Annotated in this window: 75 protein-coding genes and 1 tRNA gene (1 of these 76 cut by a window edge); 48 read left to right on the forward strand and 28 right to left on the reverse strand. The window is 74.9% G+C overall.

All coding sequences use genetic code 11. The features are described from left to right. The 9 genes from RDV89_RS09810 to RDV89_RS09850 form a co-directional block, all read left to right on the forward strand. Positions 1-57, forward strand: the 3' portion of a protein-coding gene (locus tag RDV89_RS09810; protein ID WP_315732841.1) for a substrate-binding domain-containing protein. 969 nt of this gene lie to the left of the window's left edge; the window shows 57 of its 1,026 coding nt (coding positions 970-1,026); its start codon lies beyond the left edge, outside the window; the stop codon is at positions 55-57. A gap of 47 nt (positions 58-104) precedes the next feature. After that, positions 105-1,139: an ABC transporter permease gene (locus RDV89_RS09815; protein ID WP_315732842.1), complete on the forward strand. Its 1,035-nt coding sequence runs from the start codon at positions 105-107 to the stop codon at positions 1,137-1,139. Continuing rightward, complete coding sequence (locus tag RDV89_RS09820) at positions 1,136-1,906, forward strand: ATP-binding cassette domain-containing protein (protein ID WP_315732843.1); 771 nt, start codon at positions 1,136-1,138, stop codon at positions 1,904-1,906. Before RDV89_RS09815 ends, RDV89_RS09820 begins: the two co-directional genes overlap by 4 nt. 121 nt (positions 1,907-2,027) lie before the next feature. Further along, positions 2,028-2,891: a sugar phosphate isomerase/epimerase family protein gene (locus RDV89_RS09825; protein WP_315732845.1), complete on the forward strand. Its 864-nt coding sequence runs from the start codon at positions 2,028-2,030 to the stop codon at positions 2,889-2,891. After that, positions 2,888-3,613 carry a nucleoside/nucleotide kinase family protein gene (locus RDV89_RS09830; RefSeq protein ID WP_315732846.1) on the forward strand — a complete coding sequence of 242 codons (726 nt, stop codon included), beginning with the start codon at positions 2,888-2,890 and terminating at the stop codon, positions 3,611-3,613. The genes RDV89_RS09825 and RDV89_RS09830 overlap by 4 nt, the downstream gene beginning before the upstream one ends. Before the next feature lie 70 nt (positions 3,614-3,683). Continuing rightward, a complete protein-coding gene (locus RDV89_RS09835; protein WP_315732848.1) occupies positions 3,684-5,504 on the forward strand; it encodes a S49 family peptidase in 1,821 nt (606 codons plus the stop codon). A 158-nt stretch (positions 5,505-5,662) separates the two neighbouring features. Then, complete coding sequence (locus RDV89_RS09840; protein ID WP_315732849.1) at positions 5,663-6,130, forward strand: hypothetical protein; 468 nt, start codon at positions 5,663-5,665, stop codon at positions 6,128-6,130. A 166-nt stretch (positions 6,131-6,296) separates the two neighbouring features. After that, positions 6,297-7,259 (forward strand): peptidoglycan-binding protein, encoded by a 963-nt coding sequence (locus RDV89_RS09845; RefSeq protein WP_315732850.1) that lies wholly within the window; start codon positions 6,297-6,299, stop codon positions 7,257-7,259. Between the two features lie 55 nt (positions 7,260-7,314). After that, on the forward strand, positions 7,315-8,166 hold the full coding sequence (locus RDV89_RS09850; RefSeq protein WP_315732851.1) for a PhzF family phenazine biosynthesis protein: 852 nt from the start codon (positions 7,315-7,317) through the stop codon (positions 8,164-8,166). Between the two features lie 15 nt (positions 8,167-8,181). Here RDV89_RS09850 and RDV89_RS09855 read toward each other — a convergent pair whose 3' ends face one another. The 6 genes from RDV89_RS09855 to RDV89_RS09880 form a co-directional block, all read right to left on the reverse strand. Then, positions 8,182-8,652, reverse strand: coding sequence for a hypothetical protein (locus RDV89_RS09855; protein ID WP_315732852.1), 471 nt, complete (start codon positions 8,650-8,652; stop codon positions 8,182-8,184). Between the two features lie 66 nt (positions 8,653-8,718). Beyond that, on the reverse strand, positions 8,719-9,483 hold the full coding sequence (locus RDV89_RS09860) for an IclR family transcriptional regulator (protein WP_315732854.1): 765 nt from the start codon (positions 9,481-9,483) through the stop codon (positions 8,719-8,721). 35 nt (positions 9,484-9,518) lie between these two features. After that, on the reverse strand, positions 9,519-10,739 hold the full coding sequence (gene nhaA / locus RDV89_RS09865) for a Na+/H+ antiporter NhaA (protein WP_315732855.1): 1,221 nt from the start codon (positions 10,737-10,739) through the stop codon (positions 9,519-9,521). Between the two features lie 220 nt (positions 10,740-10,959). After that, positions 10,960-12,195, reverse strand: a complete 1,236-nt coding sequence (locus RDV89_RS09870; RefSeq protein ID WP_315732856.1) for an MFS transporter — start codon at positions 12,193-12,195, stop codon at positions 10,960-10,962. A gap of 94 nt (positions 12,196-12,289) precedes the next feature. Then, positions 12,290-14,083, reverse strand: a complete 1,794-nt coding sequence (locus RDV89_RS09875; protein WP_315732858.1) for a GAF domain-containing SpoIIE family protein phosphatase — start codon at positions 14,081-14,083, stop codon at positions 12,290-12,292. Positions 14,084-14,179: 96 nt separating this feature from the next. Then, positions 14,180-14,503, reverse strand: a complete 324-nt coding sequence (locus RDV89_RS09880; protein ID WP_315732859.1) for a hypothetical protein — start codon at positions 14,501-14,503, stop codon at positions 14,180-14,182. A 139-nt stretch (positions 14,504-14,642) separates the two neighbouring features. On the opposite strand from RDV89_RS09880, the gene hutH reads away from it, so the two are divergent. Together hutH and hutU are read left to right on the forward strand one after the other, a co-directional pair. After that, positions 14,643-16,220 carry a histidine ammonia-lyase gene (gene hutH / locus RDV89_RS09885; RefSeq protein WP_315732860.1) on the forward strand — a complete coding sequence of 526 codons (1,578 nt, stop codon included), beginning with the start codon at positions 14,643-14,645 and terminating at the stop codon, positions 16,218-16,220. A gap of 38 nt (positions 16,221-16,258) precedes the next feature. Continuing rightward, positions 16,259-17,920: a urocanate hydratase gene (hutU, locus tag RDV89_RS09890; protein WP_315732861.1), complete on the forward strand. Its 1,662-nt coding sequence runs from the start codon at positions 16,259-16,261 to the stop codon at positions 17,918-17,920. A 19-nt stretch (positions 17,921-17,939) separates the two neighbouring features. On the opposite strand, the gene dtd is transcribed toward hutU, so the two are convergent. Further along, positions 17,940-18,374: a D-aminoacyl-tRNA deacylase gene (gene dtd / locus RDV89_RS09895; protein WP_315732863.1), complete on the reverse strand. Its 435-nt coding sequence runs from the start codon at positions 18,372-18,374 to the stop codon at positions 17,940-17,942. 23 nt (positions 18,375-18,397) lie between these two features. On the opposite strand from dtd, the gene RDV89_RS09900 reads away from it, so the two are divergent. From RDV89_RS09900 to RDV89_RS09915, 4 genes are all read left to right on the forward strand, one after another. Then, complete coding sequence (locus tag RDV89_RS09900) at positions 18,398-19,354, forward strand: SDR family NAD(P)-dependent oxidoreductase (RefSeq protein WP_315732864.1); 957 nt, start codon at positions 18,398-18,400, stop codon at positions 19,352-19,354. Positions 19,355-19,448: 94 nt separating this feature from the next. Beyond that, on the forward strand, positions 19,449-20,894 hold the full coding sequence (locus RDV89_RS09905; RefSeq protein WP_315732865.1) for an amino acid permease: 1,446 nt from the start codon (positions 19,449-19,451) through the stop codon (positions 20,892-20,894). Beyond that, positions 20,891-21,778 (forward strand): universal stress protein, encoded by an 888-nt coding sequence (locus tag RDV89_RS09910; protein ID WP_315732866.1) that lies wholly within the window; start codon positions 20,891-20,893, stop codon positions 21,776-21,778. Before RDV89_RS09905 ends, RDV89_RS09910 begins: the two co-directional genes overlap by 4 nt. Further along, complete coding sequence (locus RDV89_RS09915; protein WP_315732867.1) at positions 21,775-22,065, forward strand: peptide methionine sulfoxide reductase; 291 nt, start codon at positions 21,775-21,777, stop codon at positions 22,063-22,065. Before RDV89_RS09910 ends, RDV89_RS09915 begins: the two co-directional genes overlap by 4 nt. Before the next feature lie 17 nt (positions 22,066-22,082). Here RDV89_RS09915 and RDV89_RS09920 read toward each other — a convergent pair whose 3' ends face one another. The 3 genes from RDV89_RS09920 to RDV89_RS09930 form a co-directional block, all read right to left on the reverse strand. Beyond that, entirely contained in the window at positions 22,083-24,029 is a 1,947-nt protein-coding gene (locus RDV89_RS09920) for a hypothetical protein (protein WP_315732868.1), read from the reverse strand. A gap of 244 nt (positions 24,030-24,273) precedes the next feature. Next, a complete protein-coding gene (locus RDV89_RS09925) occupies positions 24,274-24,567 on the reverse strand; it encodes a chorismate mutase (RefSeq protein ID WP_315732869.1) in 294 nt (97 codons plus the stop codon). 27 nt (positions 24,568-24,594) lie between these two features. After that, positions 24,595-26,250: a glycoside hydrolase family 30 protein gene (locus tag RDV89_RS09930; protein WP_315732871.1), complete on the reverse strand. Its 1,656-nt coding sequence runs from the start codon at positions 26,248-26,250 to the stop codon at positions 24,595-24,597. A 298-nt stretch (positions 26,251-26,548) separates the two neighbouring features. On the opposite strand from RDV89_RS09930, the gene RDV89_RS09935 reads away from it, so the two are divergent. The 6 genes from RDV89_RS09935 (at position 26,549) to recD (ending at position 38,265) form a co-directional block, all read left to right on the forward strand. Next, positions 26,549-28,087: an MDR family MFS transporter gene (locus RDV89_RS09935; RefSeq protein WP_315732872.1), complete on the forward strand. Its 1,539-nt coding sequence runs from the start codon at positions 26,549-26,551 to the stop codon at positions 28,085-28,087. A 30-nt stretch (positions 28,088-28,117) separates the two neighbouring features. Beyond that, the gene (locus tag RDV89_RS09940; RefSeq protein ID WP_315732873.1) at positions 28,118-28,555 is read left to right on the forward strand and encodes a hypothetical protein; all 438 of its coding nucleotides are present in this window, start codon (positions 28,118-28,120) and stop codon (positions 28,553-28,555) included. Between the two features lie 69 nt (positions 28,556-28,624). Continuing rightward, positions 28,625-29,257, forward strand: a complete 633-nt coding sequence (locus RDV89_RS09945) for a hypothetical protein (protein WP_315732874.1) — start codon at positions 28,625-28,627, stop codon at positions 29,255-29,257. Between the two features lie 109 nt (positions 29,258-29,366). Continuing rightward, on the forward strand, positions 29,367-32,900 hold the full coding sequence (gene recC, locus RDV89_RS09950; RefSeq protein WP_315732875.1) for an exodeoxyribonuclease V subunit gamma: 3,534 nt from the start codon (positions 29,367-29,369) through the stop codon (positions 32,898-32,900). Continuing rightward, positions 32,897-36,421, forward strand: coding sequence for a UvrD-helicase domain-containing protein (locus tag RDV89_RS09955; RefSeq protein ID WP_315732876.1), 3,525 nt, complete (start codon positions 32,897-32,899; stop codon positions 36,419-36,421). The genes recC and RDV89_RS09955 overlap by 4 nt, the downstream gene beginning before the upstream one ends. Continuing rightward, entirely contained in the window at positions 36,418-38,265 is a 1,848-nt protein-coding gene (recD, locus tag RDV89_RS09960) for an exodeoxyribonuclease V subunit alpha (RefSeq protein ID WP_315732878.1), read from the forward strand. The genes RDV89_RS09955 and recD overlap by 4 nt, the downstream gene beginning before the upstream one ends. 28 nt (positions 38,266-38,293) lie before the next feature. On the opposite strand, the gene RDV89_RS09965 is transcribed toward recD, so the two are convergent. Next, on the reverse strand, positions 38,294-39,292 hold the full coding sequence (locus tag RDV89_RS09965; protein ID WP_315732879.1) for a hypothetical protein: 999 nt from the start codon (positions 39,290-39,292) through the stop codon (positions 38,294-38,296). 108 nt (positions 39,293-39,400) lie between these two features. Here RDV89_RS09965 and RDV89_RS09970 point away from each other — a divergent pair, with 108 nt between their 5' ends. After that, a complete protein-coding gene (locus tag RDV89_RS09970; protein ID WP_315732881.1) occupies positions 39,401-40,102 on the forward strand; it encodes a hypothetical protein in 702 nt (233 codons plus the stop codon). Positions 40,103-40,124: 22 nt separating this feature from the next. On the opposite strand, the gene RDV89_RS09975 is transcribed toward RDV89_RS09970, so the two are convergent. After that, positions 40,125-41,615, reverse strand: coding sequence for a polysaccharide deacetylase family protein (locus tag RDV89_RS09975; RefSeq protein WP_315732882.1), 1,491 nt, complete (start codon positions 41,613-41,615; stop codon positions 40,125-40,127). Positions 41,616-41,731: 116 nt separating this feature from the next. On the opposite strand from RDV89_RS09975, the gene RDV89_RS09980 reads away from it, so the two are divergent. The 4 genes from RDV89_RS09980 to RDV89_RS09995 all read left to right on the forward strand — a co-directional run bounded on the left by RDV89_RS09980 (position 41,732) and on the right by RDV89_RS09995 (position 44,867). Next, positions 41,732-42,388 (forward strand): ACT domain-containing protein, encoded by a 657-nt coding sequence (locus RDV89_RS09980; protein ID WP_315732885.1) that lies wholly within the window; start codon positions 41,732-41,734, stop codon positions 42,386-42,388. A 59-nt stretch (positions 42,389-42,447) separates the two neighbouring features. Continuing rightward, positions 42,448-43,137 (forward strand): NAD-dependent deacylase, encoded by a 690-nt coding sequence (locus tag RDV89_RS09985; protein ID WP_315732886.1) that lies wholly within the window; start codon positions 42,448-42,450, stop codon positions 43,135-43,137. Next, positions 43,134-43,928 carry a hypothetical protein gene (locus RDV89_RS09990; protein WP_315732887.1) on the forward strand — a complete coding sequence of 265 codons (795 nt, stop codon included), beginning with the start codon at positions 43,134-43,136 and terminating at the stop codon, positions 43,926-43,928. The genes RDV89_RS09985 and RDV89_RS09990 overlap by 4 nt, the downstream gene beginning before the upstream one ends. 81 nt (positions 43,929-44,009) lie before the next feature. Continuing rightward, positions 44,010-44,867, forward strand: a complete 858-nt coding sequence (locus RDV89_RS09995) for a hypothetical protein (RefSeq protein ID WP_315732888.1) — start codon at positions 44,010-44,012, stop codon at positions 44,865-44,867. A gap of 38 nt (positions 44,868-44,905) precedes the next feature. Here RDV89_RS09995 and RDV89_RS10000 read toward each other — a convergent pair whose 3' ends face one another. The 4 genes from RDV89_RS10000 to RDV89_RS10015 form a co-directional block, all read right to left on the reverse strand. Beyond that, a complete protein-coding gene (locus tag RDV89_RS10000) occupies positions 44,906-45,526 on the reverse strand; it encodes a CPBP family glutamic-type intramembrane protease (RefSeq protein WP_315732889.1) in 621 nt (206 codons plus the stop codon). After that, positions 45,523-46,521: an NAD(P)H-binding protein gene (locus RDV89_RS10005; protein ID WP_315732890.1), complete on the reverse strand. Its 999-nt coding sequence runs from the start codon at positions 46,519-46,521 to the stop codon at positions 45,523-45,525. The genes RDV89_RS10000 and RDV89_RS10005 overlap by 4 nt, the downstream gene beginning before the upstream one ends. Before the next feature lie 62 nt (positions 46,522-46,583). Then, positions 46,584-48,410 (reverse strand): ABC transporter ATP-binding protein, encoded by a 1,827-nt coding sequence (locus tag RDV89_RS10010; protein ID WP_315732892.1) that lies wholly within the window; start codon positions 48,408-48,410, stop codon positions 46,584-46,586. Then, complete coding sequence (locus tag RDV89_RS10015; RefSeq protein ID WP_315732894.1) at positions 48,407-50,149, reverse strand: ABC transporter transmembrane domain-containing protein; 1,743 nt, start codon at positions 50,147-50,149, stop codon at positions 48,407-48,409. Before RDV89_RS10015 ends, RDV89_RS10010 begins: the two co-directional genes overlap by 4 nt. Positions 50,150-50,277: 128 nt before the next feature. Between RDV89_RS10015 and RDV89_RS10020 the strand changes: the two genes are divergently transcribed. Beyond that, positions 50,278-51,096, forward strand: coding sequence for a hypothetical protein (locus tag RDV89_RS10020; RefSeq protein ID WP_315732895.1), 819 nt, complete (start codon positions 50,278-50,280; stop codon positions 51,094-51,096). Between the two features lie 5 nt (positions 51,097-51,101). On the opposite strand, the gene RDV89_RS10025 is transcribed toward RDV89_RS10020, so the two are convergent. Both RDV89_RS10025 and RDV89_RS10030 read right to left on the reverse strand, forming a co-directional pair. Continuing rightward, positions 51,102-52,025 (reverse strand): M15 family metallopeptidase, encoded by a 924-nt coding sequence (locus tag RDV89_RS10025; RefSeq protein ID WP_315732896.1) that lies wholly within the window; start codon positions 52,023-52,025, stop codon positions 51,102-51,104. 31 nt (positions 52,026-52,056) lie between these two features. Continuing rightward, complete coding sequence (locus RDV89_RS10030; RefSeq protein ID WP_315732898.1) at positions 52,057-53,061, reverse strand: LacI family DNA-binding transcriptional regulator; 1,005 nt, start codon at positions 53,059-53,061, stop codon at positions 52,057-52,059. Between the two features lie 120 nt (positions 53,062-53,181). Here RDV89_RS10030 and RDV89_RS10035 point away from each other — a divergent pair, with 120 nt between their 5' ends. The 12 genes from RDV89_RS10035 to RDV89_RS10090 all read left to right on the forward strand — a co-directional run bounded on the left by RDV89_RS10035 (position 53,182) and on the right by RDV89_RS10090 (position 70,471). After that, positions 53,182-54,741 (forward strand): sugar ABC transporter ATP-binding protein, encoded by a 1,560-nt coding sequence (locus RDV89_RS10035; RefSeq protein ID WP_315732900.1) that lies wholly within the window; start codon positions 53,182-53,184, stop codon positions 54,739-54,741. After that, positions 54,738-55,778 carry an ABC transporter permease gene (locus RDV89_RS10040; RefSeq protein WP_315732901.1) on the forward strand — a complete coding sequence of 347 codons (1,041 nt, stop codon included), beginning with the start codon at positions 54,738-54,740 and terminating at the stop codon, positions 55,776-55,778. Before RDV89_RS10035 ends, RDV89_RS10040 begins: the two co-directional genes overlap by 4 nt. Beyond that, positions 55,778-56,884, forward strand: coding sequence for an ABC transporter permease (locus tag RDV89_RS10045; RefSeq protein ID WP_315732903.1), 1,107 nt, complete (start codon positions 55,778-55,780; stop codon positions 56,882-56,884). Before RDV89_RS10040 ends, RDV89_RS10045 begins: the two co-directional genes overlap by 1 nt. 43 nt (positions 56,885-56,927) lie before the next feature. Next, positions 56,928-57,956, forward strand: coding sequence for a rhamnose ABC transporter substrate-binding protein (gene rhaS / locus RDV89_RS10050; protein ID WP_315732905.1), 1,029 nt, complete (start codon positions 56,928-56,930; stop codon positions 57,954-57,956). Between the two features lie 168 nt (positions 57,957-58,124). Further along, positions 58,125-58,520, forward strand: a complete 396-nt coding sequence (locus RDV89_RS10055; RefSeq protein WP_315732906.1) for an L-rhamnose mutarotase — start codon at positions 58,125-58,127, stop codon at positions 58,518-58,520. After that, entirely contained in the window at positions 58,517-59,680 is a 1,164-nt protein-coding gene (gene rhaI, locus RDV89_RS10060) for an L-rhamnose isomerase (protein ID WP_315732907.1), read from the forward strand. The genes RDV89_RS10055 and rhaI overlap by 4 nt, the downstream gene beginning before the upstream one ends. 87 nt (positions 59,681-59,767) lie before the next feature. Next, the gene (locus tag RDV89_RS10065; protein WP_315732908.1) at positions 59,768-61,822 is read left to right on the forward strand and encodes a bifunctional aldolase/short-chain dehydrogenase; all 2,055 of its coding nucleotides are present in this window, start codon (positions 59,768-59,770) and stop codon (positions 61,820-61,822) included. 229 nt (positions 61,823-62,051) lie between these two features. Then, on the forward strand, positions 62,052-63,581 hold the full coding sequence (locus tag RDV89_RS10070) for a rhamnulokinase (RefSeq protein WP_315732909.1): 1,530 nt from the start codon (positions 62,052-62,054) through the stop codon (positions 63,579-63,581). Between the two features lie 42 nt (positions 63,582-63,623). After that, the gene (locus RDV89_RS10075; protein WP_315732910.1) at positions 63,624-66,692 is read left to right on the forward strand and encodes a glycosyl hydrolase; all 3,069 of its coding nucleotides are present in this window, start codon (positions 63,624-63,626) and stop codon (positions 66,690-66,692) included. Between the two features lie 85 nt (positions 66,693-66,777). Further along, positions 66,778-67,476: a FadR/GntR family transcriptional regulator gene (locus RDV89_RS10080; protein ID WP_315732912.1), complete on the forward strand. Its 699-nt coding sequence runs from the start codon at positions 66,778-66,780 to the stop codon at positions 67,474-67,476. A 61-nt stretch (positions 67,477-67,537) separates the two neighbouring features. Further along, positions 67,538-68,776: an alpha-hydroxy acid oxidase gene (locus RDV89_RS10085; protein ID WP_315732913.1), complete on the forward strand. Its 1,239-nt coding sequence runs from the start codon at positions 67,538-67,540 to the stop codon at positions 68,774-68,776. A gap of 96 nt (positions 68,777-68,872) precedes the next feature. Further along, positions 68,873-70,471, forward strand: coding sequence for a SpoIIE family protein phosphatase (locus RDV89_RS10090; protein WP_315732914.1), 1,599 nt, complete (start codon positions 68,873-68,875; stop codon positions 70,469-70,471). Between the two features lie 58 nt (positions 70,472-70,529). On the opposite strand, the gene RDV89_RS10095 is transcribed toward RDV89_RS10090, so the two are convergent. The 3 genes from RDV89_RS10095 to RDV89_RS10105 all read right to left on the reverse strand — a co-directional run bounded on the left by RDV89_RS10095 (position 70,530) and on the right by RDV89_RS10105 (position 73,882). Then, on the reverse strand, positions 70,530-71,009 hold the full coding sequence (locus tag RDV89_RS10095; protein WP_315732915.1) for a DUF779 domain-containing protein: 480 nt from the start codon (positions 71,007-71,009) through the stop codon (positions 70,530-70,532). Further along, positions 71,009-72,532 (reverse strand): acetaldehyde dehydrogenase ExaC, encoded by a 1,524-nt coding sequence (exaC, locus tag RDV89_RS10100; protein ID WP_315732916.1) that lies wholly within the window; start codon positions 72,530-72,532, stop codon positions 71,009-71,011. The genes RDV89_RS10095 and exaC overlap by 1 nt, the downstream gene beginning before the upstream one ends. Positions 72,533-72,649: 117 nt before the next feature. After that, positions 72,650-73,882 (reverse strand): GAF domain-containing protein, encoded by a 1,233-nt coding sequence (locus RDV89_RS10105; protein ID WP_315732917.1) that lies wholly within the window; start codon positions 73,880-73,882, stop codon positions 72,650-72,652. Positions 73,883-74,103: 221 nt separating this feature from the next. On the opposite strand from RDV89_RS10105, the gene RDV89_RS10110 reads away from it, so the two are divergent. After that, positions 74,104-74,193 (forward strand) — tRNA-Ser (locus RDV89_RS10110). A 74-nt stretch (positions 74,194-74,267) separates the two neighbouring features. Continuing rightward, positions 74,268-74,744 carry an SRPBCC family protein gene (locus tag RDV89_RS10115; RefSeq protein ID WP_315732918.1) on the forward strand — a complete coding sequence of 159 codons (477 nt, stop codon included), beginning with the start codon at positions 74,268-74,270 and terminating at the stop codon, positions 74,742-74,744. A gap of 235 nt (positions 74,745-74,979) precedes the next feature. On the opposite strand, the gene RDV89_RS10120 is transcribed toward RDV89_RS10115, so the two are convergent. Beyond that, a complete protein-coding gene (locus RDV89_RS10120) occupies positions 74,980-76,791 on the reverse strand; it encodes a BCCT family transporter (RefSeq protein WP_315732919.1) in 1,812 nt (603 codons plus the stop codon). Between the two features lie 216 nt (positions 76,792-77,007). On the opposite strand from RDV89_RS10120, the gene RDV89_RS10125 reads away from it, so the two are divergent. The 4 genes from RDV89_RS10125 (at position 77,008) to RDV89_RS10140 (ending at position 80,966) form a co-directional block, all read left to right on the forward strand. Then, positions 77,008-77,268: a GlsB/YeaQ/YmgE family stress response membrane protein gene (locus RDV89_RS10125; protein ID WP_315732920.1), complete on the forward strand. Its 261-nt coding sequence runs from the start codon at positions 77,008-77,010 to the stop codon at positions 77,266-77,268. Positions 77,269-77,284: 16 nt separating this feature from the next. Then, positions 77,285-78,166 (forward strand): AAA family ATPase, encoded by an 882-nt coding sequence (locus RDV89_RS10130; RefSeq protein WP_315732921.1) that lies wholly within the window; start codon positions 77,285-77,287, stop codon positions 78,164-78,166. Positions 78,167-78,170: 4 nt separating this feature from the next. After that, positions 78,171-79,631 (forward strand): VWA domain-containing protein, encoded by a 1,461-nt coding sequence (locus tag RDV89_RS10135; protein WP_315732922.1) that lies wholly within the window; start codon positions 78,171-78,173, stop codon positions 79,629-79,631. A gap of 117 nt (positions 79,632-79,748) precedes the next feature. After that, on the forward strand, positions 79,749-80,966 hold the full coding sequence (locus RDV89_RS10140; RefSeq protein ID WP_315732923.1) for a CaiB/BaiF CoA transferase family protein: 1,218 nt from the start codon (positions 79,749-79,751) through the stop codon (positions 80,964-80,966). A gap of 89 nt (positions 80,967-81,055) precedes the next feature. Here RDV89_RS10140 and RDV89_RS10145 read toward each other — a convergent pair whose 3' ends face one another. Then, positions 81,056-81,670 carry a FadR/GntR family transcriptional regulator gene (locus RDV89_RS10145; RefSeq protein WP_315732924.1) on the reverse strand — a complete coding sequence of 205 codons (615 nt, stop codon included), beginning with the start codon at positions 81,668-81,670 and terminating at the stop codon, positions 81,056-81,058. A 103-nt stretch (positions 81,671-81,773) separates the two neighbouring features. On the opposite strand from RDV89_RS10145, the gene RDV89_RS10150 reads away from it, so the two are divergent. Next, positions 81,774-83,129: an SLC13 family permease gene (locus tag RDV89_RS10150; protein WP_315732925.1), complete on the forward strand. Its 1,356-nt coding sequence runs from the start codon at positions 81,774-81,776 to the stop codon at positions 83,127-83,129. A gap of 194 nt (positions 83,130-83,323) precedes the next feature. On the opposite strand, the gene RDV89_RS10155 is transcribed toward RDV89_RS10150, so the two are convergent. Together RDV89_RS10155 and RDV89_RS10160 are read right to left on the reverse strand one after the other, a co-directional pair. Further along, entirely contained in the window at positions 83,324-84,004 is a 681-nt protein-coding gene (locus RDV89_RS10155; protein ID WP_315732926.1) for an HAD family hydrolase, read from the reverse strand. Between the two features lie 52 nt (positions 84,005-84,056). Then, positions 84,057-84,269, reverse strand: a complete 213-nt coding sequence (locus RDV89_RS10160) for a hypothetical protein (protein ID WP_315732927.1) — start codon at positions 84,267-84,269, stop codon at positions 84,057-84,059. Positions 84,270-84,393: 124 nt separating this feature from the next. Between RDV89_RS10160 and RDV89_RS10165 the strand changes: the two genes are divergently transcribed. Further along, the gene (locus RDV89_RS10165; RefSeq protein ID WP_315732928.1) at positions 84,394-86,595 is read left to right on the forward strand and encodes a DUF5005 domain-containing protein; all 2,202 of its coding nucleotides are present in this window, start codon (positions 84,394-84,396) and stop codon (positions 86,593-86,595) included. Positions 86,596-86,631: 36 nt separating this feature from the next. Here the strand turns inward: RDV89_RS10165 and RDV89_RS10170 are convergent, their stop codons facing one another. The 3 genes from RDV89_RS10170 to RDV89_RS10180 are packed head-to-tail and all read right to left on the reverse strand — an operon-like array spanning position 86,632 to position 89,475. Further along, positions 86,632-88,059: a hypothetical protein gene (locus tag RDV89_RS10170; protein ID WP_315732929.1), complete on the reverse strand. Its 1,428-nt coding sequence runs from the start codon at positions 88,057-88,059 to the stop codon at positions 86,632-86,634. Further along, complete coding sequence (locus RDV89_RS10175) at positions 88,056-89,006, reverse strand: hypothetical protein (RefSeq protein ID WP_315732930.1); 951 nt, start codon at positions 89,004-89,006, stop codon at positions 88,056-88,058. The genes RDV89_RS10170 and RDV89_RS10175 overlap by 4 nt, the downstream gene beginning before the upstream one ends. A 25-nt stretch (positions 89,007-89,031) precedes the next feature. Continuing rightward, positions 89,032-89,475, reverse strand: coding sequence for a hypothetical protein (locus RDV89_RS10180; RefSeq protein ID WP_315732931.1), 444 nt, complete (start codon positions 89,473-89,475; stop codon positions 89,032-89,034). Between the two features lie 147 nt (positions 89,476-89,622). Between RDV89_RS10180 and RDV89_RS10185 the strand changes: the two genes are divergently transcribed. Further along, a partial coding sequence (locus RDV89_RS10185; RefSeq protein WP_315732932.1) for an SDR family NAD(P)-dependent oxidoreductase occupies positions 89,623-90,145 on the forward strand: 523 nt, incomplete at its 3' end.

Consider the following 90,145-nt stretch of genomic DNA (forward strand, 5'->3'; position numbering starts at 1 on the left):
GCGGCGCCCGCGCCGTTCGAGGAGTACGAGGACCCGTTCGCCGCGCTGGTCGACTGACCCGCGTCATCCCCCACCCCACGACGTACGCAGGAGACGGAGCAACGATGTCCACCGCCGCCACCGGTTCGCCGGCCGGTCCCACCGCGTCCCCGGCGTCGCCCGCGCCGGCGCCACCCGCCTCGGGTGGTGCCGGCCGTGCGGTCGTCACCCGTCTCACCGACGTCGGCTTCTGGGCCGACTGGGCCGCCCTCGTCGGGCTGGTCGCCCTCGTCGTGCTCTTCGGGGTGCTCGACCCGGGCTTCCTGAGCTCGGGCAACGTCGCGGGCATGCTGTCGGCCGCCGCGGCGCTGATCATCCTGGCCGTCGCGCAGACCTTCGTCGTGGCGACGGCGGGCATCGACCTGTCGCTGTCCTCGGTGCTCACCCTCGGGGTCGTGGTGCTCGGCCAGCTCTACCTGGCCGGGCAGTCCCTCTGGGTCTGCTTCGCCGGCGCCGTGCTGGCTGGCCTGCTGGCCGGTCTGGTCAACGGGTTCCTCGTGGCGAAGGCGAAGGTCACCGACTTCGTCGTCACGCTCGGGATGCTCTCGGCCGCCTCCGGCCTCGCGCTGGTGCTCTCGGACGCCCAGCCGGTCACCGTGACGGAGGGCTTCCTGTTCACCATCGCCCTCGACGGCCCCGTCGAGATGGTCAGCTGGATCGTCGTGATCGCGCTGGTCGTCGCGGTCCTCGCGCACGTCGTCCTCTTCCACACGCGGTTCGGCACGCACGTGCTCGCCACGGGCGGCTCGCCCGAGGCGGCGACCGCGACCGGCATCTCCACCGCCCGGGTGAAGATCGCGGTGTACGCCATCGCCGGCCTGCTCGCCGGTGTGGCCGCGCTGATCATCGTCGCCCGCCTGGGCTCCACCCCGCCGGCCGCGAACACCACGCTGCTGCTCAACTCGGTCGCCGCGGTCGTGCTCGGCGGCGTCAGCCTCTTCGGCGGCAAGGCCAGCATCCTCGGCCCGGTCTTCGGCGCGCTCCTGCTTACGGTGCTGCTCAACGGCCTCACCACCATGGGCGTCTCCGCGCACTACCAGCCCCTGTCCGTCGGTGTCGTCGTCGTGGCGGCGGCCTTCCTGATGAGGTTCCAGAAGTGACGTCGCTTGAGAAGACCCCTGCTGCGAAGCCGTCCGGCGGCCCGATCCTCGAGGCGCGCGGCGTCTCCCTGTCCTTCGGCAGCGTGCGCGCGCTGCGCGACGTCGACGTGACCGTCGCGCCGGGCGAGATCACCGCACTCGTCGGTGACAACGGCGCCGGCAAGTCCACGCTGGTGCGCTGCTTCTCCGGGGTGCACCGGCCGCAGTCGGGCGAGGTGCTGCTCGACGGTCGGCCCGTCTCGTTCGCCTCGCCCGAGGCCGCCCGCGCCGCCGGCATCGAGACGGTCCACCAGAACCTCGCGCTCGTCGAGGACCTCACGGTGTGGCAGAACCTCTTCCTCAACCGCGAGCTGACCCGCTTCGGCTTCCTCGACCGGCGCCGCATGCGCACCGAGGCGCAGAAGATGGTCGCCGAGCTGGCGGTCAACGTGCCCGAGGTGACCTCGCGGGTGCGCCGCCTGTCCGGCGGCCAGCGCCAGGCGGTCTCGATCTGCCGCGCAGCCGGCTTCTCGTCGCGCCTGGTGATCATGGACGAGCCGACCGCAGCGCTGGGCGTGCAGGAGACCGCCCGCGTCGAGGAGCTGATCCTGCGGCTGCGCGACGAGGGCCACGCCGTCCTCCTGATCAGCCACAACTTCGACCAGGTGATGCGCCTGAGCCAGCAGGTCTGGGTCATGCGCGCCGGCCGCTGCGTCGCCGGTCGACGCACGGACGCCACCACGGGCCAGGAGATCGTCGGCCTGATCACCGGGGCGATTGCGGCCTGAGCGCGCGTACGCCCTCCCCTCGCTCCGGCCGGGCAGCAGGTCCCCCTTCCGGCTGCCCGGCCGGACACCACTCCCTCGTCCCACCCCCCACCCGATCGCACCGTCCTCGAAAGGCCCCTCCGTGACGAACCCCCTCGGTGTGCACGCCCTCGTCTGGGTCGGCGGCACCACGCCGACCGACGTCGCCACCGCCGTGCGCCAGACCAAGGCCGCCGGCTACGACCTGCTCGAGCTCTCGCTGCACGACGCCGTCAACCTCGACGTCGCCGCGGCGCGCGCCGCCCTCGAGGAGGCCGACATCGCGATCGCCTGCTCGCGCGGCCTGGCCTTCGACGCCGACGTCTCCAGCGACGACCTCGCGGTCGTCGAGCGTGGCGAGAAGCTGCTGCACGACTCGCTGCAGATCACCCACGACCTGGGCGGCACGCACTTCACGGGCGCGCTCTACTCCGCGCTGGGCAAGTACGCCGCGCCGCTGAGCAGCCAGGGCCGCGCCAACGTCGTGCAGGTGCTCAAGGGCCTGGCCGCCGAGGCGGCCGAGCGCGGGATGACGCTGGGCCTGGAGATCTGCAACCGCTACGAGACCAACGTGATCAACACGGCCGCGGACGCGCTGCGCCTCGCCGACGACATCGGCGCGGACAACGTGACGATCCACCTCGACACGTACCACATGAACATCGAGGAGGACTCGCTCGACGGGCCGGTCCGCCTGGTCGGGGAGCGCCTCGGCTACGTGCACATCGGCGAGAACCACCGCGGTTACCTCGGTCAGGGCCACATCGACTTCGACGCCTTCTTCGCGGCGCTGGCCGAGGTCGGCTACACCGGCCCGATCACCTTCGAGTCGTTCTCCTCCGCGGTCGTCTCGCCGACCCTGTCGAACGACCTCGCGGTGTGGCGCAACCTGTGGGACGACGGCATGGACCTCGCCACCCACGCCCGCGGCTTCATGGCGACGCAGCTCGCCGCGCACGGCGCGTGAGCACGAGCGCCGAGCCGGTCGAGCCGGTAGAGCCGGGCGCGTCCGGCTCGCTGGACGCGCTCGTCGAGCGTGCGCACGCGCTCGTCGCGCGCACGCCCGGCCGGCGGGCCGTGCTCGGCGTCGTCGGCGCCCCGGGCGCCGGGAAGTCGACGCTGGTGGACCGGCTCCTGGTCGCGCTGGCCGCGCGGCCGCCGTACGGCTCCGGGCCCGACTGGGTCGCGCACCTGCCGATGGACGGCTACCACCTGGCCGACGCGCAGCTCGACCGGCTGGGCCGCCGCGACCGCAAGGGCGCGCCGGACACATTCGACGCCCGGGGGTACGCGGCCACCCTGCGCCGGGTGCGTACCGAGCGGGAGCACGCCGTCTACGTCCCCGGGTTCGAGCGCGACCTCGAGCAGCCGCTCGCGGCCGCGCTCGCGGTCCTGCCGGGCGCCGGGCTCGTCGTCACCGAGGGCAACTACCTGCTGCTCGGCGCGGGCGGCGACGCGGCGTACGTGGCGCAGGGCTGGGGCGAGGTCGGGGCCCTGCTGGACGAGACCTGGTTCGTCGCGGTGCCCGACCACCTGCGCCGCCAGCGGCTCGTCGGACGTCATGTCCGCTTCGGCAAGTCGCCGGCCGCGGCCGCCGCCTGGGTCGACGAGGTCGACGAGCCGAACGCCCGCCTCGTGGGCGCAGGGCGGGCGCACGCCGACCTCGTGCTGGACCCCGACAGGGTCTGAGGCGGGCGCCGGCCCGGACGTCGAGGTCGGACGTCGACGGCCTGTCGGCGCCGGCCCGTAGGGTCGGGCCATGGCCGTCCGGATCCCTGACCAGCTCCGTCCCGACCAGCTGCGGCAGTACCTCGACCCCCTCGTCGCGTCCTTCACCTCGGTGACGAAGGTGGCGGGTCGGCGGGGCGGGCGCGAGCGCCTCCTGCTGGAGGTCGACCTCGCCCGTGGCCTCCTCGAGGCGCCGCCGGCCACGCCCGTCGAGGCGTTCCGGTCGATGCAGACGCCGACCCTGCGCAGCCTCGTCCGTGCGTTGGAGAAGGCCGCGGACGACGCCGAGGTCGTCGGTCTCGTCGTGCACGTCGGCGACGTGGGCCTGACCGCCTCCGCCGAGCTGCACGCTGCGGTCGGCCGCTTCCGCGCCGCCGGCAAGCGGGCGGTGGCGTGGGCGGAGACGTACGGCGAGATGGTCGGCGGCAACGCGGCCTACCACCTGGCCAGCGCCTTCGACGAGGTGTGGCTGCAGCCCACCGGCCAGGTCGGGCTCGTCGGCGTCTCGGCGCAGGCGACCTTCCTGCGGGGCACCCTCGACAAGCTGGGCGTGCAGACGCAGCTGGGGCAGCGGTACGAGTACAAGACGGCTGCCAACCAGCTGCTCGAGCGCGGTCTGACCGACCCGCACCGCGAGATGCTCTCCGCCATCGTCGGCTCACTGACCGACACCCTCGTCGCCGACGTCGCGGCCGCCCGCGGACGATCCGTCGACGAGGTGCGCGCCGCGCTCGAGGCCGGGCCGCTGAGCGCGACCGAGGCCGTCGAGCGTGGGCTGGTGGACCGGCTGGGCTACCGCGACGACGTCTACACCGCGCTGCGCTCCGACCTCGAGCGAGCGGGCGGGGGCGAGGTGACGCTGCGCTACGCCGAGCGCTACCTCAAGCCCGGCGGTCCCCTCGCCGGACTGGTCGACCAGCTTCCCACGCCGAAGGGCAAGGGCGTGGTCGCCGTCGTGGGTGCCTACGGTCCGATCCACCTGGGCCGCAACGGCGGGTCCAACCCGTTCGGCGGCCCGAGCATCGGCTCGGACTCGCTGGCCGCGGCGCTGCGCTCGGCGGGTCGGGACGAGAACGTACGCGCGGTGGTCCTGCGCATCGACAGCCCCGGCGGCTCGGCGGTCGCCTCGGACGCGGTGCGCAACGCGATCCTGCAGGTGCGCGCCGGCGGGACGCCCGTCGTGGCCTCGATGGGCGCGGTCGCGGGCTCGGGCGGGTACTTCATCGCGATGCCGTGCGACCGGGTGCTCGCGGGAGCCGCGACCCTGACGGGGTCGATCGGCGTGCTCGGCGGCAAGCAGGTGCTCACCGAGACCCTCGGCCGGATCGGCGTCGAGAGCGAGACGGTGCGCGCCGGGCGGTTCTCCGACATGTTCTCCACCGACCGCCCGTTCGACGACGAGGAGTGGGCCCGTTTCGAGGGCTGGCTCGACGACATCTACCTCGACTTCACGACCAAGGCGGCGCAGGACCGGGGGATGGGGCTGGAGGACCTGCAGGCCGTGGCACGCGGGCGGGTGTGGACCGGCGTGGACGCTGCCGAGCGTGGGCTGGTCGACACCCTCGGCGGGCTCAGCGCCGCGGTCGACGTGGCGGTCGAGCTTGCGGGCACCACCCGGTCCGACGTCGACGTGCGCGCCTGGCCCAAGCCCAACCCGTTCGCCGCGCTGAACCCGCCGGAGAGCAGCGAGGCGCCGGCCGCCGCGCTCCTGACCGGCGCCGGGGCGCCGGCCCCCGTGCTGCTGGGCGAGGGGTTCGAGCTCGCCGACCGCGTGCTCGGGCTGCTCGTCGAGCGCGCCGGGCTGCCGGCGTACGGCGTCCTCACCACGCCCTGGCGGATCCGGCTGCGCTGAGCAGGCGGGCCGTTCCGGGGACGAGGCGGCTCTGCGGTGTGTAGACATCGGGCTAGAGGCGCGCGTCTGCCGCGCCAGTGGCTCGAGGAGGGTCCGACGTGCTCGCGGAGGTCTTCTCGCGCAGGAGGGTGACGCCGACGCAGTCGTACGCACGGGCGGTGATCGTGCTCGGCGTAGTCGCCGGGGTGTCCTCGGTCGGGCAGCTCGTCGGGTTGGTGCTCAACGCGCAGTGGGTCGCCGCCGTGCGCGGCGCGATCGTGTTCGACGCGGCAGCCGGGCCGCCGCCGATCGGGTGGAACTACGGGAGCAGCCTCCTGTCCTGGAGTCCTCTCGGTGTCCTCCTGAGCGGCGTGGTCGTCGCTGTCGCCTGGCTCGCCGTGCGGCCTCTCGGTCTGCTGGGGCTCGCCTCGGCAGTGTTCGTAGCGGTGGGCGTCGCGGGTGGCTGGCAGCTGCGGCGAAGCGGTTTCGAGGCCTCGGGCCTGGACGGCGTGGACACGGCCTACTGGGCGACCGGGATGGTGGACGTCCTGGTCCTGCTGTCCGCGGCCGGGCTGGTCGCAGCTGCCCTGCGGTCCTGGGGCCGTTCGTTCGCGACTGCGCCGACAGATGGGAACCCCCCGCACTGACCCCGCGCCGTTCGTGCCGGCTCGGCGCACGCCCACCGTCTCCCCCGCGCGGGGGAGGAACCCTCCGCCGCACGAGGGTTGTGGGCCGGCGGGGAGGCGGGTGAGGGTGGAGCGCGGGAGGTCGACGCACTCGGGCGCCGGCCGATCGCTCTCGGGAGGTCGCTCCATGCCCACGTCCACGACCCTGCCGCCGGCACGCCGCGGCCGGGGCCTCGCCGTCGTCACGGCCCTCGTCGCGTTCCTCGCCGCGCTCGGCCTCAGCTCCGCGCCGCCCGCGTCGGCGGCCACCTGGCCCGTGCTGCGCTCGGGGTCCATCGGCGCCGAGGTCACCGCGGCGCAGCACCTGCTCACCGCCCGTGGCCACGCGACGGGAGCCGACGGCGCGTTCGGTCCCGCGACCGACTCCGCCGTGCGGGCGTTCCAGTCCGGCGCCGGGATCGCGGTCGACGGCGTCGTGGGTTCCGGCACCTGGTCGGCGCTCGTCGTCACGGTCCGCTCGGGCGACTCCGGGCCGGCCGTCCAGGCCGCGCAGGTGCTGCTCAACAAGCACGGCGCCGGGATCGGTGTCGACGGGGCGTTCGGTCCCGGCACGGACGCCGCGGTGCGCTCCTTCCAGTCCGCCAACGGCCTGGCCTCCGACGGCATCGTCGGCCCGGCGACCTGGCAGAGCCTCGCGGGAGCCGGCGGTGGCGGGGGTGGCGGCGGCGACTGGGCGCCGATCATCCCGCGCGACAACCTGCCCCGCTCGGCCTACGGCGCCCCGCACCACACGTACCCCGCGCTCGACCTGCCGACCGCGACCGGCGTCCCGGCGTACGCCATCACCGGCGGCACCGCGACCGCGATGTCCAACGACCGTTGCGGCAACGGCGTGAGCCTCAGCGCCGGCGGCGCCACCTACCTCTACTGCCACTTCGACAGCCACGCCTTCAGCGGCACGCGCACCGTCGCGGCCGGCGAGCTGCTCGGCCGCACCGGCAACACCGGCAACTCGACCGGGCCGCACCTGCACTTCCAGGTCACGGTCGACGGGTCGCTGCGCTGCCCGCAGGCGCTGGTGCTGGCGGTGTACGACGGCGTCGCCCCGCCCGCGCCCTCCTCGCTGCCGACCAGCGGCTGCGTGGGCTGACGCACCCGCCCACCGCCTCACGGGCCGTGCCCCGCACCCGACTAGCGTGCGGGGCATGGCCCGTTCCTTCTCCCAGGTCGACGTCTTCGCCCCGCGCCCGCTGACCGGCAACCCGGTCGCGGTCGTGCACGCCGCGGACGACCTCGACGACGCGACGATGGCGGCTTTCGCCCGCTGGACCAACCTCTCGGAGACGACGTTCCTCCTGGCCCCGACGTCCGAGGGCCTGGCTGCCGGCGCCGACTACCGTCTGCGGATCTTCACGCCGGGAGGTGAGCTGCCCTTCGCGGGCCACCCGACCCTGGGCAGCGCCCACGCCTGGCTCGAGGCCGGCGGCGCGCCCGCCCGCGACGACGTCGTCGTGCAGGAGTGCGGGGTGGGCCTGGTCGAGGTGCGCCGCGGCGAGGTGCTGGCCTTCGCGGCCCCGCCGCTGCGCCGGTCCGGGCCGGTCGACGACGACACCCGCGCGCAGGTCGTCGCCTCGCTCGGGCTCGCCGACGAGCGCGTGCTCGACCTCGCGTGGGTCGACAACGGGCCGGGGTGGATCGGCGTACGCCTCGACAGCGCCGCGACCGTGCTCGGGCTCGAGCCCGACTTCGGCCGGATGGGGGACCTGCGCGTCGGCGTCGTCGGTGCGTACGCCGGGGGCGCGGCCGAGCCCGCCGACGTCGAGGTGCGGGCGTTCGTGCCCACGCTGGGGGTGCCGGAGGACCCGGTGACCGGGTCGCTGAACGCGGGCCTGGCGGTCTGGCTGACGGCCACGGGCGTGCTGCCGCCGGCGTACACCGCCCGTCAGGGCACCGCGATGGGCCGTGACGGGCGGGTGCACGTCAGCACCGGCGACGACGGCCGGATCTGGGTCGGCGGCGCGACCGTGACGCTGCTGTCGGGGGACGCGGCGCTGTAGGCGCCGCCCCGGCGCTCAGTCGAGCCCGAGCTCGCCGCACTCGTCGGCCAGGTCCCGCAGGCTCTCGCTCACGAGCTCCAGGTTGTTGACGCGCATCGCGGTGGAGAGCTCCTGGCCGCGCTCGGCCAGCGTGGCGTACTCCTCGTCGCCCGCGCCGGCCGCGCTCGCCAGGCCGGAGATCGCGGTGATCTCCCACAGCTCCGGGCTCTCGAGCGCGTCCTCCTCGGGCAGTGGCTCGTCGGCGTCGAGCCGCTCGACCACGGTGCAGGCGGCCTGCGCGTTCGCCGCGTCGCGGTCGCCCTCCCCGCCGCCGCCGACCAGGAGGCCGACGCCGAGCCCCACGGCCAGACCGAGGACGCCGGCGCCGGCCGCGACGAACGGCCAGACGTTGCGGCGCCGGCCGCCCTGCGGGGGAGGGCCGCCCTGCTCGTACGGCTGCTGGTACGGCTGCTGGTGGGGCTGCTCGGGCGGGGTCGGGTACGACATCGTCGCCGTCTTCCCGGACCACCGACCGCCAAACCGGGCGCGGAGGATCGGTTGGCCCGGGTCGGTCTACCCCGTCCCCGCCAGGCGCCGCGAGAGCAGGGTCGCGGTGCGCCGCACCTCCGCCGGCAGCCCGGCGGGCGGCGAGCCGTCCGCGCCGTGCTCGGTCCCGTACGTCACCGCCACCCCCGCCACGGGGTGGCCGTTGTGGTCGAGCACCGGGGCGGCGACGCTCGCCAGGCCGGGCGTGACCTCGCCGTCCTCGAGGGCGTACCCCCGAGCGCGGGTGTCGGTCAGCACCGCCCGCAGCGCGCTGAGGGAGCGCGGCCCGGAGCCGTGCCGGTCGACGAAGGCGTCGCGGTCGGGGAACAGGGCACGCACCTGCGCCGCGGGGAGCGCGGCGAGGATCGCCCGGCCGCTGGCCGTGAGGTGGGCGGGCAGGCGTACGCCGACGTCGGTCACCAGCGGCGGCCGCCCGGGCGCCCGCTCCTCGACCACGTAGAGCACGTCACGACCGTGGGCCACCGCCAGGTGGGCGCTGTGCCCGACCGCGTCGACCAGCGCGGCGAGGGGACGCCGGGCGATCCGCGCGACGGCGCCCTGGCGGGCGTACCCGCTGCCCACCTCGAAGGCCGCCACCCCGAGGCCGTAGCGCCGCTCGTCGGCCAGGTGGACCACGAAGCCCTCGGCGGTCATGGCGGCGAGGAGGTGGTACGCCGTGCTGCGCGGCAGGCCGCACTCCCGCGCGATCCGCTCCAGCGGCGCGGGGCCCGGCTGCGTGGCGAGGAAGCGCAGGACCCGCAGGGTGCGGGTGGCGGCCGGGACGTTGCTCACGGGCCCGATCCTGCCGGACCGGACCCGCGGCCACGTCACATCAGCGGCACGTCGCCGTCGTCGACCCCGTCGAGATTCATGTCGCGGTGGCGGGCCTGGCGGGCGTCCCAGCGCAGCAGCGTGGCGCCGGCGACCGCGCAGAGCACCGAGGCGAGAAGCACGCCGGCCTTGCCCGCCTCGACGAAGTGGTCGTCGGAGAACGACAGCTCCGCGATCAGCAGCGCGACCGTGAAGCCGATGCCGGTGAGGACGCCGACGGGCAGCAGGTCGCGCACGCCGATCCCCTGCGGCAGCCGGAACGGGGTGAGCCGCACGACCAGGGCGGTCGTGCCCAGCACGCCGACGACCTTGCCGACGACCAGGCCGCCGAGCACGCCCAGCGCCACCTCCTCGGAGAGCAGGGCCAGCGGCCCGCCGTCCTCGATGATCGTGACGCCGGCGGCGAAGAAGGCGAACACCGGCAGGGCCAGCGCGGACGACCACGGGTTGAAGGCCTCCGCGTAGCGGTGCGCGCGGCCGGCCGACTCGCCGTGCAGCGTCACGGCCGGCACGACCAGGCCGAGCAGCACGCCGGCGACGGTCGCGTGGACGCCCGACTCGTGCACCAGGACCCAGGCGACGACCGCGATCGGGACCAGCGCGACCACCGGGACCCGGCGTCGCCGGCTCAGGAACCCGAACAGGCCGATGAGGGCGATCGCGGGCAGCAGCCAGAGCGGGGCCAGGTCGGAGGTGTAGAAGAGCGCGATGATGCTGATGGCGATGAGGTCGTCGACCACCGCCAGGGTCAGCAGGAAGACCCGCAACGCGACCGGCAGGCCCTTGCCGAAGACGGCGAGCACGGCGAGCGCGAAGGCGATGTCGGTGGCCGCCGGGATGGCCCACCCGTCGCGGTGCCCGACGTCACCGCTGCCGACCACCACGAGCACGTAGATCAGTGATGGGACCACGACCCCGCCGGCGGCCGCGAGCACGGGAACCGCTGCCTCCTTCGGGTTGCGCAGCGACCCGATCACCAGCTCGTGCTTGAGCTCGAGGCCGACGACGAAGAAGAAGACCGCCAGCACGGCGTCCGCCGCCCAGGTGGACAGGCTGAGGTCGAGGTGGAGCGAGGCGGGGCCCAGGGTGATCGCGCCGAGGTCCGCGTACGCCTCGCGCCACGGCGAGTTGGCCCACAGCAGAGCGATCGTCGTGGCGACGAGGAGCAACAGGCCACCCGTCGTCTCGCGACGCGCCCACCCGCTGACGCGGCCCACGAAGGTGCTCGAGCCACGCGGGGCGGGGGTGGGATCGGTCTCGGTGGCGCGGGAGTCGGGGGACTCGGGTCCGGGAGACCGGGGCTCAGGGGACTGGGGGTCGGAGGACTGAGGCTCGGAGGACTGGGGAGAGGGCAAGAAGGGGCTCCTGGGTGGTCGGGTACGCCCCGGAAGGTCCGGGTGACCGCCGACCAGACTTCCCGGCACACCGCGAGCGATCCTAGAGGACCCCCGGTCGCCCGCCCGCCGCGACCGGACGCTGCCCCGCGGCCGGGTCGTGCTCGGCCGCGACCGGCACCAGCGCGACGGCGATCAGCGGCAGCAGGCCGACGAGCGCGTAGGTCACCGGGTAGCCCGCCGCGGCGACCAGCAGTCCCGCGACCGGCGGGACGGCGGCGGCGACCAGGTTCTGCGCGGTGTTCTGGATCCCCAGCGCGCGGCCGGACCAGAACGGGCCGGCGCGCTCGGCGATCGCGGTGAACGCGAGGCCGTTGTCCGCCACGGTGATCGCGGAGGCCGCGACCATCAGCACGACCGCCACCAGGGGCGCGAGCTCCGCCGCCACCCCGAGCGTCACCATCGTCACGGCGGCCGCGACGGCCACCCACCGCAGCGGTCGCATCCGCGAGCCGACCAGGTCGGAGACCCAGCCCGCCCCCACGCGGGCGGCCGCCCCCGCGACCTGGGTGCCCGCCACGACCGCGCCGGCCGCGGCCGTGCTCCAGCCGAGGTCGGTGACCATCCAGGTCAGCGCGTAGGTCCAGACCACGAACTGCGGCACCACCAGCAGCACGGACACACCGTGGACACGGGTCAGGAAGCTGCCGCGGTAGGGGCTCGGCGTCGAGGCCCGCTCCGCCGCGGGCGGGCGCGGCGGGTCCAGGACGACCAGCACGACGACGACCAGCGATACGATCGTGACCGCGGTCGGCACCCACAGCGCCGCCGCGACCCCGTGCTGCTGCGCCACGACCGCGACGCTCGCCGCGGCGATCCCCACCCCGAGCGGCTGGCCCGTCTGCCGCACGCCCATCGCCAGGCCGCGCCGCTCCGGCGGGAACCACCCGACCACGACCCGGCCCGACGCGCTGTTCGTCGCCGCCCCGCCCACGCCGGCGACGAAGAGCGCCGCCGAAAGGGCGACCAGGCCCTCGGACTGCGTGGCGGCCAGGCCGCCGAGCACGGCCAGCGACTGGCCGGCGACCAGCGCGAAGCGCTCGCCGCGCCGGTCGACGACCAGGCCCCAGGCGATGAGGGCGACCATGATCCCGGCCAACGGGGCGGCCGCGACGAGACCTGCGCGGGCCAGCGGGAGGCCCTGCTGCAGGTGCAGCGCCGGGATGAGGAAGGCCGGGCCGTGCACCATCGCGGCCGACGCGGTCTGCGCGCCGGTGCCGGCGGCCAGCATCGCCCACCGTCGCGACGCGCTGATCTGCTCGTGGGCGGGGGCGGTCACGGGGCCAGTGAACGCCTCCGTGACCACGATGTGAAACGGCGATCTCGCAGGGCGAGACGGGGTTCGCTTCGAGCGGACCGGTGGGGGCGGCCGGTCAGGTGACGCGGACGGCGAGGATCGCGACGTCGTCGTCGGCCCGCGTGCCGACCAGGGCGTCCGCGAGGCCCTCCACCACCGCAGCCAGGGGCAGGCCCGCGGCGATGAGGCCCGAGGCGGTCGCGGCGACCTCCTCGACCATGGCGTCGTGGTCGGCGCGGTGCTCGTCGAGCAGCCCGTCGGTGTAGAGCAGCAGCACCGACTCGCGCGCCAGGGTGGTGCGGTGGTCGCGGCGCTCGCCGAGGTCGAGGCCGGGGTGGAGCAGGAAGTCGCCGTCGTCGAGCACGGTGCGCACGCCGTGCGGGGCGAGCACCAGCGGCGGCGGGTGGCCGGCGTTGGTCCAGACCAGCTCCCAGCCCTCCGCGGTCGGGCGCAGGTGTCCGTGCACCGCCGTGCCGCTGAGGTCGAGGTCGAGCACCTCGGCAGCGCGCTGGACGGAGGTCAGGGCCCGCGCGGGGCTGTGCCCCGGCGCGTCGATCCCGGCCTGGCGCAGCATGCTGCGGGCCTGGCCCATCACGGCCGCGGCGCGCATGTCGTGACCGGTGATGTCGCCGATCGTGACGACGACCGGGGCGTCGGGGGCGTCCGGCCCGGGGGCTTCCGGGGTCAGCAGGTGCACGTCGTACCAGTCGCCGCCGACCATGTCGGCCGCCGCGGAGGTGCGGTAGAGGGTGGCGATCTCCAGGCCCGGCACCGTGATCGGCGCGGTCAGCATCGCGGCCTGCAGCTCGGTCGCGGCGGTGACGCGCTGCTCCAGCTCGACGAGGCGGGCCACCGCGGTCGCGGCGTAGCCCGCGATCGTCGAGAGCACGGCCTCCTCCGTCAGCTCCGCGGCGTGCGGGCCGTCCCAGCAGAACGCGATGGCGCCGAGCACCCGGTGGCTGCCGACCAGGGGCACGCAGGTCGCCGCCCCGATCCCCAGCGCGCGCCACTCGTCCACCGCGACGGGGTCGTAGCCGTCGCGCAGCAGCTGGTCCTCGTCCTCGATCACGATCGTGCGCTGCAGGGAGATGCAGCGGGCGGTGGGCCAGCCGGCGTCGAGCTCGTACGTCGGGTGGTTGCGCTCGAGACCGACCGGACCCTCCGGGTCGGCGACCCGCACGAGGCGGCCGTCGTCGCGCACGAGGGAGAGACCGACGTAGACCGGCTGCAGCGGCCCGCCGACGAGCTCGCGCACCCGGTGGCGCAGGTCGGCCAGGGTGGTCGCCTGCCCGAGCTCGGTGGCGGCGCGCAGCATCAGCTCCGCCCGCTCGCGACCGCGCTCGAGCTCGGAGTGGGCCTCGGCGGCGCGTCGCGCGGCGATCCGCAGGCGCAGCTCGGCGCTGCAGGCGCCCGCGAGGTCGGTGAGCAGCGCCAGCTCCTCGGACGTCCACGTCCGCGGCTCGTGGTCGATGGCGCACAGCGACCCGAACGCCTCGCCCTCGGAGTCCACGAGGGGGACGCCGGCGTACGCCACCACGTCGAGGTCGGGGATCGCCAGGCTGTCGCGGGTGAGGGGGTCGCGGCGGGTGTCGGCCACGACGAGGGGCTCGCGGCTCGCGGCGACGAACTGGCACAGCGAGTGGGTCAGCGGCGTCTCGCGGGCGCTGGCCCAGGGCTCGGGGAGGCCGACCTGGCCCGGGAACACCTGGCGGCCGGTCTCGACGATCGAGACCAGCGCGACGGGCACGTCGAGCATCGCGGAGGCGAGACGGGCGAAGCGCTCGAGGTCCGTGTCGGCGACGGGACCGACGCCGGCGGCGCGCACGGCGGCGAGCCGGCCCGCGCCGAGCAGGCCATCCGCAGGCTCCATGCCGCCCTCCTCCGCCTCCCGGCGCACGCGCCGCCGGGGTGGCGGGTCCGCGACATCATCCCCCACGCGCGGTGACGGGGCGGCGCCGCGGCTCGGTCAGCGCAGTGCGGCCACGATCTGGTCGGCGATCCGCTGCGCGGCCTTCTTGTTCTTGCGGCCGTCCAGCAGCGCCTTCGGCCGGCCCTGCTGGACGTCGAGGTCGATCGTCACGTGCGAGCCCTGCGGCGTCGGGGTGATCAGCACCGAGGTGTCGAGCTCCCAGTTCAGCGCCGACTTCTTCGTGACGAAGGAGAGCTGGAGACCGTCGGGGCTCTGCCCGACCGGCCGGTGCCCGTTCTCGTGGACCACCCGCTGCACGGCGGCGGCGACCGCCTCGGGGGCGGCGGGGACGTCGAGCTCGTTGCGCGCGTGGGAAGCCATGGGGCGCGAGATGCCCGAGGCCCGGCCGACGTAAACCGGGAGGGCCGACGGGCGGATGCGATGGGCTCGTCTCGGATCCGAGACGAGCCCGCCGCCTCGCCCGTAGCCCCCGACCTCCTGCGCGCCGTTCCATGGAGCCATGACCACCCCTGTCCCCGTCGTCGTCGGCACCGGGCCCGTGAGCGCCGCCGACCTCGTCGCCGTCGCGCGCCACGGCGCGCCCGTGGTCCTCGCCTCCGATGCGCTCGCGGCCGTCGACCGCGCCCGCTCGGTGGTGGAGGCGCTCGCGGCGTCGCCGACCCCGGCGTACGGCGTCTCCACCGGCTTCGGTGCCCTCGCCACCCGGCACATCCCCGCCGAGCAGCGCCGCACGCTGCAGCGCTCGCTGGTCCGCTCGCACGCCGCGGGCTCGGGGCCCGAGGTGGAGCGCGAGGTCACCCGCGGCCTGATGCTGCTGCGTCTCTCGACGCTGGCGACGGGACGCACGGGAGTACGCCGCGACACGGCGCAGCTGCTCGCCTCGCTGCTCGCGGAGGGCATCACCCCGGTGGTGCACGAGCACGGGTCGCTGGGCTGCTCGGGCGACCTGGCCCCGCTGAGCCACTGCGCGCTCGCGCTGATGGGGGAGGGCACGGTGCGGGATGCGGCCGGGGCGCTGGTCCCGGCCTCCGACGCGCTCGCCGCCGTGGGGCTCGCCCCGGTCGAGCTCGCCGAGAAGGAGGGGCTGGCGCTGATCAACGGCACCGACGGGATGCTCGCGATGCTGCTGCTGGCGATCACCGACCTGCAGCGGCTGCTGCGCACGGCGGACCTCGCCGCTGCGATGAGCGTCGAGGCCCAGCTCGGCACCGACCGGGTCTTCGCCGCCGAGCTGCAGGCGCTGCGCCCGCACCCCGGCCAGGCCGCGTCGGCCGCCAACCTCCGCCGGCTGCTGGCCGACTCGCCGGTCGTCGCCTCCCACCGGGGCCCGGACTGCCACCGCGTCCAGGACGCGTACTCCCTGCGCTGCTCGCCGCAGGTGCACGGCGCGGCGCGCGACACCGTCGACCACGCGCTGGCGGTCGCCGAGCGCGAGCTCGCCTCGGCGGTCGACAACCCCGTGGTGCTGCTCGACGACACCGAGCCGGGCGGCGGGCGCGTTGAGTCGAACGGGAACTTCCACGGCGCGCCGGTGGCGTACGTCCTCGACTTCCTCGCCATCGCGGCCGCCGACGTCGCGGGGATCAGCGAGCGGCGCACCGACCGCTTCCTCGACCGGGCGCGCAACCACGGGCTGCCGCCGTTCCTCGCCGACGACCCCGGGGTGGACTCGGGGCTGATGATCGCCCAGTACACCCAGGCCGCGATCGTCTCGGACCTCAAGCGGCTCGCGGTCCCGGCCTCCGTCGACTCCATCCCCTCCAGCGCCATGCAGGAGGACCACGTCTCGATGGGCTGGTCGGCCGCCCGCAAGCTGCGGCGCTCGGTGGACGGCCTGACCCGGGTCGTCGCGATCGAGGTGATGACCGCGGCCCGGGCCCTCGAGCTGCGATGCGCGGCGCTGGGGGTCGAGGCGGCCCCCGGTACGCGCGCCGCGGTCGCCGCCCTGCGCTCCGCCGGGGTCGGCGGTCCCGGCCCGGACCGGCACCTCGCCCCGGAGATCGAGGCGTGCGTCGGCCTCGTCGCCTCCGGCGACCTCCTCGACGCCGTCACCCGCGAGATCGGAGAGCTGCAGTGAACGAGACCCGCCCCGGAGCCCGACCCGGAGCCCGACCCGTGCGCGCCCCCCGCGGCACCGAGCTGACCGCCCGGTCCTGGCAGACCGAGGCGCCGCTGCGGATGCTGATGAACAACCTCGACCCCGAGAACGCCGAGCGGCCCGACGACCTCGTCGTCTACGGCGGCACGGGGCGCGCGGTCCGCAGCTGGGAGGCGTACGACGCCATCGTGGCGTGCCTGCGCGACCTCGCCGACGACGAGACCCTGCTGGTGCAGTCGGGCAAGCCGGTCGGCGTGATGCGCACGAGCACGTGGGCGCCGCGGGTTCTGATCGCGAACTCGAACCTCGTCGGCGACTGGGCGACCTGGGAGGAGTTCCGGCGCCTGGAGGACCTGGGGCTGACGATGTACGGCCAGATGACGGCCGGCTCCTGGATCTACATCGGCACCCAGGGGATCCTGCAGGGCACCCACCTCACGTTCGCCGCCATCGCCGACGCCCGCTTCGACGGCACGCTGGCCGGCACGATCACCGTGACCGCGGGCCTCGGCGGGATGGGCGGCGCGCAGCCGCTGGCGGTGACGATGAACGGCGGGGTGGCGCTGTGCGTCGAGGTCGACCCGGCCCGGATCGAGCGGCGCATCGAGCACGGCTACCTCGACCGGCGGGCCGACTCGCTCGACGACGCGCTCGCGCTGTGCGTCGAGGCCCGTGACGCCCGTCGGCCGCTGTCGGTCGGGCTGGTCGGCAACGCCGCGGAGGTGCTGCCCGAGCTCGTCGCGCGCGGCTTCGTGCCCGACGTCGTGACCGACCAGACCTCGGCGCACGACCCGCTGGCCTACCTGCCCGCCGGCGTGCCGTTCGCCGAGTGGGAGGAGCGCCGCACCGCCGACCCCGCCGGCTTCACCCGCGCCGCGCGCGAGTCGATGGCGGCGCACGTCGGCGCGATGGTCGCGCTGATGGACGCCGGCGCCGAGGTCTTCGACTACGGCAACTCGATCCGCGACGAGGCCCTCAAGGGCGGCTTCGACCGGGCCTTCGACTTCCCGGGCTTCGTGCCCGCCTACCTGCGCCCGCTGTTCTGCGAGGGCATGGGGCCGTTCCGCTGGGCGGCGCTCTCCGGCGACCCGGCGGACGTCGCAGCCACCGACCGGGCGGTGCGCGAGCTGTTCCCGCGCGAGGAGAGCCCCGCCTACGAGCGGCTGCACCGCTGGCTCGACATGGCCGGCGAGCGCGTGCACTTCCAGGGCCTGCCGGCGCGGATCTGCTGGCTGGGCTACGGCGAGCGGGCGCGGGCGGGGCTGCGCTTCAACGAGATGGTCGCCTCGGGCGAGCTGTCGGCGCCGGTCGTGATCGGTCGCGACCACCTCGACTGCGGCTCGGTGGCCTCGCCCTACCGCGAGACCGAGTCCATGCTCGACGGCTCCGACGCGATCGCCGACTGGGCGCTGCTCAACGCCCTGGTCAACACGGCCTCCGGCGCCACCTGGGTCTCGATCCACCACGGCGGCGGCGTCGGGATCGGCCGCTCGATCCACGCGGGCCAGGTGGTCGTGGCCGACGGCACGCCGCTGGCCGCGGAGAAGATCGAGCGGGTGCTGACCAACGACCCCGGGATGGGCGTGGTGCGCCACGTCGACGCCGGTTACTCCCGCGCGGTCGAGGTCGCCGAGCAGCGAGGCGTACGCGTCCCGCTCGCGCCGGTGGTGCGCGACTGACCGCGTCGACTGCGGGCGCTCAGGGCCGCGGCGAGTCGAGCACGAGCGTGATCGGTCCGTCGTTCACCGCGGCGACCTGCATGTCGGCGCCGAAGACGCCACGGGCGACGCGGGCGCCGAGCCGCTCCAGCTCGGCGCACACCGCGTCGTACAGCGGCTCGCTCACCGGGCCCGGGGCGGCCGCCGACCACGACGGGCGCCGGCCCTTGCGGGCGTCGCCGTAGAGCGTGAACTGGCTGACCACCAGCACGGGTGCGCCGACGTCGCTCGCGGAGCGCTCCTCGCGCAGCAGGCGCAGCTCCCACACCTTGCGGGCGACCCAGGCGACGTCGGCCGGCCCGTCGTCGTGCGTCACGCCCAGGTAGACGAGGAGACCGGGCTCGTCGGTGGCGCCGACGACCTCGCCCTCGACGCTCACGGAGGCGGACAGGGTTCGCTGGACGACGGCGCGCACGCGCGGACAGTAGCGTGGCCGGCATGTCGAGGATCAGCACCGGCTTCGGACCCCGCTCCACCGCCGACGAGGTCCTGGCGGGCCACGACCTCACCGGGCGGCGCGTCGTCGTCACGGGGGCCGCGTCCGGCATCGGCGTCGAGACCGCCCGCGCCCTGGTGCGTGCGGGTGCCGAGGTGACCCTCGCGGTGCGCGACGTCGCCGCCGGCGAGCGGGTGGCCGCCGACGTCCGCGACTCGGTCGCGGACGCCCCGCACCCCGGCAGGGCCCGGGTCGCCCACCTCGACCTGCTCGACCTGACGAGCGTGCGGGCGTTCGCGCAGGCCTGGACGGGGCCCCTGCACGTGCTCGTGAACAACGCGGGCGTGATGGCCGTCCCCGAGCGCCGCACCACGGCGTACGGCTGGGAGCTCCAGCTCGCGACCAACCACCTCGGCCACCACGCGCTGACCCTGGGGCTGCACGAGGCGCTCGCCGCGGCCGAGGGGGCCCGGATCGTGTCCGTGAGCTCAAGCGGCCACCTCGCTGCACCGGTCGACCTGGACGACCTGCACTTCGAGCGCCGGCCCTACGACCCGTGGGCCGCCTACGGCCAGTCCAAGACCGCCAACGTGCTGCACGCCGTGGAGGCGACGCGCCGCTGGTCGGGCGACGGCATCACCGCGAACGCGCTGATGCCGGGCGGGATCATGACGAAGCTCCAGCAGCACGTGCCGCAGGAGACCCGCGAGGAGTGGTCGAAGGTGCCGGGCATCAAGACGCCCCGGCAGGGCGCGGCGACGTCGGTCGTCGCGGCCGTGGCCCCCGAGCTGGACGGTGTCGGCGGGCGCTACCTCGAGGACTGCCAGGAGGCGCCGGTCGTCGCCGACGACGCGGAGGTCGGCGCCGGCGTGCGCGAGTGGGCCCTCGACCCGGCGACGGCGCAGCGGCTCTGGGACGTCTCCACCGCGCTCGTCGACGAGGCGCTCGCGCAGGGCTGAGCCCCCGGGCGACCGGCCGCTTCCCGCGCGTGGCGCGGAGGACTACCGTTCGACTCCGCGCCACCCGCCCCGGGCGACGCCCCAGGAGGTCGTCATGGACCGAGGCCCGGTCGCGTTCCGCACCCAGCTGCTGCGTCGCAAGCCGATCGCCGCGGCGAAGGGCCCGCACGCGGGACCCGAGCTCGAGCGCAGCATCGGCACGTTCGCGCTGATGATGTTCGGCGTCGGCGCCACGGTCGGCACCGGCATCTTCTTCGTGCTGCAGGAGGCCGTGCCCGACGCCGGCCCGGCGGTGGTCGTGTCGTTCCTGGTCGCGGGGCTCGCCGCCGGCCTGTCCGCGATCTGCTACGCCGAGCTGGCCAGCGCCATCCCGGTCAGCGGCTCGACCTACTCGTACGCCTACCACGCCCTCGGCGAGCTGGTCGCGATGGTGATCGCGGCCTGCGTGCTGCTGGAGTACGGCGTCAGCTCGGCCGCCGTGGCCGTCGGGTGGAGCGGCTACTTCAACGAGCTGACCGGCGCCGTGCTGGGCGTGGAGCTGCCGCAGCAGCTGTCGTACTCGCCCGTGCCCTACGAGGACAACCCCACCGGCTGGGTGAACCTGCCGGCCGTCGTGCTCGTCCTGCTCTGCATGCTGCTGCTGGTGCGCGGCGCCAGCGAGTCGGCCCGCGTCAACACGATCATGGTGGTTGTCAAGCTCGCCGTGCTCGGCCTGTTCGTGGTCGTCGGGTTCACCGCCTTCGAGGCCGACCGCTTCGACGGCTTCTGGGCGGCCGGCGCGGCCGGCGTGTCCGCCGCGGCGGCCACGATCTTCTTCTCCTTCATCGGCCTCGACGCCGTCTCCACCGCGGGCGAGGAGGTGCGCGACCCGCAGCGCGCGCTGCCGCGGGCGATCATGGGCGCGCTCGCCGTGGTCGTCACCGTCTACGTGCTCGTCGCGATCGCCGGTGTCGGCTCGCAGCCCGTCGAGGAGTTCGAGAGCCCCGAGCAGCAGAGCGCCGGGTTGTCGGTGATCCTCGCGAACATCACCGGCTCGAGCATCCCGGGCACGGTGCTGGCGGCCGGCGCGGTGATCTCGATCTTCTCCGTCACGCTGGTGACCCTCTACGGCCAGACGCGGATCCTGTTCGCGATGGGCCGCGACGGGATGCTGCCGCGGCGCTTCGCCGCGGTGAACCCCCGCACCCTGACGCCCACCTACAACACCGTCGTCGTCGCGATCGTGGTCGCGCTCGTCGCGGGCTTCGTGCCGAGCGACTACCTGTGGGACACGGTGTCGATCGGCACGCTGGGGGCGTTCATCGTGGTGGCGCTGGGCGTGCTGGTGCTGCGGCGCACCCGCCCCGACCTCGAGCGGCCCTTCCGGGTGCCCGGCTACCCCGTCACGCCCGTGCTCACGGTCCTCGTCTGCCTGTACATCCTCTCGGGCCTGCCGGCGGTGACCTGGCTGATCTTCGGCGTCTGGCTCGCCGTGGTGCTGGGCTTCTACCTGCTGTGGGGCCGGCGCCACGCCCGGCTCAACGAGGTGGACGCGGCATGACCATCGTCGCGGGCATCGCGCCGGGCAAGCCCGACCGCGACGGTGTGGAGTACGCGGCGCTGCTCGCCCGCTCCGCCGGCACCGACCTGCGGGTCGTGTGCGTCGTGCCGGGCGGAGCGTGGCCGACGCCCCTGCCGGGCGGCGTGGACCGCGAGTACGCCGCGTACGCCTCCGAGGCCGGCGACCGCGACGTCGCCGCCGTCCGTGCGCTGCTCGCCGAGCTGGCCCCCGACGTGGCCGCGACGGTTCTGGCGGCGCGCGGCCGCTCGGTGCCCAGCGTGCTGATCGCCGAGGTCGCCGCCTGCACGGCGACGCTGGTGGTCCTCGGCGCCGGCGCGGACGGCGCCTGGGGCCGGGTGGTGGTCGGGTCCGCGGCCGACCGGCTGCTGCACTCCTCGCCGGTCCCCGTCGCGGTCGCCACCCGCGGGTTCCGGGCCGCCCCAGGCTCGCGCGTCGGCCGGGTGACGGTCGGGTTCCGCGGCGACAGCGCGGCGGCCGACGTCCTGGGCCGGGCGGCCGAGCTGGCCGGACGGCTGGGCGCCGGGCTCCGCGTCGCGACCTTCGGGGTGCGGGGGCGCACCATGTACCCGCCCGAGGTGCGCGGCGAGGAGGACGTCCTGGCCGCCTACCTCGAGCAGACTGCCCGCGCCCAGCGGCAGGCGCTCGACGAGCTGGGCCCCCGCGGCCTGCTGCCGGCCGACGTCGAGTCGGTGACCAGCACGGGCGCCGACTGGGCCGAGGCGGTCGGTGGACTGCCCTGGGGCCCCGACGACCTGCTCGTCGTCGGCTCCTCGCCCGCGGGCCTCGTCTCGCGGGTCTTCCTCGGCTCGAGCGCGGCCAAGATCCTGCGGCACTCGCCGGTGCCGGTCGTCGTGGTGCCGTGACGGGTCCCGCCGGCCGCACCCCGGTCGCCGACCTCGTGCGGCGGCTCGAGGGGCGCGACGTGGTGCGCTACCGCGGCCGCCGCTGGGCGGTGACCACGAGGGCGTACGCCGGTGGGCGCAGCCTCAAGCTGTGGGCCGAGGAGCTGGGCGGCACGGACGTGGTGAGCGCCAACGTCTACCTCGGGCCCGGGCTCGGTGACGCGGGCCGGGGCGAGGCGTTCCGGCCCTGCGAGATGCCCGCCGAGCGGGTGCTCGACTTCCTGCGTGGGTGGGAGCCGGCAGGCTGAGGGCCTCGGCAGGCGGCTCAGACGACCGGGCGCGGCGGGGCGTCGACGCGACCGGTGGAGGCCCGGGCGGCCTCCAGCGCCGACTGCCACCCGCTCGCCACCGAGCCGTTGGTGCGCGCGGTGCCCACGGCGCCGCTGTACTGCGACCACTGCGGCTGCGCGCCCAGCTTGCACTCGGCGCTCGAGCGCCCAGCGCCCCGGCACGCCTCGGCGCTGCGGGAGGCCGCCTCGCCCTGCACGGCGGCCTGGGTCCCGGCGTCGACGAGCGCGACGACCGAGGCGTGGGCGTTCGTCATCGCGCCGGGCGCCACCACCGTCGCGACGTCGGCCTGCAGCGACTCGAAGCTGCGCGCGAGGCGGTAGAGGGCGACGCCCTGCGACGAGCTGGGCTGCGCCTCGCCGGACAGCTGGGGCAGCTGGGCGATCAGCCCGTCGTACGTCTCGAGGTGCGCGGCCACCGCGGCGGCGTACGTCTCCAGGCCCGCGTCGGAGCCCCCTCCGCTGCGCTGCGCCTCGGCGACCTCGGCCTCCCACGCGGCGATCGTGGCGCGGGCCGAGCCCACCAGGTCGTCGAGGTGGCCGTGCGCGGCCTGCGTGGAGGCGGCGAGCAACCCGTCGAGGGACGTGGCCGCCTCCGCCAGCGTCGGGCCGACGCTGTCCCACGTGCGCAGAGACTCGCCGTCGATCGCGGTCAGCTGCCCGATCGGGGTGAGCAGGTCGGTGAGCGCCGCGAGCTGGCCCGCGGTCGTCGAGTCGTCGGGGAAGCCGGCGGCGGCCGCCGAGACGTACGCCGCCACCCCGGCCGCGTCGCCAGCCGCCGCGCGGACGTCCGCGGTGACCTCGGCGAGCTCCAGCTGGCCCACGAGGTCGAGCGCGTCGGCCGTGGCCGTCTCGACCGCCTCCGCGCCGACGACGCCGGTCAGGTGGGCGGCCACCGTCGCCGCGGCCGTCTCGCCGTCCGCCGGCTCCTGGGCCGCGGCGAGCACGAGGGGGACGCTGGAGGTCCGGTCGGCGGCCTGGTCGGTCTCGGTGGTGGCGAGGTCGAGGGTGACCTCGGCCCGGTCGAGCTCGTCGGCGCTGGTGCCCAGCGCGGTCGCGAGCTCCCCGAAGTTGGCCAGCGTGCCGGTCTCGAGCGCGGTGAAGCCGGCGACCGCGGCGATGAAGTCGCTGCGGCGGGCGAGGACGTCGGACTCGGTCGGCGCCGGCAGCGGGTCGAGGGTGGCGGACGTGGTGACCAGGTCGGCCGCCTCGCTCTGGGCGTCGGCCGCGACCTGCGCCGCCTCGACGAGGGCGGCCACGTCGCCGGCGGAGGTCACCGCGGCGGCGACGTCGCCGTACATGACGTCGCTGCTGGCGAGGAAGTCGGCGATCTCGACCGGGGCCGAGCCGTCGGAGGGGTCGTCCGCGGGCTGCGACTCCCCGGCCCCGTCGCCCGAGCCGGCGCGTGGATCGTCCTCGGCGCCGAGGTCCAGGAACAGGCCCGCGCCCGCCACCGCCGTCAGCGCCGCCGCCACCACGGCCGCCGGGATCCAGCGGCGTCGGCTGCGCGCCGCGGCAGGTCGCGCGGCGGGCTGGTCGTCGGGGTCGTCGGGGTCGTCGGGCTGCTCCTCGGGGTCGGCGTAGAGGTCCGGACCGGGAAGCTCGGCCACCGGGGCGGGCACGTCCTCGATGTCGACATCCGTCGCGGGCTCGAGGTCCGACTCGGCCGCGGCGAACGCCGCCAGGAGGGGGCGGGTGTCGGGGTCGGGCTGGGGCTCGGGCTGGGGCTCGGGCTGGGGCTGGGGCTCGGGCTGGGGCTGGGGCTCGGGCTGGGGGGCCGCGGCGGCGGCCGGGTCGTCGCGTACCTGCTCGTCCTCGGCCGGAGGCCGGTCCTCGTCGGCGGGGCCGTTGAACATCTCGTAGAGCGCACGCTGCAGCTCGTGGCCGGGACGCTCGGGCGCCCCGCCGGGCGGTGTGCTGGTCATGGCTTCTCTTCCGGCCGTCGACGCGACGGAGCGGGTCGGCTCCCCCTCCGTCTTCCGCAACGGCCGAGAGGCGGTCGCGTTACGCGGACCGGGCCCACGGCGAGGGAGGTCTGGACCTCGCCGGTCGGAGGCGCCACGAGCGGCGCCCCGCACCGGACTGTGTGCCGTTCCGCTCGACCTGGACCCCGTTCAGACGGGGCCGAGGTCGAGCGTCACCCGGTGAACCGGGTAGTCCAGAGGCGGTTCAGGCCTCCTCGGCGATCCGCTGGTGGTGGTGGATGACCTCGGCGATGACGAAGTTGAGGAACTTCTCGGCGAAGACCGGGTCGAGGCCGGCGTCGGTCGCGAGGTCGCGCAGGCGGGTGATCTGGCGTTCCTCGCGGGCCGGGTCGGCCGGCGGCAGGTCGCGCTGCGCCTTCAGCACCCCGACGCGCTGCGTGCACTTGAAGCGTTCGGCGAGGAGGTGGACCAGCGCGGCGTCGATGTTGTCGATGCTGGAGCGCAGCTCGGCGAGCTCGGGCGGGACGTCGGCACTCACGGGCGCAAGGATAGGGGCCGCGGGGGCTCAGAACGGGAGCAGCCCACGCACCAGACGCCCCAGGCCGCCGAGCAGCCCGGCCACCGGCCCGGTCGCCGGCTCCCGCGACGGCGGCGTGGTCGGCGCGGTGGTCGGCGCGGTGGTCGGCGCCACCGTCGGCTCAGCGGGCGTACCCCACCCCAGCGTCGACCAGCTCGTGTTCAGCACGACCAGCACGCGCGAGCCGTCGGGGTTCTCGAACGCCGCGGTCTCGACGGGCCGCCGCTGCGTGGAGGCCAGCAGCCGCGCGCCGGGCTCGACGAACCGCGACAGCTGCGACCAGTAGGTCAGCGACTCCCCGACCTCGACGGTCGCGCCGTCCACGACGAGCATCCCGCGGCAGACCCGGCAGCCGCCGAGGTGCGGGCCGCCGGAGGCGTCGAGCGCGAGGTTCCAGTACAGCGAGGCCACGGCGCCGTGTCGCAACGGGTCCAGCAGGGCCAGGTGGGTCTCGTTGACGAGGTTCTGCCGGGTGTCGCGCCAGGTCAGCGTGCCGGTGCACTCGGTCATCCAGACGGGCCGCAGGGTGGTCTGCGTGGCCGCCGGCGAGGCGTGCAGGTCGGACTCGTAGCAGTGGTAGGCGATCGCGTCGACGCTGTCCCCGGCCGCCGCGACCAGACGGTCGGGGTAGCGCGTGGGCGTGTTCGTGCCCTGGTCGACGTAGTTGTGGTCCCAGCCGAGGATCTCCACGTCGGCGAACCCGGCGGCGTCGAGGGCGGGTCGCAGCGTGGTGGCCAGGCGCGCCTGCTCGTCCGAGGTCATCGTCATCGTCGGGTAGGACGGGTCGCAGTGCTGCGGCTCGTTGCCCAGCGAGACCTGCGCGACGTCGACGCCGAGCGCGGCGTACTCCTGCAGGAACCGCACGTAGTAGCGGGCGTAGACGTCGTACGCGTCGTCGCGCAGGTGGTTCTGCCGGCCCCGGCACTCGCCGAGGTAGCGCCCGCTGTTCTTCATCCACCCCGGCGCCGACCAGGGCGCCGCGACGACCGTCAGGTCGGGCTCGATCGCGAGCGCGGAGCGCAGCACCGGCACGACGTGGGCGAGGTCGCGCTCCACCGAGAACGACTCCAGCGTCGGGTCGGGCGCGTCGGCGTAGCTCGTGTGCACCGCGCCCGACTCCATGTCGGTGGCGCCCATCGGCACCCGCACCACGTCGAGGTCCGCGCCGTCGTCGCCGAACAGCGCGTCGAGGGCCGTGTCGCGGTGCGGCGAGGTGTCGAGCAGGTACGCCGCGGCGTCGGTCAGCGCGCCGCCGAGGCCGACGATCTCCCCGGCGCCCGGGACGGGCGCGCCGACCCGGAGCTCCTCGTCGCCGGTGGGGACGGAGGTCGCGAGCGCGGGCTGCTCTGCGACGCGCTCGGACAGGCCCGACGCGGTCGCCGTGGTGCGCCACGCGGCGACGGTCTCGTCGCCGGGGGACCATGTGTAGGTCGTCACCGAGGTGGGCGGGAGGGCGTCGCGGAAGGCGACGTCGCCGAGGGACGCGCGGAAGTCGCGGTCGCCGGCGGCGACCGGCAGCAGGGTGGCGTCCCGGCCGCCGGCCCCGGCGACCAGGAGCGTGGCGGCGACGGCCAGCGCGGTGGCTGCGGCGGCCGTGGCGACGGGCGTACGCACGGTGAGCGGGGGCGTGCGGGGATCGGGCATGGGTCGTCGGCTCTCTCGGGGCCCCGGGGAAGGAGACTCGCGCGGCGCCCGTGCGAGGGGGGAAGGAAGGCGCCGTCGCCGACGTTAGGGCCAGCGACCCGCTGCGGACCACCCCTGGATCAAGATTTCCTCAAGGGAGCCGTGGTGGGCGTCACCGCGTAAGTCGCTCGCGGGGGTCGATGAGTTCTGCGACCCTCGATGGTCGGAACCTCCCGACCGCCCGCGCCCGACGCGTACGCGCGGAGACGCACGGAGACGCACCGAGACCAGCACCAGCACGACCCGACGAGGAGCCCCCATGTCCGAGACCCGCACCCCGCCGCGCGCCGAGAGGCTCGGCGAGGCCGGTGGGACCGGCGTCCCGACCGGCGCCACCGGCGGGACCGGCGGGTCCGGCGTCGCCGAGGCCCCGTCGATCGCGCGCCGCGACCTGACGGTCATCGGCGTGCTCCTCGTCGCCGCGTTCGTGGTCGTGCTCAACGAGACCGTGATGAGCGTGGCGCTGCCGGTGCTGCAGACCGAGATGGGCGTCGCGCCCAGCGTCGGGCAGTGGCTCACCACCGCGTTCCTGCTGACCATGGGCGTCGTCATCCCGCTGACGGGCTACCTCATCCAGCGGCTCGGCACGCGACCCCTGTTCGTGCTGGCGATGAGCCTGTTCACCGCCGGGACGGTGCTCGCGACCTTCGCGCCCGGCTTCGGGGTGCTCCTCACCGCCCGCGTCGTGCAGGCCTCGGGCACCGCGATCATGCTGCCGCTGCTGATGACGACCGTCATGACGCTCGTGCCGCCGGCGCGCCGCGGCGTGATGATGGGCAACATCTCGGTCGTCATCGCCGTCGCCCCCGCGCTCGGCCCGACCCTGTCGGGCGTCGTGATCGAGCACCTCGGCTGGCGCTGGGTCTTCGGCCTCGTCGTGCCGGTCGCGGTCGCCGCGCTCCTCGTCGGGCTCCGGTTCGTGCGCTCGATCTCGACGACCAGCCGGGCGGCGATCGACCTGCTCTCCGTGCCGCTCGCCGTGCTCGGCTTCGGCGGTCTGGTCTACGGCCTCGTCGGGCTCGGCCACGCGGCCGAGGGCGCGGGCGGCCACGTGCCGGTCGCCGTGCCGTTCGTCGTCGGCGGTGCGGCGCTCGCCGCCTTCGTGGCCCGCCAGCTGTTCCTGGCCCGCGACGACCGCGCCCTGCTCGACCTGCGCGTGTTCGCCTCCTCGCAGTTCACCATCGCCATGGCGGCGATGCTCGTGGCGATGGCCGCGATGCTCGGCACGTTCATCCTGGTGCCCTACTACGCCCAGGCCGTCCTCGGCCTCAGCCCCACCGCCACGGGCCTGCTGACCCTGCCGGGCGGCATCCTGATGGGCGTCGCGGGGCCGATCGTGGGTCGCGTCTACGACGCCCGGGGCCCGCGGGTCCTGCTCGTGCCGGGCGCGCTGCTGATCAGCGCGGCGCTGTGGCTGCTGACGACGCTCGACGCGGACACCTCGGTCGCCGTGCTGCTCGCTGCGTACGTCGTGCTCTGCCTCGGCCTCGCCGTCACCTTCACGCCGCTGATGACCTCGGGCCTGGGATCGGTGCGACCGGACCTGTACGCCCACGGCTCGGCCGTGCTGGGCACCTTCCAGCAGGTCGCGGGCGCGGCCGGGACGGCGCTGTTCGTCACCGTGATGACCGTCGTGGCCGCCGGCGCGACCGAGGACGGCGCCTCGGAGCGGGTCGCGGTCGCCGACGGCGTCAGCACGGCGTTCCTGGTCGGCGCCTGCCTGAGCCTCGTGCTGGTCGCGGTCGTCACGCTGGTGCGCAAGCCGGCCGACGCGCCGGAGGGCGTCGTCGGGCACTGAGCCCTGTGCGCGATACCGCACACTGACCGGGTGGACGTGACCGCGTGCATCTACTCGCCCGACGGGGCGCTCCGGCTGACGCCGGACGCGTTCCTGGACGCGGCGCTGCTGTGGTGGCCGGACGCCGTCGCGGTCGACGTGCGGCGGCGGGTGCCCCGCAGCCGCCGCGTGGGGGTGCGGGTCGAGACGCCGGGGGAGCGGCCGTTCCAGGTGCGGCTCTCGCGCGACGGCACCGAGCTGGTCACCGACGGTGACCACGTGCAGCAGGTGTGGTTCGCCATCTGGGCGCGCTCGACGGTGCCCGCCGACGCCCCCGGCCGGGTCGTCCTAGTCACCGCCGACGCCGCCGAGGCGGCGCTGCTGACGCCGGGCATGACGCCGCAGGAGGTGTGGTCGGCCTGGCGCGGGCAGAGCGCCGAGTGGCAGCGGTTCGCCCGCGGCTGGCTCTCCGGGGCGCTCGCCGGCTGAGGGTCGGGACGGGCGTCCGGGCCGGCGTCCGGGGTTTCGGCCCTTGCGGGGGCGACCAGGATGGTCCGCATGAGCAACTGGAACCCCCCCGGCGGGGACGAGCCGAAGCACGGTCAGACCTCCGGCGGGCAGTACGGGCAGGAGCCCTACCCGACCTCGCCGGGCGACCAGCAGGCGTACGGGCAGCCCCAGGGGCAGCAGTACGGCCAGCAGCCGTACGGGCAGCAGCAGTACGGCCAGCAGTACGGCCAGCAGCAGTACGGCCAGCAGCCGTACGGCCAGTCCTACCCCGGCGGTCCGCGGCAGCGGCCGGGTGCGGCGAAGGCCGCGCTGCTCCTCACCTACATCGGGTCCGCCCTGGCGCTCGTCGGCCTGCTCGCGCTGTTCGCGCTGGCGGGCGACGAGAGCTTCCAGGAGGGCTTCGGCGAGGCGGCGGGGGGCAACGTGGACGCCGACGCGGTGGCGACGCTGCTGCGCGGCGTCAGCGGCGTCGGGATGGTCCTGGCGATCCTGGCGATCGTCCTGGCCGTGCTCGTCGGCAAGCGCCGCGCGTGGGCGCGGATCGCGCTGACGGTGGTCGCCGCGCTCGGCATCCTCGTCGGCCTGTTCTTCACGCCGATCGGCCTGATCTGGGTGGCCCTGTGCATCGCGGGCATCGTCACGCTCTTCCAGCGCAGCACCAGCGAGTGGCTGCGCGCCTGACGCGACGTCCGGCTCTGCGACCGGCCCGCGGGGCGGTCCGGCGGCGTCCTCCACAGGTCGCCGACCGGGTCCGCCCCCGCTGTCGGAGGGCCGTGGCAGGCTCTGCCGCGTGACCCTGACCGTCCACCGTGCCTCCCGCACCGACGAGCTCGCCGCCGGCCTCGGTGCGCTGCTCGCGCGGCCGGCGCCGGGGGCGGACCCGTTCGCCGACGAGCTCGTCGTCGTGCCGGCGCGCGGCGTCGAGCGGTGGCTCGCCCAGCGGCTCTCGCACGACCTCGGGGCCGGGCCCCGGGGAGGGGACGGCGTGTGCGCCGGGGTGCGGTTCCTCAGCCCGGCCTCGCTCGCCTCGCTGCTCGTCGGGCGGGAGCAGGACGACCCGTGGGACCCGGCACGGCTGACGTGGCCGGTGCTCGCGGCGATCGACGCCCACCTGCACGAGGAGTGGTGCGCGCCCCTGGCGCGGCACCTCGGGGCGATCGCGCTGCCCGGCGACACTCCGGGCAGCGCCGACCTGCGTCGCGGGCGCCGGTGGTCGGTCGCGCGACGGGTCGCGGGGCTGCTGGGGTCGTACGCGGCTCAGCGTCCCCACCTGGTGGCCGCCTGGCGGGCCGGCGACGACGTCGACGGTGCCGGCGGGCAGGTGCCCGACGACCTGCGCTGGCAGCCCGAGCTGCTGCGCCGGGTGGTCGCCGCGGTGGACGCGGCCCCGCCCGACGAGCGGCACGCGGCCGCGCTGGAGCGGCTGCGGGCCGGTGCCGACGACCTCCCGCTGCCGGCCCGGGTCTCCCTGTTCGGGCACACGCGGCTGCCGACGGCGGAGCTCGAGCTCCTCGAGGCGCTCGCCGCCACCCGCGACGTGCACCTGTGGCTGCCGGTCGCCTCGCCCGTCCTCGCCCGGCGGCTCGACGCGATCGCCGCCCCCGCGGGGCCGCGGCGCCGCGACGAGGACACCAGCGCACGGGCAGCCGCCCACCCGCTCCTCGCGGCGCTGGGACGCGACGCCCGCGAGCTGCAGCAGCGGCTCGCAGCCGTCGACGGGGTGCGGACCGACGACCTCGACGACCTCCCGGAGCCCTCGCCCGCGGCCCCCGTCCTCCAGCTGCTGCAGGCCGACGTGCGCGCCGACCGCGTCCCGACCGCCGAGCAGCGCGCCGAGCGCGCCCGCGACGTCGACGACTCCGTGCAGGTCCACTCCTGCCACGGGCCCGCGCGGCAGGTCGAGGTGCTGCGGGAGGTGCTCGTCGGCATGCTCGCCGACGACCCGACGCTGGAGCCGCGCGACGTCCTGGTGATGTGCCCGGACGTGGAGACGTACGCGCCGCTGGTCGAGGCCGGTTTCGGCCTGGGGGACGATCCCACCGCCGGCGGTGCCGCCGGCGGCGGCCCGGACGGAGGCCCCGGCGGCAGCAGCGCCCACGAGCGGCACCCGGCCCACCGGCTGCGGGTGCGGCTGGCCGACCGGGCCCTGTCGAGCGTCAACCCGCTGCTCGCGCTGGCCGAGCGCCTGGTCGCGCTCGCCGGCGGCCGTGTGACGGCCTCCGAGGTGCTCGACCTGGCGGCACAGCCGGTCGTGCGGCGCCGCTTCGGTCTCGACGAGGACGACCTGGACCGCGTCGGCGCCTGGGTGCGCGACGCCGGCGTGCGGTGGGGCCTCGACGCGGAGCACCGGGCCGCCTACCGGCTGGAGGGCGTCGGGCAGAACACGTGGCGTGCCGGCCTCGACCGGGTGCTCCTCGGCGCGACGATGCCCGGCGAGGGCGGAGCGTGGGTCGGCAGCGCCCTGCCCCTCGACGACGTGGACAGCAACGACGCCGACCTGGCCGGCCGCGTCGCCGAGCTGGTCGACCGCCTCGCCTCCGTGCTCGACGGCCTCGCGGGGCCGCGCCCGGCCGGGGAGTGGGCGGCGCACCTGGCGGCGGGGGTCGACCTGCTGGCCGCCGTCGCGCCGCCTGACGCCTGGCAGAGCGCCGAGCTCGACCGTGAGCTGGCCCGGCTGGTGCCGCTCGCCGACGGCGCTCCCGTGGCCCTGCCCGACGTGCGGGCCATGCTGGCGCGCCAGTGGGGCGGACGACCCACCCGAGCCGGCTTCCGCACGGGCACGCTGACCGTCGCGACCCTGGTCCCCATGCGCTCCGTGCCGCACCGCGTGGTGTGCCTGCTGGGGGTGGACGACGGGGTGTTCCCCCGGGCCACCGTCGCCGACGGCGACGACGTGCTCGCCCGGACGCCGCTGCTCGGGGAGCGCGACCCGCGCAGCGAGGACCGGCAGCTGCTGCTCGACGCAGTGATGGCCGCCGGCGAGCGCCTCGTCGTGCTCTACACGGGCGCGGGCGAGCACACCGGTGGGGCGCGGCCGCCTTCCGTTCCCGTCGGCGAGCTCGTCACGGCGGTGCACGCCACGGCGCCGATCGCCCGCCCGGTCGTGACGGCCCACCCGCTGCAGCCGTTCGACGCGGCCAACCTGCGCCCGGGCAGCGACGACGAGCGCGCCCTCACGCCGGCGGGCCGGGGGCCGCTCAGCTTCGACGCCGCCGCCCTGGCCGGAGCCCTGGCCGCCCGCGGCCCGCGCAGCGTGCCGTGGCCGCTGGTGCGCGAACCGCTCCCGCCGCGCCGGCCCGCGACCACGGCCGGCGCCGGCAGCGCCCGCGGTGCCACGGGCGCCGTCGGGGCGGGGGACCCGGGCACCGTCGACCTCGACGACCTGGTGCGCTTCCTCGTGCACCCGATGAAGGAGTTCCTGCGCACCCGGCTCGACGTGGCGACGCGCTTCGACGCCGACGAGGTCGTGGACGCGATCCCGCTCGAGCTGGACGGGCTCGGCCGGTGGGGCGTGGGCTCGCGCCTGCTGGCGGACGCGCTCGCCGAGGTGCACCCCGACGACGCCCGCGAGGCGGAGCGGCGACGAGCCCAGCTGCCGCCGCGCGCGCTCGGCGACCGGGTGCTCGACGCCGCCGTCGGCGACGTCCGCGAGCTGCACCTGGGCACCCGCGAGCTGCGTACCGGCGAGGCCCGCACGCTCGAGGTCGACGTCGACCTCGGCGACCTCGGTCGGCTGGTCGGCACGGTTGGCGGGGTGCACGGCGGCAACCTCGTGACGGTCGACTTCTCGTCGCTGAAGGCCAAGCAGCGGCTCACCGCCTGGGTGCGGCTGCTGGCGCTCAGCGCGAGCCACCCCGACCGCAGCTTCGTCGCCCACACGGTGGGCCGCGCCGGGCGGGCCGGGCCGAAGCGGGCGATCGCCGGTCCGCTCGACCACCGCGCCCTCGAGTGGCTGCGCGACCTCGTGGAGCTGCGCGAGCGCGGGCTGCGCGAGCCGCTGCCGCTCCCGCTGCGCACCGGCTGCGCGGTCGCGGAGGGGATCCGACGCCAGCGCGCCGGCGACGACGTCCCGATCGCGGAGGTCGCCCGCCGCGAGTGGGTGACCGGCTTCGACGCTCCCGTCCCGGGCGAGGCGGAGGACGCCGCCCACGTGCAGCTCCTCGGGCGCGCCGCGCCGGTCGACGTGCTGCTCGAGGTGCCGCGCGACGACGAGTGGTGGCAGCCGGCCTCGGCGGGGGCGGCGTTCCGCACCCGGCTGGGACAGCACGCGTGGCGGGTGTGGGGCCCGCTGCTGGAGGGCGCGGAGAAGGTGGGTCCGCTGTGAGCACGACCGACGTGCAGCCCTTCGACGTGCTGGCCCCCGACCTGCCGACGGGCACGACCCTGCTCGAGGCCAGCGCCGGGACCGGCAAGACCTGGACCATCGGGGCCCTCGTCACCCGCTACGTCGCCGAGGGCCACGCGGCGCTCGACGAGATGCTGGTCGTCACCTTCGGGCGCGCCGCCAGCCAGGAGCTGCGTCAGCGGGTGCGCCAGCAGCTGCTCGCCGCCGCCGACGGTCTGGCCTCGGCGCTCGGACGCCCCGAGTCGGGTCCCGGGTCGGGTCCCGCGTCGGGCCCCGCGTCGGGCCCCGCGTCGGGCGGCGCCGGCGACGACGACCCGGCACCCGAGGTCGACGAGGTCGTCGCGCTGCTGCGGCGCGGCGACCGCGCGACGCTGGAGCTGCGCCACCAGCGGGTCGTCGACGCGCTCGCCCACTTCGACGGCGCCACGATCGCGACCATCCACCAGTTCTGCCAGCAGGTCCTGCGCGGCCTGGGGGTCGCCGGCGACACCGATCCCGCGGCGCGGCTGGTCGAGGACGTGGACGACCTGCGCGACGAGGTCGTGGACGACCTCTACCTGCGGGGATTCGCGGACGACCCGTCCCCGGCCTTCGACGTCGCGACGGCCCGCCGGGTCGCGTTCGCAGCGGTGCGCGACCCACAGGCGGCGATCGTGCCGACCGAGCCGGCGCCGGGCACGGCCGCGCAGCGCCGGGTGGGCTTCGCCCGCGCGGTGCGCACCGAGCTCGACCTGCGCAAGCAGCGCGCGGGCCTGCTCGGCTACGACGACCTGCTCGGCCAGCTCGCCCGGGCGCTCGAGGCGCCGGACGCTGCGGCGCGCGTCCGGATGCGCCAGCGCTGGAAGGTCGTGCTGGTCGACGAGTTCCAGGACACCGACCCGGTCCAGTGGCAGGTCTTCGACCGCGCGTTCAGCGGTCACGCCACCATGGTGCTGATCGGCGACCCCAAGCAGGCGATCTACGCGTTCCGCGGCGGGGACGTGACGACGTACCTCGAGGCGGCCGAGACCGCGGCCACCCACCGCACGCTCGCCACCAACTGGCGCTCCGACCGGGGCGTCGTCGACGGCCTCGGCCGGCTCCTGGGGGGCGCGGCCCTCGGCGACGAGCGGATCGTGGTGCGTCCGGTGGGCGCCCACCACTCGGCCTCCCGGCTCCAGCACGCCCCGTCCGGGGCGCCCGTGCGGCTGCGGGTCGTCGAGCGGTCCGCCGTCGGGCGGGTGGGGCGTCCGACCGACGGGCTGCGGATGGAGGCGGCGCGCGCGTTCGTGGAGACCGACTGCGCCCGCGACGTCGCCGCGCTGCTGGCCTCGGACGCCGAGTGGGACGGCCGGCCGCTGCACGCCGGCGACGTGGCCGTGCTGGCGCACAAGCGCCGCCAGCTGGTGGGGCTGCAGGCGGCGCTGCGCGCGGCGGGCGTACGCGCGGTGCTCGCGGGCGGCGGCAGCGTGTTCGACACCCCCGCGGCCGAGGAGTGGCTGGCCCTGATGGAGGCGCTGCGCGCGCCGCACCGCTCCGGGCTGGTGCGGGCCGCGGCACTGACGGCGTTCTTCCCCGAGACGGTCGCGAGCCTGGCGGCCGGCAGCGAGGCGGACGCGGACCGCGCCACCGAGCGGGTGGCCGGGACGCTGCGCGAGTGGGCCGACCTGCTGGGACGCCGGGGCGTGGCGGCGGTCTTCGAGGCGGCCGTGGGCCGCGGGCTGTTCGAGCGGGTGCTCGCGCAGACGGACGGCGAGCGCCACCTCACCGACCTGCGGCACGTCGCCGAGGCCCTGCACCTCGCGGGCCGGGGCGACGCCCGCGGCGGCGGCGTCGGCGCGCGAGGCGAGGCGCGCGGCCTGGTGGGCCTGGTGGCCTGGCTGCGCCGCGAGATGGTCGAGGAGGAGCGCGAGGGCGTCTCGGAACGCACCCGTCGCCTCGACAGCGACGCCGCCGCCGTGCAGCTGGTGACGGTGCACGGCAGCAAGGGGCTGCAGTACCCGGTCGTCTACCTGCCGTGGCTCTCCGACCGGTGGGTCGCGCAGACGCCGCCCGTGCCCCTGTTCCACCTGCCGCCCGGCCCGGACGGGCGTCGTCCGCGGGCCATCGACGTCGGCGGCCCCGACGGGCCGCACTGGAACGCCAGCAAGCGCGAGCACCTGCGGGAGGACGCGGGCGAGTCGCTGCGGCTGATGTACGTCGCGCTGACCCGGGCCCAGTCCCAGGTCGTGACGTGGTGGGTGCCGACCACCAACACCCCGGCGTCGCCGCTGCACCGGACGCTGTTCCGCAGCGACCCCGGCGCTGCCACGGTCGAGGACACCCGTCCGCTGCCCACGGACACCGACGCCCGCGAGCGCCTCGGCCGCCTCGCGGGCGACGGCCTCGTGGTCGAGCCTGCGGTGCCGGCCGACCCGGTCCCGCCGCGACCGGCTCCGGCGCCCGAGACGCTCTCGGTGCGTCGCTTCGACCGCGACGTGGACCCGGGCTGGCGGCGCACGTCGTACTCCGCGCTCGCGGCGGGCGGTTCCGGCGGCCACGGCGACGTCGCCGGGACGCCGGCGCCGACCACGGAGCCGGAGCTCGTGCCGCGCGACGACGAGGAGGTCGGCCCGGAGGTCGGGACGACGCCGGCGGAGCAGGCGGGCGCCGCTGCCCCCGACCTGCCGACCGACCCGGTCTCGCCGATGGCGGACCTCCCGGTGGGGGCGACCTTCGGCTCCCTGGTGCACGGCGTCCTGGAGCACGCGGACCTCGGGGCCGAGGACCTCGAGGCCGAGCTCGCGGCGCTCGTGGCCGAGCAGCGACGCTGGTGGCCGGTGCCCGGCCTCGACGAGGAGGTCCTGGTCGCCGCGCTCGTCGCGGTCGCCCGCAGCCCGCTCGGGGCGCTGGCCGACGGGCGTACGCTCGCGTCCCTCCCGCGCACCGACACCCTGCGCGAGCTCGACTTCGAGCTGCCCCTCGCGGGCGGCGACGCCGCCCGGCCCGGCGGACCGGTGCTGGGCGACCTCGCGCCGCTGCTGCGCCGGCACCTGCCGGAGGAGGACCCGGTGCGGGGGTACGCGGAGGCGCTCGACGCCGATCCGGTGCTCGCGCGCCAGGCCCTGCGCGGCTACCTCGGCGGGTCCGTGGACGTCGTGCTGCGGCTGCGCGACGGCGCGGGTCCGGAGCGCTACCTGGTGGTCGACTACAAGACGAACTGGCTGGGGCCGTTCGGCGAGGGCGTGACGCTGCGCGCCTCGGCGTACCGTCCCGACGCCACGGCCGCCGCGATGCGCGGCTCGGACTACCCGCTGCAGGCGCTGCTGTACTCGGTCGTCGCGCACCGGTTCCTGCGCTGGCGCCTGGCGGACTACGACCCGTCGACGCACCTGGGCGGGGTGCTCTACCTCTACCTGCGGGGCATGTGCGGCCCCGACACCCCGGAGGCCGACGGCGGCACCTGCGGCGTCTTCGCCTGGCGTCCGCCGGTGGCGCTGGTCGAGGCCGTCAGCGACCTGCTGGACGGGGGAGCGCGATGACCGAGCTGTTCGAGCCGGACGGCCCGCACGACGTGCGGGTGGCGGTCGGGGCCCCGCCGGGCCGCCTGCGCGACCTCAACGCCGCCGGTCTGCTGACGGCCGCGGACCTCCAGGTCGCCCGCCGGGTGGGGGAGCTGGCCGCCCGGGCCGCCGGGCGCGACGCGTCCGTCCTCGCCGGGCTGGGCGACGACGACACGGTGCTGGTGCTCGCGCTGTGCCTGCGGGCGCTGCGGGCGGGGTCGGTCTGCGTCGACCTCGCCGCGCCGCCGGAGGTCGACGGTGCGACGTGGCCCGCGAGCGAGGCGTGGGCCGAAGCGGTCGACCGCAGCGACCTCGTCGCCCAGGGCGTGCTCCACCGCGCCGGGACGCTGGTGCACCTGGACCGCTACCACCGGGAGGAGGAGCAGGTCGCCGCCGACCTGCGCGCCCGCGAGGAGCTCGCGGCACCCCCCGTCGACGAGGCCCGGCTGGCTGCGGACCTCGACCGCGTCTTCCCCGAGGACCGGTACGCCGAGCAGCGCGCCGCCGCGCGCCACGCGGTGACCCGCCGCACCACCGTCCTGACCGGCGGCCCCGGCACGGGCAAGACCACCGCGGTCGCCGGCATCCTGCAGCTCCTCGAGGGGCAGGCGCAGGCCCTGGGCGTGGCGGCGCCGCGCGTGGCGCTCGCCGCGCCGACCGGCAAGGCGGCCGCGCGCCTGGGCGAGGCGATCGCCGAGGCCGGCCTGGAGGGGTTCGGCGCGACGACCCTGCACCGCCTGCTCGGGCGGCGGCCGGGCAGCGACACCCGCTTCCGGCACGACCGGGCCCACCGGCTGCCGTACGACGTGGTGGTCGTCGACGAGTCGTCGATGCTGTCGCTGAGCATGACCGCGCGCCTGCTGGAGGCCGTCCGTCCCGAGACCCGGCTGATCCTGGTCGGTGACCCCGACCAGCTCGCCTCCGTCGAGGCCGGCGCGGTGCTGGCCGACCTCGTCGCCGGCTTCGCCGACCCCGACGGTCCGGTCGTGCGCCTGCGCACGTCCCACCGCTTCGGCGGCCGGATCGGGGACCTCGCGGCCGCGCTGCGCCAGGCCGCCGGGCTCGACGACGTGCAGGCGGCCGACGCCGTGCTGGCCGTTGCGGCCGCGGCCGCGTCGGAGCCGGCCGCGGCGCCGGGGCCGGCGGAGGGCGACGTGCGCCTGGTCGCGCTGCCGGACGACGACGGGGTCGACGCGCGGCTGCTCGACGAGCTGCGTGCGCAGGTGCTGCCGCATGCCCGGCGGCTGCGGGCCGTGGCCGAGTCCGGCGACGTGGAGCAGGCGCTGGAGGTGCTGGCCGAGCACCGGCTGCTGTGCGCCCACCGGGCGGGCCCGCGGGGCGTCGCCTCGCTCAACCAGCGCATCGAGGGCTGGCTGGCCGACGAGGACGCCGGGGTGGCGCCGGGCGGGTCGTACGCCGGGCGCCCGCTGCTGGTGTTCCGCAACGACCCGCAGCTCGGGCTGTACAACGGCGACACCGGTGTCGTCGTGCGCTCCTCGACCGACGGCACCCTGCGGGCCGTCTTCGCCACCGGCGGCGCGCGGCGCGACCTGGCGGTGAGCCGCCTGGGGGACGTCGAGACCATGCATGCGATGACGATCCACAAGGCGCAGGGCAGCCAGGCGCGGTCGGTGACCGTGGTGCTGCCCGAGGTCGACTCACCGCTGCTGACGCGTGAGCTGCTCTACACCGCGGTCACCCGCGCCAGCGCGCTGGTGACGATGATCGGCAGCGAGGCGTCGCTGCGCGGAGCCGTCCTGCGCCACGTGCAGCGAGCGAGCGGGCTGCGCGAGCGCCTGCGCCCCCGCCGGTCCGACGGGTGACCCCGCCGACGACCTGAGCGGGTCCGGGTCAGTGGCAGTCGATCCGTTCCTGTGCGGCGACCACCAGGTCGACGAGGGCGGCCGCCTCCTGCTCGTCGTCGGTGCTGCCGACGGTGGTCCAGCCGAGCGGCGCGCGGGTGGCGGCGATGCCACACGACTCCGAGACGACGAGCGTGGCCTGCTCGTCGTCGACGTAGACCTCCCGCCCGTCGACCGTGACGGGCTCGCCGGCGTCCGCGAGCCACATCGCCATCAGGGCGGGGTCCACGGACCGCGAGGCGAGCCGGACGTACGCCTCGTCGCTCACGTAGGAGCAGGTCACGCCCGTGCCGGAGGCCGCGCCACGGGCCAGCCGGACCTCGCCGATCTCCTCCGCGACGACGGGGTCCGTGGCGGACGGGCAGGTCTCGGGCAGCTCCGCGAGCGGGACGTCGGCGGCCCCCACGCCCTCGGCCAGCTCCCGGGCCACCTGGACGAGCAGGTCGGCGGGCACCACGGGATCGGCGTCGTCGCGCAGCAGGCTGTCCACGAGGACGAGGTCGTCGCCCACCTGCGCGGTCACGCGGATCCCGTCGTAGGAGTTGAGCGTCGTGTACGCGACGTCGCCCAGGCCGTCGAGCGGCTCGGGCTCGGGGGCCCGCAGCGCCGACCCGGTGGTCACGGCCAGCAGCGACCGGCCGTCGTCGAAGCCCCGCACGCCCGCGTTCACCACCCCGCCGAACGAGCAGGCGACGAACGTCTCCTGTCCCGGGGCCAGCGAGACCGTCGGTCCGGGCGGGGCCTCGCCGGTGAGATCGAGCTCGTAGCCGGCGTCGGCGAGCGCGGAGGTCACGGCGTCGACGGTGTCGACGGAGAACAGGTCGCACGGTGTGGACGCGGCGTCCGTCCCGCCGGCCGGCGTCGAGGCGGCGTCCGAGGTGGCCGAGGACCCCGAGGACCCACCGGCTCCGGGACCCTCGTCCGCGGCGGTGCCGCAGCCGGCGAGCAGCAGGAGGGCGAGGCCGGTGACGACGGAAAAAGTTCGCATGGTGCTCCGTGTACCCGATTCTGCGGGCGCCACACGCACACGTGCGTACGCCCCGCACCCGCGCTCACACCGGCGGACCCGCGGACGTAGGTCGGGCACACTTCCGGCATGTCCCGGAACAGGCGCAGCGTCGCGGTGCTGGGGGCGGTCGTCGTCGTCGTGGTGGGGGCGGTGGCGCTCTGGTGGCTCACCCGGCCGGCGACCGGCCTCGACGCCTTGGCGGACGATCCCGACCTCGTGGCCTGCCTGGAAGCGCAGTCCGTCGCGACGGAGGACCTCGCAGAGCTCTCGCCCCGGCAGCAACGGGACGTGCTCGCCTCCTGGGGCGGCGCCGGCTGCGTCCTCGAGGCTGCCGACGACGAGGCGCTCGGTCGCGTGGTCGTCGAGGCCCTCCCGGCGCTCGAGGACGACACGCGCGACCAGGTCCGCGAGACCCGCGGCGTGGTGCTCGTGGAGCTGGTCCGCGACGCGGACGACGACGCCGCGCAGGCCGATCTGGTCGAGGCCACCGGCCGACTGCTCGCCGCCGCGCGGAGCAACGACGACGGCTGGTTCACCGACGACGCCGAGCGGTGGGACCAGGCTGCGCTGGCCAACGGCGTCCAGCAGGCGGTGGCGCTCGAGATCGTCGCCGTGGACCGGGGCCCGGTGCCCGGCTACGAGGACTTCCTCGACGACCAGGGTCTCGACGACGGGGTCGACGCCCGCACGCGGTTCCTCGACGCGGAGCTCGCCGACGGGACGGCCCTGTGGCGCGAGGTCAGCGAGGTGGCCGACCGGATCGACGACGAGGTGGACGCCCGGCTCTGACGCGACGGGCGAGGTCGGGACCTCACTCCGCCGCGCCGTCGCCCCCGTCACCCGTGTCGCCCGAGAGCTCCGAGACGGTCACCAGCGTGAAGCCCTGCTCGCGCAGGGCGGCGACGACGGTGGGCACGGCGGCCGGGGTGGCGGCCGCGGCCCCGGGCAGCGTCACCACCGAGCCGCGCTGCGCACCGGCGAGCGCCTGCGCGGTCAGGTCCTCGGCCGACGCGGCGGACGCGTCGGCGTCGGGGGCGGCCTGCTCGACGATCGTGAGGCCGGCCGTCGCGGCCCGGCGCTGGACCCCGGCGTCGGCCGCGGCGTACGGCGCGAGCAGCAGCGTGGGCGTCGTCCCCGCGGCGTCCTCGACCACCTCGACCGAACGGCGCAGCTCGCCGTCGAGCTCGGGCAGCGGCAGGCGCGTGAGGTTGCGGTGGCTCCAGGAGTGGGCGCCGATCTCGTGGCCGGCCGCGCCGATCGCGGCCGTCGCCTCGGGGTAGGTCGCGGCCTGCTGGCCCAGCACGAAGAACGTCGCCGGGGCGTCGTCCTCCGCGAGGGCGTCGAGCACGGCCGTGGTGCGGTCGTCCGGGCCGCCGTCGAACGCCAGCGCGACGCACTGCTCGACCGTGCAGTCGACCGGCTCGCCGGTCTCGGCCGCGGTCGGCTCGTCGGCGGCCCCGTCGGCGTCCTCGGAGGCCCCGTCCTCCTCGTCCTCGACGGGCGGGACGGTGCCGGGCGGCAGGGGCGGGGCGCCGGGGGAGACCAGCGCGTCGCGGGCCTGCTCGCCGAGGTCCGAGAGCAGCTCCTCGGTGGTCTCGCCGGGCAGCACGACGTTGATCCGGCCGGTGTTGGTCGGCGCGATGCTCATCTCGTCGAAGCCCACGAACAGCTCGCCGTTCTCCGTGAACGCCATCACCGGCGCGCCCTGGACCAGGGCGGCCGCCAGCGTGTCGGCGTCGACGGAGGCCTGGTCCTCGAGGGCCTCGGTCACGGCGCTCGCGAGGGCGTCGACGTCGTCGACGAGGGCGGTGTTGGGCACGACGGCGTCCGACGCGGCGTCGTACCACTGCGTCGCCCAGGTCTCCCGCGAGCCGGTCGGCTCCACCGCGTAGTACTCCGTGAGGACGCCGACCACGTCGTCGCTCGAGCCCACGAGGCTCCACGTGACGTTCAGCTCCTGGTCGGCCGCGTCGTCCTGGGCGCCCTGGTACGCCTGCACCCGCGCGTCCACGCGCTGCTGCAGGGCCCCGTCGAGCGACGCCAGGCCGAGCCGCGGCCACGTCGCGTGCAGCTCGGTGGCGGGGTCGGTCACGGTCACCGTCGCCGCGCCCGGCGCGGTCTCCAGTACCGACGGGTTGACCACGGCGGGGTAGGTGTCGACGGTGACCAGCGGCTCCTCGACCGGCGGCTGCGAGGGCGCCAGCTCGTGCGGCTCGTCGGGCTCGGTCGCGACGTCGTCGGTGCAACCGGACAGGGCGATCACGCCTGCCGTGATCAGGGCGACGGCGGCTCGTCGGGCCATGGTCCTCCGTTCGGGCGGGTCCGGCCCCACGGGCCTCGATCCGGGGGCAATCATGCCAGTGACCGGGGCACCGGGTCGGTGCCGCCTGCCGCTGCGGGGGCCCGCGACGCACTATCGTGGAGCCGGACCCGACCCCCGACCGGAAGGCCGACATGCCGTTCCTGCTGCGTGTGGAGCTGCCCGACGTCCCGGGATCGCTGGGCCGGGTCGCCTCCGCGATCGGTGAGGCCGGCGGCGACATCGAGGCCATCGAGATCGTCGAGCACCGCCCCGACGGCACGGCCGTCGACGACGTGCTCCTGGAGACGCAGCCGGGCGCCATGCCCGACTCGATCGTCTCGGCGTGCACGGCCATCGAGGGCGTGCGGGTGATCTGGATCAGCCGCTACGCGGCGGGCGGCAACCTGTTCCTCGACCTGGAGGCCGTCGAGGACCTGACCGCCCACCCGCACGAGGCCCTCGACCGGCTCGTCGACCTCATGCCCGTGACGTTCCGCGCCGACTGGGCCGTGCGCACCCGCCGCGCCGCCGACGGCTCGGCCGAGGTGCTGCACCGCACGGGCGCCGCGCCCTCCACCGTGTCCTGGTTCGTCGTCGAGCGTCCCACCCGCATCGACGCCGAGCACGACGAGATCAACGTGCTCTGCGGCGTCCCGGTCGAGGACGAGCAGATCGTGGTCGGTCGCCGCGGCGGCCCCGCCTTCCTCGACTCCGAGCTGGCGCGGATGGGACACCTCGTCGCCCTCGCGCAGTCCATCGCCCGACAGGCCTGAGCCGCCCACGACGTGACCTGGCGCACGCGGCGCTCGGGCGGGTACGCCAGAATGCCCGCATGCGCATCGTGGTGCTCACCGGAGCCGGCATCTCCGCGGAGTCGGGGGTTCCGACGTTCCGCGACAGCGACGGGCTGTGGGAGGGCCACCGGGTCGAGGACGTCGCGACCCCGGAGGCGTACGAGGCGCAGCCCGGCGTTGTGCAGGCCTTCTACGACGCCCGGCGGCTCGCGCTCGGCGCCGTGGAGCCGAACCCGGCGCACCGGGCGCTCGCCAAGCTCGAGGAGCAGCTGGGCGACGACTTCCTGCTGGTCACGCAGAACATCGACGACCTGCACGAGCGGGCGGGCACGCAGCGGCTGATCCACATGCACGGCGAGCTGAAGAAGGCCCTGTGCAGCTCCTGCGGGCAGCGCAACGAGTGGCTGGGCGACCTCGGCGACCTGCCGCCGTGCCCGTCGTGCGGCCTGTGCGACCTGCGCCCGGACGTGGTCTGGTTCGGCGAAATCCCGTACAGGATGCGCGAGATCGAGGATGCTCTGGCTGAGGCCGACCTGTTCGTGTCGATCGGCACCTCCGGTGCCGTCTACCCGGCGGCCGGCTTCGTCCAGGTGGCGCGGGCGTACGGCGCCCACACCCTGGAGCTCAACCTGGTCCCGAGCGAAGGGCGTTCCATGTTCCACGAGGCGCGGCACGGCCGGGCGGGGGAGATCGTCCCGACCTGGGTCGACGAGCAGCTCCTGCGATGACGCGGCGGCTGCGGGCGACGGCCACGGCCCCCGCCCTGCTGCTCGCGCTCGCCCTGTCGGCCGGCTGCTCGGCCGACGAGGCGACGCCGCGGGCGAGCGGCACGCCGACCCCCGGCGCGGGTGTCGACACCAGCGACGCCGCGGCCGAGCGGTTCGCCGCGTTGCCCGTCGACTCCATCGAGGCGGCGGTCGTCGGTGACATGGCCCGCGTGCGGACGGTGCAGGCGCACGTCGTCGGCACCCACCAGGGCTTCGACGTCGTCGCCGACGTCGCGGTCGACGACGCCGCCGACTGCGTCGGGACCCTGCAGATCGGCGAGGGCACGGTGGAGCTGCTGCGCGTCGCCGGCCAGGTGCACGCCTCGTTCGACCGGGAGCTGCTCGAGGCCCTCGGGCACAGCCCGATCGCTGCGGAGGGCATCGTCGAGCGCGTCGCCGACCGCTGGGTGCTGCTCGACCCCGCGTCCGGCCTGACCGACGTCGCGATCGCCTGCCAGGCGACCCTGGAGGCGATCGGGGGCAGCGTGTTCGGTGACGACCTCGCCGACCTGAGCGTCGACGGGCTCGAGGAGATCGACGACCGCACGGTGCTGGCGCTGAGCCGCGAGAGCGACCAGGGACCCACCCGCGTGTGGGTCGAGGCCGCGGGCTCGCACCGCTACGTGCGCGTCGAGGCGCCGCGCGACGGTCAGGCGTACGTCGTCGACCAGATCGTCTACGACGGCGACGTCGAGGTGCCCGACCCCGCCGCCCGCGGGGTCGTGGACGCCGCGGCCGTCGGCCTGAGCTGACGACGCGACGACCGGGCGCCGGGTAGCGTCCGGAGCGGCCCCGTCGCGTGACGCGGGCCACCTGCGAGGAGGGAGAGCGACGTGGCCGACGAGCCGGACGAGAAGCCCGACGGCGAGGTACGCCTCGTCAAGGGCGCCGTGGTCCGCGGACGTCGCGGCCCCTCGCCGCCCGTGCTGGTCGCCGGCGGGGTCGTGGCGGCGCTGGTCGCGGTCGGGATCGGCGTCGCGGTGTGGCCCTCCGGATCGGACGAGGCCGAGTCGAACGGCATCGCCGACGCCTCCCTGGGCGAGATCGGCGCGGAGATCGACCGCGGCTTCCGCGAGCTCACCTCGGTGCGCGTGCAGCTCACCCCGGCCGACGAGTCCGGCCTCGACTTCGACCTGCGCATCGACGACGCCGGCGACTGCTCCGGGACCTTCGGGCCCGACGGGCAGACGGCCGAGCTGCTGCAGGTCGACGACCGGTTCTACTTCCGCCCGGGCGAGGGCTACTGGGCGCAGAACACGCCCGACCCCTCCGCGGAGGGCGCGGCGGAGACGACGGCCCAGCTCGAGGCGCTGCGCGCCGCGATCGGCGACTCGTGGGTCGACGGGTCGGCCGCGGGCGAGGACCAGCCGCTGCGCGACCTCTGCTCGGGCGGCATCGAGGCGCTCGTGCCGGAGGCCTACGACGCGGACGCGTTCGAGAACGACGGTTGGAGCATCGGCGGGGAGGGCGACATCGCGGGCACGCCGGCGCTGTCGCTGACCAAGGGCGCCGCCGCGACCGTGTGGGTCGCGACCGTCGGCGAGCCGTGGGTGCTGCGGGCCGAGGCGGCGCAGGGCGCGACGGCGGCGACGTACACCTTCAGCGAGCAGAACGAGCCCCTCGAGCTGACGGCACCGTCCGCCGACGAGGTCGTCACGGCCGAGGAGCTGACGGCGGCGGTCACGGGCTGAGCCGGGCTGAGCCGCCGAGCGGCCGGGCGCTGCCAGGGTCAGCCGAACAGCAGCGGCAGCACCACGAGCATCCCGAGCGACCACGTGATGTGTGTGATCGACGAGGCGAGGATGCCGCCGGTGGCCCGGCGCTGCAGCGCCGTCACGACTCCCAGCAGTGCCGCGGCCAGCGCCAGCATGATGTTGCCGGTCGCGGCGGTGGCCAGGGCGTACACGACCGCCGTCACGACGACCGGGTGGCGGGGCACGACGTCGTAGAGGGGCCCGCGGAAGAACAGCTCCTCCGCGACCCCTGCCAGCACGGTGACCACCACGAGGCCGGGTCGCACGCCGTCGCCGGTGTAGGACAGGACGTTGCGCACGGCCTCGTCCAGCGGTCCGATCTCGCGCACGACGAGCCCGCCCACGGTGAACAGCCCGACCAGCCCCAGCCCGAGCAGGAGCGGGCCGACGATGGGCAGCCGCGTGCGGTCGGGGCCGACGCCGCCGAGGCGCACGGGCCCTGCGGCCATGGCGCCGACGGCCCACACCGCGGCGAGCACCACGGTCAGGGAGTAGAAGGTCGCCGAGCCCGGCTCGCTGCGCAGCATGAAGGCCAGCACGACGGCGCCCACCAGCACGGTGGCCGCGACGGTGGCGCGGATGCGGTCGACGGTCACGCTTCGCTGGGCTCCGCGTCCGGCCGCTCGGCCCGGTCGGCCCGCTCGGCGCGTCGGGCCCGGTCGCGGGCCTCCTCGGCCTCGCGCTCGGCGAGCGCACGCCGCACGGCCTCGGCGTAGCTCAGCGGTTCGCCGGGCACCAGGTCGCGGATGGAGTGGTCGGTGACGAGCACCTCCACGTCCATCGAGTCGATGAGGTTGCGCCCGGTCGTGGTGTCGACGTCGGTGACGAAGGACAGCCAGTGCGACGAGAGCCGTGGCGAGAGGATCGGCACGGGCAGGATCGGCGGCGCGTGCCCCTTCTGCACCCGGGCGGCCTCGCGCAGCATGCCGAGGTAGTCGAGCTGGTCGGGGCCGCCGATCTCGAAGACGCGGTCGAGCGCCTCCTCGCGGTCGAGCACGCCCACGAGGTAGCGCACCACGTCGTCGACGGCGATCGGCTGGGTGCGGGTCTTGGCCCACTTGGGCGCGACCATCGCGGGCAGCCGCTGGACCAACTGGCGGGTGATCTCCCAGGAGATGCCGCCGTGGCCGATCACGACCGCGGCGCGCAGCACGGTGACGGGCACGCCGCTCTCGCCGAGCAGCCGCTCCACCTCGCGGCGCGAGCGCAGGTGCGGCGACAGGTCCTCGTCGTCGGCCCCGAGCCCGCCCAGGTAGATGATCTGCCGCACCCCGAGGGCCGCGGCGGCCTGGCCGAACGCGCGGGCGGCGGCCGCGTCCTTGGCCTCGAAGTCGTCGTCGTCGAGCGAGTGCACGAAGTAGTAGGCCACGTCGACGTCCGTCAGGGGCTCCGCGAGGGAGCCCGGGTCGGAGACGTCGCCGTAGACCGGCGTCCCGAGGCCGTCGTAGGTGTCGGGGTGGCGGGTCATCGCGCGCACGTCGTGGCCCTGCTGGAGCAGCGCCGGCACGAGCCGGTGCCCCACGAAGCCGGAGGCGCCGGTCACCAGGACGCGCGTGGGCGCCGTCGTCGGGGTCCCGCTGTCGTCAGGCACCCCCTCAGCATGACGGGCGGGTGGTGAGCCCCTCGGTCGGCTCCGCCGCGCTCCGGCCCGGGTCAGGCGTGCCAGGCGGCGGAGAGGCGGGCGTAGTGACCGCCCCGGCGAGCCAGCTCCTGCGGCGGTCCGTCCTCGACGACCTCGCCGTCCTCGAGGACGAGGACGCGGTCGGCGACCTCGGCCTGCGTGAGGCGGTGGGCGATGGTGAGGGTGGTACGCCCGGTGGTCACCGTGGTGGCCGCCCGCTCGAGCGCCCGGGCGCCGGCCGAGCCGGCCTCCGCGGTGGCCTCGTCCAGCACGACGACCAGCGGGTCGGCGAGCTCGACGCGTACCAGCGCGAGGTGCTGCGCCTGCGCCGGCGTCAGCGGGGTCCCGCCGTCCCCGACGCCGAGGTCGAGGGGGTCGGTGTCCGCGGGCGCCAGGGCGCGCACCCACCCGGCCGCGCCGAGCCGCTCCAGCGCGGCCCACAGTCGCGCGTCGTCCGCCGTCGCGTCGGCGAGCGTGAGGTTGTCGCGCACCGAGCCGGAGAAGACGTGCACCTCCTGGGTGACCACGACGACCGGGCTCGCGCCGTCGCGGGCCGCGCGGACCACGTCGCCGACCGGCCGGCCGTCGAGGAGGACCTCGCCGTCGGTGGGTCGGATCCGGCCCGCCACGACCTGGCCGAGCGTGGACTTGCCGGCGCCGCTCGCCCCGACGACCGCGACCCGCTGGCCGGGCTCGACGGTGATCGTGACGTCCGCCAGCGCGGGCCGCCCGGCTGCGTACCGGTGCCCCACGCCGGAGAGCGAGAGCCGTCCGCACGGCGAGGCGTCGCCCCGCGCCTCGGTCTGCGGCGCCGTCGCGGGCGTCATCCCGGCCACCCCCGCGACGCGGGTCATGGACGCGCCGGCGGACTGCACCTCGTCGAAGATCATCAGGATGATGCCGATCGGGTTGAACAGGCGGTGGAAGAACAGGGCGGCGGTGGTGACGGCGCCGACCGTGACCGGCGCCCCGAGGTCGCCGCGCACCAGGAAGAACCCGGTGCCGAGCACCAGCAGCAGGCCGATCAGCTCGGAGCGGTTGGTGCGCTGCCCGAAGCGGGTCAGCAGGTTCCACACCCGCAGGGTCAGGCTGGCGGAGCGCCACGACGCCGCGGCGACGCGGGCGGCGTGGCGCTCGCCGAGGCGCTGCGCGCGCAGGGTCGCGTGGCCGTGCACGGCCGTCAGCAGGGCCTGGGCGCGCTCGCCGTTGGCGACCCGCTCGGCGCGGTAGTAGGGGCCGGAGCGCGGCAGGTACCACCGCAGGCCGAGCGCGTAGAACGGCAGCGTCGCCAGGCCCGCGAGCCCGAGGCGCCAGTCGAGCACGAAGAAGCCGGCGGCCGTGAACGCGATGGCCACGACCGAGCGGATCAGCATGGGCACGACGGTGGTCACCGACTCGGCGAGCACCCGGACGTCGTCGCCGACCCGCGAGAGCAGGTCGCCCTCGCCCGCCGCCTCGACGACGTCGTGGTCCAGCCCCAGCGCGTTCTCCAGCACCTGCTCGCGCAGGCCCGCCAGGGCCGGCTCCGCGGCCCGGGCCAGGAACGTGACGCTCGCGGCCGAGGCCAGCGTCTCCACGACGGCCGCCAGCGCGATCGCGCCCGCCGACCACCACACGAGCCGTGCCACGCCGGAGGCGTCCTCGACGAGCGCGTCGACCACGAGACCGAGCGCGAACGGGGCGACGAGGCCGGTGAACCCCGACAGCGCGAACATCACGGCCGCCACGACGAGCGGTCCGCGGTGGCCGTCGAAGGCGCGCCACGCCCGCCGTGCGGCCTCGCGGGGGGTCGCGACCGGCAGGAGGGTACGCACGGCAGCGGCCTCGTCGGCAGGCACCGGAGCGGTCTCGCTCGTCATCGCAGCACCGTCTCCCGGTAGGCGGTCCCGGCCAGCAGCTCGCCGTGGGTGCCGGACGCGACGACCCGGCCGCCGCGCAGGTGCAGCACGCGGTCGGCGGCCGCCAGCAGCGCGGGGCTGGTGGTCAGCAGCAGCGTGGACCGGTCGCGGCGCAGGGACGCCAGGCCGGCGCCGATCCGCTGCTCGGTCACGGCGTCCACCGCGGTGGTGGGCTCGTCGAGCACCAGCACCGGCGGGTCGGCAGCGAGCGCGCGGGCCAGGGCGACGCGCTGCTGCTGGCCGCCGGACATGCTCGTCCCGTGCGCCGCCACCCGGGTGTCCAGTCCGGCCTCGCTGATCGCGACCACGTCGTCGGCGGCGGAGGCGGCGAGCACGGCGTCGCGCCGCGCCGCGGCCAGGGCCGCGGCGGGGTCGATGTTCTCGGCCAGGCTGCCCTCGAAGACCTCGACCCGGTGGGGGGCGACGAGGACGTGGGAGTGCCGGGCGTCGAGCGTCAGCTCGTGCAGCGGAACGCCGCCGAGGGTGACGCGACCGGCCTCGGGCTCGCACTCCGCGCGCAACAGCTCCAGCAGCGCCCGGCTGACGGCGGGGTCGTCGACGACGACGCCGACCAGCTCGCCGGGCGCGACGGCGAGGGTGAGGTCGCGCAGCGGCCCGTGGTGCACCTCGTCGAGCGCGAGCGCCGTGTCCGCGGGGGCGTCGTGGTCGCCGGAGCACTCGAGGCGGGGCGTACCCAGGAAGTCCGCCACCCGCTGCGCGCTCGCGCTCGAGGCCGCCCACGCCGCGACCAGCGCGGCGCACATCATCAGCGGCTCGGCCAGGAACTGCGCCAGGCCCACCACCATCACGAGCTCGCCGATGGTGAGGTGCCCGCCCGCGGCCCGCAGACCGGCGACGAGGGTGACCACGGCCAGGAAGAGCATGGCGGCGCCGGACGTCGTGCCGACCAGCAGTCCCTCGGAGCGGGCGGTGGCGACGCCCGCCCGGGCCGCGTCGGCGCTGGCGGTGCGGTAGCGGCGCAGGGCGGCCGCCTGGCCGCCGACGCCCTGCAGGGGCCGCAGCCCGGCGACGAGGTCGGTGGCGAGGCCCGAGGCGCGCGCGATCCGGCCCTGCGCCTCGGCGGTGCGCCGCGTCAGCCCGGGGGCCAGGGCGCGCGAGACCAGCAGCACCAGCGGGGTGCCGACCGCGACCAGCAGGCCGAGCACGGGGTCGATCCAGACCAGCAGGCCCACGGCCACGGCCAGGCCGCAGACGCCGGCGCAGGCCTGGGCGACGTGGCGCACGACCGTCGTCGCGACGTCGGCGTCGGCGGTGGCGATGGAGAGGACCTCGCCGGGCAGCACGCCCGTGCGCGCGCCCGCGGGGGCCAGCACGTGGTCGGCCACGTCGGTGCGGATCCGGTGGTTCTCGGTGTGCATGGCCACCCACGCGATGCGGGACCCGAAGCGGTACGAGTAGCTCAGCGTCGCGAACAGCAGCATCAGCCCGAGCGCCGAGAGGACCAGCGCCGTGACGTCGCCGGTGGCCACCGCGCGGTCGATGATCAGCCCGATCGCGACGGGCACCAGCGCCTCGCAGACCTGCCACGTCGAGATGAGGGCGAACGAGGCGACGAGGCGTCGGCGGTGCCGCCGCAGCGTGCGCCGCAGCACCGCGCGCCCGTCGGCCGGCGGGCCGTCGTCGATCGGAGGGGGTGCGTCGTCCGGGTCCGGGAGGAGGGAGGCGAGCCAGCGACGCATGTTAGGAGACCCTAAGGCAGCAGGGGCGGGGGAGGGGAAACGCCGTGTCCGCGGGGGCGGTTGGGCCCCGTCGGGTGGGGTAGGACGCGGCGGGTGGGGGCAGCGGGAGCAGTGCGGGGAGCGGGGTCGTGAGCGGGCGTACGCCTCGGGTCCTCGCCGCGGTCGGCCTGCTGGCCCTGGGGGTGTGGGGCGTCGGACCGCAGCCGCTGTGGGAGGTGCTGCCCGCGGGGACGCCCGTGCCGACCACCGTCGTGGTCTCCGGCCCCGCGCCGGACGCGTTGCGAGGCGCGGTGGTGGAGCTGCTCGACGGCGAGGCGCCCCTGCCCTCCGTGCTGCCGCTGCTCACCGAGCGGCTGGAGCCGCGGTCGGCGGACGTCCGCCGCTTCCAGGTCGCCGGGGAGACGTGTCACGTCGAGGGCGACCCGGTGCTGACCGTGCTGCGGGGGTCGGTGCTCGCGCTGACCTTCGGCGACGAGGTGCGCACGAGCGCACCGCCGCGTTGCGCGGCCCCCGACGTCCGCGCCTTCGTGCTGGACGTGCCGGCGTCCGCGCTCGAGCGGGACTACGGCCCGCCCCCGCGCCGTGAGCGGGCCGACGTCCCCGGTGCGCTCGACGCCGAGCTGCTGGTGGACGCGCCGCTGGCCGACGAGCTCTACGCCCCGACGATCCACGTCACGGCACCGATGGCCCCGGGCGAGGCGCCGTACGCCGTCGTCGGCCCCGTGCTGCTGCCGGAGCCCGATGCCGACGAGCGGCGCTTCCAGGTCGTGGCCGACGTGTGCGGCCGGACGGGGCCGCCGGTGTTCGTCAGGGGACCCGACGTCAGCGGACCCGACGTCGGCGACCCGGACCTCGGTCCGGACGGCGTGGTCGCCGTGGTGCCGAACGACGGCCGGGAGTGCGCGGTGCCGGAGCGCGCCGTCCTGGTCGTCGACGTCCGGGACTGAGGCGCTCAGAGGCCGTTGCGGCTGAAGTGCTGGTAGTCCTTCGAGCGCTGCCACGCCCCGCCCCACTCCCACCCGATCGCGGCGAAGGCGTCCACCACGGCGTCGTCGGCCAGCACCATCCCGGGCCGCACCACGCCGCGGTCGGTGTAGCTCGTCGCCAGCTCCGGGATCACCACGCGGGCCGACCCGGTGCCCTTGTCGTAGGGGTTCTGGAACGGGTTCACGTCGAGCGCCGTGCCGTAGGCGTGTTGCGAGAACCGGCCGCCGCCCGTCGTGGCGCGGCACACGAACGACTCGGTGTTGTTGCCGTCGCCGGTCGGCTCGGCGTCCAGCTCGGCCGCCGTCGTCACCCGCATCTCCTCGATCGGGAACCGCGCGGCGTAGAGCGCCGCGAAGACCTCGACCAGGTCGTCGGCGACGTCGGTGGCGACCAGCAGCTCCCCGGTGTGCCGCGCGTCGTCGAACCCGACGAACGCGACCCGCACCCAGGCCAGGTCCCGCGCGGCCACCGGGCACCCCTCGCGCCACGTGGAGCGCTCGACGACGTCGGCGGGCGCCGGGGCGGTCACCTCGGACGCGTACCCGTCGCCCGGCAGGGCGGGGAGCGCGTCGGGCGAGGTGAGGCGACGCGGGTCGAGCTCCGTCGGCGTGGGCTGCGGCGCCGCGGTCCCGTCGGCGCGCGCCGGCAGCGGGCGGGTGCCGAGCCAGGGCGGCGCGACGGTGCCGGGCTCGGGCTCCGGTGTCGGCTCGGGGGTGGCGGTGGTCGTCGCGGTCGGGGCGGGTACGCCCGGGCTCGCGGTCGTCGTCGACCCGCCCGGGGTCTCCGCGGGGTCGGAGGCACCGGGCGTACCGCTGCAGCCCGCGAGGACCGCTGCCACGACGAGCCCGGCGACGCCGAGCACGCGGCGGGGCGGGCGGCGGCGGTCCATGGGACGACGGTAGGCGACGGCGGTCGCGCGCCTACCCGCCCGTCGAGCGCCGCACGACGAGCTGCGGCGAGAGCACGATGTGCTCCACCGCGGCGCCCGGGTCGCTGATGACGTCGAGCAGGCGGCCGGTGGCGGCCACGCCCATCTCGGTCGCGGGCTGGCGCACGGAGGTGAGGGGGATCGCGGCGGCGGCGGCGAACTCGATGTCGTCGTAGCCGACGAGGGCGATGTCGTCCGGCACGCGCACGCCCGCGAGGGTCAGCGTCTGGAGCACGCCGAGGGCGACCAGGTCGTTGGCCGCGAAGACGGCGTCGGGGCGGCGGGCGGCCGGCATCTCGAGCAGCTGGAGTCCGCCGGCGCGGCCGGCCTCGACGTCGAGGCTGGCCGCGTCGAGGTGGACGATCTCGCCCGACCCGTGCTCCTCCACGCACTGGCGCGCGGCGCCGAGACGGTGCTTGATCTGGCTGAGCCGCTCGGGACCGCCGACGAAGGCGATCCGGCGTCGGCCGACGTCGAGCAGGTGCTGGGTCGCGAGGCGCCCGCCGAGGGTGTCGTCGACCGAGACCGACGAGAACTCGCGGGCCCCGGTCTTGCGGTCGACCACGACGATGGCCGTGCCGCGGTCGCGCAGGCGCCGCAGCCGGTCGAGCACCTGGCCGGCGGGGGTGACGAGCACTCCGGAGAGGCGCTGCTCGGCGAAGAGGTCGAGGTACGCCTGCTCCCGCTCGTGCGACTGACCGCTGTGGGCGAGCACGAGGGGGCGCCCGACCTCGGCCAGCGTCGCCTCGACGCCCTGCGCGACGCTGGTGAAGAAGGGGTTCGCGATGTCGAGCACGATCATGCCGATCGACTCGTTCGTGCCGCGGCGCAGCTGCCGGGCCGCGATGTTGGGGACGAACCCGAGCTCCTCGATCGCGGCGAGGATCTTGTCCCGCGTCGTCGGCGAGACCTTCTCCGGATGGTTGAGCGCGTTGGAGACCGTGCCGGGCGAGACGCCGGCGTGCCGTGCGACGTCGCGGACCTGCACCTCGGGCATGTCGCGGACGTTAACACGATTTAACGGAACCGGTTGACAGTCTCGTGAGCCCCGTCATAGCGTGCGTGACGCCGCTCATATTGAAACGATTTAAGCGGTCCCGAGGAGGAAGCAGGTCCGATGTCCGACCCCCTGAAGAAGTCGGCCCCCGTGCTGGAGATGGCCGACGTGCGCAAGTCGTTCGGCCCCGTCGCCGCGCTGCGCTCCGGCACGCTCAGCGTGACGGCCGGGTCGATCCACGCGCTCGTCGGCGAGAACGGCGCCGGCAAGTCCACGCTGGTCAAGATCGTCGCCGGCGTGCACCGCCGCGACGCCGGCACGCTGCGCTTCGAGGGCGCGGACGTCGACTTCTCCTCGACGGCCGAGTCGAAGGCCGCGGGCATCGCCGTGATCTACCAGGAGCCGACGCTCTTCCCCGACCTCTCGGTCACCGAGAACATCTTCATGGGCCGCCAGCCCCTCGGTCGCGGCCGCCGGATCGACCGCGCGGCCATGCTCGCCGAGACCCGCGCGATCTTCGAGCGGCTCGGCGTCGACATCGACCCGCGTCGCCCGGCCCTGGGCCTCTCGATCGCCGACCAGCAGATCATCGAGATCGCGAAGGCCATCTCGCTCGACGCCCGCCTGCTCATCATGGACGAGCCGACCGCCGCCCTCTCCGGCGTCGAGGTCGAGCGCCTCTTCGCGGTCGCCCGCAGCCTGCGCGACGAGGGCCGCGGTCTGGTCTTCATCTCGCACCGCTTCGAGGAGGTCTTCGACCTCTGCGACACCGTCACGGTGATGCGCGACGGTGCGTACGTCGCGACCACCCCGATCGCGTCCACCACCCCGGACGCGGTCGTCGAGATGATGGTCGGCCGCGAGATCGGTGACCTGTTCCCCAAGCAGGAGACCGAGGTCGGCGACATCGTGCTCAAGGTCGACGGCCTGCGCTCGGCCGGCACCTTCCGCGACGTGTCCTTCGAGGTCCGCTCGGGCGAGATCGTCGCCCTGGCCGGGCTCGTCGGCGCCGGTCGCAGCGAGATCGCGCGGGCGGTCTTCGGCGTCGACGCCTACGACTCGGGCCAGGTCACCATGGCGGGCAAGCCGGTGCGCCCGGGCAAGCCGCGCGCCGCGATCGCGGCCGGCATGGCCTTCGTCCCCGAGGACCGCCGCCGCCAGGGCCTGGTCGTGGACAACTCGGTCGCCCACAACGTCGCCAGCGTGATCCGCACCCGCCTCAGCCGTCTCGGCCTGCTGACCACGGCGTCCGAGAACAAGGCCGTCGGACCGTGGGCCGGGCGCCTCGAGGTGAAGACCAACGCCCTCGACATGCCGGCGACCACGATGAGCGGCGGCAACCAGCAGAAGGTCGTCATCGCGAAGTGGCTGGCCACCTCGCCGAAGCTGCTGATCATCGACGAGCCCACCCGCGGCATCGACGTCGGCACGAAGTCCGAGGTCCACCGGCTGCTCTCCGACCTCGCGGCGCAGGGCCTCGCGATCCTGATGATCTCCTCCGAGCTGCCCGAGGTGCTGGGCATGGCCGACCGCGTCCTCGTGGTCCGCGAGGGCGAGATCACCGCCGAGCTCGCGCGCGCCGAGGCCACCCCCGAGTCCGTGATGAAGGCCGCGACCGCCGGTCGCGAGGCCCTCGCCCCCGAGCTCCCCGACGTACTCATGAAGGAGGTCAGCGCATGAGCGCGACCCTGACCCGGCCGCAGGCGGGCCCCGGCCGCGGCGCCGCGGTGCGCGGCGTCCTGGCCGGCGCCGTGCGGTCCCGCGAGATCGCGGTCGCCGTCGTGCTGATCCTGGTGGTCGTCGCGGCCACCCTGCGCAACGACAGCTTCGTGTTCTCGAGCGACGGCTGGCGCGACCTGCTGCTGACGCCCTCGATCCTCCTGCTGCTCGCGGCCGGCCAGATGCTCGTCATCATCACGCGCAGCGTCGACCTCTCGGTCGGGTCGACGATGGCGCTGACGGCCTACCTCACCGGCCGCCTGTTCATCGACCAGCCCGGCATCCCGATCCCGGTCGTGGTGCTCGCGGGCATCGCGCTCGGCGCGGTGCTCGGCGTGGTCAACGGGGTGCTGGTGGCGTACGCGGGGGTGCCCGCGCTCGTCATCACGCTCGGCACGATGTACATCTACCGCGGCATCATGCTCACCTGGGCCGGCAGCGACCGGATCACCGCCGACCAGATGCCCCGCGAGTTCCTCGCGCTCGGCACCCAGCAGGTCCTCACGATCCCGGTGCTGACCATCCTGGCCGTCGCCGTGGTCGCGGTGGTCGGCTACTACCTGCACACGGCCCGCTCGGGCCGCGAGCTGTACGCCATCGGCTCCGACCCCGCGGCCGCCCGGCTCTACGGGCTCAAGGTCCCGACCCGCGTGCTCACCGCGTTCGTGCTCTGCGGCGCGCTCGCCGGTCTGGCCGGCGTGCTGCACGCCGCCCGCTACGGCTCCGTGACCTCCTCGGTCGGCAACGGCATCGAGCTGCAGGCCGTCGGCGCCGCGGTCATCGGCGGCGTCGCGATCTTCGGCGGCAGCGGCTCCGTGTGGGGCGCGGCCATCGGCGCGGTCCTGCTGGTCACGATCAACCGGGCGCTCCCGATCCTCGGCATCCCCGAGTTCTGGCAGCGCGCCGTCGTCGGCGCCCTCATCCTCGGCGCCGTCGTCCTCGACCGGGTGCTCGCCCTACGGCGCGCCCGACGCCTCGACGAAGAGAGGGAGCACTGATGTCCGCGCTCAAGCCGACCCCGGCCACCGCCGGCTCCGGGGGCCCGAGCGGCAGCGGCGGCGACGCGCGCTCCGAGCGGATCTACGCGGCGTACGCCCGCCCCGCCTGGCAGCGGTGGCTGTTCACCCGCGAGACGGCCGTCATCGCGCTGCTCGTCGGCGTGCTGGTGTGGGCCAACGTCGAGGTGCCCAACTTCGACGGCCCGCTGACGCTGTACTACCTGTTCCTCGACCTCATGCCGATCCTGCTGATCGCGCTGCCGATGACGCTCATCATCATCACCGGCGAGATCGACCTGTCGGTGGCGAGCACCGTCGTGCTCACCAGCGCGATGACCGGCGTGCTCTGCATCGACCTGGGCTGGTCGTTCGGGGCCGCGGCCCTGGCCGCGATCGCGCTCGGCGCGGTGGCGGGGGCGTTCAACGGCTTCCTGGTCGGCTACGTCGGGCTCCCGTCGCTGGCGGTCACCATCGGCACGCTCGCGCTCTACCGCGGCATCGCCGTCGGCCTGCTCGGCACGGAGGCCAAGACCGGCTTCCCCGACGAGTGGACCGACCGGGTCAAGGAGCGGATCGGCGAGTCGAGCTACCCGCAGGTGCTGATCGTCTTCGGCGTGCTCGCCGTGCTGTTCGTGCTGCTGCTGCACTTCTCCAGCTTCGGGCGCGGCGTCTACGAGATCGGTCTCAACGACGAGGCCGCGCGCTTCAGTGGCGTCGACGTGGCCCGCACCAAGCTGCTGCTCTTCGTGCTTGCCGGCGCCGTCTCCGGCCTGGCGGGCGTCTACTACACGCTGCGCTACGACCTGGCCCGCGGCGACTCCGCGTCCGGCCTGGAGCTGCAGGTGATCGCGGCCGTGCTGCTCGGCGGCGTGTCGATCTTCGGCGGCCGCGGCGCCCTGCACGGCGTCGTCGCCGGCGTGCTCCTCATCGGTGTCATCACCAGCGCCATGCGGCTGCAGGGAGAGACCGAGAACGTCACCACGATCGTGATCGGGCTCCTGCTCGTCGCCTCGGTCGTGACCCCCAGTCTCCTCGCGTGGGCCTCGGGACGCCTGCCCTCACGAGGCAGGGGGAAGAGCGGCCCCGGCCGCTCCGACCCCGCCTGATCCACCCGTCACTCCTGGCTCCCCCACCCCGAAAGGCAGAACGATGAAGTTCAACACCCGGCGCGGCACCGTGCTCGTCGCCCTCACCCTGGCCGCGAGCACCGCGCTGACCGCCTGCGGCGGTGGCGACGGAGACGGCGACGGGGGCGGCGGCAACGGCTCCTCGAGCATCACCTTCCTCCCGAAGAACCTGGGCAACCCCTACTTCGACGCCTCCAGCACCGGTGGCGAGCGCGCCGCCGAGGAGTTCGGCGGCAGCTTCGAGGAGGTCGGCCCGACCAACGCGACGCCCGACGCGCAGGTCCCGTTCATCAACACGGCCGCCCAGCAGGGCGTCGGCGCGCTCGTCGTCTCGGCGAACGACCCGACCGCCCTCGGCGACGCCCTCGAGGAGGCGCGCGACGCCGGCGTCAAGGTCGTCACGTTCGACTCCGACGTGGACCCCGAGTACCGCGACGTGTTCGTGAACCAGGCCTCGCCCGAGGGCATCGCCGAGTCGCAGATCGACATCATCGCCGAGCAGATCGGCGAGGAGGGCGAGATCGCGATCCTCTCCGCCGCCGCCAACGCGACGAACCAGAACACCTGGATCGAGCTGATGGAGGAGTACGCCGCCGAGACGTACCCCGACATCGAGATCGTCGAGACCACCTACGGCGACGACGACGACCAGACCTCGTTCGACAAGACCGCCGCCCTGCTGCAGTCGCACCCCGACCTCAAGGGCATCGTCTCGCCGACCACCGTCGGCATCGCCGCGGCCGCGCGCTACCTCTCGACGTCGCAGTACAAGGGCCAGGTCGCGCTGACCGGTCTCGGAACGCCGAACCAGATGCGTGAGTTCGTCGAGGACGGCACCGTCACCGCGTTCGCGCTGTGGAACCCGGAGGAGCTCGGCTACCTCGCCGCCTACGCCGCCCACGCGCTCGTCGAGGGCGACATCACCGGCGAGGAGGGCGACACCTTCGAGGCCGGCGACCTGGGCGAGTACACGGTCGGCGCCGACGGCGAGATCCTGCTCGGCGACCCCACCGTGTTCAACGCGGACAACATCGGCGACTTCGACTTCTGAGTCGCCCGGCGCCCCGGCCCGGCCCGTCCGGGCCGGGGCACCACCCCCGCACGACCCCGCACCACCCCGGCACACCCCGGCAGCACCCGCCCCACCCGACGTACGCGTGACGACGCCGGCCACTACGATTAAAACGATTCAATCCCGTTCTCGAGGAGAGCCCCCGTCATGCAACGCGTCTGCTTCCAGCTGCAGGTCAGGCCGGACCGGCTGGAGGAGTACCGCGAGCGGCACGCCGCCGTCTGGCCCGACATGCTCGCCGCGCTCGCGGCCTCCGGCTGGCACAACTACTCGCTGTTCGTCCGCCCCGACGGCCTGCTGATCGGCTACGTCGAGGTCGACACGACCATCGAGGAGGCCCAGGCCGCGATGGCCGCCACCGAGGTCAACGCCCGCTGGCAGGCCGAGATGGGCGAGTTCTTCGTCGACCTCGACGGCGCCGCGCCCGACACCGGCTTCGTGCGCCTCGAGGAGGTCTTCCACCTCGAGGACCAGCTCGCCGCAGCCGCCGCCACCGACCCGACCACCCCGACCACCCGCCGTACCGAGGGAGAGCCCGCATGACCAGCTTCGCCGACATCACGCCCACGCTGGAGCGTCTGGCGATCGAGGTCCCCTCCTGGGCCTACGGCAACTCCGGCACCCGCTTCAAGGTCTTCGGCACGCCGGGCACCCCGCGGACGGTGGAGGAGAAGATCGCCGACGCCGCGACCGTCCACCGCTTCACCGGCCTCGCGCCCGCCGTCGCGCTGCACATCCCGTGGGACCTCGTGGACGACTGGGCCGCGCTGCGCCGCTACGCCGAGGACCTCGGCATCGCGCTCGGCACCATCAACTCGAACACGTTCCAGGACGACGACTACAAGCTCGGCGCCCTCACGCACACCGACCCGAAGATCCGCCAGAAGGCGGTCGACCACCACTTCGAGTGCATCGACGTGATGGACGCGACCGGGTCGCGCGACCTCAAGATCTGGCTGGCCGAGGGCTCGAACTACCCGGGCCAGGCCGACATGCGCGGCCGCCAGGACCGCCTCGCCGAGAGCCTGCAGAAGATCTACGACCGCATCGGCGACGAGCAGCGCCTCGTGCTCGAGTACAAGTTCTTCGAGCCGGCCTTCTACCACACCGACGTCCCCGACTGGGGCACCTCGTACGTCCAGGTGGCCGCCCTCGGCGAGCGCGCGATGGTCTGCCTGGACACCGGCCACCACGCGCCGGGCACCAACATCGAGTTCATCGTGGCGCAGCTGCTGCGGCTCGGGAAGCTGGGCTCGTTCGACTTCAACAGCCGCTTCTACGCCGACGACGACCTCATCGTCGGCTCGGCCGACCCGTTCCAGCTGTTCCGGATCCTCGTCGAGGTCATCCGCGGCGGCGGCCTGGACGCGGACTCCGACGTCGCGCTGATGCTCGACCAGTGCCACAACATCGAGAAGAAGATCCCCGGCCAGATCCGCTCCGTGCTCAACGTGCAGGAGATGACGGCCCGGGCCCTGCTGCTCGACCGCGAGGCGCTCACCGCCGCGCAGGAGTCGGGCGACGTGCTCGAGGCCCACGAGATCTTCATGGACGCCTTCTCCACCGACGTGCGCGGCGACCTCGCCGCGTGGCGCGAGAGCCGCGGCCTCCCGGCGCACCCGATGAAGGCGTTCGCGGCCAGCGGCTACCAGGACGGCATCGAGGCCGCCCGTGTCGGCGGCACCCAGGCCGGCTGGAGCTGACGGGCGTACGCCCTCGCCCCTGCACCGCAGACGACACCGCGCACCACGCAGACCACACCCACCTCAGACCCAGAGGAAGCACCCGAGATGACGGATCTCACCACTCCCCAGCAGCTGATCGCCCGGTCCAACCGGCTGGGCTCGGACCCGAAGAACACCAACTACGCCGGCGGCAACACCTCCGCCAAGGGCACCGAGACCGACCCCGTGACCGGCCGTCCCGTCGAGCTGCTGTGGGTCAAGGGCTCGGGCGGCGACCTCGGCACGCTGAAGGAGTCGGGCCTCGCGGTGCTGCGCCTGGACCGGATGCGTGCGCTCGTCGACGTCTACCCGGGCATCGAGCGCGAGGACGAGATGGTCGCCGCGTTCGACTACTGCCTGCACGGCAAGGGTGGCGCGGCGCCGTCGATCGACACGGCCATGCACGGCCTCGTCGACGCCGCGCACGTCGACCACCTGCACCCCGACTCGGGCATCGCGGTCGCCACGGCGGCCGACGGCGAGGCGCTGACCTCGAAGATCTTTGGCGACAAGGTCGTGTGGGTGCCGTGGCGCCGCCCCGGCTTCCAGCTGGGCCTCGACATCGCCGCCATCAAGGAGCGCAACCCGCAGGCGGTCGGCTGCATCCTCGGCGGCCACGGCATCACCGCGTGGGGCGACACCTCCGAGGAGGCCGAGCAGCACTCGCTGTGGATCATCGACACGGCCGCGGAGTACATCGCCGCGAACAGCAAGGCCGAGCCCTTCGGGCCCGCCCTGGAGGGGTACGCCCCGCTGCCGGCCGACGAGCGCCGCGCCAAGGCCGCCGCGCTGGCCGGCACGATCCGCGGCATCGCCAGCAAGGACGCGCTGGCCGCCGGTCGCGGCATGGTCGGGCACTTCACCGACTCCGACGTGGTCCTCGACTTCCTCGCCGCGGCCGAGCACCCGCGCCTCGCGGCGCTCGGCACCTCCTGCCCCGACCACTTCCTGCGCACCAAGGTGAAGCCGCTGGTCCTCGACCTGCCGGCCTCCGCCTCGGTCGAGGAGTCCGTCGCGCGGCTCAAGGAGCTGCACGAGGAGTACCGCGCCGACTACCAGGGCTACTACGACCGCAACGCGACGCCGGACTCCCCGGCGATCCGCGGCGCGGACCCGCTCATCGTGCTGGTGCCGGGCGTCGGCATGTTCTCGTTCGGCAAGGACAAGCAGACCGCCCGCGTGGCCGGCGAGTTCTACGTCAACGCCATCAACGTGATGCGCGGCGCCGAGGGCCTCTCGACGTACGCCCCCATCGACGAGGCGGAGAAGTTCCGCATCGAGTACTGGGCGCTCGAGGAGGCCAAGCTCCAGCGGATGCCGAAGCCCAAGCCGCTCGCCGGGCGCGTCGCGCTCGTCACCGGCGCCGCGGGCGGCATCGGCAAGGCCACCGCGAAGAAGCTGGCCGGCGAGGGCGCGGTCGTCGTGGTCGCCGACCTGAGCCTGGAGAAGGCGCAGGCCGCCGCGGCCGAGATCGGCGGCGCGGACGTGGCGCTCGGCGTCGCGGCCGACGTCTCCGACGAGGCGGCCGTCCAGGCCGCGATCGACGCCTGCGTGCTCGCGTTCGGCGGCGTCGACCTCGTCGTCAACAACGCCGGGCTCTCGCTGAGCAAGTCGCTGCTCGACACCACGGGCGAGGACTTCGACCTGCAGCACCGCGTGATGGCCAAGGGCTCGTTCCTGGTCTCCAAGGCGGCCGCGAAGGTGATGATCGACCAGGAGATGGGCGGCGACATCATCTACATCTCCTCGAAGAACTCGGTCTTCGCCGGGCCGAACAACATCGCGTACTCCGCCACCAAGGCCAACCAGGCCCACCAGGTGCGGCTGCTCGCCGCCGAGCTCGGCGCCCACGGCGTCAAGGTCAACGGCGTGAACCCGGACGGCGTCGTGCAGGGCTCCGGCATCTTCGCGTCGGGCTGGGGCGCCAACCGCGCCGCGGTCTACGGCGTCGAGGAGAAGGACCTGGGCAAGTTCTACGCCCAGCGCACCATCCTCAAGAAGGAGGTGCTGCCGGAGCACATCGCCAACGCGGTGTTCGTGCTCTGCGGCCCGGAGATGACGCACACCACCGGCCTCCACGTCCCCGTGGACGCCGGCGTCGCCGCCGCCTTCCTCCGCTGACCCCCCTTCGCGCCGAGTTGCGGGTTGTGCCGCGCTGGGCGCGTCGAGTTGCGGGTTGTGCCGCCGCCGGCGCGGCACAACCCGCAACTCGATGCTCGGGACGCGGCGAAACCCGCAACTCGACGCAGCAGTACGCAGCAGTACGCAGCAGTACGCAGCAGTACGCAGCAGTACGCGCAAGCAGCAGCCGCAAGCAGCACCCACCGACCGACTCCGAGAGGTACGCCCCGTGAACCGCGACCTGCCCACCCCGCGCCCCGGTGACCTCCGGGTCGCGGCCGTCGACCTCGGCGCCACGAGCGGCCGGGTCATGGTGGCGGTCGTGGGTCCGGGGCGCCTCGAGCTCGCCGAGGTGCACCGCTTCCCGAACGGCGGGGTGCCGGTCGGCGACGCCCTCTACTGGGACGTCCTCGGCATCCACCGCGAGGTGCTCGCGGCGCTGCGCACGATCGCCGCGACCGGACCGCTCGACGCGGTCGGGATCGACTCGTGGGCGGTCGACTACGGCCTCCTCGGGCGCGACGGGCTGCTGCTCGGCAACCCCCGCAGCCACCGCGACCGCCGCACCGACGGCGTGCCGGAGCAGGTCTGGGGCACCGTCGGCGCCGACGAGCTGTTCGCCCGCACCGGCCTGCAGCACCTGCCCTTCAACACCGTCTTCCAGCTCGCCGCCGAGCGGGGTACGCCGGCCCTCGCCGCCGCACGCACCCTCCTGCTCCTGCCCGACCTGCTCGGCTACTGGCTGACCGGCGAGATCGGCGCCGAGCGCACGAACGCCTCGACCACCGGGCTCTACGACGCGACGACCCGCACGTGGGCCCGCGACCTCGCCGAGCGTCTCGACCTGCCGGCGGAGGTGCTCCCGCCGCTGCGCGACGCCGGCAGCCTGGTGGGACCGCTGCTGCCCGCGGTGGCCGAGGCGATCGGGCGTACGCCCACCGACCCGCCCGTGCCGGTGGTCGCCGTCGGGTCCCACGACACCGCCTCCGCGGTCGTCGGCGTCCCGGCGCAGGGGCAGGGGAGCGGCAGCCGGTTCGCGTACATCTCCTCGGGCACCTGGTCGCTCGTGGGCCTGGAGCTCGACGCCCCGGTGCTGAGCGAGGAGGCCCGCGCCGCGAACTTCACGAACGAGGCGGGCGTGGACTCCACGGTGCGCTACCTCAAGAACGTGATGGGCCTGTGGGTGCTCTCCGAGTCGGTGCGCACCTGGCAGGCGCAGGGTCTCGAGATCGACCTGCCCGTGCTGCTCGCCGCGGCCGCCGAGGCCGAGCCGCTGCGCACCGTCGTCGACATCGACGACGCGTCCCTGCTGCCGCCCGGCGACATGCCGGCCCGCATCGCCGCGCTGGCCGAGGCCGCGGGCGAGCCCGTGCCCGACTCGCCGGTCGCGACCGCCCGCTGCATCGTCGACTCCCTCGCCGTGGCCTACCGCCGCCACCTGCGGGCCGCGGCCCGCACGGCCGGCGAGGAGTTCGACGTCGTCCACGTCGTCGGCGGCGGCACCCACAACACGTTGCTGTGCCAGCTGAGCGCCGACGCGCTCGGCGTGCCCGTCCTCGCCGGTCCCGGCGAGGCGGCGGCGCTCGGCAACGTGCTGGTCCAGGCCCGCGCCCTCGGCGCGGACCTCCCCGATCTCGCGGCCATGCGCGCGCTGGTCCGCGACACGCACGAGCTGCGGCGCTACGAGCCGCGGTCTCTGCTCGACTGGGACGCCGCCGAGCGGCGCCTGGTCACCGGCCGACCCACGACCGTGGGCTGACCTCGACCGGCCGCCCGCGGCCACGCCTCTCGGAGCAACCGTATGGACAACGTCACCGTCCCCCTCGCCGGTACGCCCGGCGCCCCCGGCCCCTCGGCCGCCCGTCTCGGTCGTCGGCAGCTGCTCGCCGCCGCGGCCGCCTCCGTCGGCGCGGTCGGCATCGCCGGCCTCGCCGGACCCGCGGCCGCCGCCCCCGGCGCCGCGCTCCCGTCGGCGACGCCGGTCTCGCCCGGCATCCCCGCCGAGCTGGCCCGCCGGCTCGCGGCGCCCGGCCTCACCACCGCCGCCGGCTTCCGCTGGTGGTGGCCCCACGGCGCCGTCGACCCGGCGCAGATCACCCGCGAGGTGCAGCAGATCGCGACCGCCGGCTTCGGCGCCGTCGAGATCGCCGACGTCACCCACAGCCTGCGGGCGCGCGGCATCGAGATCGACGTGCGCACCCAGGGCTGGGGCACCGCGCCCTGGATCGCGGGCGTGAAGGCGGCGCTGCGCGAGGCCGTACGCCGCGGCGTGCGCGTCGACGTCACCGTCGGGCCCTCGTGGCCGGCGGCCGTGCCGACCATCACCCCGGACTCGCCGGAGGCGTGCACCGAGCTGGTGCACGGCCTGGCCGAGGTGGCCGCCGGCGCGACCTTCGACGGTGCGCTCCCGGCGCCCGTGGAGGCGCCCGTCCCGCAGGCTACCCGCAGCACGCTCGTGCGGGTGCTCGCCGCCCGCGTCGTCACCCCGGGCACGGCCCGCACCGAGACCGTGCTCGACGTCGCGACGGTCGTCGACCTCACCGACGACGTCGTCGACGGCACGCTCACCTGGACCGCGCCCGCGACCCCGGCCGGCACCTGGGTGCTGCTGCCGATGTGGTCGCGCGGCTCGGGCCAGGAGCCCGAGGCGGGCCCGCACACCGACCCCCGCAGCTGGGTCGTCGACCACTTCTCCGCCGCGGGCGCGCAGCAGGTCATCGACCTGTGGGAGGAGCGGATCCTCGACGACGAGCTGCGCGGCCTGCTGCGCCAGGCCGGCGGCTACCTGTTCGAGGACTCGCTCGAGGTCGAGACCGAGGTGACCATCTGGACGCCCGCGTTCCTCGAGGAGTTCGAGACCCGCCGCGGCTACGACCTGGTTCCCTACCTGCCGGCGATCCTCGACCTGCACGAGCGCTACCAGTTCGCGTTCGACGCGACCACGACCACGCGGGTGCGCGACGACGTCAACCAGACGCTGTCCGACCTCTACCGCGACAACCACCTCCTGCCGATGCAGCGCTTCGCCCGCACGCTCGACATGGGCATCCGGATCCAGCCCTACGGCCTGGAGACCGACACCGTCGAGCACAGCGCGGTCGTCGACGTGCCGGAGACCGAGTCGCTGGGGTTCAAGAACCTCGACGACTACCGCGTGATGGCCGGCGGTCGCGACCTCGGTGGCCGCACGGTGCTCTCCTGCGAGGCGGCCTGCTACAACGGCGCCGCCTACAGCACCACCTGGGAGCGGGCGCTGTCGACGATCAACTCGATCTACGCCGCCGGCGTGAACATGGCGGTGCTGCACGGCTTCGCGCACGCGAGCGCCCCGGGCGTGACCTGGCCGGGCTTCGCCGCCTTCTCGCCCTACTACAACGGCGCGATCGGCTTCGGCGAGGCGTGGGGCCCGCGCACCCCGCTGTGGCAGCACATGCCGGGCATCGCGGCGTACATGGCGCGCACCCAGCTGGTCCTGCAGAGCGGTGTGCCGAAGTACGACATCGTCTTCCTGCGCCAGAAGGGCTGGGCCTCGACGGGCATCGGGGCGCCGTGGGCGACCAACGACGGCATCCCGCTCGGCTGGACGCACTCGTTCGCGACGCCGGCGCTGCTCGAGCTGCCGCTGGCGACGGTGCGCGGTGGCCGGCTGGCGCCGGACGGCCCGGCGTACAAGGCGATGATCGTGACGCCCGACCAGTTCCGCGGCAACCGCCCGACCATCGAGCTGTCCGCCGCGCAGCGCCTGCAGGCGCTGGCCGAGGCCGGCCTCAAGGTCGTGCTGGTCGGTGACTGGACCCAGGCCGAGCCGGTCGGCGTCGAGTCGGCCGAGGTGATCGCGCAGGTGCGCGCCGCGATGGCGGCGGTGGCCGCCCGCTCGACGACCCGCACGGTCGCCGCGGCGACCGACATCCCGACGGCGCTGGCCGCGCTGGGCGTGAGCCCGGACGTCAGCCACGAGCGCTCGACCGTGATGTCGGTACGCCGGGTGCTCGCGGAGGGCGGCGGCACGGACCTCTACTACCTCGCCAACGCGAAGCACGCGGAGAACCGGCGCCTGACGCGGGTCACCCAGGACGTGTGGCTGACCGCCTCCCGCGCGGACGCTGTGCCCTACCGCCTCGACGCCTGGAGCGGCTCGGTGACGCCGGTGCCGCTGCACGAGCGCTCGGGCGGCCGGATCAAGGTGCGCGTCGACCTGCAGCCCGGCCAGTCGACGGTGATCATCCTCGCCGCGCCCGGCCGCCAGGACCGCCCGGTCTCGGTCGTCGCCACGACGGCCGACCAGGTCAGCGGCAACGACCAGCGCCTCGTGGTCCGCACCGCGACCGCGGGTCGGCACACGGTGACGCTGGCCGGCGGGCGTACCCGCTCGACCACCGTGGCCTCCGTGCGCGCCCCGCTCACCCTGAGCACGTGGGACCTCGTCGTCGAGGACTGGACGCCCGGGCGCACCGTCACCGAGACCGTCCGCACGCCGCGGCGCACCCGGCTCACCGAGCTGAAGCCGTGGTCGCAGATCGCGGGCTTCGAGGACGTCTCGGGCATCGGCCGCTACACGGCGTCGGTCAACCTGGGCACCCGCTGGCCGGCGGGCACGGGGGCGTACCTCGAGCTCGGCGCCGTGGAGGACACGTTCCGCGTCACGGTCAACGGCACGCTGCTGCCGCCGTGCGACCCGCTCGTCACGACCGTCGACCTGGGGCGGCGGCTGCGGGTGGGGGCGAACACGATCGTGGTCGAGGTGGCGACGCCGCTGCTCAACCGCCTGCGGACGGTGACGCCGGAGGTGTACGCCGTGGCCACCCGGCAGAGCTACGGCCTGATCGGGCCCGTGCGGCTGGTGCCGTACGTGGAGCAGGAGGTGCGCTGAGCCCTCGGCGGACGATCCCGGCGAAGGGCTCCCGCTGTGGTCTGACCACATGCTACGGTGTGGTCAGACCACAGAGGAGCCCGCGATGACCGAGATCGACACGCCCCGTGCGTGGCGGACGGTGCTCGACCACGTCGAGACCGACCTCCTCGACGGGCGGCTGCGGCCGGGCGACCGGCTGCCGGGGGAGCGCGAGCTCGCCGCGCGTCTCGGGGTCGGCCGCTCCAGCGTCCGCGAGGCGCTGCGGGTGCTCGAGGTGATGGGTCTCGTGCGCACCGCCACCGGGTCGGGGCCCTCGTCCGGGGCGATCATCGTGGCCCGCCCGGGTGGCGGCATGTCGACCCTGCTGCGGCTGCAGACCGCCGCGCAGGCGTTCCGCATCGACGACGTCGTCTCCACCCGCGTCGTGCTGGAGACCGCGGTCGTCGGCACGCTGGCCGGCGGCGAGCACGACCTCGCCGCCGCCCGCGAGGTGCTCGACGCGATGGGTGACGAGCACCTCGCGCCGGCCGACTTCCTGGCCCTCGACGCCCGCTTCCACCTCGCGCTCGCCGAGGCGAGCGGCAACGCCGTCCTCGTCGCCGTGATGGCCGGCCTGCGCACCGCGATCGAGGCGTACGTCCAGCAGGGCGCCCGCGCCATCGACGACTGGCCCGCCACCGCCGCGCGGCTGCGCGCGGAGCACGGCCAGATCGTGGCCGCCGTCGAGGCGGGCGACGTCGCTCGCGCCGAGCGGTGCGTGCGCCACCACATCGACGGCTACTTCCAGCAGATCCGGCGCTAGCCCACCCCAGCACCGCAGCCAGCACCGCACCCACGCCCGCACCACCCGAGAGGACCGCACCATGGTCAAGCGCCAGTTCCCCAACCCGGCGGAGATCTTCGAGCTCCTGCGCTTCAAGCGTCCCGAGCTCAACCCCCGCCGGCGCCGCCTCGCCAAGGCGCTGACCATCGACGACCTGCGCGTGATCGCGAAGCGCCGCACGCCGCGGGCCGCGTTCGACTACACCGACGGCGCCGCCGAGGGCGAGCTGTCGATCATCCGCGCCCGCCAGGCCTTCCAGGACGTCGAGTTCCACCCCGACGTGCTGCGTCCGGCCACCGACGTCGACACCTCCCTGGAGGTGCTGGGCGGTCGCAGCGCGCTGCCCTTCGGCATCGCGCCGACGGGCTTCACCCGCCTCATGCAGACCGAGGGTGAGATCGCCGGCGCGGGCGCGGCGGCCGCCGCGGGCATCCCGTTCACGCTCTCCACGCTCGGCACGACCTCCATCGAGGACGTGAAGGCGGCCAACCCGCACGGCCGCAACTGGTTCCAGCTCTACGTCATGCGCAACCGCGAGACGTCGTACGAGCTGACCCGCCGCGCCGCGGCCGCCGGCTACGACACCCTCTTCTTCACGGTGGACACCCCGGTGGCCGGCGCGCGCCTGCGCGACAAGCGCAACGGCTTCTCGATCCCGCCCCAGATCACGCTGCGAACTGTCCTCGACGCCGCCGTGCGGCCGTGGTGGTGGATCGACTTCGTGACCACCCCCAAGCTCGAGTTCGCCTCGCTCAGCTCGACCGGCGGCACGGTCGGCGAGCTGCTGGACTCGGCGATGGACCCGACGATCAGCTACGAGGACCTCGAGGTCATCCGGGGGCTGTGGCCCGGCAAGATCGTCATCAAGGGCGTGCAGAACGTGGCCGACGCGGTCCGCCTCGTCGACCACGGCGTCGACGGGATCGTGCTGTCGAACCACGGCGGGCGCCAGCTCGACCGTGCTCCGGTGCCCTTCCACCTGCTGCCGTCGGTGGCGCGGGAGGTCGGCAAGGACACGACGGTCATGGTCGACACGGGGATCATGAACGGCGCCGACGTCGTCGCCTCCGTCGCCCTGGGCGCCGACTTCACGCTGATCGGTCGCGCGTACCTCTACGGCCTCATGGCCGGCGGCCGCGCGGGCGTCGACCGCACCATCGCGATCCTGCGCGACGAGGTCGAGCGCACGATGAAGCTGCTGGGCGTGCAGACCCTCGACGAGCTCGAGCCGCGCCACGTCACGCAGCTCGCGCGGCTCGCGCCGCGCCCCCTGGACTGAGGGATGTGCACGGGCGTCGCCGCATCCCACCCCTCCGGGGGATGGACGCGGCGGCGCCACGCGTGCATGCCCGGTGGATGACCTAGGTTTCACCCCGTGACCACCCCCTTGCCGAGCGTCGAGCTCCGTGCGGCCTACGACGCCAAGGACTGGGCGTCGACGTCGCTCGGTCGCCGCGAGGACTGGCCGGTGGAGCTGCAGCACGCCCTCGACACGATCCTGCACACCGAGTTCGCCGCGGTGGTGCTGTGGGGCGACGAGCTGCGGCTGATCTACAACGACGCGTACGTCCAGCTGATCGGCGACAAGCACCCGGCAGCCCTCGGCGAGCCCTGCAAGGAGGTCTTCTGGGAGGCCTGGGAGCAGATCGAGCCGCTCTTCGACCAGGTCCGGGGCGCCGGGCGCGCGACCATGGTCGAGGACCTCCTGCTGCCGCTGCACCGCCACGGCTTCCTCGAGGACTGCTACTTCGACTTCTCCTACTCACCGCTGCACGACGCGCAGGGCGAGGTGGTCGGCGTCCTCGACATCACGGTCGAGACGACGCACCGCGTGCTGGCCCAGCGGAGGCTGGCGCTGCTGGCCCGGCTGACCGCCTCGCTCGGCATCGTCGAGTCCCGCGACGAGCTGCGGGTCGTCGCCCACGACGTGCTGGGCCGCTTCCCCGACGACGTCCTCGGCGCCGAGCTGCGCTTCGCGGGCGAGACCGCGGCCACCTGGGTCGGCACGCCCGACGACGGTCTCCCGGACACCGACGAGCACGGTCGCGGCGCCGTGGTGCGCCAGGACCTGCGCGACCCCGCGACCGGCGAGGTGCTGGCCACGCTGGGCGTCCGGGTCAGCGACCGGTTGCCGTACGACGAGGAGTACCGCGACCTGCTCGGCCTCGTCGCCGCGACCCTCACCCAGGCGCTCTCCCGGCTGCAGCTGCGCGAGGTGGAGCGCCGCCGCACCGACGAGGAGCGGGACCTGCTGGTGACCCTGCAGAACTCGCTGCTCCTGCCGCCGCAGTCGACGCCGACGCTGAGGGTCGCCGCTCGCTACGTGCCGGCGGCCGACGTCGCGCAGATCGGCGGCGACTGGTACGACGCGTTCGACCAGGGCGACGGCACCCTCGTGCTCACCGTCGGCGACATCGCCGGCCACGACAGCGCCGCGGCGGCGACGATGGCCCAGGCCCTCAACCTCATCCGCGGTGTCGCGTACGCATTGTGGGAGCGGCCCGGCCGCGTCCTCGAGGTGCTCGACCGGGCGCTGCAGCGGCTGACCGAGCCCGCGGTCGCGACGGCGCTGGTCGCGCGGGTCGACCCGCCGGCGGCCGCCGACGGGTCGGAGGCCGCGAGCGGCATGCGTACGCTCCGCTGGTCGCGCGCCGGGCACCCGCCGCCGGTGGTGCTCGCCCCCGACGGCACCACCAGCCTGCTCGACGCCGGCGGCGACCTGCTGCTGGGCGTCGACCCGGACACGGTGCGGGGCGAGGAGAGCGTGGAGCTGGCTCCCGGCTCGACGGTCGTCTTCTACACCGACGGGCTCGTGGAGCGCCGCGGCGAGCTCCTCGACGTCGGCACCGCGGCGCTCGTCGCGCGGCTCGCGGGGGGTCAGCACCTCGACCCCGAGGCGCTGTGCGACCACCTGCTGGACGGTCTGGTGACCGAGCAGGAGGACGACGTCGCGCTGATGGTCCTGCGGGTCTGAGTCGACCCGTGACCCGGCCCGCCCGGCGCCCCGGTCGGTCGGGGGCGCCGGGCGGGGATCAGGACGCGTCCTCGATGCGGCTCTCGAGGGCGATGAACTCCTCGTCGGTGAGGATCCGCGAGCGGATCAGGAACCGGACGCCCTCGGGCGCCTCGAGGGAGAAGCCGGCGCCACGGCCCTTCACCACGTCGATGGTGAGGTGCGTGTGCTTCCAGTACTGGAACTGCGAGCGCGACATCCACACGGGCACGCCCCGGTCGAGACCGACGTCGAGGTCGCCCAGGTGGACGTCCGCGTCGCCGGTGATGAAGTCGCCGTCGGGGTAGCACATCGGTGCCGACCCGTCGCAGCAGCCGCCGGACTGGTGGAACATCACCGGGCCGTGCATCTCGGTGAGGCGGCGGATCAGGTCGGCCGCCGCCTCGGTGACCGAGACCCGCACCGGCTCGGGCGGCAGCGGCGAGTCCTCCGTGACGCCCAGGGGGCCGTCGGGGAGGTCGCTCGTCGTGCCGGCCGAACCGGTGTCGGGCGTCGTCATCAGAAGAAGCCGAGCGCGTCGGGGCTGTACGACACGAGCAGGTTCTTCGTCTGCTGGTAGTGGTCCAGCATCATCTTGTGGTTCTCGCGGCCGATGCCCGACTGCTTGTAGCCACCGAACGCGGCGTGGGCGGGGTACGCGTGGTAGTTGTTCGTCCACACGCGGCCGGCCTGGATCTCCTTGCCGGCGCGGAACGCCTGCGACCCGTCGCGCGACCACACGCCGGCACCGAGGCCGTACAGCGTGTCGTTCGCGATCTTCAGCGCGTCGGCCTCGTCGTCGAAGCCCGTCAGCGAGACGACGGGCCCGAAGATCTCCTCCTGGAAGATCCGCATCGAGTTGTCGCCCTCGAAGATCGTCGGCTGCACGTAGTAGCCCTCGGAGAGGTCGCCGTCGAGCACCTGGCGCTCACCGCCGGTGAGGATCTTGGCGCCCTCCTGCTTGCCGATGTCGATGTAGGACAGGATCTTCTCGAGCTGGTCGTTCGACGCCTGGGCGCCGATCATCGTGGTGTCGTCGAGCGGGTTGCCCTGCTTGATCGCCTCGACCCGCTTGACCGAGTCGGCCACGAAGTCGCTGTAGATCGAGCGCTGCACCAGCGCGCGGCTCGGGCAGGTGCAGACCTCGCCCTGGTTGAGCGCGAACATCGCGAAGCCCTCGAGCGCCTTGTCGTAGAAGGCGTCGCGCTGCGAGGCGACCGACTCGAAGAAGATGTTCGGGCTCTTGCCGCCCAGCTCCAGGGTGACCGGGATCAGGTTCTGCGAGGCGTACTGCATGATCAGCCGGCCGGTCGTGGTCTCGCCGGTGAAGGCGATCTTCGCGATCCGCGGGTTCGAGGCCAGCGGCTTGCCCGCCTCGACGCCGAAGCCGTTGACGACGTTGACGACGCCCTTGGGCAGCAGGTCGCCGATGAGCTCGAACAGCTTCAGGATCGACCACGGCGTCTGCTCGGCCGGCTTCAGCACGACCGCGTTGCCGGCCGCCAGGGCCGGGGCGAGCTTCCACACGCCCATGAGGATCGGGAAGTTCCACGGGATGATCTGGCCGACGACGCCGAGGGGCTCGTGGAAGTGGTACGCGATCGTGGTGCTGTCGATCTCGCTGATGCCACCCTCCTGCGCACGCAGGGCGCCGGCGAAGTAGCGGAAGTGGTCGACGGCGAGGGGCAGGTCGGCGGCGAGCGTCTCGCGCACCGCCTTGCCGTTGTCCCAGGTCTCGGCGACGGCGAGCGAGGCGAGGTTCTCCTCGATCCGGTCCGCGATCTTGTTGAGGATGTTGGCGCGCTCCGCGGCGGACGTCTTGCCCCAGGCGGGGGCGGCGGCGTGGGCGGCGTCGAGCGCGGCCTCGATGTCCTCCGACGTGCCTCGCGCGATCTCGGTGAACGCCTTGCCCGTCACGGGCGAGATGTTCTCGAAGTAGTTGCCCTTGATCGGGTCGACCCACTCGCCACCGATGTAGTGGCCGTAGCGGGCTTCGACGGTGACCAGCGAGTCGGGCTGGCCGGGCGCGGCGTAGACGGTCATCTGATGTTCTCTCCTCGCTGAGTGGGGCAGTCGGCGTGCGGCGTGACGGTGTGACTGCGCTCACACGCTAGGCGCGGGGACGTTGCAGGCTCGTTGCGACTCGTGGAGGCGTCCGGCTCAGACGCCGAGCTCGCGGTCGAGGCGCGCGAGCTGGCCGTCGATGAGCGGCAGCATGGGCGAGGTGGTGCCCACCGCGCGCCGCTGCGCCTGCCACATCTCGTAGTCGTCGGAGCCCCACGTCGAGCGCGTCCACTGCGACATCAGGTCGGCCTCGCGCGAGCGCAGCACCGCCTCGCGCAGCTGCGACTCGAGGCTCTCGCGCAGGCGTGCCACGCCGGGCGCGGTGGAGCGGGGCAGGACGGGACCGCCGTACGCCCGCATCGCGGCCCGCACGTCGCCGGCGGCGAGCAGCGCCTCGACGCTCAGCCAGTCGCCGGTGACCTGCGCGGTGAGGCGATAGGGCCGCGAGGCCAGGAGGTCGCCGCCGAGGAGGTGCCGCAGCCGGTTGAGCTCGGCCCGCAGCGTCGAGGAGCCCGCGCCGTCCTCCGCGTACAGCAGCACCGCCAGCTCGTCGCCGGTCAGGCCCTGCGGGGAGCTGGCCAACAGCAGCAGGATCTCGCTGTGGCGCGGCGAGAGCCGCAGCGTCTGCGGCGTTCCGCCGTTCTCCAGGGTGAGCAGCGCGTCCGAGCGGCCGAGGCCCTCGAGCACGAGGCGCTCGCCGGTGGCGTGGGTGACGGGTCGGGAGCCCTGCCGGCTGAGCAGGTCGCGGGCGAGCTCGAGCTCCGCCATCCGGGCTGCCGCCCGGATCATCGCCATCGTCTGCGGCACGACGATCTGGTCGCCGCCGGTGATGTCGAGGACGCCGAGGAGGGCCTGGGTGCCCGGGTCGTGGATGGGGGTCGCGGCGCACGACCAGCCCTGCACGGAGGAGCGGAAGTGCTCGTCGCGCACGATGCTGACCGGCTGGTCGAGGGCGAGCGCGAGGCCGGGCGCGTTGGTGCCCGCGAGCCGCTCGTCCCAGTTCGACCCCTCGACGAACCCGATGGCCTCGCAGCGGCGCAGCGTGGTGGGCGTACCGCAGACCCACAGCAGGTTGCCGTCCGCGTCCGAGACCGCCATGACCGCGTCGCAGTCGCGCGCCGCGTTGCCCAGCACGTCGTCGAGCAGGGGGAAGACCCGGTTGAGCGGGTGCGCGGCGCGGCGGTCGCGCAGGTCGTCGGCAGGCAGGGTGATGGGTGCCGACGTCTCGTCGGGGCGCACCCCCGCGGAGGCCGAGCGGTGCCACGAGTCGACGACCGCCGAGCGCATGCCGCCGTCGCCGCGCTGCGGGAGGAGATGGGTTCTGCTCACGTCTCGGCCGCCCCTCGGATCCGCTCCGGCGGCGTCGTCGCCTCGCCCGGGCCCGCTCGCACGCGCCCGGTGACCGGAGTCACACGGACCATGATGCTCCGGGCGGGACGTTGCGGCAACGTTGCGGGCCGTGCGACCCGAGGACAGGTGCCACCGCTCGCCCGTCGGCCGGCCGCGGACCCGATTCGATCCGCCGCCGCCGGTCCGCTAAGGTTCCCCGCGGTGGCGTGTCCGAGCGGCCTAAGGAGAACGCCTCGAAAGCGTTTGTGGGTGCAAGCCCACCGAGGGTTCAAATCCCTCCGCCACCGCCAGCACGAGAGCCCCGCCCGATCCCGGGCGGGGCTCTCGTCTTTCCGGGGGCGGCCCGCTCTGGCACCATCGCGTCATGGACCCCCAGACGCTGACGTTCGCCGACTCGATCACGGTGCAGGCCCCGCCCGAGGCCGTGTACGCCGCGGTCTCCGACGTGACCCGGACCGGGGAGTGGTCGCCGGTGTGCCGCGCCTGCTGGTGGCACGAGGGCGAGGAAGGCCCGCGCGTGGGCGCCCGGTTCACCGGGCGCAACGAGACGCCCGATCGCACCTGGGAGACCACCTCCGAGGTGGTCGCGGCCGAGCCTGGCCGTCGCTTCGCGTGGTCGGTGGGGCCGGGCCTGGTCACCTGGACGTACGACCTCGAGGCCACCGGCCCCGACGGCTCGCAGACCCGCCTGACCCAGTCGTGGGAGTGGCCGCCCAACGGGCAGGCGTTCGCCGCCGAGAAGTTCCCCGACCAGCCCGCCGTCGAGCAGCGCCACCGGGCGGCGCGCGAGGGCATCCCGGTGACCCTCGCCGCGATCAAGCGCGTGGTCGAGGGCGCCTGACCCGCCGAGAAAACGCGGACGCGGTCGCAGAGAACGCGGACCCGGGCACGTCCCAGGCGCGTCCCGGTCCGCGTTTTTTCGCGGTCGGTCCGCGTTTTCTCGGTTCCCGCGGCGGGGTACGCCCGGCACGCGCCCGACACGCCGGTACGCGCCCGCCGCACCGCCCCGGACGCACCGCCGCCCCGGTCCGCGGGGTGCGGGCCGGGGCGGCGGTGGGTGGTGCAGGTGCTGCGGGTCAGCGGGTCCGGTGGTGGTCCCGGTCGCTCGTGCGGTCGCCGTTGACGGGGGAGTCCTCGGCGTTGATGGCCGGGAACTCCCCGGTCTGGCTGAGCCGCTCGTCGACGCGCGAGTCGACCTGGTCACCGAAGTGGTCGTCGAAGTTGTCGACCAGGTCGGAGGTGACCGACTCGGTGACGGCGACGGTCACGGAGTCGCTGAGCTCCTCGGCGAGCACCCGGCGGCGCGCCTTGAGGTTGAGGCGCCGGATCTCGCGGTACTCCGACTTGAACGCCTTGTACATGGCGAAGCACATCGCGATCATGATCACGCTGAACGGCAGGGCCGTCAGGATGGCGCCGGTCTGGAGCGCGCCGAGACCGCCGGCGAGGAGCAGGCCGATGGCGACGAGGCCCTCGACGGTGCACCACATCACGCGGCTCCACTTCGGCGGGTCGGTGTCGCCGCCGGAGGCGAGCATGTCGACCACGAGCGAGCCCGAGTCGGACGAAGTGACGAAGAAGATCGTCACCAGCACGATCGCGAGCCCGGCGAGGAGCGCACCGCCGGGCAGGTCGCCCACCAGGTTGAAGAGGACGGCGTCGGCCGTGACCGAGCCGTCGTCGGCGACGAGCCCGCCGGAACCGAAGATCTCGCGGTAGATGGCGGAACCGCCGAGGATCGAGAACCAGATCACCGAGACGGTGGTCGGCACCAGCAGCACACCGGCGACGAACTCGCGGATCGTGCGGCCGCGCGAGATGCGGGCGATGAAGACGCCGACGAACGGGGCCCACGACATCCACCAGCCCCAGTAGAACGTGGACCACGAGCCCTGCCAGGCCTGACCGTCCGCGCCGAAGAACGCGGTCGTGTCGAAGCTGTTCGGCACGATCGAGAAGAGGTAGCCGCCGATGTTCTCGACGATGTCGCGCAGGATGAACAGGGTGGGGCCGAGGGCCAGGATGCACAGGGCGAAGACGCCGGCCATCCCGAGGTTGATGTTCGACAGCCACTTGATGCCGACGTCGAGGCCGGAGACCACCGAGATGGTGGCGACGATCGAGATGGCGACGATGAGCGCCACCAGCACCGGGTCGGTCGCCTCCTCGATCCAGCCGAGGTAGACCATGCCGGCGGAGATCTGCGAGACGCCGAGGCCGAGGGAGGTCGCCACACCGGCGATCGTGCCGACGATGGCGACGACGTCGATCGCGTCACCGAGACCGCCCTTGACGCGGTCGCCGAGCAGCGGCTCGAGGGTCCAGCGCAGCGAGACCGACCGGCCCTTGCGGTGGATGGCGTACGCCAGCGCGAGACCGACGACGACGTAGATCGCCCAGGCGTGCAGACCCCAGTGCAGGAACGTCTGGTTCATCGCCTCCTGCGCCAGCTCGACCTCGTCGCCCTCGACGCCCGGCTTGGGGGAGGAGAAGAAGGAGAGCGGCTCCGCGGCACCCCAGAACACGAGGCCGATGCCCATGCCCGCGGCGAACAACATCGAGAACCACGTGAGGAAGCCGTACTCGGCCTCCTCGTCGTCCGGTCCGAGACGAATGTCACCGAAGCGGCCGACGGCGACCCAGATGGCGAAGATCACGAACGCGGTCACGAGGAGCGTGTAGTACCAGCCGAAGCCGCCGATCACCGTCTCCTGCGCGGAGGTGAGGGCATCGCCCACGCGGTCGGGGAAGGCGATGCTGAGCGAGACGACGATTGCCAGGAAGGCCAGCGCCGGGAAGAAGACGGTGGGCCGGATGCTGCCCTTGCGCCCTCCGGACGGGTCGTTCTTCGTCGGGGGACTGCTGCTCTCGGGTGCGGCTGTACTCATGGCCTCGGCCTCTCCAGATCGGGTCGTGCTGCGGCAAAACGACGTCCACCACACCGGTAATGGCGCCCGAGCGCAAACCGAGCCAGGAGGGGACCAGTCGGCCGTACCCACCTGAGGGGGCTCTACACGACTGGTCTGGACCAGTACGCCCGCCGGTCGGGGTGGTTCGGTCGCGGGTCGGCGCGACCCCCTGGGGGGCCGCGCTAGCGTGACGGGATGGGAATCATCGGTTTCATCATCGTCGGCCTCATCGCCGGATTCATCGCTCGCCTGGTCGTGCCGGGCAAGGACAGCATGGGCATCCTCGGCACCATCCTGCTCGGGATGGTGGGCTCCTTCGTGGGTGGTCTCCTCGGCTCGCTGATCAGCGGTGACGGCATCGACCTCGGCCCCTCCGGCATCATCGGGTCGATCGTCGGCGCCATCGTCGCGCTGATCGTCTTCAACGCCGTGACGGGTCGCAAGCGCGTCTCGTGAGGGTCGGTGGGCGAGGATGGACGCCATGACGTGGTTCTCCTCGCCCACCGCCACCACGGCCGCGCTCGGCGAGGTCGGCTACCTGGCCGACGCGGCGACCGCGACCACGGCGTACCTCGCCGGCGCGCTCGAGAAGCCCCTGCTGATCGAGGGTCCTGCCGGCGTGGGGAAGACCGAGCTCGCCAAGTCCGTGGCGGCCGCCACGGGCTCCTCGCTGGTGCGCCTGCAGTGCTACGAGGGCCTCGACGAGGCCCGTGCGCTCTACGAGTGGAACTACTCCAAGCAGCTGCTGCGGATCCAGGCCGCCCGCGGCGACGACGGCTCCGGCCCCGGGTGGGACGAGACCCACGACGACATCTTCGGTGAGGAGTTCCTCCTCACCCGGCCGCTGCTGACGGCCATCCGGCGCGACGAGCCCACCGTGCTGCTGATCGACGAGGTCGACAAGACCGACGTCGAGGTCGAAGCCCTGCTGCTCGAGGTGCTGAGCGACTTCCAGGTCACCATCCCCGAGCTCGGCACCGTGACGGCCACCCGGCGCCCCTTCGTGGTGCTGACCTCCAACGCCGCCCGGGAGCTCTCCGAGGCGCTCAAGCGCCGCTGCCTCTACCTGCACCTCGACTACCCCGACGCCGACCGCGAGCGCGAGATCGTCACCTCCCGGGTGCCCGAGCTCGACGACCGCGTCGCCCGCCAGCTCGTCGACCTCGTGGTGCGGCTGCGCGAGCTCGAGCTGAAGAAGGCGCCCTCGATCGCCGAGTCGATCGACTGGGCCCGCACCCTCGTGGCGCTCGAGGTGGGCACCCTCGACCAGGCGGCCGTCACCGCCACCCTCGGGGCGGTGCTCAAGCACGCCACCGACATCGAGCGCGCGACGCGCGAGCTGAAGCTGGCCTGACGTCGTGGCGACCGGCGGCCTGCTGACCCGGCACCTCGCGCTCGTCGAGGCGCTGCGGGGCGCGGGCCTGCCCGTCTCCCTGGCGGAGGGGCTCGACGCCGTCGGCGCCGTGGGCCGGGTCGGGTGGGCCGACCGCGAGACGGTGCGGGCCGCGTACGCCGCCACCCTGGTCAAGCGGGCCGGTCACCGCACGACCTTCGACACCCTCTTCGACGTCTACTTCCCGCCGCTGGTGGGCGAGGGGCTGCGCACCCTCGACCCGACCGTCGACGACCCGACCGCCGGGCGGGCCACCGATCCCGGCCGCGACAGCGCGGCCGAGCTGCAGTCCGCTCGCGACGACCTGGTCGCGACGCTGACGGAGCTGCTGCAGGACGGCCAGGAGGGCCGGGACGGCCTCCCGGGCGACTCCGCCGACGCGCTGCGCCGGCTGGCGACCGAGGTGGTCGGCCGCTTCGGCGCGATGCCGGGCCGCCAGCCGGGCCAGACGGCGTTCTCGGCGTACCAGACGCTGCGCCGCCTCGCTCCCGCCGAGCTCACCGACCGCCTGGTCGCGGGCCTGCTGGGCGACCTCGACGAGGCGGCCATGGAGCCCGGCGCCCGCGAGCGCACCCAGCGACGCGCCGCCCGCGGCATCGGCCGGTTCACGGGTCTCGTCGAGGACGACGCCCGCCGTCGGATCGCGGAGCGCAAGTCGCCGGCGTACGTCGCGGAGGTGGCCGTGCGCCCCAGCATCGACCGCGTGGCCTTCACGGCGGCGCGGCGCGAGGACCTCGAGGAGATGCGTCGCCAGGTCGGTCCGCTCGCGCGGCGCCTCGCGACCCGCCTCGCGAAGCAGCGCCACGCGCAGGGCCGCGGGCCGCTCGACTTCCGCCGCACCGTGCGCGCGTCGATGTCGACCGGCGGCGTCCCGGTGCAGCTGCGCCGACGGCCGCGGCGACCCCACCGCACGGACCTCGTCGTGCTCTGCGACGTGTCGGGGTCCGTGGCGCACTTCGCTCAGTTCACGCTGCTGCTGACCTACGCGCTGCGCGAGCACTTCGGCCGGCTGCGGGCCTTCACGTTCGTCGACCGCACCACCGAGGTCACCGACCTGCTGCGGCCCGGCCGCGACCCGGTCGAGGTGATGGAGAGCCTGTCGAGCAGCATCCGCCACGCCGCGCTGACGGGCCGCACCAGCTACGGCGGCGCGTTCCGCAGCTTCCGGGAGCAGTACGCCGACGCGCTCGGCCCCGCGTCCTCCCTGCTCGTGCTCGGGGACGCCCGCAGCAACTTCACCGACCTGGCGCTCGCCGACCTGCGGGCGATGACCGACGGCATCCGGGCGTCGTGGTGGCTCAACCCGGAGCACCCGCGGCAGTGGGACACCGGCGACTCGGCCGCCTCGCGCTACGCGGCCGTGGTGCCGATGGTCGAGTGCCGCAACCTCACCCAGCTCGAGGAGTTCGTGCAGCGCGTGCTCTGAGCTGCCGGCCCGGCACGTGGGTGGGACGGCGGGGTGGTCCGACCACGACGGGCCCTGGCATACTCGCTGGTCGGCACACTGGACAGGCCAATGAGCCAACGCCCCGAGAGGAACTCCGTGACCCAGGACCCCGCCCCGGCCACCACTCCCGCCAGCGCGACGGGGGGACCTCTCAGCGACATCGTGGTCGTGGACCTGTCCCGCGCGCTCGCCGGCCCGCACGCCACCCAGATGCTCGGCGACCTCGGCGCCCGGGTGATCAAGGTCGAGGCGCCGGGCAACGGTGACGACACCCGCGGCTGGGGCCCGCCGTTCGTCGGCGAGGAGGGCGAGCGCCAGTCGACGTACTTCCTCTCGACCAACCGCAACAAGGAGTCCGTCGCGCTCGACCTCAAGGACGAGGGCGACAAGGCCGTCCTGCTCGGTCTCGTCGACCGCGCCGACGTGCTCGTGGAGAACTTCCGCACCGGCGTGCTCGAGCGCCTCGGCCTCGGCATCGAGGAGCTGACGGCCCGCAACCCGCGCCTCGTCGTCCTCTCCATCACCGGCTTCGGCCACGACGGCCCCGAGGGCGGCCGCGCCGGCTACGACCAGATCGCCCAGGGCGAGGCCGGCCTGATGTCGCTGACCGGCTCGGGTCCGGACGACCCGCAGCGCGTCGGCGTGCCGATCGCGGACCTGCTGTCGGGGATGTACGGGGCCTACGGCGTGCTCGCCGCGCTCCACGAGCGGGCCACCACCGGCGTCGGGCGCGTCGTGCGTACCTCCCTGCTGGCCGCGGTCGTCGGCGTCCACGCCTTCCAGGGCACCCGCTGGACCATCGCCGGCGAGGTCGGCCGCGCCCAGGGCAACCACCACCCGTCGATCGCTCCCTACGGCCTGTTCCGCTGCCGCGACGGCGCCGTGCAGATCGCGCTGGGCAGCGAGAGCCTGTGGCGCCGCTTCTGCGCCGGCTTCGAGCTCGACCCGGACGCCGAGGGCCTGGCGACCAACCAGGAGCGCGTCGGCGTGCGCGAGCGCGTCATCGAGGTCGTGGAGGAGGTCTTCTCGACCTGGGACTCCGAGCCGCTGCTGGCCCGCCTGGCCGAGGTCGGCGTGCCCGCCGGCAAGGTGCGCACCCTCGACGAGGTGTACGCCTGGGACCAGACGCTCAGCCAGGGCCTGCTCGTCGACGTCGAGCACCCGACCCTCGGCAAGCTGTCCCTGCCGGGCCCGCCGCTGCGCTTCTTCGAGGGCGACGGCACCGAGGTGACCCGCACGCAGCACCAGGCCCCGCCGCTGCTCGACGCCGACGCCGCCGCGGTGCGCGCGTGGGCGCTGGGCGAGGACGCCTGACCCGCGACACCCGAACGACCGCCGACGGCGGGCGTCCCCACCCGGGGGCGCCCGCCGTCGGCGTTCCCGGGGCGGGCGTACGCGGCGGGTCAGCCCCCGAGCAGGCCCTGACAGGCGGTCGCGGCGAGCACCGCGTCACCGGCCACGATCGCCTCGGCCACGGTGTCGAGCCGGGCGCGCAGGTCGGCGCCGTCGGAGGGCGCCGGAGCGTTCGCGGCGAGCACGTCGTCGAGGTCGGAGAGCAGGGGAGCGGCCGAGAGCCGTCGGATGCAGCGCCACGTGTGGTCGAAGTCCCGCGGGCGGCCGTCGGGCGCGAGCATCGCGACGCGCAGGGAGGAGTCCGGGTTCGTCGCGGCGGCGCGGGCGAGGCCCGCGAGCACGGCCTCGCGCGCGACGAGCACCTCGGAGCGCGGGCGCTCGGCCACCCGCTGGTGCCAGCCGCCGTCGTCCTCGTCCGGCTCGCGGACCAGGGCGCCGACGCCGTGGCGTACCTCGATCCGGCCCCGGGTCTCCAGCGAGGCCAGCGCCCGCGACAGCGTGGCCCTGCTGACGCCCAGCTCGGCGGCGAGCTGGCGCTCCGGCGGGAGCCGGTCGCCACCCACCAGGCCCTGGGCCTCGATGAAGTCGGAGATGTGCGCGGCCAGGCTCTCGTAGAGCCGCTCGCGACGCAGCGGCGGCAGGCGACGAGGACCCTCTCCGGACATGCCTGGCATCGTAGCCCGTCGTGGACATGTTGCCAGGTGGCTCAGCCACTGACATGATCGCCGGGTTCGAGCATGACCTGCGTCACAACCGAGAGGGACTCTGGTGTCCACCGAACTGATCTCGTTGGCGGTCCTCGTGGTCGTCTTCCTCATCGCGACCGTCCGCGGCGTCAACATGGGTGCCCTGGCGCTCGTGGCGGCGTTCGTGGTCGGCCTCAGCGTCTTCGACCTCGACGCGGACGGCGTGCTGGGTGGCTTCCCGAGCGACCTCTTCGTCATCCTCGTCGGCGTCACCTACCTCTTCGCCCTGGCGAAGAACAACGGCACGGTCGACTGGATCGTGCACGCGGCGGTACGCGCGGTGGGCGGCCGGGTGGCCCTCGTGCCCTGGGCGATGTTCCTCGTCTGCGCGACCGTGACCGCGATCGGGGCCGTCAGCCCGGCCGCCGTCGCCATCGTCGCGCCGGTGGCCATGGGCTTCGCGCTGCGCTACCAGATCCACCCCGTGATGATGGGCATGATGGTCGTGCAGGGCGCGACCGCCGGCAGCTTCTCGCCGATCGGCATCTTCGGCAGCATCACCAACGGCGTGGTGGAGCAGAACGACCTGCCCGGCAACCAGGCGGTCCTGTTCGCCACGACCTTCGGCGCCGCCGCGCTGATCGCCGCGATCACCTACATCGCCTTCGGCGGCCGGGCCCTGATCGCCCGCGGCAAGGAGACCGACACCGTCACCGCCATGGGCTCCGAGGCCGAGGCCGCGAGCCACGCCGCGACCCGCTCGAGCACCCCCGGCACGCCGCACTCGGCGGTCGAGGCCCACCGCAGCCGCGCCCCGCAGGAGGAGCCGGCCGGCGTCGAGACCCTCGACGCGCCGCGCATCGTCACCCTGCTCGGCCTCGTTGCCCTCATGGTCGGCGCCCTGGGTTTCGACCTCGACGTCGGCTTCACCGCCCTGACGATCGCGGTCGTCCTCACGCTCGTCTTCCCCGAGTCCGCCAAGGGCGCGGTCGAGAAGATCAGCTGGGGCACCGTGCTGCTGATCGGCGGCATCGTCACCTACGTCAACATGCTCCAGGGCCAGGGCGTCGTCGACTGGCTGGGCGAGCAGGTCGCCGAGGTCGGCGCCCCGCTCGTGGCCGCGCTGCTGCTCTGCTTCATCGCCGCCGTCGTCTCCGCCTTCGCCTCGACGACCGGCATCATCGGCGCGCTCATCCCGCTCGCCGTGCCGTTCCTGCTGACCGGCCAGGTCAGCGCGGTCGGCCTGATCGCCGCCCTCGCCATCTCCAGCTCGGTCGTCGACTGCAGCCCGTTCTCCACGAACGGCGCCCTCGTGGTCGCCAACGCCGACGCCAAGGAGCGCGAGATGGTCTTCAAGCGGCTCATGCAGTGGGGCATGTCGATCGTCGTGATCGCGCCGATCGTCGCCTGGGTGATCCTCGTGGTGCCGACCGCCTGACACCGGCTCGGCGGGGACGGGCCGCCGGGCTGGACCCGGCTTCGACCCGGACCGGCTCGGCCCGGCCCAGCCCCGAAGAAAACGCGGACCGCCGCACGGAGAACGCGGACGGAGCATCGCCTCGGCGGTGCCTCCGTCCGCGTTCTCTCGTCCCCGGTCCGCGTTTTCTTCTGCGCGCTCCGTCGCGGCGCCGCTCAGGCCTGCGCGGCGACCCGCTCCACGGCCTCGGCGAGGTCGGCGGCGTCGGTGACCTCGACACCCGGCTGCGGCCCGGCGGTGTCGACGACGTGCCCGTCGCGCACGAGCCGCACGGTCGCGAGCCCGGCCTCGAGCGCGCCGCGCACGTCACGGCCCGACGCGGCGACGTGCACGAGCCGGTCGGGGGCCGCGGCGGCCGCGGCGGCGGCGTACAGCTCCGGGCTCGGCTTGTAGGCCCCCAGCCGCTGCGAGGTCAGCACGAGGTCGGGGTCGACGAGGGGGTACGCCCGCGTGCGGCGCGCGAGGGCGTCGTCGACGTTGGACAGGATGCCCACCCGGTGGTCCCGGACGACGGACGCGACGCCGGCCTCGACGTCGGGCCACAGCGGCCAGTCGGCGACCGACTCCTCGATCCGGGCGAGGTCGGCGTCGACGTCGCCGGAGCCGCTGAGGCCGAGGTCGGCGTACGCGCGCACCAGGGCCTCGCGGGACAGGTCGTGGAACGTGGTGGGCGGCGTCGCCGTGCGCTGGAGGGCCTTGTTGTGGCCGTCCCAGGCGGCGTACAGCTCCTCGCCGTCCTGCGCCCACCCCCGCTCGCGCGCGATCTCGGCGAGCAGGGCGGACGCGCCGCGGCGGCTGTCGGTCAGGGCGCTGAAGAGGTCGAAGGTGACGATCACCCGCCCGACGGTAGCCGGGCGGGTGACGGCGTGCTGCGGCGAGCGCCGTGGCTCAGTCGCGGTGCCGGTTCGGCTCCTCGTGGTCCGGGACGGCGTCCGGGCCGGCGGGACCCTCGTCGGGCTGCCCGCTCTCGGAGTCGGGGTAGCCGGCGGTGGCCTGGTCGGGCGCGATCGGGGTGTCGGCGTCGGCCGGGTCCATGCCGCTGACCTCGGAGACCTGGCCCTCGGACTGCTGGTCGTCGTCGCGCTTGCCCTGCTCGCTCATGCGTCCTCCTCGGGTCGTCGCCGCGGGGTCACGGCCCGTCCCATGGTGACCGCACGCACCAAGACCCCCCGCCCGTCATGATGGGCGCGCGGGCGCCGGGTCCGCACCGGACGGGGGTGCAGTCGTGCGCGACGACGGGGAGCGGCAGGGGCCCGCGACGCGGGTGCGCCTCGCCCTGCTCGCGCTGCTGTGCGCCGCCGTCGCCTGGGTCGTCGCGGCCGGTGTCGTCACGGACGACGGGCCCCGGGACGCCCCGGTCGTCCTCGTCGGCCCCGACGTCGTGACCGCCGCCGTCGCTGCGGAGGTCGAGGCGCTGCCCGGCGACGCGTTCGTCGTCGGCGGCACAGACGACCCGCAGCGCGCCCGCGACATGCTCGCCGCCGGGGAGGTCGTGGGGGCGCTGGTCGTCGACCTCGCCGGCACCGAGGACACCCTGCTGCTCGCCCCCGACCACGCCCCGGTGCGCGACCGTGCCGTCGTCGAGCGGGTGCGCGCGGTGGAGACCGCCCGGGACCGCACCGTCGCGGTCGAGCGCACCGGCGACGCCCTGCGGGGCGCTCCGCCGGCCGCGACCACGTTCGCCGCCGCTGTGGTGGGACTGCTGGTCGTGGTGGTCGTCTCGATGGTGTGGGGGCCGGTGGCGCGCACCCTGCGCCGTGGCCTGACGCGCACCGCCGGGCTCGCGGTCGCCGGCGTCCTGACCGGCCTGGTCGCGGCGGCGGTCGCCGCCTGGCCGGCCGGCGACGTGGACCCCGGCGTCGGCGCCGGCGTCCGGATCGGCGCCGTCACCGCGGGAACGGTCCTCGTCGCCGGTCTCGTGGCCCTGGCCTGCGAGGCCCTGGCCGGGCTGCGCGGCCTGCTGGTGGCCGCCGTCCTGCTGCTCGCGGTGCCGCTGCCGCTGGTGCTCGCCGGCGACACCTGGCTGCTGGCCGAGCCGTGGCGCACGGTGGCGGGCTGGTCCGTCGTGGGCGCGGCGGCCGACGCGCACGCCGCGCTCACGGCGCACTCCGGCGGCCCCGGGTGGCGGGCGGCGGTCGTGCTGCTGGGTACGCCGGCGCTCGCCGTCGGCGTGCTGCTCGCCTCGCGCGCCGTGGCGGCGCGCACGCCGGGGGACGGCCCGGACCCGGACGCGGGACCCCGTGCCCTGCCGACCCCGGTGTCGTGGCGGCGGCAGATGGCCGTGCTGGCCACGACCCTGGTGCTCGCGACCACCGCGGTCCTGACCGTCGGGCTCCCGGGGGCGCCCACCCCGACACCGCCGCGGGTCAGCCTCGCGGCGACCTCCGACTGCGTCGACGCCGGCCCCGTCGGCAGCGTCGACGACCTCAACCGGGTGGCGGAGCTGCGGGGCGACGCCGCCTTCCAGGGCGGCGACGTCGGCGCCAGCGCCCGGCTGCAGGACGGGCGCACGGTGTGGATGTTCGGCGACACCCTGCGGGCCGCCGACTTCCCCGGCGACCGGTTCGTGCGCAACTCGATGCTGCTGGTCGACCCGTCCTGCCTGCGCGTGGTCGTGCCGCGCTCGGGCGGGGCGGTGGTGCCGGACCGTGACGAGGAGGTCGGCTACTGGCCGATGTCGGTGGCGGTGCAGGAGCAGCCGGGCTACGACCTCGTCGAGGTCACCGCCCAGCGCGTGCGCACCGTGGACGAGGGCGACCCCTTCGGCTTCGAGAACGTCGGGCCCGCCGTGGCCACCTTCGTCGTGCCCGTCGGCGGGGTGCCGCAGCTGGTCGAGGTCACCGACCTCGGGCCCGACGAGCCGGACCCGACGGTGCCGATGTGGGGCGCGGCGACGGCGGTCGTGGACGGCTGGCTGCACCTCTACGGCACCGCGCGTCCCGTCGACCCCGCCCCCGGCACGGGCTTCTCGCTGCGCGTCGCGCGGGTCCGGCCCGCCGACGTCGCCGACCAGCGGGCCTGGACGTACTGGGACGGCAGCGGCTGGAGCCCGGAGTCCTCGGCCGCCGTCGAGCTGATCGGCGCGGCGGAGGGGACCTCGCAGACCCTGAGCGTCTTCGAGCGCGACGGCACCTGGTACGCGGTGTCCAAGCGCGGCGAGGTGCTCGGCAGCGACCTCGTGGTGTGGACGGCGCCGGCGCCGGGCGGGCCGTTCACCGCGCAGCCGCCCGTCGCCGCCCTGCCCTCCGACGTCGCGGACGGGCTGCTGCGCTACATGCCGCTGGCGCACCCCGACCTGCTGCCCTCGGACGGCTCGGTCGTGGTGTCCTACAGCCGCAACAGCACCGACGTCGACGCCGTGCTGGACGACCCCCTGCTCTACCGGCCGCGGTTCCTCACGGTCCCGCTGCCGCAGCCCCAGGGGTGACGGCCAGGTGTGGTGCCCGGCCGTGCTCGGTCGGTCTCAGCCGGCGGCGAGGTAGCCCAGCTCGACCAGCCGGTCGATCTCGGCCCGGAGCGCGGGGTGCGTGGAGGTGTCGGCCGCGCGACCGCCGGCCACGTACATGTCCGTCGCCCCGCTGCGCCGCGCCGTCTCGCCGTCGAAGACGACCGTGACCCGGTTGGGGACGCCCTGGTTGATGAGCGAGCCGAGCAGTGCGACGGGGTCCGTGCGGTCCTCGAGCGAGAGCACGCGGGTGGTCTCCGGCACGACCGGCACCTGCGCGGACGGGGCGCCCGCCGTGACGACCTGGTCGACGGTGAACCGCGACGAGGGCGCGGCGGCGGCGACCTCGGTCGCCGTCAGGCCGCCGTGGGCGGCGCCCACGAGCATCACGCGGGCGTCGGTGGTGTCGCCCACCGCCTCCTCGAGGGCCGCGACCAGCTGCGCGCCGTAGCGACCCGTGTCGCCGTCCACCAGGCGCAGCCGCCCGCCGCCGCGGGTGGCCCCCGGCAGGTACGCGATGTAGCGGCCGTCCGCGACGCGCTGCACGCGCACCCGCTGCTGGACGCTCGAGAGGGTCGACATGAGCTCCGCGATGCTGCGGGGCGCCGCGGCGTCCTCGTCGTCGGCCCCGCCGGTCGGCTCGGGCTCGGTGACGGCGTCGCCGGTCAGTCCGACCGCGACGTCGCGCAGCGCGGCGCCGGCGTCGTTGGCGAAGTCGCCCGCGCCGACGGCCTCGAGACCGGCGCGGCCGGCGTCGGTGCCGCGGTCACCGGCCAGGAAGCTGGCGGTGAGCAGGGAGCGCATCTGCAGGCTCTCGAGGAGACCGCCGCCGCCCGAGGTGACGTGGTGCAGCAGGTCGGGGTTCTGCTCGGCGAGCTCGCCCAGGTAGGTCGCGAGGCCGTCGCGGTCCATCGAGTCGGTCTCGATCAGGCCGGCGGAGACGATCGCGCCGCCCAGCGCCACCTCGGGTGCCAGGTAGCCGATCGCGCGCCCGGCGATGGAGCCGAGGGTGCGGTACGCGACGTCCTGCAGCTCGTCGATCCAGCGGTAGGTCAGCACGGTGGCCCGCACGACCAGGGCGTCGGCGTCCAGCTCGATCGAGCGGCTCAGGAGGCCGTTCTTCCCGGTCGTCGCGGCCCGGATCTCGGTCTCGGCGGCCTCGTACGTCCGCGGTGACAGCGGCGCGGACGGCTCGACGTCCTCGTCGCGCAGGATCTGCTCGCCGAGGCGGGCGCGGGCCCGCAGCTCCGAGCCGGTCGCGTCGAAGAGGTCGGCCAGCGCCAGCATCTGGTCGTACTTCTCCTGCTGCGCGGCCGCCGCGGCGCGGGCCGCCTGCTCGGCGTCCTCGGGCGTCGCCGGCGCCGGGGCGACCGGGGTGCCGGCGCTCCCGTGCGTACCCGCGGTGTCCTCGGGTCGGTCGTCGAACTCTGCGGCGGGGTTGCTCATGCGGTCACCTCGGCGAGGACGGGGGCGAGCGTGGTGGCGAAGTCGAAGGGCTCGACGCGCCGCACCTCGACGCGCAGGTCGTCTCCGGTGCGGTGGGGACGCAGCGAGTGCCAGCCGTCGGCCAGAAGCACCCAGGAGATGACGCCGATCGTCGTGGTCGGCCCGCCGACGTCGGCGAGCATGGCGCGGATGCGTCCGTGCGTCTCGCGGTGCACCGCCTCGACGACGGTGCGGATCTCCGAGGTGCTCAGACGGTGCCCGTCGCCGTCGACGACGGTCCCGTCGTAGGTGGCCACGACCGCGTCGAGCAGGTCGCCACGGTGGGTGCGCAGCGCCTCCCCGGCCGCGTCCAGCAGCTCGTAGGGCAGGTCGACGAGCTCGGGCACGGACGACGGCGACAGGGCCACGTCCTCCGGGATGCTCGGCACCCGGCGGAGCTCGTCGGCCCAGTCGTCGGTGGAGAACCACGCCAGCTCGAAGACCACGCCGTCGACGGTCGCCAGCGTCGCGACCGCCTCGTCGCGCTGCCGGTGCCACGCCTTGCCCCGCACGTCACCCGCGGCGACGTCGATGTCGACGCCCACGCTGGGGCTCGCGAGCAGGCCGAGCGCGCCGAGCAGCCCGGGGTCCACGCCGTCGGGCGTGACCAGGCCGCGCCGCGCCAGCGACTCGAGCGGGTCGTGCAGGGTCGCGAGCGCCTCGCCGTACGCCGCGGCGGAGGGCTCCGCGGGGCGCACGCCCAGGCGGTCGGCGAGCGGGTCCGCCGCCGCGGGCGGCTCGCCGCCCTCGACCCCGACCGCGTCGTCGAGCACGAACGGCAGGGGAGCGTCCCCGGCGCTCGAGGCGCAGTAGCGCAGCTCGGGCAGGGTCAGCGTCGCCCGGCGGGGCAGCCCGTCGAGCAGGTGCAGGGGATTCGGTGCCGGGGCACCGAGGTCGATGGTCGTCATGCAGAGCTCCCGTCAGCTTCCGAGATCACAGTCCGGGGAGGGTCACGGTCAGCCAGTCCTTGTGCCCGGACGGCGGAGGGGCGAAGTCGACGAGCTGCTGGTCGTCGGGGTCGAGGGTGCGGGTCACACCCGCGGCGTCGTCGTAGGAGGACAGCTCGGCCTGGCGGCCGCGGGCGTCGGCGACGAGGGAGGCGACCTTGCGCTCCACGTCGGCGATCGCCTCGGTCAGGTCCGCGACCGACGTGCCGTGCGTGGCCAGGGCCTCGCTGGCGGTCTCGTGCTGGCCGGCGGCGTCGCGCAGTCGGGCGGCGCGGTCGCGCATCCGCAGCCGCAGGTCGTTGGCGGCGCGCCCGGGCCAGTCGACGCTCTCGGCGCCGGCCACGAGCCGGTCCGCCAGGGTGCGGAGGTCCACGGCCTGCTCGTGCAGCTCCGTCGACCTCCTGCGGATCACGTCCGCGTCGCCGTACATCGCTCTCGCCGCTCCTTGGTTGGTCACGTCTCGCCGTCCCGTCCGGCCCGCGCCCCCCGTGGCTGGTCCGCGTTCGGGCTTGCCCCGGCCCGTGGAGGCCGAAACGTCGCCTCGGGCGAAACCTCCGCGGCCCCCTACGATGAGCGGGTGCGCATCCTCGTCGCCGGCGGTGCCGGCTACATCGGCTCCCACACCGTCGTCGCGCTCGTCGAGCGCGGTCACGAGGTGGTGGTCGCCGACGACCTGTCCAACGCGAAGCGGGCGGTCGTCGATCGCGTCGCCGAGATCACCGGGGTGCAGGTGCCCCTGGAGGTCGTCGACCTGACCGACGCCGAGCGCACCGACGACCTGTTCGCGGGGGCCGGCTTCGAGGCCGTCGTCCACTTCGCCGGGCGCAAGGCCGTCGGCGAGAGCACGCGGGTGCCGCTGTCCTACTACCGCACCAACCTCGACTCCACGTTCTCGCTGCTGGAGGCCATGGCCCGCCACGACGTGCGTCGCCTGGTCTTCTCGTCCTCGGCCACCGTCTACGGCGACGGGGCGCCGGTGCCCTACCCGGAGACGTACCCGCACCTGTCCGCCGCGAGCCCCTACGGGCGCACGAAGGTGATGATCGAGCGGATCCTGACCGACGTGGCGACCGCGTCGCCGGACCTGCGGGTCGCGATGC

Source organism: Nocardioides imazamoxiresistens, from assembly GCF_032378595.1.
Classification (GTDB): domain Bacteria; phylum Actinomycetota; class Actinomycetes; order Propionibacteriales; family Nocardioidaceae; genus Nocardioides; species Nocardioides imazamoxiresistens.

Coding starts and splice junctions, on each gene's coding strand:
- RDV89_RS10045 (WP_315732903.1), top strand. CDS start 55,778: ATGTCCGCGCTCAAGCCGACCCCGGCCACCGCCGGCTCCGGGGGCCCG.
- RDV89_RS09920 (WP_315732868.1), bottom strand. CDS start 24,029: ATGACCAGCACACCGCCCGGCGGGGCGCCCGAGCGTCCCGGCCACGAG.
- RDV89_RS10115 (WP_315732918.1), top strand. CDS start 74,268: ATGGACCCCCAGACGCTGACGTTCGCCGACTCGATCACGGTGCAGGCC.
- RDV89_RS10085 (WP_315732913.1), top strand. CDS start 67,538: ATGGTCAAGCGCCAGTTCCCCAACCCGGCGGAGATCTTCGAGCTCCTG.
- RDV89_RS10080 (WP_315732912.1), top strand. CDS start 66,778: ATGACCGAGATCGACACGCCCCGTGCGTGGCGGACGGTGCTCGACCAC.
- RDV89_RS10130 (WP_315732921.1), top strand. CDS start 77,285: ATGGACGCCATGACGTGGTTCTCCTCGCCCACCGCCACCACGGCCGCG.
- RDV89_RS09965 (WP_315732879.1), bottom strand. CDS start 39,292: ATGCGAACTTTTTCCGTCGTCACCGGCCTCGCCCTCCTGCTGCTCGCC.
- RDV89_RS09905 (WP_315732865.1), top strand. CDS start 19,449: ATGGACCGAGGCCCGGTCGCGTTCCGCACCCAGCTGCTGCGTCGCAAG.
- RDV89_RS09945 (WP_315732874.1), top strand. CDS start 28,625: ATGAGCAACTGGAACCCCCCCGGCGGGGACGAGCCGAAGCACGGTCAG.
- RDV89_RS10075 (WP_315732910.1), top strand. CDS start 63,624: ATGGACAACGTCACCGTCCCCCTCGCCGGTACGCCCGGCGCCCCCGGC.
- RDV89_RS09910 (WP_315732866.1), top strand. CDS start 20,891: ATGACCATCGTCGCGGGCATCGCGCCGGGCAAGCCCGACCGCGACGGT.
- RDV89_RS10010 (WP_315732892.1), bottom strand. CDS start 48,410: ATGACGAGCGAGACCGCTCCGGTGCCTGCCGACGAGGCCGCTGCCGTG.
- RDV89_RS10035 (WP_315732900.1), top strand. CDS start 53,182: ATGTCCGACCCCCTGAAGAAGTCGGCCCCCGTGCTGGAGATGGCCGAC.
- RDV89_RS09880 (WP_315732859.1), bottom strand. CDS start 14,503: ATGGCTTCCCACGCGCGCAACGAGCTCGACGTCCCCGCCGCCCCCGAG.
- recD (WP_315732878.1), top strand. CDS start 36,418: ATGACCGAGCTGTTCGAGCCGGACGGCCCGCACGACGTGCGGGTGGCG.
- rhaI (WP_315732907.1), top strand. CDS start 58,517: ATGACCAGCTTCGCCGACATCACGCCCACGCTGGAGCGTCTGGCGATC.
- RDV89_RS09835 (WP_315732848.1), top strand. CDS start 3,684: ATGGCCGTCCGGATCCCTGACCAGCTCCGTCCCGACCAGCTGCGGCAG.
- RDV89_RS10145 (WP_315732924.1), bottom strand. CDS start 81,670: ATGTCCGGAGAGGGTCCTCGTCGCCTGCCGCCGCTGCGTCGCGAGCGG.
- RDV89_RS10160 (WP_315732927.1), bottom strand. CDS start 84,269: ATGAGCGAGCAGGGCAAGCGCGACGACGACCAGCAGTCCGAGGGCCAG.
- exaC (WP_315732916.1), bottom strand. CDS start 72,532: ATGACCGTCTACGCCGCGCCCGGCCAGCCCGACTCGCTGGTCACCGTC.
- RDV89_RS09970 (WP_315732881.1), top strand. CDS start 39,401: ATGTCCCGGAACAGGCGCAGCGTCGCGGTGCTGGGGGCGGTCGTCGTC.
- RDV89_RS10125 (WP_315732920.1), top strand. CDS start 77,008: ATGGGAATCATCGGTTTCATCATCGTCGGCCTCATCGCCGGATTCATC.
- rhaS (WP_315732905.1), top strand. CDS start 56,928: ATGAAGTTCAACACCCGGCGCGGCACCGTGCTCGTCGCCCTCACCCTG.
- RDV89_RS10030 (WP_315732898.1), bottom strand. CDS start 53,061: ATGCCCGAGGTGCAGGTCCGCGACGTCGCACGGCACGCCGGCGTCTCG.
- RDV89_RS09815 (WP_315732842.1), top strand. CDS start 105: ATGTCCACCGCCGCCACCGGTTCGCCGGCCGGTCCCACCGCGTCCCCG.
- RDV89_RS09990 (WP_315732887.1), top strand. CDS start 43,134: ATGACGCGGCGGCTGCGGGCGACGGCCACGGCCCCCGCCCTGCTGCTC.
- RDV89_RS10180 (WP_315732931.1), bottom strand. CDS start 89,475: ATGTACGGCGACGCGGACGTGATCCGCAGGAGGTCGACGGAGCTGCAC.
- RDV89_RS09975 (WP_315732882.1), bottom strand. CDS start 41,615: ATGGCCCGACGAGCCGCCGTCGCCCTGATCACGGCAGGCGTGATCGCC.
- RDV89_RS10015 (WP_315732894.1), bottom strand. CDS start 50,149: ATGCGTCGCTGGCTCGCCTCCCTCCTCCCGGACCCGGACGACGCACCC.
- hutH (WP_315732860.1), top strand. CDS start 14,643: ATGACCACCCCTGTCCCCGTCGTCGTCGGCACCGGGCCCGTGAGCGCC.
- RDV89_RS09845 (WP_315732850.1), top strand. CDS start 6,297: ATGCCCACGTCCACGACCCTGCCGCCGGCACGCCGCGGCCGGGGCCTC.
- RDV89_RS10065 (WP_315732908.1), top strand. CDS start 59,768: ATGACGGATCTCACCACTCCCCAGCAGCTGATCGCCCGGTCCAACCGG.
- RDV89_RS09985 (WP_315732886.1), top strand. CDS start 42,448: ATGCGCATCGTGGTGCTCACCGGAGCCGGCATCTCCGCGGAGTCGGGG.
- RDV89_RS09850 (WP_315732851.1), top strand. CDS start 7,315: ATGGCCCGTTCCTTCTCCCAGGTCGACGTCTTCGCCCCGCGCCCGCTG.
- RDV89_RS10040 (WP_315732901.1), top strand. CDS start 54,738: ATGAGCGCGACCCTGACCCGGCCGCAGGCGGGCCCCGGCCGCGGCGCC.
- RDV89_RS09935 (WP_315732872.1), top strand. CDS start 26,549: ATGTCCGAGACCCGCACCCCGCCGCGCGCCGAGAGGCTCGGCGAGGCC.
- RDV89_RS09930 (WP_315732871.1), bottom strand. CDS start 26,250: ATGCCCGATCCCCGCACGCCCCCGCTCACCGTGCGTACGCCCGTCGCC.
- RDV89_RS09900 (WP_315732864.1), top strand. CDS start 18,398: ATGTCGAGGATCAGCACCGGCTTCGGACCCCGCTCCACCGCCGACGAG.
- RDV89_RS10175 (WP_315732930.1), bottom strand. CDS start 89,006: ATGACGACCATCGACCTCGGTGCCCCGGCACCGAATCCCCTGCACCTG.
- RDV89_RS10055 (WP_315732906.1), top strand. CDS start 58,125: ATGCAACGCGTCTGCTTCCAGCTGCAGGTCAGGCCGGACCGGCTGGAG.
- RDV89_RS10120 (WP_315732919.1), bottom strand. CDS start 76,791: ATGAGTACAGCCGCACCCGAGAGCAGCAGTCCCCCGACGAAGAACGAC.
- RDV89_RS09875 (WP_315732858.1), bottom strand. CDS start 14,083: ATGGAGCCTGCGGATGGCCTGCTCGGCGCGGGCCGGCTCGCCGCCGTG.
- RDV89_RS10095 (WP_315732915.1), bottom strand. CDS start 71,009: ATGACGACGCCCGACACCGGTTCGGCCGGCACGACGAGCGACCTCCCC.
- RDV89_RS09855 (WP_315732852.1), bottom strand. CDS start 8,652: ATGTCGTACCCGACCCCGCCCGAGCAGCCCCACCAGCAGCCGTACCAG.
- RDV89_RS10170 (WP_315732929.1), bottom strand. CDS start 88,059: ATGAGCAACCCCGCCGCAGAGTTCGACGACCGACCCGAGGACACCGCG.
- RDV89_RS10025 (WP_315732896.1), bottom strand. CDS start 52,025: ATGGACCGCCGCCGCCCGCCCCGCCGCGTGCTCGGCGTCGCCGGGCTC.